The organism is Novacetimonas hansenii, assembly GCF_014843995.1.
GTDB lineage: Bacteria > Pseudomonadota > Alphaproteobacteria > Acetobacterales > Acetobacteraceae > Novacetimonas > Novacetimonas hansenii.
Genome location: NZ_CP062147.1, coordinates 2,280,522 through 2,395,864, shown reverse-complemented (window position 1 = coordinate 2,395,864; position 115,343 = coordinate 2,280,522). Strand labels below are relative to the sequence as shown.

95 protein-coding genes and 1 pseudogene (1 of these 96 only partly in view) are annotated in these 115,343 nt (G+C 58.1%); 53 read left to right on the top strand and 43 right to left on the bottom strand.

Annotation, left to right across the window (positions count from 1 at the left end; all coding sequences use genetic code 11):
* The 5 genes from IFJ82_RS10535 to wbaP all read right to left on the bottom strand — a co-directional run.
* A protein-coding gene (locus tag IFJ82_RS10535; protein ID WP_225578630.1) for a glycosyltransferase crosses the window boundary here: on the bottom strand, window positions 1–1,849 show its 5' portion. The gene continues 191 nt to the left of window position 1, outside the view; only the first 1,849 of its 2,040 coding nucleotides appear in the window; the start codon lies at window positions 1,847–1,849; its stop codon lies beyond the left edge, outside the window.
* A 23-nt stretch (window positions 1,850–1,872) separates the two neighbouring features.
* Window positions 1,873–2,253: a hypothetical protein gene (locus tag IFJ82_RS10530; RefSeq protein WP_192264490.1), complete on the bottom strand. Its 381-nt coding sequence runs from the start codon at window positions 2,251–2,253 to the stop codon at window positions 1,873–1,875.
* On the bottom strand, window positions 2,250–3,332 hold the full coding sequence (locus IFJ82_RS10525; protein ID WP_040510680.1) for a glycosyltransferase family 4 protein: 1,083 nt from the start codon (window positions 3,330–3,332) through the stop codon (window positions 2,250–2,252). Before IFJ82_RS10525 ends, IFJ82_RS10530 begins: the two co-directional genes overlap by 4 nt.
* Before the next feature lie 28 nt (window positions 3,333–3,360).
* Window positions 3,361–5,595 (bottom strand): GumC family protein, encoded by a 2,235-nt coding sequence (locus IFJ82_RS10520; RefSeq protein WP_003619321.1) that lies wholly within the window; start codon window positions 5,593–5,595, stop codon window positions 3,361–3,363.
* Between the two features lie 73 nt (window positions 5,596–5,668).
* Window positions 5,669–7,132 (bottom strand): undecaprenyl-phosphate galactose phosphotransferase WbaP, encoded by a 1,464-nt coding sequence (wbaP, locus tag IFJ82_RS10515; protein ID WP_192264488.1) that lies wholly within the window; start codon window positions 7,130–7,132, stop codon window positions 5,669–5,671.
* 384 nt (window positions 7,133–7,516) lie between these two features.
* Here wbaP and IFJ82_RS10510 point away from each other — a divergent pair, with 384 nt between their 5' ends.
* Window positions 7,517–8,833 carry an outer membrane beta-barrel protein gene (locus IFJ82_RS10510; protein WP_110550071.1) on the top strand — a complete coding sequence of 439 codons (1,317 nt, stop codon included), beginning with the start codon at window positions 7,517–7,519 and terminating at the stop codon, window positions 8,831–8,833.
* A gap of 66 nt (window positions 8,834–8,899) precedes the next feature.
* Entirely contained in the window at window positions 8,900–9,490 is a 591-nt protein-coding gene (locus tag IFJ82_RS10505) for a polysaccharide biosynthesis/export family protein (protein ID WP_003619324.1), read from the top strand.
* Between the two features lie 14 nt (window positions 9,491–9,504).
* On the opposite strand, the gene IFJ82_RS10500 is transcribed toward IFJ82_RS10505, so the two are convergent.
* A complete protein-coding gene (locus IFJ82_RS10500; protein WP_155734108.1) occupies window positions 9,505–9,678 on the bottom strand; it encodes a hypothetical protein in 174 nt (57 codons plus the stop codon).
* A 168-nt stretch (window positions 9,679–9,846) separates the two neighbouring features.
* On the opposite strand from IFJ82_RS10500, the gene IFJ82_RS10495 reads away from it, so the two are divergent.
* The 5 genes from IFJ82_RS10495 (at window position 9,847) to IFJ82_RS10475 (ending at window position 16,264) form a co-directional block, all read left to right on the top strand.
* A complete protein-coding gene (locus IFJ82_RS10495) occupies window positions 9,847–11,043 on the top strand; it encodes a glycosyltransferase (RefSeq protein ID WP_075623930.1) in 1,197 nt (398 codons plus the stop codon).
* A gap of 38 nt (window positions 11,044–11,081) precedes the next feature.
* On the top strand, window positions 11,082–12,560 hold the full coding sequence (locus tag IFJ82_RS10490; RefSeq protein ID WP_075595170.1) for a hypothetical protein: 1,479 nt from the start codon (window positions 11,082–11,084) through the stop codon (window positions 12,558–12,560).
* Entirely contained in the window at window positions 12,553–13,155 is a 603-nt protein-coding gene (locus tag IFJ82_RS10485) for a phosphatase PAP2 family protein (protein ID WP_003619327.1), read from the top strand. Before IFJ82_RS10490 ends, IFJ82_RS10485 begins: the two co-directional genes overlap by 8 nt.
* A 313-nt stretch (window positions 13,156–13,468) precedes the next feature.
* Entirely contained in the window at window positions 13,469–15,694 is a 2,226-nt protein-coding gene (locus IFJ82_RS10480) for a TonB-dependent receptor (RefSeq protein ID WP_225578629.1), read from the top strand.
* A gap of 180 nt (window positions 15,695–15,874) precedes the next feature.
* Window positions 15,875–16,264 carry an acyl-CoA thioesterase gene (locus IFJ82_RS10475; protein ID WP_003619330.1) on the top strand — a complete coding sequence of 130 codons (390 nt, stop codon included), beginning with the start codon at window positions 15,875–15,877 and terminating at the stop codon, window positions 16,262–16,264.
* 175 nt (window positions 16,265–16,439) lie between these two features.
* On the opposite strand, the gene IFJ82_RS10470 is transcribed toward IFJ82_RS10475, so the two are convergent.
* Window positions 16,440–18,479 carry an FUSC family protein gene (locus tag IFJ82_RS10470; RefSeq protein WP_192264484.1) on the bottom strand — a complete coding sequence of 680 codons (2,040 nt, stop codon included), beginning with the start codon at window positions 18,477–18,479 and terminating at the stop codon, window positions 16,440–16,442.
* Window positions 18,480–18,736: 257 nt separating this feature from the next.
* Here IFJ82_RS10470 and IFJ82_RS10465 point away from each other — a divergent pair, with 257 nt between their 5' ends.
* Together IFJ82_RS10465 and IFJ82_RS10460 are read left to right on the top strand one after the other, a co-directional pair.
* On the top strand, window positions 18,737–18,931 hold the full coding sequence (locus IFJ82_RS10465) for a hypothetical protein (RefSeq protein WP_192264481.1): 195 nt from the start codon (window positions 18,737–18,739) through the stop codon (window positions 18,929–18,931).
* A 169-nt stretch (window positions 18,932–19,100) separates the two neighbouring features.
* Complete coding sequence (locus IFJ82_RS10460; RefSeq protein ID WP_192264478.1) at window positions 19,101–19,325, top strand: hypothetical protein; 225 nt, start codon at window positions 19,101–19,103, stop codon at window positions 19,323–19,325.
* Between the two features lies 1 nt (window position 19,326).
* On the opposite strand, the gene ddpX is transcribed toward IFJ82_RS10460, so the two are convergent.
* From ddpX to IFJ82_RS10445, 3 genes are all read right to left on the bottom strand, one after another.
* Window positions 19,327–19,878: a D-alanyl-D-alanine dipeptidase gene (ddpX, locus tag IFJ82_RS10455; protein WP_003619336.1), complete on the bottom strand. Its 552-nt coding sequence runs from the start codon at window positions 19,876–19,878 to the stop codon at window positions 19,327–19,329.
* 132 nt (window positions 19,879–20,010) lie between these two features.
* Window positions 20,011–20,625, bottom strand: coding sequence for a hypothetical protein (locus tag IFJ82_RS10450; protein WP_003619339.1), 615 nt, complete (start codon window positions 20,623–20,625; stop codon window positions 20,011–20,013).
* A 118-nt stretch (window positions 20,626–20,743) separates the two neighbouring features.
* Window positions 20,744–22,261 (bottom strand): aminotransferase class V-fold PLP-dependent enzyme, encoded by a 1,518-nt coding sequence (locus tag IFJ82_RS10445; RefSeq protein ID WP_192264475.1) that lies wholly within the window; start codon window positions 22,259–22,261, stop codon window positions 20,744–20,746.
* Window positions 22,262–22,371: 110 nt separating this feature from the next.
* Here IFJ82_RS10445 and IFJ82_RS10440 point away from each other — a divergent pair, with 110 nt between their 5' ends.
* Complete coding sequence (locus IFJ82_RS10440; RefSeq protein WP_040510685.1) at window positions 22,372–22,836, top strand: Lrp/AsnC family transcriptional regulator; 465 nt, start codon at window positions 22,372–22,374, stop codon at window positions 22,834–22,836.
* Between the two features lie 40 nt (window positions 22,837–22,876).
* Window positions 22,877–23,548, top strand: a complete 672-nt coding sequence (locus tag IFJ82_RS10435) for an SCO family protein (protein ID WP_075595164.1) — start codon at window positions 22,877–22,879, stop codon at window positions 23,546–23,548.
* 249 nt (window positions 23,549–23,797) lie between these two features.
* Here IFJ82_RS10435 and IFJ82_RS10430 read toward each other — a convergent pair whose 3' ends face one another.
* The 3 genes from IFJ82_RS10430 to IFJ82_RS10420 form a co-directional block, all read right to left on the bottom strand.
* Complete coding sequence (locus IFJ82_RS10430) at window positions 23,798–25,207, bottom strand: PepSY-associated TM helix domain-containing protein (protein ID WP_192264473.1); 1,410 nt, start codon at window positions 25,205–25,207, stop codon at window positions 23,798–23,800.
* 10 nt (window positions 25,208–25,217) lie between these two features.
* Window positions 25,218–27,575 carry a TonB-dependent receptor family protein gene (locus tag IFJ82_RS10425; protein WP_192264470.1) on the bottom strand — a complete coding sequence of 786 codons (2,358 nt, stop codon included), beginning with the start codon at window positions 27,573–27,575 and terminating at the stop codon, window positions 25,218–25,220.
* A gap of 66 nt (window positions 27,576–27,641) precedes the next feature.
* Window positions 27,642–28,034 (bottom strand): hypothetical protein, encoded by a 393-nt coding sequence (locus IFJ82_RS10420; protein ID WP_062809236.1) that lies wholly within the window; start codon window positions 28,032–28,034, stop codon window positions 27,642–27,644.
* 469 nt (window positions 28,035–28,503) lie between these two features.
* Between IFJ82_RS10420 and IFJ82_RS10415 the strand changes: the two genes are divergently transcribed.
* The gene (locus IFJ82_RS10415) at window positions 28,504–28,719 is read left to right on the top strand and encodes a hypothetical protein (protein WP_062809235.1); all 216 of its coding nucleotides are present in this window, start codon (window positions 28,504–28,506) and stop codon (window positions 28,717–28,719) included.
* A 790-nt stretch (window positions 28,720–29,509) separates the two neighbouring features.
* Complete coding sequence (locus tag IFJ82_RS10410) at window positions 29,510–29,815, top strand: hypothetical protein (protein ID WP_003619358.1); 306 nt, start codon at window positions 29,510–29,512, stop codon at window positions 29,813–29,815.
* Between the two features lie 64 nt (window positions 29,816–29,879).
* Here IFJ82_RS10410 and IFJ82_RS10405 read toward each other — a convergent pair whose 3' ends face one another.
* Window positions 29,880–32,291, bottom strand: coding sequence for a mechanosensitive ion channel family protein (locus IFJ82_RS10405; protein WP_192264467.1), 2,412 nt, complete (start codon window positions 32,289–32,291; stop codon window positions 29,880–29,882).
* A gap of 815 nt (window positions 32,292–33,106) precedes the next feature.
* Between IFJ82_RS10405 and IFJ82_RS10400 the strand changes: the two genes are divergently transcribed.
* A complete protein-coding gene (locus tag IFJ82_RS10400) occupies window positions 33,107–33,313 on the top strand; it encodes a cold-shock protein (RefSeq protein WP_003619363.1) in 207 nt (68 codons plus the stop codon).
* 773 nt (window positions 33,314–34,086) lie between these two features.
* Here IFJ82_RS10400 and IFJ82_RS10395 read toward each other — a convergent pair.
* The 4 genes from IFJ82_RS10395 to IFJ82_RS10380 form a co-directional block, all read right to left on the bottom strand.
* The gene (locus IFJ82_RS10395) at window positions 34,087–35,598 is read right to left on the bottom strand and encodes a sodium:solute symporter family protein (RefSeq protein ID WP_062809958.1); all 1,512 of its coding nucleotides are present in this window, start codon (window positions 35,596–35,598) and stop codon (window positions 34,087–34,089) included.
* Window positions 35,595–35,771, bottom strand: coding sequence for a DUF3311 domain-containing protein (locus tag IFJ82_RS10390; RefSeq protein ID WP_075595412.1), 177 nt, complete (start codon window positions 35,769–35,771; stop codon window positions 35,595–35,597). The genes IFJ82_RS10395 and IFJ82_RS10390 overlap by 4 nt, the downstream gene beginning before the upstream one ends.
* 162 nt (window positions 35,772–35,933) lie before the next feature.
* Window positions 35,934–37,328 (bottom strand): efflux transporter outer membrane subunit, encoded by a 1,395-nt coding sequence (locus tag IFJ82_RS10385; protein ID WP_192264465.1) that lies wholly within the window; start codon window positions 37,326–37,328, stop codon window positions 35,934–35,936.
* A 319-nt stretch (window positions 37,329–37,647) separates the two neighbouring features.
* Entirely contained in the window at window positions 37,648–39,336 is a 1,689-nt protein-coding gene (locus tag IFJ82_RS10380; protein ID WP_192264462.1) for a carbohydrate porin, read from the bottom strand.
* Window positions 39,337–39,836: 500 nt separating this feature from the next.
* Between IFJ82_RS10380 and glgX the strand changes: the two genes are divergently transcribed.
* Entirely contained in the window at window positions 39,837–41,957 is a 2,121-nt protein-coding gene (gene glgX / locus IFJ82_RS10375) for a glycogen debranching protein GlgX (protein ID WP_003619371.1), read from the top strand.
* 56 nt (window positions 41,958–42,013) lie between these two features.
* Here glgX and glgB read toward each other — a convergent pair whose 3' ends face one another.
* The 4 genes from glgB to IFJ82_RS10355 form a co-directional block, all read right to left on the bottom strand.
* Window positions 42,014–44,251, bottom strand: a complete 2,238-nt coding sequence (gene glgB / locus IFJ82_RS10370; RefSeq protein ID WP_192264459.1) for a 1,4-alpha-glucan branching protein GlgB — start codon at window positions 44,249–44,251, stop codon at window positions 42,014–42,016.
* 377 nt (window positions 44,252–44,628) lie between these two features.
* Window positions 44,629–45,414 carry an ABC transporter ATP-binding protein gene (locus IFJ82_RS10365; protein WP_075595365.1) on the bottom strand — a complete coding sequence of 262 codons (786 nt, stop codon included), beginning with the start codon at window positions 45,412–45,414 and terminating at the stop codon, window positions 44,629–44,631.
* Window positions 45,411–46,466, bottom strand: coding sequence for a FecCD family ABC transporter permease (locus IFJ82_RS10360; RefSeq protein ID WP_075595414.1), 1,056 nt, complete (start codon window positions 46,464–46,466; stop codon window positions 45,411–45,413). The genes IFJ82_RS10365 and IFJ82_RS10360 overlap by 4 nt, the downstream gene beginning before the upstream one ends.
* A gap of 39 nt (window positions 46,467–46,505) precedes the next feature.
* Window positions 46,506–47,642, bottom strand: a complete 1,137-nt coding sequence (locus IFJ82_RS10355) for an ABC transporter substrate-binding protein (protein ID WP_192264456.1) — start codon at window positions 47,640–47,642, stop codon at window positions 46,506–46,508.
* 501 nt (window positions 47,643–48,143) lie between these two features.
* Between IFJ82_RS10355 and IFJ82_RS10350 the strand changes: the two genes are divergently transcribed.
* Entirely contained in the window at window positions 48,144–49,502 is a 1,359-nt protein-coding gene (locus IFJ82_RS10350; protein ID WP_192264453.1) for an NCS2 family permease, read from the top strand.
* A 191-nt stretch (window positions 49,503–49,693) separates the two neighbouring features.
* Entirely contained in the window at window positions 49,694–49,861 is a 168-nt protein-coding gene (locus IFJ82_RS16020; protein ID WP_192266485.1) for a transposase, read from the top strand.
* A gap of 254 nt (window positions 49,862–50,115) precedes the next feature.
* Here the strand turns inward: IFJ82_RS16020 and IFJ82_RS10340 are convergent, their stop codons facing one another.
* Window positions 50,116–50,727, bottom strand: a complete 612-nt coding sequence (locus IFJ82_RS10340) for a TetR/AcrR family transcriptional regulator (protein WP_003619384.1) — start codon at window positions 50,725–50,727, stop codon at window positions 50,116–50,118.
* 288 nt (window positions 50,728–51,015) lie between these two features.
* Here IFJ82_RS10340 and IFJ82_RS10335 point away from each other — a divergent pair, with 288 nt between their 5' ends.
* Complete coding sequence (locus IFJ82_RS10335) at window positions 51,016–53,229, top strand: beta-N-acetylhexosaminidase (RefSeq protein WP_231106198.1); 2,214 nt, start codon at window positions 51,016–51,018, stop codon at window positions 53,227–53,229.
* Window positions 53,230–53,262: 33 nt separating this feature from the next.
* On the top strand, window positions 53,263–54,546 hold the full coding sequence (locus tag IFJ82_RS10330) for a DUF1343 domain-containing protein (protein ID WP_192264450.1): 1,284 nt from the start codon (window positions 53,263–53,265) through the stop codon (window positions 54,544–54,546).
* A gap of 448 nt (window positions 54,547–54,994) precedes the next feature.
* Here the strand turns inward: IFJ82_RS10330 and IFJ82_RS10325 are convergent, their stop codons facing one another.
* A complete protein-coding gene (locus IFJ82_RS10325) occupies window positions 54,995–56,134 on the bottom strand; it encodes an ROK family transcriptional regulator (protein ID WP_192264447.1) in 1,140 nt (379 codons plus the stop codon).
* Between the two features lie 194 nt (window positions 56,135–56,328).
* Here IFJ82_RS10325 and IFJ82_RS10320 point away from each other — a divergent pair, with 194 nt between their 5' ends.
* The 8 genes from IFJ82_RS10320 (at window position 56,329) to IFJ82_RS10285 (ending at window position 67,690) form a co-directional block, all read left to right on the top strand.
* A complete protein-coding gene (locus IFJ82_RS10320) occupies window positions 56,329–57,216 on the top strand; it encodes an ROK family protein (protein WP_192264444.1) in 888 nt (295 codons plus the stop codon).
* A gap of 447 nt (window positions 57,217–57,663) precedes the next feature.
* Window positions 57,664–60,042, top strand: coding sequence for a TonB-dependent receptor (locus tag IFJ82_RS10315; protein WP_048859211.1), 2,379 nt, complete (start codon window positions 57,664–57,666; stop codon window positions 60,040–60,042).
* Between the two features lie 70 nt (window positions 60,043–60,112).
* Window positions 60,113–61,423 carry a glucose/galactose MFS transporter gene (gene gluP / locus IFJ82_RS10310; RefSeq protein ID WP_192264441.1) on the top strand — a complete coding sequence of 437 codons (1,311 nt, stop codon included), beginning with the start codon at window positions 60,113–60,115 and terminating at the stop codon, window positions 61,421–61,423.
* Window positions 61,420–62,610: a hypothetical protein gene (locus tag IFJ82_RS10305; protein ID WP_192264438.1), complete on the top strand. Its 1,191-nt coding sequence runs from the start codon at window positions 61,420–61,422 to the stop codon at window positions 62,608–62,610. Before gluP ends, IFJ82_RS10305 begins: the two co-directional genes overlap by 4 nt.
* A 42-nt stretch (window positions 62,611–62,652) precedes the next feature.
* A complete protein-coding gene (gene nagB, locus IFJ82_RS10300; protein WP_062809956.1) occupies window positions 62,653–63,444 on the top strand; it encodes a glucosamine-6-phosphate deaminase in 792 nt (263 codons plus the stop codon).
* Window positions 63,445–63,492: 48 nt separating this feature from the next.
* Entirely contained in the window at window positions 63,493–64,443 is a 951-nt protein-coding gene (locus IFJ82_RS10295) for an N-acetylglucosamine kinase (RefSeq protein ID WP_003619393.1), read from the top strand.
* Window positions 64,444–64,496: 53 nt separating this feature from the next.
* Window positions 64,497–65,600: an N-acetylglucosamine-6-phosphate deacetylase gene (nagA, locus tag IFJ82_RS10290; RefSeq protein WP_003619394.1), complete on the top strand. Its 1,104-nt coding sequence runs from the start codon at window positions 64,497–64,499 to the stop codon at window positions 65,598–65,600.
* Window positions 65,601–65,602: 2 nt separating this feature from the next.
* Window positions 65,603–67,690 (top strand): beta-N-acetylhexosaminidase, encoded by a 2,088-nt coding sequence (locus tag IFJ82_RS10285; protein ID WP_225578628.1) that lies wholly within the window; start codon window positions 65,603–65,605, stop codon window positions 67,688–67,690.
* Here the strand turns inward: IFJ82_RS10285 and IFJ82_RS10280 are convergent.
* The 3 genes from IFJ82_RS10280 to IFJ82_RS10270 are packed head-to-tail and all read right to left on the bottom strand — an operon-like array spanning window position 67,665 to window position 70,580.
* Window positions 67,665–68,423: a GntR family transcriptional regulator gene (locus IFJ82_RS10280; RefSeq protein ID WP_196760710.1), complete on the bottom strand. Its 759-nt coding sequence runs from the start codon at window positions 68,421–68,423 to the stop codon at window positions 67,665–67,667. The genes IFJ82_RS10285 and IFJ82_RS10280 overlap by 26 nt on opposite strands.
* Window positions 68,424–68,428: 5 nt before the next feature.
* A complete protein-coding gene (locus IFJ82_RS10275; RefSeq protein WP_075595373.1) occupies window positions 68,429–69,361 on the bottom strand; it encodes an N-acetylmuramic acid 6-phosphate etherase in 933 nt (310 codons plus the stop codon).
* A gap of 34 nt (window positions 69,362–69,395) precedes the next feature.
* Complete coding sequence (locus tag IFJ82_RS10270; protein WP_062809219.1) at window positions 69,396–70,580, bottom strand: serine hydrolase domain-containing protein; 1,185 nt, start codon at window positions 70,578–70,580, stop codon at window positions 69,396–69,398.
* Window positions 70,581–70,870: 290 nt separating this feature from the next.
* Here IFJ82_RS10270 and IFJ82_RS10265 point away from each other — a divergent pair, with 290 nt between their 5' ends.
* The 3 genes from IFJ82_RS10265 to IFJ82_RS10255 all read left to right on the top strand — a co-directional run bounded on the left by IFJ82_RS10265 (window position 70,871) and on the right by IFJ82_RS10255 (window position 74,260).
* A complete protein-coding gene (locus IFJ82_RS10265; protein ID WP_192264435.1) occupies window positions 70,871–72,334 on the top strand; it encodes a sodium:solute symporter in 1,464 nt (487 codons plus the stop codon).
* Between the two features lie 179 nt (window positions 72,335–72,513).
* The gene (locus IFJ82_RS10260) at window positions 72,514–73,728 is read left to right on the top strand and encodes an NADP-dependent isocitrate dehydrogenase (protein WP_192264432.1); all 1,215 of its coding nucleotides are present in this window, start codon (window positions 72,514–72,516) and stop codon (window positions 73,726–73,728) included.
* A gap of 268 nt (window positions 73,729–73,996) precedes the next feature.
* The gene (locus IFJ82_RS10255; RefSeq protein ID WP_003619405.1) at window positions 73,997–74,260 is read left to right on the top strand and encodes a (2Fe-2S)-binding protein; all 264 of its coding nucleotides are present in this window, start codon (window positions 73,997–73,999) and stop codon (window positions 74,258–74,260) included.
* 105 nt (window positions 74,261–74,365) lie between these two features.
* Here the strand turns inward: IFJ82_RS10255 and bfr are convergent, their stop codons facing one another.
* Both bfr and IFJ82_RS10245 read right to left on the bottom strand, forming a co-directional pair.
* Window positions 74,366–74,848, bottom strand: a complete 483-nt coding sequence (gene bfr, locus IFJ82_RS10250) for a bacterioferritin (RefSeq protein WP_003619408.1) — start codon at window positions 74,846–74,848, stop codon at window positions 74,366–74,368.
* Window positions 74,823–75,086, bottom strand: coding sequence for a hypothetical protein (locus IFJ82_RS10245; protein WP_141312747.1), 264 nt, complete (start codon window positions 75,084–75,086; stop codon window positions 74,823–74,825). Before IFJ82_RS10245 ends, bfr begins: the two co-directional genes overlap by 26 nt.
* A gap of 214 nt (window positions 75,087–75,300) precedes the next feature.
* On the opposite strand from IFJ82_RS10245, the gene ppdK reads away from it, so the two are divergent.
* From ppdK to IFJ82_RS10220, 5 genes are all read left to right on the top strand, one after another.
* Window positions 75,301–77,973 (top strand): pyruvate, phosphate dikinase, encoded by a 2,673-nt coding sequence (ppdK, locus tag IFJ82_RS10240; protein ID WP_048859212.1) that lies wholly within the window; start codon window positions 75,301–75,303, stop codon window positions 77,971–77,973.
* 59 nt (window positions 77,974–78,032) lie between these two features.
* Window positions 78,033–78,935 carry a pyruvate, water dikinase regulatory protein gene (locus IFJ82_RS10235; protein WP_003619418.1) on the top strand — a complete coding sequence of 301 codons (903 nt, stop codon included), beginning with the start codon at window positions 78,033–78,035 and terminating at the stop codon, window positions 78,933–78,935.
* A gap of 331 nt (window positions 78,936–79,266) precedes the next feature.
* A complete protein-coding gene (locus tag IFJ82_RS10230; RefSeq protein ID WP_075623959.1) occupies window positions 79,267–79,752 on the top strand; it encodes an RrF2 family transcriptional regulator in 486 nt (161 codons plus the stop codon).
* Between the two features lie 460 nt (window positions 79,753–80,212).
* Complete coding sequence (locus IFJ82_RS10225; RefSeq protein WP_192264429.1) at window positions 80,213–81,469, top strand: DUF763 domain-containing protein; 1,257 nt, start codon at window positions 80,213–80,215, stop codon at window positions 81,467–81,469.
* On the top strand, window positions 81,466–82,077 hold the full coding sequence (locus IFJ82_RS10220) for a DNA-3-methyladenine glycosylase I (protein ID WP_075595377.1): 612 nt from the start codon (window positions 81,466–81,468) through the stop codon (window positions 82,075–82,077). Before IFJ82_RS10225 ends, IFJ82_RS10220 begins: the two co-directional genes overlap by 4 nt.
* Here IFJ82_RS10220 and IFJ82_RS10215 read toward each other — a convergent pair.
* On the bottom strand, window positions 82,017–84,254 hold the full coding sequence (locus tag IFJ82_RS10215) for an FUSC family protein (RefSeq protein WP_143455985.1): 2,238 nt from the start codon (window positions 84,252–84,254) through the stop codon (window positions 82,017–82,019). The genes IFJ82_RS10220 and IFJ82_RS10215 overlap by 61 nt on opposite strands.
* Window positions 84,255–84,424: 170 nt before the next feature.
* On the opposite strand from IFJ82_RS10215, the gene IFJ82_RS10210 reads away from it, so the two are divergent.
* The 6 genes from IFJ82_RS10210 to IFJ82_RS10185 all read left to right on the top strand — a co-directional run bounded on the left by IFJ82_RS10210 (window position 84,425) and on the right by IFJ82_RS10185 (window position 92,946).
* A complete protein-coding gene (locus IFJ82_RS10210) occupies window positions 84,425–84,961 on the top strand; it encodes a MarR family winged helix-turn-helix transcriptional regulator (RefSeq protein ID WP_178388359.1) in 537 nt (178 codons plus the stop codon).
* Window positions 84,962–85,238: 277 nt separating this feature from the next.
* Window positions 85,239–86,222, top strand: a complete 984-nt coding sequence (locus tag IFJ82_RS10205; protein WP_143455986.1) for an HlyD family secretion protein — start codon at window positions 85,239–85,241, stop codon at window positions 86,220–86,222.
* A 2-nt stretch (window positions 86,223–86,224) separates the two neighbouring features.
* The gene (gene rbbA, locus IFJ82_RS10200; protein ID WP_075631907.1) at window positions 86,225–88,963 is read left to right on the top strand and encodes a ribosome-associated ATPase/putative transporter RbbA; all 2,739 of its coding nucleotides are present in this window, start codon (window positions 86,225–86,227) and stop codon (window positions 88,961–88,963) included.
* Window positions 88,964–88,969: 6 nt separating this feature from the next.
* A complete protein-coding gene (locus tag IFJ82_RS10195; RefSeq protein WP_062809211.1) occupies window positions 88,970–90,097 on the top strand; it encodes an ABC transporter permease in 1,128 nt (375 codons plus the stop codon).
* Window positions 90,097–91,575, top strand: a complete 1,479-nt coding sequence (locus IFJ82_RS10190) for a TolC family protein (protein ID WP_192264426.1) — start codon at window positions 90,097–90,099, stop codon at window positions 91,573–91,575. Before IFJ82_RS10195 ends, IFJ82_RS10190 begins: the two co-directional genes overlap by 1 nt.
* A 30-nt stretch (window positions 91,576–91,605) precedes the next feature.
* Complete coding sequence (locus IFJ82_RS10185) at window positions 91,606–92,946, top strand: GntT/GntP/DsdX family permease (RefSeq protein ID WP_192264423.1); 1,341 nt, start codon at window positions 91,606–91,608, stop codon at window positions 92,944–92,946.
* A 140-nt stretch (window positions 92,947–93,086) separates the two neighbouring features.
* On the opposite strand, the gene IFJ82_RS10180 is transcribed toward IFJ82_RS10185, so the two are convergent.
* Together IFJ82_RS10180 and alr are read right to left on the bottom strand one after the other, a co-directional pair.
* Window positions 93,087–94,343, bottom strand: a complete 1,257-nt coding sequence (locus tag IFJ82_RS10180; protein ID WP_003619441.1) for a D-amino acid dehydrogenase — start codon at window positions 94,341–94,343, stop codon at window positions 93,087–93,089.
* 42 nt (window positions 94,344–94,385) lie between these two features.
* Complete coding sequence (gene alr, locus IFJ82_RS10175; RefSeq protein WP_225578627.1) at window positions 94,386–95,558, bottom strand: alanine racemase; 1,173 nt, start codon at window positions 95,556–95,558, stop codon at window positions 94,386–94,388.
* A 111-nt stretch (window positions 95,559–95,669) separates the two neighbouring features.
* Between alr and IFJ82_RS10170 the strand changes: the two genes are divergently transcribed.
* On the top strand, window positions 95,670–96,119 hold the full coding sequence (locus IFJ82_RS10170) for an Lrp/AsnC family transcriptional regulator (protein ID WP_040511870.1): 450 nt from the start codon (window positions 95,670–95,672) through the stop codon (window positions 96,117–96,119).
* Window positions 96,120–96,183: 64 nt separating this feature from the next.
* Here the strand turns inward: IFJ82_RS10170 and IFJ82_RS10165 are convergent, their stop codons facing one another.
* Window positions 96,184–97,041 (bottom strand): MIP/aquaporin family protein, encoded by an 858-nt coding sequence (locus tag IFJ82_RS10165; protein WP_075595381.1) that lies wholly within the window; start codon window positions 97,039–97,041, stop codon window positions 96,184–96,186.
* Window positions 97,042–97,477: 436 nt separating this feature from the next.
* Between IFJ82_RS10165 and glpD the strand changes: the two genes are divergently transcribed.
* The 5 genes from glpD (at window position 97,478) to IFJ82_RS10140 (ending at window position 103,711) form a co-directional block, all read left to right on the top strand.
* Entirely contained in the window at window positions 97,478–99,040 is a 1,563-nt protein-coding gene (glpD, locus tag IFJ82_RS10160) for a glycerol-3-phosphate dehydrogenase (RefSeq protein WP_081380307.1), read from the top strand.
* Between the two features lie 69 nt (window positions 99,041–99,109).
* Window positions 99,110–100,609 (top strand): glycerol kinase GlpK, encoded by a 1,500-nt coding sequence (gene glpK / locus IFJ82_RS10155; RefSeq protein ID WP_003619450.1) that lies wholly within the window; start codon window positions 99,110–99,112, stop codon window positions 100,607–100,609.
* Window positions 100,610–100,646: 37 nt separating this feature from the next.
* Complete coding sequence (gene glpX, locus IFJ82_RS10150) at window positions 100,647–101,633, top strand: class II fructose-bisphosphatase (RefSeq protein WP_003619452.1); 987 nt, start codon at window positions 100,647–100,649, stop codon at window positions 101,631–101,633.
* 32 nt (window positions 101,634–101,665) lie between these two features.
* Entirely contained in the window at window positions 101,666–102,754 is a 1,089-nt protein-coding gene (fbaA, locus tag IFJ82_RS10145; RefSeq protein ID WP_192264407.1) for a class II fructose-bisphosphate aldolase, read from the top strand.
* Window positions 102,755–102,919: 165 nt separating this feature from the next.
* Entirely contained in the window at window positions 102,920–103,711 is a 792-nt protein-coding gene (locus IFJ82_RS10140; RefSeq protein WP_003619455.1) for a DeoR/GlpR family DNA-binding transcription regulator, read from the top strand.
* A gap of 449 nt (window positions 103,712–104,160) precedes the next feature.
* Here IFJ82_RS10140 and IFJ82_RS10135 read toward each other — a convergent pair whose 3' ends face one another.
* Window positions 104,161–104,715 (bottom strand): hypothetical protein, encoded by a 555-nt coding sequence (locus IFJ82_RS10135; protein ID WP_192264404.1) that lies wholly within the window; start codon window positions 104,713–104,715, stop codon window positions 104,161–104,163.
* A gap of 200 nt (window positions 104,716–104,915) precedes the next feature.
* Here IFJ82_RS10135 and IFJ82_RS10130 point away from each other — a divergent pair, with 200 nt between their 5' ends.
* From IFJ82_RS10130 to IFJ82_RS10120, 3 genes are all read left to right on the top strand, one after another.
* Complete coding sequence (locus IFJ82_RS10130) at window positions 104,916–105,065, top strand: hypothetical protein (protein ID WP_175575079.1); 150 nt, start codon at window positions 104,916–104,918, stop codon at window positions 105,063–105,065.
* A gap of 1 nt (window position 105,066) precedes the next feature.
* Complete coding sequence (locus tag IFJ82_RS10125; RefSeq protein WP_003619461.1) at window positions 105,067–106,347, top strand: NAD(P)/FAD-dependent oxidoreductase; 1,281 nt, start codon at window positions 105,067–105,069, stop codon at window positions 106,345–106,347.
* A 68-nt stretch (window positions 106,348–106,415) separates the two neighbouring features.
* Entirely contained in the window at window positions 106,416–107,093 is a 678-nt protein-coding gene (locus IFJ82_RS10120) for a FadR/GntR family transcriptional regulator (protein ID WP_225578626.1), read from the top strand.
* 110 nt (window positions 107,094–107,203) lie between these two features.
* Here IFJ82_RS10120 and IFJ82_RS10115 read toward each other — a convergent pair.
* From IFJ82_RS10115 to IFJ82_RS10100, 4 genes are all read right to left on the bottom strand, one after another.
* A protein-coding gene (locus IFJ82_RS10115; protein WP_192264399.1) for an IS5 family transposase occupies window positions 107,204–107,955 on the bottom strand; the annotation gives its coding sequence in 2 pieces (ribosomal slippage) (window positions 107,204–107,625 and window positions 107,625–107,955; 753 coding nt in all).
* 117 nt (window positions 107,956–108,072) lie between these two features.
* Window positions 108,073–109,626, bottom strand: coding sequence for a glycosyltransferase family 9 protein (locus IFJ82_RS10110; RefSeq protein ID WP_192266477.1), 1,554 nt, complete (start codon window positions 109,624–109,626; stop codon window positions 108,073–108,075).
* Window positions 109,627–109,725: 99 nt separating this feature from the next.
* Window positions 109,726–111,150 carry an FAD-binding oxidoreductase gene (locus IFJ82_RS10105; RefSeq protein WP_225578624.1) on the bottom strand — a complete coding sequence of 475 codons (1,425 nt, stop codon included), beginning with the start codon at window positions 111,148–111,150 and terminating at the stop codon, window positions 109,726–109,728.
* Between the two features lie 67 nt (window positions 111,151–111,217).
* Entirely contained in the window at window positions 111,218–111,646 is a 429-nt protein-coding gene (locus IFJ82_RS10100; protein WP_192264396.1) for a DUF4112 domain-containing protein, read from the bottom strand.
* A gap of 409 nt (window positions 111,647–112,055) precedes the next feature.
* Between IFJ82_RS10100 and IFJ82_RS10095 the strand changes: the two genes are divergently transcribed.
* A complete protein-coding gene (locus tag IFJ82_RS10095; RefSeq protein WP_225578623.1) occupies window positions 112,056–112,310 on the top strand; it encodes a hypothetical protein in 255 nt (84 codons plus the stop codon).
* Between the two features lie 3 nt (window positions 112,311–112,313).
* Here IFJ82_RS10095 and IFJ82_RS10090 read toward each other — a convergent pair whose 3' ends face one another.
* Both IFJ82_RS10090 and IFJ82_RS10085 read right to left on the bottom strand, forming a co-directional pair.
* The gene (locus IFJ82_RS10090; protein ID WP_192264393.1) at window positions 112,314–112,694 is read right to left on the bottom strand and encodes a helix-turn-helix domain-containing protein; all 381 of its coding nucleotides are present in this window, start codon (window positions 112,692–112,694) and stop codon (window positions 112,314–112,316) included.
* 5 nt (window positions 112,695–112,699) lie between these two features.
* Window positions 112,700–112,873, bottom strand: coding sequence for a type II toxin-antitoxin system HigB family toxin (locus tag IFJ82_RS10085; RefSeq protein WP_239026132.1), 174 nt, complete (start codon window positions 112,871–112,873; stop codon window positions 112,700–112,702).
* A gap of 310 nt (window positions 112,874–113,183) precedes the next feature.
* On the opposite strand from IFJ82_RS10085, the gene IFJ82_RS15745 reads away from it, so the two are divergent.
* Window positions 113,184–113,879 (top strand): hypothetical protein, encoded by a 696-nt coding sequence (locus IFJ82_RS15745; RefSeq protein WP_225578622.1) that lies wholly within the window; start codon window positions 113,184–113,186, stop codon window positions 113,877–113,879.
* 132 nt (window positions 113,880–114,011) lie between these two features.
* Here the strand turns inward: IFJ82_RS15745 and IFJ82_RS10075 are convergent, their stop codons facing one another.
* Together IFJ82_RS10075 and IFJ82_RS10070 are read right to left on the bottom strand one after the other, a co-directional pair.
* On the bottom strand, window positions 114,012–114,404 hold the full coding sequence (locus tag IFJ82_RS10075; protein WP_192264390.1) for a type II toxin-antitoxin system HicB family antitoxin: 393 nt from the start codon (window positions 114,402–114,404) through the stop codon (window positions 114,012–114,014).
* Entirely contained in the window at window positions 114,401–114,562 is a 162-nt protein-coding gene (locus IFJ82_RS10070; RefSeq protein WP_239026131.1) for a type II toxin-antitoxin system HicA family toxin, read from the bottom strand. Before IFJ82_RS10070 ends, IFJ82_RS10075 begins: the two co-directional genes overlap by 4 nt.
* A 127-nt stretch (window positions 114,563–114,689) precedes the next feature.
* Between IFJ82_RS10070 and IFJ82_RS10065 the strand changes: the two are divergent.
* A pseudogene (locus IFJ82_RS10065) lies at window positions 114,690–114,980 on the top strand (hypothetical protein); the annotation flags it as partial.
* 13 nt (window positions 114,981–114,993) lie between these two features.
* On the opposite strand, the gene IFJ82_RS10060 reads toward IFJ82_RS10065, so the two are convergent.
* Window positions 114,994–115,311, bottom strand: a complete 318-nt coding sequence (locus IFJ82_RS10060) for a helix-turn-helix domain-containing protein (protein ID WP_192264387.1) — start codon at window positions 115,309–115,311, stop codon at window positions 114,994–114,996.
* Window positions 115,312–115,343: the final 32 nt, after the last annotated feature.

Genomic DNA, 115,343 nt, shown 5'->3' with positions numbered 1-115,343 from the left:
GGTAAAGCGGGTTTGCCACCTGCGAATATCCCAGTTTTCGCCCCGGCGTACGTCCGGATTTGCTGCCCAGATGGATGCCCTTTGCGCCGTTGACGCGCACGATACGACCCTGCCGTCCCAGTTGACGTGAAAAATCAATGTCTTCGTACCAGGCATACAGGGGCAGGCGCTCATCAAAACGCAGTCCTGCCGATGCGATGCTCGACAGGCGATAGGCCATATTGCACCCATAACCGTTCCATGCCGCCTGTATGGCGGGCAGGGGGGGCGTGTCATTCACGCTCGGGTTCGCCAGCATGTCGCGCGCGGCCTCCACCGTCAGGCCCGGCCCCTTTGCCCCATCCGCCAGTACGCGCCCGGTCGCGACGACAATATCGGGGTCCATGGCAAAGGCGCGTGCACAGTGTGCGAGGTAGTCGGGATCGGGCAGGAAATCATCATCGAAAAACACGACGATATTCGCATCCCCCATATGCCGCAGCAGCAGGTTACGCTGATGCGCCAGGCCCCGCGGCCCCTGAAGGAGGATCAGCCCTTCGGAAGGGGTCAGTCCGGTCATGTCCTGCATGGTGGGGGCACACACGATGATCCTGTGTGCCTGATGGGTCTGCCGGCCCAATTCCGCGATCGTTTCACGCAGGATGTCCGGTCGACCGCTTGTCGCGATACCGACCGTAATTTTCATGTTCCGTGCGGCGGGGGAGGGCGCATCAGCCATCGGGGCCTGTGTGGTGGATGTGCGCTGTGACAGGAGTTCGCGCGACAGCGCGACATGGCGCAGGGCATAGGATTTGGAATTGAGGCATGTGTGCATGCGTTCACGCGCATTGCGCACCATCCGCGCGCATCGGTCCGGGTCACATGCCAGTGTGACAATGGCGTGCCCCATGGCCTGTGCATCCCCGACCGGGACATAAAAAACACATGTCCCGTCGAAATAATGACGCAACCCGCCGGTATCCGTGGCAATGACCGGCAGCCCGCGCAAGGTGGCTTCCTCGATCACCGTAATGCCGGATGCATGCAGGTTATGTGTCAGGGGGACCACCACGATATCGGCGGCATCATACAGCCCGAACAGTGCGTCGTTGTGCGTCGGGGTGACGCGCGTGACATGGGCGGCAGAGGGGGGAAGGCTGGCGGTTGCGATGGTGACATGGCACGTCACATCGGCAGGCAGGGAGGAGGTCGCGGCAATCAGCGTGGTCCAGTCGCGATGGCGGTCATTCCCGAGTGACAGGACCTGTATCGGGGCACCCGGTGCATGCCGGGGGGCAGGGTGGTCCGTCATTTCGTCCGCACGGATGCCAAACGGAATCCATTCCATCCTCTGCCCAGGGAAAATGGGGCGTGCCTGCGCCAGGTTTTCGGGGGACAGGAATGTCAGCATGTCCGCGCGTGACAGCAGGCTGCGCATCAACAGGCGCCGCCATGCGGGTTCATGGGGCCAGCGATCCATCAGCCACACGCTCTGCGCGATCAGGGGGGGATGGGACGCGCCTGATGTCAGGCGGTACAGCAAAAGCACCGCCAGGGCCTGTGCCTCGGTATGGGTCCAGACCACGTCGGCGGACAGAATGCCCCCCCGGTTGCGCCAGGCCTGTACGAAATCGAAGCCAAGGATGAAGCGTACCCCATAACGCACAAGGCGGGACAGCGGGCCTTCTACCTTGTCCTCGGATTGGGCGATAACGATGCCGGGTCCTGCCGCACGATAATACCCATAGGCATAGGGTTCGTTAATTCCAGGAATCTCGCCCTTTTTCCAGCGTGTATGCCAGTTTGTCGCGCCATAGCCGTAGCTGAGCTGGACAAAGGCGCGCAATGGGGGGGCAGTCTCTGTGGGCATGGGGGCGTCTCCTATGCGCGAATCTAGAAAATACCGACCGGGACAATCCTGAAATTACGCTCCGCCATATGTGCGATCAGGTCAGCATGGGCTGTCGCGGCGCGATGGCGGGTAGGAAAGGCATGGCAGTAAGCGCCTTCCAGAACCACATGCATGCCAAAACGCAGGTTGACCGTGCGGGCAAACCTGCCGCCATAGGCATATACCGCCATCCGTGATGTCATGGGCAGGGAGTAGGGAGTGCTGATGAAGATCTGCTGGCGGGCGGGATCGCTGATGCTGCACCATACCGACTGCGTGGCGGCCGCACCTGCCCCCTGCGCGCAGGCCATGACCATCATGCCCCCCAGATATAGCGACCCCAGCCAGTCCAAGGTCCAGCCCAAGGTATGGATGTGCCTCATGCGGTCATATCCTGTGCGATCTGTAACAGCGACTGTGCCGCCCTGTCCCATGTGAACTCTGCAACCCGCTCCTTGCCCGCGGCCCGCAGTTCCTGCGCCACGACGGGTGTGTCCAGGATGCGCACCACGCTCTGTGCGATGGCGTCTGGATCGGCGGGATTGGCATAGATCGCGGCCATGCCACAGATCTCATGCAGGACGGGGATATCGGCGGCGACCACGGGACAGTGACAGGCCATGGCCTCCAGCGGGGGAAGGCCGAAACCTTCATACAGGGATGGAAACACGAAGCATGCCGCAGCCTCGTACAGCGCGCGTAGCTCCCCGTCGCTGACACGCCCGACATAAGTGGCAGGGTGGGGAAGAGTCTGTGTGCCGCTGGCATTGAATATGGTTGTGTTTACGCTGCCGCTGATGACAAGCGGGATGCCACGCAGCGACAGCGCACGCGCCACCACTTCCAGCCGCGCAAGGTTCTTGTGCGGGGCCAGATTGCCAACCGCGAGGACGAAGCGTTGCGCCTTGAGGTCATGACGGGCCAGGATGGTGGTGTCGGCGGGGGCGCGCACGATATGCTCTGCCCCTTCGCCCATGACCGAAATCCGTTCGGCGGGAATGCGCAGGTACCGCGCAAGTTCCATGCGGGAAAACTCGGAAACTGTAACAAGGCGCGTACGCGTACGGGACAGCAGGACATGCAGGACCCGGTACCACAGCCGGAATTTCCATGAATAGGATTCAGGATGCCCGAATACGCCTGCATCATGAATGATCACGATCTGGCGGCGCCCGAATAAGGGGGCCGTATTGCCAAGGTTGAGCAGGATTCCATTACGTGCAGCCATGGGCAGTTCGCATTGTTCCCACACCTGCCCATGGCGCGTACCCACCGTGCGGCGTGGCAGGGCTGGTGCATCATGTTCGGCAACATGCCCCGATGGTGTCAGAAGCACCGGCGTGGGCCGTCCCTGCGCATGGCTGACCCTGGCCAGGGCATGGCAGATTTCAATCGCGAACCGCTGCACCCCGCTCAGGGGTTGGGTCATGAAGCGGCCATTGACATAGATGGCAGGTCTCACCAGAGCACTCCAAACGTTGCGCGCCACCTCAGGTCGGGGGGAGCAGTCCATAATGGCTGTAAATCCGGAAGGGGTGCCGCTCTGCTTCACCCAGGCTGTGAGGTGGGGCCTGCGTCAGTACTGCCCCCAGCGTGCGTGCGTCATAGGTGTGCAGCGTACGCATCGCCTGTACCAGTGTCGCGGCGCTGGTGCGTCCCCATTTGACCACCATCACCACCCCATCGGTCAGGCGTGACAGCACGGCCGCATCGGGAAATGCCAGTGCAGGCGGCGTGTCGAGCAGGATCATGTCATAGTGCGATCCCACCTGCGCCAGTATCTGCCCCAGTTCCTCGGGCAGGAGCATTGCACCGCCGCCCCGATGCATCATTCCCTCGGGCGTGAGGATGTCGACACCGGGCAGCACGTCGCGTTCCAGCCCGGCGAGCAGCGGGGACACCGGGGCATGGGTGTTGCGTACGATACTGACCGCACCCATGATGCGCATGGCCGATGGATTGCGCATATCACAATCAATGACCAGCGCGCGTTGGCCGCATCGTCCCGTATTGGCCGCAAGCGACAGGGCGAAGGTTGTCTTCCCCTCGGCCTGCTCGGCGGAAGTCACGAGTACAACCTTGGCGCGAAAACGGCTGTGGCCAAAGGACAGGACACTGCGGATGGATTCCACCGTCTCCAGATACGCCGAACGGTCCCGGCTGGCATACTGGCGCGACAGTGACCCGGCGAAGGCCGGCACCAGTCCCAGCGCGAACAGGCCGGGTATGGCATCAAGTTCGGCTGTGCTGCGTACTCCCTTGCGCATCCGGTCGATGACCAGCGCGGAGCCTGCTCCCATCATAAGTGCGAAGATGAAGGCAATGAGCATATATTGCTTGCGTGGTGGCCCATAGGGGCCAAGTGGTGTTTCGGCCCGTGAAATCAGGTCGGCTTCCGCCACCTGAAGTTCCGCCTGTGTGGAGGTCTGGGCAAACCTGCCAAGGTAGTCCTGGTAGACCGTGCGTGCCGCGGTTGCCTCGCTTTGCAACTGGCGCAGGGTCACGTCCGCCTCATTTTCAGCAGTGACCTGCCCCTGTAGCCTGTCTACTTCGGCGGACAGGGCTGCGACGCGGGCTTCAGCACTGGAGAGTTCCTTGGCGGCGCTGCTGGCGACACGCTGGATTTCCGCACCAATGCGCGCACGCACCTGTGCGGCGGCCGCACGTACCGATTGCAGGTCGGGATTGCCGTCCATGACCGTTTGGCTCAGGCTTGCGGCGCGGCTGCTGATCTGGGCTTCCTGCGCCTGCAACTGCTGGATCAGGGGGGAGGAAACGGCATCGGGAATACTGTCGAGGCTGCCATTATGAATTGCGTTGCGTATTTCCGTATAACGCGCACGCCTGCTTTCAAGGTCGCCGCGTGCAGTAATCAGTTCACGGTTCATCTGGATCAGTTGCTGGTCGGTCACGGTCGTGCCACCGCCATCGGCATTGCTGTTGCCGTTCGCGCCCGGCGCGCGCTCCAGCTCCGCCGCGATCAGGCCGTTTTTTTCACGGAATGCCTGCACCGCCTGTTCTGCCTTGCGCAGGCGTTCCCTCAGGGGGGCGATCTGTTCGTCAAGCAGGGCATTGGCCTGCCATGTCGCCGAAATTTTCATGTGGCGTTTGAAATCGAGATAGACATCCGCATAGGCATTGGCGATGCGCGCGCTGGTTGCCGCATTGACCGTACTGGCCGTGATGGTGATGATATATGACCGGCCGTCATTGAGGACCGTCACCCATTGGTTGAGAAGCAGGCTGGTGGCCTGAAGGCGTTCGTCCGCTGTCATCGGAATTTGTGGCGGTGGTGTCACGAACATGCGCGAAATTGCGTCGATCATGCGTTTACTGATCGGGACATGATCGAGTGCTTCCCGAAAATCCGGGTCATTCACCAGATCCAGTTTTTGGGCGACCGCACGGGCAATGGCCGGGCTGCGCAGGATGCTGACCTCGCTATTGACGGCCACGGTGTCCACCTCGGGGGAGGAAACCGTGGCCTGCAGATCGCGAAACGGGGCCTGATGTGTGCCGATGATCAGGATCGAAGATGCATTGTAGTACGGCCTGAGCGAGAATATGCCGATCCCCGCAGGGACCGCGATCCCCAATGTCACAAGGGCGATCGCCAGCCGGTGGCGCCCCATGATGCTGAAGGCATGCAAGGGTGAAACCTGCTGTGTTGCCGTTGGTTCTGGCGCGGGGCCGTTGAAGGATGCGGGCAATTGGAGCGTATTCATCACTTGCGTCCTTCCGAAAGGGTCGCTGTGGACAAAAGGGGCATGGTGGCTGCCTCTGTCCTGTGGGCAATCTTTAACGCGCGCCTTTCTGTGCCAGGACGGCAGGCACGGTCTTCACAAGGATGACGACGTCGCGCCACAGGCTCCAGTTCCGCACGTACCAGTTATCCAGTTGGACACGGCGTGTATAGGATGTGTCACTGCGGCCACTGACCTGCCACAGGCCGGTAATCCCGGGGCGGATGGCCATGTAATATTCCATGTCCTCGCCATAATGGACTTCTTCGGCCATGACGATCGGGCGCGGTCCGACAAGGCTCATTTCCAGGCGCAGCACATTGAAGATCTGCGGCAGTTCATCGAGGCTCGTCTTGCGCAGCAGCCGTCCGATGGGGGTAATGCGCGGGTCTGACGTCAGTTTGCGTGTGCTCGCCCATTCGGCTGCCGCCTGTGGGTCATGCGCCAGGATATCGGCCAGAATGGCGTCGGAATTGACCGCCATCGTCCTGAACTTCAGGCAGCGGAAAGGACGGCCATTGTGCCCGATGCGCATATGGCCAAAGATGGCGGGGCCACCGTCGATGCGGACCAGCGCGTATACCAACGCCAGTAATGGAAAGATCGCCACCAGGACAAGGGAGGCTATGAAAAGGTCGAGCGCCACTTTCATGGCCCGGTGAACCGGTCGGTCCAGGTTGTTGCGGAACGTCATCATCATGGCGTCATGGCTGAAATATGCCTGGCACCCGTGGTCCAGCGGCAGTCCGTGCATTGACGGCATCAGGGAAAATGGCAGGCGTGTGCGGGTGACATGTTCGACCACGCGCCGCCCGTCACCATCATGCACGTCCATGACCAGCAGCAGTCGCGCCGCCCCGTGGCGGGCCAGCAGCATGCGGTGCAGGTGGGTGCCCGACATATGCAGCAGCCGCGATGGCGGGATGCAACCAACCGAGCGCAGGCCGGGGAAGCGTTCGCTGGAAAATATCTCAATGGCGCGACCGCAATCCTCGGGTTCGCCAGCCAGCAGTACGGGAATGCGCCACAGTCCCATGGCATGCAGCACCCGTTTCGTGATCTGGCGCAGTGCCACATCGACAAAGGGGAACATCATGAATGGAAACAAGGCAGAAAGGACATGTGTGTCAGGCCATGACAGCACAAAAACGACCATTCCCGCCATGGCTGCCGCCATGACGATCTGTGCCACCTCGTTCCAGAATGGGGGGCGATCGGTGTAATGGCGCTGATATGTAAAATAACCAATCATGACCACAAGCATGGCGCAGGACAGAAAAAACACGTTTTCCAGTTCCATGTAATGAATGTTTTTTGGGAAAAACATTTCTTCGATGGCCAGGCATAGCGAAAATGCGGCACAATCCGCGGCAATCAGACCTGTTGTGCAGGAAAAATGTATATGTCGTAATTGGATGGTAGGCGTATGGATTCCCTCCACCTCGCCCAAGGGTGCATCACTACGGGGTATTGCCGCAGGGATGGGGCCGACGGCCGCGGGGGAGAGATGAGTATCCATGATATACTCCGCATTATTTCAAAATATGTAGAGCCAAGAATACTTGGTGCCGCGTTTTTTATTTGGTCCGGCAACGCAGTTGCATGAAAGCACTTTTGACGATTGCCGGTTTCACCGTGACAGGCCCTATACGTGGCAGCGTGGAAGCAAGTTTCGCCGAAAGGTTAAAAATTTATTTCCAACAATAACGCGAAAGTGACCACAGTTTTGTTATGAAAACGCGAAAATGGAAAAGACGCCGAAATAATTTAATATTAAGAAGGAATTAAATCTGCGTGCCTATGCCTCCTTGTCCGAAGAAAGAAGCAAGAATACCCCATTAAGGCAGGTTCCCAGATGGCTGTTCCCCGGCGTTTCCATTCATGAATGTTCAATAGGTCTCTGGTGCGCAAAATAATTGTCTTCAGGCTGGGCCTGACTGCTGCGGCTCCGATTTTCCTGGCCGATGGCGCATATGCCCAGGTTATCGACAACTATTTCCCGGCCATTGGAAGCGGGGCGGGTGAATTGGCGCAGGAACCGGCGCAGGTGCGTGCGATGGGGGCCTATACGCCGCTGGGTAAGCGGTACGGACCTTTGCGCATTGATGCCGATGGCAGCGAATCGGAAGGATATGCCAGCAACGTTGACCGCAACGTCGGCGGTCATTCCAGCGCGGTTGTCTCCACACAGGGGAACCTGTCGGCGGTGTCAAGGTGGGGCAAGCGCGATCAGGTCCATGGTAATATCAACGTGGACGATATCCGCTATCCGTCGCGCAGCATCCAGAACCGAACGAACTGGACCGCCAACCTTGGCGGGGTGCATGATTTTGGTCACGATACGATTGGTGTCTCCTATACTCACCTGTCGCTTGTGCAGATGCCCACGGATCTTGGCGCGCTGATTGTCAATCGCCCTGTGCCGTACCAGGTTGATGACGGCAGGATCAGCTATACCGCGACGACACATGGGCGGCTGAGTATCATCCCGCAGGTTGACGTGCAGCGTTATCATTTTGATTATTTTACCCCGACCGCGAATCAGCCAAGCCAGGGATATCGTGACCGTGTGCTTGTGACCGAAGGGGTGACCGCGCAATATGAGCTGCGCGGTGACAGCCATGTATTGCTGGTGATGCAGGGGACGGAAATCCGTTACCAGAACCCGTTGGAAAATGCGCCATCGCGTGATTCCAACGGTGCATCGGTCATGGCGGGGTATGATTTCGGCATGCGCGGTCCGTTACGGTTCCGTGCCCTTGTAGGGTACCAGACCCGGCGTTACCGTGCCAGCGCATATGGCAGCATCAATTCCCCCATGGCGGAAGCCGAACTCAGTTGGGCGCCGACGCGCCTGACCACGGCAACCCTGAGCGTCCGGCATGGGATTGAGGACAGCGCCTTTGAAAATGTGGTTGGCTATACATTTACCGGCGCGCGGATCGGTGTAACGCACACGTATCAGCGTAATATCGTTTTTTCTGCATATGGACAGATACAGAAAGCGAACTATCCGTCGGCTCCGGCCTTTCTACAGAACACGGTCCTGTACCAGGAGCACAATAACCAGACGTTTTATGGCGTGGGGGCCGAGGTGCAGTGGCTGATCAACCGCCACATGCGCCTGTCGGCAAATTATGATTTCAGCAGTCAGAATACGGTGGGAAGCGGACAGTTCCCGATACATACTTTTCTGGTCGGGTTTCATCTCTCGCTTTAGGCGACGCGTATCCGGGCGTCTGGTCTTCCTGCCGGGATGGATATGATGACAGGAGCATACGACGCAATGCCGACGACCTGTTCAAGACCCTGCCGGGCGGCCATCTGGCTGCCGGCGATCATGGGCGTGATGGGGGGCCTGCTTGCAGGTTGCGCGCCCGGTTCGGATTTGAAACCGGTTCCCCCTTATGACCCCGGACAGTACCGTCTGGGCGTGGATGATGAAATCCGTGTCATGACATATGAACAGGATCAGTTTACATCGGATTTTCGTGTCGATAGCAGCGGAAAGGTCGCCTTTCCCGTTGCGGGCAGCCTGCAGGCAGCAGGGTTGACCACAGTGGAATTCGCAACCGAGGTGTCAAAGGCCCTGCAGGCGGCGCGGATGCTGCGTGACCCGAGTGTTTCGGTCGAGGTTTCGGCCTATCGCCTGGTGTCAGTGCTGGGGGAAGTAGCAAAGCCTGGCCAGTATCCCTACCAGCCGGCCATGACGCTGCTGACGGCGGTTGCGGCGGGGGGGGGATTTACCTATCGTGCGCTGGAAACCCGTGCCTATGTCGTGCGGCAGGAAGGGGATCATGCGGTTGTCGGGTATCTTAAGCCCCATGATTACGTAAAACCGGGCGATGTCATAAAAATATACGAACGTCACTTCTGATACCATACCCGCGATCATCGCAGCAGACAGAAGGCCGCGATGATCGCCCCCCAGCATGCAAGGCCGATCATGATGCCGATAACCATGCCCCGTGCGGGGCGCAGGCGGTCCGGTACGGTGGGGCGCAATGGGGCGCGCGATGACGATGTGGGGGTACCTTGTGGCCTGTGGCGGGATTTCAGGGGCAAAGATCATCTCCTGCTCGGTGCCGCGTCAGGCCCTGTTTACGTAATGTCGGCGATATCTTCATGCCTATGTCTGAAGATATGGATAATGCCCACGTGCCTGCCCTGTAAAGCATGTGGACACATGCACGGCAAGGGGACGTGACAGTCAGCAAAGCGGAGGGGTAATTCATGAATATTCTTCCTGCGGCACGCCCGCAGCCGATGGCCCCGCGTGTTGCCATCGTCCACGAATGGCTGGAGCATTATGCGGGGTCTGAACGGGTGCTTGAACAGCTTGTGCTGATGTATCCGCACGCTGCACTCTTTGCGATCGTCGATTTCATGCCCCCTGATCGTCGCGCCTTTCTGGGGGGGCGATCAGTCGGGACGACGTTCATACAGAAACTTCCTTTTTCCAGAAGGTATTTTCGATATTATCTTGGCCTGATGCCCATTGCCGTGGAACAGCTTGATCTTGCGGGATTCGATCTCGTGATTTCCAGTAACCATGCGGTGGCCAAGGGGGTGATTACGGGGCCGGACCAGGTCCATGTCTGTTATGTCCATTCACCGATGCGTTATGCATGGGACATGCAGGCGGCATATCTGCGCCATGGCGGGATGGAGCGTGGGATAAAGGGAATATACGCACGCTGGCTGCTGCATCGGTTGCGCAACTGGGATGTGCGGTCCGCCGCCGGTGTTGATGTGTTTGTGGCTAATTCAAGCTATATCGCGCGCAGGATACGCAAGGTCTATCGCCGGGAGGCTGTGATTGTATATCCCCCTGTCGATATCGACAGGTTTCATGAAAAAATGCTTCCACGACGCGAGGCTTACGTCGTGATATCACGCATGGTTCCCTATAAACGCATCGACCTTGTGGTGGAGGCATTCCGGCGCATGCCCCATCGTGTCCTGCATGTGGCGGGTGACGGACCGGAGCGTGACCGGATCGAGGCGGTAGCGGCAGGCGCGCCGAACATCATCTTTCGTGGCCGTGTCAGTGATGCGCAGGTTCTGGAGATGATGCAGGAGGCACGCGCCTTTGTTTTCGCGGCGGAGGAGGATTTCGGGATCGCGATGGTGGAGGCGCAGGCATGTGGCACCCCGCTGATTGTTTTCGGGCGTGGTGGTGCATGTGACATTGTTCGTGATGCCGATGATCCCGAGGGGCCGACGGGTGTGTTTTTCGAGGAGCAGGAGCCGGACGCCATTATTGATGCGGTCGAACGGTTCGAGGCGATGCGCGACCGGATGACTGCACGTGCCTGTCGCGCCAACGCCCGGCGTTTTTCGCATGAGGCCTTCCGCCAGTCCATGTCTGACGTGGTGGGGCAGGCGATGCGTGACACCTGCGCACGCCGGATGCACACGCCGCGATAGGTCGCGCATGGAAACAGGTAAGGCGGAGGCTATGTGCTATGACGATCCCGGTTGTCGGACTGATTCTGTTTCCGCTGTGCCTGCTGTTATGGATGCGTCCGCTGCTGATGCTCCATATCCTGCTGCTTGCAGGGATTCTGCCTGCGGCGGCGGCACTGGTGCTGGGTGGGTTGGGGGTACAGCCTGCCATGGTGCCCGCCATGGCGTTCATGAGCTTCGTGATGCTGCAATGGGTGATGGGGGTTCATTATCCAGGGGAACGTACGGTCATGGCGCTGTGTTTCCCGTTCGTGGCGGTGGTGGCATGGACGCTGCTCGCCTCCATGATCATGCCACGACTGTTCATGAACCAGGTCATGGTCTGGCCGCAAAAGAGCGATTCAGTGGGGGGCAGGGTACTGCTTGCGCCGAATTTCGGGAATATCTCGCAGGATATGTATCTGCTGATAAATACACTCTTCCTGGTGCTGGCGGCACGTTTCCTGACCCGCAGCGACATTCGGCTGGATCGTCTTTACCGGACCTTCCTGCTGTCGGGGTGGTGTGTCGTGGGGATCTGCATGTGGCAGTTCGCGCACCGGATCGGTGGTGTCCCGTTTCCCGATACGTTTTTTTATTCCAATCCCGGTTGGGCCGTCCTTAATACCCAGACCGCAGGGCCGGTGCCACGCATCAATGCGTCGTTTTCGGAACCAGCCGCCTGTGCCGCCTTTCTTGGTGAAATCCTGTTTTCCAGCGTCTGGATCGTTTTGCAGGGATATTCCGTGGCCCGTGCCAGATGGCTGGTCCCTGCGTCGGCCCTTGCGCTTGTTTGCACGACCTCGACCACGGGTTTCATTACCGTGGCGATGGAAATCTGCCTCCTGCCCGTGGCGGCCATCGCCACCGGGTCGATGCAGCTTTTGGGAAATATAACCCGAATGATTGTCGTGGGGATTGCGCTGCTGGCCTGTGGGGGGCTGGTGGTCGTCACGGTTGCGCCACAGGTCGTGCCTGCGGCACAGTTCGTGTTCCAGTCCACGGCGGAAAAGAAAGACAGCCAGTCTTATCAGGATCGTTCCCAGGTGGATCGGGATTCCATGTCCCTTGTCGGGGAAACCTATGGGCTTGGGGTGGGGTGGGGCAGCAACCGGGCGTCCAGCCTGCTGCCTGGTCTGTTATCGACCATCGGGGTGGTGGGGGCGATTGGCCTTCTGGTCTTTGACTGGCGGTTGTTACGTGCGGCGATGGCGGCGCGCAGGCGTGTGCCGCCGGGGCCGGAGCGCCTGGTTATCGAAGGCGTGGTGCCCGCCCTTGTCGCACGTCTGATTGCGGCATCGCTTTCCAGTCCGACTGTGGGCTTTCTCGATTTTTACCTGCTGATCGCCATGCTGGTTGCCGCGATCGCGCGCATTGACCTTCAGTGCGCGGCCATGGACCCCGCACGTATCGCGCATCACGCGCTGGTGCCGGTATATGCCACTGCGGGACAATGCCATGCGGAGGTGGAGACGGACAGGCCGCAGATCCATGCATGAGACGGGATGGAAGATGATGCATGTCCTGACCAATGCGGGAGATCAGGCCCTGATGATCCCTATGGAGGTGGGGGTCTTGTTTGTCTTCATGCTGTGTCGCTGCTGGCGTATGGCCGTGGCATGGGCTGTCATGGTTCTTGCGGGATCAGGGGTGATGCTGCTGCTGAAGCTGTATTTCGAGGCATGTGGTCCCGCCCGTCATCGTGTGTTGTACAGCCCCAGCGGTCATACGATGGCGGCGACCATGGTATATGGCGGCCTGCTGTCGCTGACGCGGCTTGACCGTGTTTCCCTTGCGGTCGGGGTGCTGGCCATTGCGGTGCTGGAGGGATGGACCCGTGTTGCGCTGGGTTATCACACCGTGGTTGAGGTCATGGTGGGTGGGGGGATCGGTATTGTGATGGTGGCCGGGTTTGTGGCATGGACCCCGCCAAGACAAACGAAATTTCGTCCGATCCTGTCCGTCCTGTTCGTGGTCATGATCGTGGCGATATCCATGCATGGATGGCACCCCAATATCGAACGCACGATACAGTCGGCCTCGCGGTTGTATTTTTCAAAGTGGGAATGTAAAAAACCGCCTTTGCACGAATAAGGCAAATATTGTCATAACATGCCGGATGAAGCGTTTGGACATATCATGCGGCGAACAAATGTTTTTACATCGTGATCGGCTGGTTTTATACGCTTGGTCCGGCATATGGGGCATGATGTGGTGATGTCCGGGTCTGGCGATCATGTCCCATGATGAATATGGCCACCTTGCGCTGCGCAATTGCAGGGTGGAAACATCTGAATATACAACAGGTAACAGACACCCGATAATGCGCCATGTCCTAAGACGACCTGACCATGAGATACTGTCGCTGTTGTTTCGGTGCGGGTGTCTGGCAATGGGGGGGATGGCCATGTTTTCGCTGTCCCAGCAGGCGTATGCGGCACCATCAGTCGCGCGCCATACCCATGCACGACGGCCGGCAAAGGCCATGCCCACCCGGGCCGAAGCCATCACGGTCAATGCGCAGCGTCGCGATTTCCCCTATCCTGAGGCGCAGCATTCCCCGGATGCGGATACGCGCCTGACCGGTACGCGCCTGATCGAACGCGGGGTCGTATCCCTGCGCGGGTTGGAGCGTGTGGCACCAAACCTGACCATCCAGAGCATCAACGGCACGGCCTCGACCAATTTTTACCTGCGTGGGGTTGGTTTCAACGATTTTACGCAGAATAACATGCCGTCGGTACTGTCCTATTTCGATGACGTTCCTTTTGCGTTTTCGACGATGACGGACGGGATGATGTTCGATCTGGCTGGGGCAGAAGTTACGCCGGGGCCGGTGGGCACACGCCATGGACAGTCCGATACGGGGGGAGAGGTGCGGTTGCGTACCAATGACCCGACCGATCACTGGCATTACGGCGCACGGCAGGATATCGCCTCCTACGCCCGCAGCCGCAGCGAGGCGTATGTTTCAGGTCCGCTTGCACGTGGGCTGAGCTTCCGCCTTGCGGGACAGACGCAGCAGGGCGGCGGGTGGCAGACTGATCCGGTCAATGGTGCCCACCTTGGCGATGCTGACCTGTGGGCCTTGCGCGGCAAGTTGAAATGGACACCTGACAGCCATACCACCTTGCTGGTTTCCGGGCATTTTACCCAAGATGACAGCGAGGTGGTCAATCCCATTCCCGTTGATCGTCTGGTGGGGAAAGCCCCCCTGCCCACGGGGTCATGGCAGCAGACGCAATGGTCCATGCGTCCCGAATTCGCCCGCCTGATTGGGCGCAAGCCGGGGCTGAAACCCAGCGAGCATAACCAGTTCTGGGGTGCGGATGTCCATTTCTCCCATGATTTTGGCCCGGTGATATTTTCATCCATCAGCGCGTTCGAGACGGAACGGCAAGGTGAGTATACGGACCAGGATGGCACCGCACTGGCACAGGCCGATACTTATCGCACCATTGACGCGAATACTTTTACACAGGAAGTGCGCCTGCAATCTTCCCACCCGCATGACCGGTTGCAATGGACGGTGGGGGCCTTTTACCAGCGCAGCCGCATGCAGCAGCACTTCTTTTTTGATTATACCGATTATGTTCCGCAACGCGGTTATATGATGGCCACCCATTTTGGTATGGATCAGGAAAACACCTCAGAATTCGGTAATGTCAGCTATCGCGTGGGACATGGCGTAACCCTGTGGGTGGGGCTGTTGCATGAAATTGATGACCGGTCGATCTCCGGCCTGCAATCTGTCATCTTTGGCGGTGTATCGCGCGATTTTCATGGCGAAAGCACGGCGGCCGCGCAATATGCGGGACAGGCCGAAGTGTCATGGCAGGCAGCGGCGCATGAGCTTGTTTATTTCAAGATCAGCAAGGGATTCAAACCTGGCGGGTTCACGGCAAACAATACCCAGATCCAGGCACAGTTGAACCCGTTCAAGCCCGAAACTGTCCTGACCTATGAACTTGGCCTGAAAAGTGACCCCATTCCCAACCGTATCCGCCTTAATGCGGCGGCATTTTACAATGATTACCATAACCAGCAACTGGTTGGGACAGTGTTGATCCCTGATTATGGGCCGTTGAGTGAAATTACAAATGCGCCCAAATCCGAAAGCTGGGGGTTTGAGGCAACGTTGGACATACATCCGTTCGCGCATCTGTTCGTGACGCAGAATCTGGGGTGGCAGCGGGGAAATTTCCAGAATTTTCCAACCGTGAACCGTGCCGCCACCAATGCTTATTATGCACGGCATGGGGTGTGGAAGGCGATTGAGGATAATTTTGCCGGTGTGGATAACGGACAACCCAAGCTGACCCTGAATGGTAATGCGGAATGGCGTCAGGCGCTGGGCACGCATTATGGTATTGATGTCGGTCCCGACTGGCTGTATCGCGACAGTCAGGCGATTACACCCGGCGGGACGGGTTTTTATCGCCTGCCGCCCTATTTCCTGCTGGGTGCGCATGCGACGTTCCACCCGGCATCCGGGCACTGGTCGGCCACGGTTTATGCGACGAACCTGCTCAATCGACGTTATGCCGAAAGCGGTGGCATGGCGACTACCACCTATTTCTATATTCCTGGCGCCCCGCGTTTCATCGGTGGTCGCGTGTCGTGCGATTTTTGATGCGCCGGGCTTTTGATATGCCGCGCCATCACGTCACCAAAATGTGTGCTGTTACGTGTGGCAAAGTCACGTGTCGTGAACGTCGATCATGTAATATCGTCCTACATGAAAAAGGTATGTGCCGGGAAACGTTTTTCCTGTTGGGAATAATGATGGCAGCCTTTTGACAGAGGGAAGCCCATGCACGAAGACGACGCCAAGCCATCTGGTGAACTGACCATCCGTGTCGTGGCAATGCCCGCGGACACCAACCCGGCAGGGGACATCTTTGGCGGCTGGCTGATGTCGCAGATGGACCTTGCCGCCAGCACGACCGCCGCCCTGTGTGCGGGGGGACGCTGCGCGACGGTTGCGATCGACCGTGTTGTGTTCCATCGCCCCGTATCGGTGGGGGACGAGGTCAGCATTTATACCCACCTGACGAAACAGGGGCGTACCTCCATGACCATCGCTGTGGAGGCATGGCGCAGGGTGCGCCGCGCAAGCCAGCGGCAGAAAGTGACGGAAGGACACTTTGTTTTTGTCGCCCTTGACGAAAACGGGCGCCCGCGTCCTGTGGATGCCCCCTGACGCGGCAGAGAAGTTAGAGATTGTTTGAAAACAACTCATTGATAAAAGATAAGAAAAGTTCTTGGGTGCCGCCTTTTTCAAAAAGGCGGTGTCTTCTAAAGATTTTTAGAAAAAGCTTCACCAAAAACCTTTATAATTACAGTATGTTATCAAGCCTGACTTTTTAAACAGTCTCTTACGATGTACGGGTATCTTCGCCCACGGGCGTCATATCATGCAGCATCGCGGCCATTTCATCCAGGGAGGGGAGGGTGCGATGCGGTGGGGAGACGATTTCGGGCCATTCCATCTGGCGCATGACCTGTGCAAACCGTGCCGGTGTGGTTGCCTCCGCGCTGGAGGGGGACAGGGAGCGTTCCATCCAGTTGACACTGGCCATTCCCGCCATCTGGCGCAGGGCAAACAGGATCTGTTCCGCCCGGTCCAGGCGGGCGGATCTGTGCAATCCTTCCAGCCGGGTCTGCTGGCACTGGATTTCGGCCCGGGTGCTTGTGGTGCCTGCCATGCGGCGGGCCTGTTCGATTTTGTCACGTTCGGCCTCATGCGTGCCGGTCGCCATGACGGCGTAGCGGATATTGGCGATAAAGGCTTCCGCCACCTGGGTCGCCAGGGCAGGGCCGCGGCGTTCGGGCCAGAGCACAAGGCATCCCGCCAGCCCGACAAGGCTGCCGATGATGTTATTGACCGATCGTGCCATGCCCACATCCCATCCTGCGCCTGGACTGACAAGGTCCGTAACCAGGACGAACAGTTGCGTCATGAACAGGACAAGCAGTGTGTAATTGACCGCCCGTAATGCAATCGTTGCCGCAGCCAGCGGGAAAATCAGCACGAGGATCAGCCACATGGGCAGCACGACGCCCATGATGGCAGCCAGCAACCCGCCCGCGATGCTGCCCACGACACGTTCGATCGTGCGGGGCAGGGTGATCACGCCCTGTGGCTGCATGACCACGACCACCGCCATCATGGCCCAGTAGGCATAGGGCAGGGAGAATTCCCGTGTGATGCCATAAGCCACCAGCACCGATACCGACAGGCGCATGGCGTGGCGCAGTACCATCGGCCATCCGCGCCATCGTGCCTGATGCGCCGTCCGCCCCCCGTCATGGATCACGGGGTGCTGACGTGGTGTTTCAGACAACGTGAAGAGCAGGTCGCGCAGGGCCGTGGCACATGTGCGTGCGCCACGGCCATAAAGGCTGTTTTCATGGGCGCAGAGCATATCAATCCGCGCGATATGGCGTTGTAGCGCCATCGTATCGGGGGTGGGTTGACCCACCACCCGGGCCGCACGTTCAAGCATGACCATCAGATGACGCAGGATACGGCGCGTCATCGGCGATGGCGGTGCCAGCAGGACCGCATGTTCAAAAGCGATCAGGACCACGAAAATCCGATCGCATATTTCCAGTGTGGGCAACAAAACGGCGCGTGTCTGGCTGCCTGCGGCATCTGGTGACAGGATTTCGATGCGTGCGCGGGTCCGTTCGATGCGACTGCGGATTTCGCGACGATAGGCACCAATCGAAGTGCGCGCACCGCTTATGCCAGCCATACCCTGACGCGGTGGGATCACCATGCGTCGGGTCATGCGCCCTTCTTCGCGAAATATTTCTGCACAGGCTTGGCGCAGTGGGGCATATGCATCCACGGGCCATGCAATGGTACAGACCACCACGGCCCATCCGGCCCCCAGTGCAAACAACCCGGCCAGTACAAGCGCACCATGTGGTGGCATGGGATAACAGATGGCCACGACCGCCACGATGGCGGCCAGTACCCCGATCTGCGTCGCGGTGGCGCCACGCAGACGGCTCAATCCGCAGCACAGGACAATCACCGCCAGTAATGGTGCGGCCAGCACGGGACCATACCCCGCCGCCATGGACATTATGGCGGCAATTACAGTGCCCATCGTGCCGAATGTCAGCAACGTACGCAGCCGGGCGACCAGCGGGCCACCAGGATCGACCAGGCAGGTCCAGAACGCGGCAAAGGCCGACCAGGCCATCAGCGGCATCTGCAACGTCAGCGCAAGCGCCATCATGATGCCGACCGCCACCGCCGCACGCAGCCCTTCGCGCAGGGCAATCTGTTCGGGCGCCATGCTGATGGCCCGTATGCCCAGCCAGTGCGTCAGGCGGGTGGGCGTCAGTCGGCGCGACAGGGTGCGCAGGGGGCCATACTGGCGTGGGCGTAGTTTTGTCTTCATGGACTACCGCATAAATGGAGGCACGAAAGTAAAGTGTAGGCTGGCATGGTCGGTCTGTTGCAGGTTCCTATCATGAAAGAACAGGCTGACACGATAACTGTCGATTGTTTCATGAAAGAAAAAATACCGACGTAGCCGATTTATCAACATATTCCCGCCATCATAAGGGGACCGCGTGGGATTCTGGCCGTCAAGGTGCATTGTTGATCCATCGGGGGCAGGCAATGTGGCTGCCTGCGTCATCAGGGAATGGCGGAGTGCTGATAAAGCCCGATATCGTGTCGCTGGCGCTGATGCCATCCGTGATCGGAAATGTGCCAGATGCTGTCTGTATGGTGCGTGACCTGTCGGATATGCTTTTGGTGCCTGCTGCCTTTATTCATGTTGTGGTGCGCAATGGTGGCGCTACGCTTCCCCCGATATCATGCCTGCCCTGCCTGAACCGGAGCTGAGTACGCTCAACGGTTTTGTAAATGACTGCACTTGATCCAAAGTTAAGCTTAAGCATGACGAAAGCCATGGTCCACATCCCGGACGCCATGACCGATGATATGATGATTGCGTTCCTGCTGGCACTCAGTCATTGTTGGGGGCGGTCCGACAGGAACTGCCCCGCATCGCGTGTGGCAGCATGGCGACGGGAATGTGCTGTCTATGGGCCGGTATGATGGGGGGGCAGGCCGGATGCCGTCCCCCGATGCCCATGCTGGCGGTGGAAACTGTCATGATCCAGCCCCATCGTATCAGCGCCACGATGGAAATGCGCCGGGCGATGGGAAGCAGGTGCAGGATAATCCCGCCGCATTTGATGCGGGCAGCGCACGTTCCTGCGCTGTGGACCGATGACCTATAGAGGCCCTTCGGGCACGTCCGCTGCCGACAGGACCGGCAGGGCATCGCCATCGGGCAGGTTGTAATGCCACCATTCCGGCTCATAACTGTCCCACCCCGCCGCACTCATCAGCCCGAGCAGGAGGGCACGGTTGCGGATCACCTCAGCCGACAGGCCCTCAAGCGCGCCATGGGCCGAGAGTGGGGTTACGGCATCGAACCCGGTTCCCATGGGCAGGTCCTCCCCCGTGGCAAGGTCGAACAGCGTCAGGTCAAGTGCGATGCCACGTGGATGGGTGCCGCCAAGGGCCGGGTCGGCTACAAACGTCTTGTCCGATACCGCGTCCCACAGGATGGATTGCACTTCGATGGGGCGAAATGCATCGAATATCCGAAAGCCAAGTCCCAGGACCTGCGCGCGGGCAAGTGCGCGGACAAAGGCCGCATGTGCCTCCCGATGCAACAGGGCAACAGGGCGGGCATAGACCGCACGACCGACAAAATTATTGTCCGAAGCATAGCGGATGTCGAGAATGACCCCCGCAGTTTCCTTAATGGGCAGTAACATGCATATCCGTCCCGTCTGCTGTATCAATTAAGGGAATGTTCGCAAAAATTTCAAACGAACTATATTAAAAAAATCTGGAAAGTATATTTCGAACCCTATGCAGGCTATTCCCTTTGTGGGGAAGGCCTTGTCCTACTTTATACCCATTTCATCCTTCATTTTCCGTATTTCCACTTCGTTTTCATAGGCGACCATCTGGGGCCGCATATGGGCGAACAGGATCTGGTCGTTACGGATCACCATTTTTCGCAGGTGCCAGAACTGTTCGGCATCCATGATCAGCGTGCGCGAAATGCCATCAAGGGCGTCAACCTGGATATATTCAAGGTGCTTTTCCAGATCCCTGTATGTTTCCTCGGCAAAGATGGGGACGAAGCAGAGTTCCAGATGGCACGGAATCCCTGAATAGGGTGTAATATTCAGACCATCAAAGACCTTGATGCGGCTGATATCGAATTTTGTGAACTGTTTCAGAAGCCACGCCTTTTCCTCCTGGGTGGCCATCTGGTCAAAATCCTTGAGATGCACGTCAAGGAACACGCTCTGGTCACGGACGACCGTCTGGTTCACTTCATCCAGTTGTTGGACATAGGCGGCCTCTTCCTGTGAATGTTTCATCAGGATGTTATGCCTGGCGAAATCCACGTCCCGGTTGTCCGACCACAGGAAATAACCGCCCATCAGCAACAGGATCGACAGACCGGTCACGCCCGCCGCGATCAGTAGCAGGTTGCGCTTGATATACAACAAAATCCCCTATCGCGCATTGTGCGTCACAAGCGGGCATCGTATCCGTGAACCTGCCGTTCAGGCAATCCGTATCAGCATGGCCGGGTCCTGTTGCGGTGTCCTGTCGCGCGCATATTTACGCAACACCGCCCCCTGCATATCGCGACAGTGTCGCGATGGGCGGTGGTGTTACCCCTGCACGGGCGGTAAAGCGCGCGGTGCTGGTGTCGCACGCATACAGGGATGCGGCCTGTCTGCTGTCGCGGGCAAGGGTATCGACTGCATGGATGATCTTATCTGCCTTTGCGTCATCCATCAGGACACTGAAATTGAGGCGTACCCATCCTGGCTTGTCAATTTCCTGCCCGGACAGGATGGCCGTGCGCAACAGGTCCGAATGTGCCTGCTCAATGCCCATCAGGCGATGCGCATATGGTCCTGCGCAGGCGCATCCTCCGCGTGCCTGAATGCCGAAAAGGTCCGAGAGCATGCGGGTAAATAATTGCTGATGGATGGGTTCGCCCGTCTCCGGGTCGCGCACCTGAAACGAGAAGAAGGGCAGATGCGCATCGGCCCGCGGGTTGCCAAGGATACGCAGCGACGGATTGGTGGACCATACGGATAATGCACGTTGCCGTAACCGGGCATGGCGTGCGTCCATCGTATCCTGTCCTATGGCGTCCTTGACCATGAAGGCCAGCGCCGCGCGGATGTCGCCGATGACATTGGGGGTGCCGGCTTCCTCCCGGCTGATCGGGCTTTGGGAATAATCATGCCCCCATGGGGAGACGAAGCGCACAGTCCCGCCCCCAGGCATGGTGGGACGTGACCGGCGCAGGGCTGCGTTGCGCACGATCATGACACCGGAAGATGCCGGGCCACCAATGAATTTATGCGGCGACAGGACCACCGCGTCCTTTTCCCACGGGGTCTGCGCCATCATGTCCACCGGCAGGTAGGGGCCACCCCCGGCATAATCCCATACAGCCAGCGCCCCATGACGGCGGAGGAGCGCAGTGGTCGCGTTGGCATCGGTGATGATGCCCGTAACGTTGGAGGCGATCGAGAATGCCCCGACCCTGATCCTGTCGGGCGATGTGGCGCACAGGGCGCGTTCAAGGGCGGCAAGGTCAGGGCCGCCGGTCTGTGCCTCGGGGATTTCGATGACCTCGGCGCCACTTTCGCGCCACGGCAGGATGTTGGAGTGATGTTCATATGGCCCGATGAAAACAATCGGCCTGCCCACGTCCCCATTGTCGCCGTTCGGCCCTACGCCCAGCAGGTGGACAAGACGATTGATCCCTGCGGTGGCGCCCGACCCGGTGAAAATGACCGAAAATCCATCATCCGCACCGCACAGCCGGGCAATTTCCCCCCTGGCGCGGGCGCGCATGCGGGTCATGTAAGCGCCACAGAAGGACGCTTCGGTATGGCTGTTGGCATAATAGGGGAGGACATGGGTTGCGATGAACGCCTCCACCTGTCGCAGGGGACGACCTGAAGCCACGTAATCGGCATAGATCAGCCCATGCGGCCCAAAAGGGCCGGGGATCATGATACCTTCCCCGATCAGGCCCGCGCGCAGCAGCGCCAAGGTGTCCCCTTCACGCAGGCTGGCGGCAAAGGAGGCATAGAGGGTGGCTTCGTCCTGCATCTGTCGGTTTTCCCGTGAATGTCGTGCTGCGCAGAGCCTATCTGTTTGTACAGGAGGTATTTTCCCATTTTCTGCTTTATTTTTGTATTTTTGTGGTCATATGATCTGAAATGACTAAAGAAATGGATCATTTTGATCGTTGCATCCTGCAGGCCCTGCAAAATGATGCCGGCCTGTCGCAACGTGAACTGGCCGATCGTGTGGGGCTGTCGCAAAATGCCTGCTGGCGGCGGGTGCAGGCCCTGCGTGAAAGGAAGGTCATCACCGGGCAGACCGTGCGTCTTGACCCGGACAGGATGGGCCTTGGGCTGACGGTATTCGTCATGGTGCGTACCCGGCATCATTCACGTGAATGGCTGCAGAAATTCCGCATGATCGTCATGGGCATCCCCAATGTGATCGATTTTTACCGCATCGCAGGCGATTATGATTATATGCTCAAGATCATGTCAGAGGACATGAACGCGTTCGATGCGATCTACCAACGGCTTATCGAACAGATCGAACTGGACTCCATCACGTCGTACATCACGATGGAAGCCATCGCCAATAACCGCGACCTGCCCGTACGCTGAATTCGTGGCGTTGCGTGCGCGGATGGGGTAGTGGGAGGACATGAAGGGACCATCATCTTCTTCCGCCAGGGCGCGTGCGCGAAAGGACGGGCGTGGCGTTGCGGCGGCCGTGCGTAAACGGCGCGAACGCCGTGCATTGTTGGGATTGGCGGCGGCAACCGCGATCCTGTTATGCGCGGCGGCGGGTTTTCGTGCCCTGATCGCAAACCGGCCGGTGGAGGAAATCGGTGGTCCTTATACCCTGCTGGATGATACGAACCATGTCGTGACGCAGCAATCGTTCCATGGACGTTATACGTTGCTGTATTTCGGCTATACTCACTGCCTTGATGTCTGCCCGCTGACGCTTGCGACCGTGACGGCGGCGCTGGATCGGCTTGGTGCGCGTGGGGCGCAGGTTGTGCCGGTTTTCATTTCCATCGACCCGGCACGTGACACGCCTGCGCGTGTCCATGATTATGTCACATCCTTTTCCCCGCGTATTACTGGCCTGACAGGTGACCCGCAGGCGATCCATGCCGTGGCTGCGGAATTTCACGTGATGGTCCGCCCACGACAGGCCACGCCTGCCACCGCCGGGAATTATCAACTGGATCATAGTTCGATGCTGTTCCTGATGGATGGGCAGAACCATATGGTGTCCATGTTTCCCGTGGATTCCAGTGCGGAGGAAATTGCCACACGGTTACGCAATCTCCTGCCCGCAGGGTAAGAGAGTGTTTAAAAACAAATCATTGATAAAAAACGAGAAAAGTTTCTTGACGCCGCCTTTTTTCAAAAAAGGCGGCGTCTTCTGAATCTTTTTGGGAAAAGCTTCACCAAAAACCTTTATCATTTCAGGATGTTGTCAAGCCTGACTGTTTCAAACAGTCTTGAAGAAAATAAAGGTTAAGTGGTGCCGTGTTTTTTCAGGCAGGAGATCTCCTTTTGAAAGCCTGCGAAAAAATCTTCATCAAAAAAACTATGATTTATCGGCTGAGTTTCTGTCGGGGTTCGTCAGGGCGCATAGCAGGACAATCACCATTAGTGCGGCACCGAGTTCCGGCAGGACAATCCCCATCACCACAATGCAGGTGATGGTTGCCCCCCCCATATGTCCGTCGCGCACCGATGGCGGGATACCGATATGGCCCGGTGGCCTGCGACGGCTCCACATTACGAAGGCGGCAATACTCATCGCCAGCAGGCCGAGTGCAACCACAAGGTTGATGATCTGGTTGGCAATCCCGAACAGTTGGCCTTCATGGGCGGCCACCCCATAGCCGATTACCCGATCTACGATCGGTTTGTCCGCGAATGTGTCGCGCCCTACGACCTGCCCGTCGGGGGTGATGCGCACCGTCATGCGCCAGGGGCGGTCCTGTGTATCGGAACGCACCTGCCATGGTTGTCCGGCCTGTGGCGGGGGGGTAAGCAGCACGGGATAGCGCAGGCCGAGCGTCGCCCCCGTCAGCGCAACCCTGTCAAAAGCGGCCTCATCCAGGGGAGGAACCGGTGCGGTGGCGACGGGGGGCATATCCATACCAGGCATGGAGGACATACCCTTCATGCCTGTCATCGTGTCCGGTACGGGGGGCGTGGCAGGTGTCCCCGCGATGGTGTCGCGCACGCGGACATGACCGATTTCCCAATCCTGTATTGTTGTGATGCGACCAATGGTTTTTTCAACGGATTGCAGCGCGTGCCCCCATACAAACGACCAGGGCAGGCCGGATGCAAGGAACAGTATGACAAAGAGCGAAAGCCATGCGCCGGTGACGGCATGCAGATCGCGCAGGCGTGTCCGCCCCCGCGCGTTGAGGCGGGGATATACCACGCCGCCGGTTTGTCCTTTGCGCCCGCGTGGCCACCATAGATACAGGCCGGTTACAATCAGAACGATTGTCCACGATGCCACCATTTCCACGATTACGGAACCGACATTGCCAAGTAGCAACTGCCCATGCAGGTTGAAAATAATACGCTCGAAACGGTGTTCTTCAGAAACATGCTTTAATATCTTAAGCGAGTGGGGATCGACATAGACACGTACCGCATCGGCCCCATGGCTTACGATCACACGTGTGGCGCTGTGTGCCGTGCGTGGCAGTTCATAGGCCAGGAGATGCGATCCTGGCACCGCCGACAGGGCGGCTGCGACCACCTGTGACGGGGGGGCGTTATTGCCCCCCGTGGCGAGATGTTCGTAACGCCAGTCGATCAGGTCATCAACCTGTGGCTTGAACAGATAGATGCCACCCGTCAGGGACAGGAAGGCCACAAAAGGCAGGCAAAGCAGGCCGGCAAGGAAATGCCATCGCCAGACCATACGATAATCGGGCCACAGCGCGCGCATTATGCGGTGGCGGGCACCGTTATGGGGGATATTCATCAATCTATCCTCAGAAACGGACCTTCACGCCGCCATAAAAGGCGCGTGGGGAACCGGCGTAGATCGAGCCTGTACGGGTCGCAAGAACAGCCGCCCCCGCATTATGCCCATTTGATGCAAGCACATCGGTAATATTGGTTGCCCCGGCGATGTAGGTCTGGTTGGCCACGTTCTGTATTTCGAAAAAACCATGCAGATGACGTATCCATCCGAAACGTGCAGGGGGATCGTAATGCAGTTCAAGGTTGAGCAGTGCGTATCCTGGCGCCTTGAGAAGATTGGCATTATCCAGCCAGTAATCCCCGCGCCATGTCACCTCGGCATAACCACCCAGTCCCTGTAAGGGGCCGCTTGGCTGGTCATACAGAAGGCGGGCATTGAGAAAATGCGGAATGACGCCCGGAATGCTGTTCCCGGAGCGGTCAAGCGCGCGTGACATCGTGCTGTTGGAAAGGACTTCGGTATAACGGGTATAGATCTGGTTGTCATAGGTGTAGCTCAGCATGACCCTGGCCCCTGACAGCGCGCGTGGCAGGGGTGTCCATGTCGCCCCGACTTCCACGCCGCGATGTTGTGACGCGGGAGCATTGAACGTATAGGCGCCCACCGTGTTCACCCCGGCTGACTGACTGACCAGTTCATTGCGGTAGAATTCGTAAAAACCCGTTGCCTGTATATTAATGGTGGAAGATGGATGCCATTCTGCCCCCAAGTCAAAGCCAAGGCTCGTTTCGCTCTTCAGCCGGGTATTGTTGCCATATGTGCCCTGCGGCGTGATGAAAAGGTTTGATGTGGTGGGGGTGGCATAGGCCGTGCCCACCCGTGTATGCAGCGTCCAGTTACGTGATGGCGCATAGGTCAGTGCGGCTTCGGGGGCAAGGTTGAAGAAATGCCGGTCAGCAGCGACAAGGCGGCGTGTGCTACCGCTGGCGCTGTTGGTCAAAAGGGTTTCCTGCGCCTCCAGACCTGAATAGGTGCCCCCCAGTCCGACCACGAGGTGCCATGCCCGTGCGAATTGCAGATCCTCTTGGAAATGCAGACCCGCGTTCCACTGGTGACTCCAGCTTGATTGCGTCAGTGCACCCTGACGTGCATGTCCGCCAGGGGCGACATTATAGACATTGGACAGGCCATCCAGGTCATCAAAGCTGATGCCCCCCGAACTGTTCAGCGCCATGCGACCGGGATGCGCCGTATTGGTGACCTCGCTGCTGGCAGCATAGGAATCATAGGGACCGGTATAGGCATAGGGTGACGTGGGCTGGTCGATATGTCGCTGGTCATAGGTGAACTGCGTCCGTACCGTGGTGGATGCGTTGATATCATGTTCCCACCGCACGCCCGCGACTGTCCGGCGGTCGAACCGGCCCAGCCCGGCAGCCTGCGGGCTGGTGGCGACACGCGCCCCATAACTACCGTTCGACAGCAGGCTGACTGTGGCGCATCCTGCGGCTGCATGGCTGGCATCGGCGCATCCCGACTGGAACGGGTTGGTGGTATATTGTGCAAGTGACAACCGTACCGGCAGGTGGGTATCGGTGATGTTGTTGACGAACTTTACGATCAGGCGGTCTGATGGCGTCAGGTTGACCCGAAGGCGCAGGTTTTCAGTCGAGGTCTGATAACCGCTGTTGGCGATGAAGCCATTTCCGCGCACGTCGCTGCCAAAGATGACAAGGTCATATTTCCGGCCCGACAGGCCCAGCGTGGCATAATTATTGACCATGCCGAAACTGCCGAAATCCGACCCGACCTCCAGCCCATGAATATCCGCGCCCCGGCGTGTGCGGAAATTGATTGCGCCATTGATTGCGTAATTGCCAAACACGGTGGAGGCCGGTCCCTGAAACACATCCACCCCGTCATAGGCATGCGGGTCGATCAGGTCGGAACGCGCCGTCCCATCGGGTTGGGTCATGGGAAAACCATCCTCCAGTACCTGGATGTTTTTCATGCCATAGGCCTGCCTGTCGCCCGAGCCGCGCACGGACACCACGACGTCACGTGGACCATTTCCTGCGACAAAGCTGACCCCGGGGATTGTGACCACCATGTCGGCCACGCTCTGACCCACATGACCGGCAAAGCTTTCGCGTGATGCGCTGTAGGTTGTCTGACCGGCGGGGCGTAGTGTCGCCGGGACATGTGATGTCCCGATTACAGTAATCCGTTCCCCCGCAATCCGTTCCCCCGCGCTGACTGAAGGTTTCGGCGCGCTGGTTGTGGTGTGGGTATGATGATGGGCCGCCCCATAATGATGGGGGGCGTCAGCGGCATGGGCGAGTGAAATCGCGGTGCAGGCCGCGAATGCCGCCATGCAGCCCGCGACGCGCGCAGGACGCCACGCCGCATTGAATGCACAATACATGGTTGAATAGACCTGAAATATGAATCGGGTGCGCCCGCACGATGGCGGGGCAATAAGGAAGGCGATTCAGTTCAGGTGAGGGGGGCCTTGCGGGCATAGTGGGGAATAGCGTGCACGTGGCGGGCCGCGCACTGGCGGGAATATCCACACCCCCGACAGCAGTGCCAGCATGTCGGGGCCCACTGGTACAGTTCCCAGCATCGGCGGGGCATCCAGCCCATGTGCTTCGGCCAGCAGGGTCGCCATATCGGTGGCAGGCAGGTGATGGGCGTGATGGCCATCATCTGGGGGCAGGTCGCCTTCGCACAGGATCGACAGCAGTGATTGCTGTTCGCCTTGCGAATGAAGCACATTATCCGGGGAAGCCAGTCCACCAAAGGCGATGCGACTGATCAGCGCCAGCAGGATCAGCGACCATGCGATAATGGTCGGGCCTCCCTGCTGCTGTCTGGCTGTCATTGCGTGGCCTTTATGGAAATGGTCGGACCAGCGGGAACATGTGGCTGGGCTGTCGCTATTTTGACCGGTGATGGAGGGCAAGGCAATTGCAAATTTCATGACCGTCCGTTCGATCAGGGGCGCCTGTATGGTGAGCATGGCATATCCACGATTCTCACGTCCATATGGCATGGAATTTGTAAAATTCACAACATGAATCGTGTATAAAAATATAAAACAAAAAAGAATGATATTTTTATTGACGCACTTTCAGTGCGCGCATATTCTTTGCCCATCGTTCATTCCCATGCCGGGATCAGGACAGGAAATACAGGTTCATGCCCCGTCTGACCGCACGAATGTGTCGCATCGGCCGATGTTACCTATCGAATATGCGTCCCTGGCCCACAGGGCGCATCTGGAAAGGATAGTCAGTGGCAATGCTGCTGGCATATGGCCTGTAATGACGGGCAGGAAAGGCAGTAAACCGATGCTTGAATCTCATATTATCGAAATCGACGGTACGTTTGTTGGAACGGTTATTGTGGAGCTGGATGGCAAGACCCGACGTTTTTATGCCACGCATGACAGTGTACGTTCATTTCATAACCGCTCGCTGTCGCATGATGATGACCTGACACAACAGGTGGCGCTTTCCTTTCGGCGCACCAGCCTGTCGCGACAGTTAACTGTGGAGTTCAACTGATTTGCAGGCGGTCAGAAAATTGATCCAAACCCGTTCTCTACATGCCCCTGCGGCGGCATCATGTCCAACGGGCAGGGGAGTAAGACACGACCATGCGGCAGTGGGTATGATCTGTGGCGCATTGTTTGTTTGGATCGTGCATTGTGCATGGACCGGGGCGTTGACGATGTCCGCCCTGTCCGATGCAACTGCGACATTTTTTCAGTATTGATGAGGCTGTTTGGAAAATATTTGGGAAATATAATGATATTTTCATAAGATATTATTTGAAAATCTAAAAGCAATAAGGTCGTGAAATTATAAAAGTTTTTGGTAAAGCTTTTTCTAAAAAGCTTCAGAAGACGCCGCCTTTTTGAAAAAAGTCAGCACCCAAAAACTTTTCTTTTTTTTAGGGGGTTTTTGAAAACAAGCCTTTGATAAACAGTAGGAAAAGATTTTTGATGTTTCCTTTCGATCGCAAGGCAACGTCTTTCAAAGGTTTTTGAAAAAAGATTCACCAAAAACTTTTATAATTTCACAATCTTATCGGATTTACATTCTTAAAAATTCTCTAAGGTTTTTCAAAAAATTCTTCAGGCAGCATGATATGACCGTCCTGCCTGCACGCCTCCTGCTTTGCAGCAGGCATGCGGGATTTCATGGCTGCATGGCGGTGGGGGCATGCAGGGCTGAATTGCGCTTGCGGGTTGTGTGGCGCACTTCTCTGGTCTGACGGGAAGGGTATAAAAGGCAGGCTGCGTTATAACGCGTAGTGTATGAAACCTTCTTCAGACCGGAATGGAAATTATTAATGTCAGTTCATGATAGCCTGCGTGAGGCAATTCAGAAAAAAGTTGTTGTTGGATTTGCTTTTAATGAAAAAAATTATATCGGTTCCCCGCATGCTCTGGGTGAAACCGATGGTGTCGCGCATGTCCTGATTTATCGTGGAGAAGATGCACATCAAAAAGGTGTTGCGCCGACCGGGCAGTGGAGTTGCCTGCCGCTGACGGGCATTTCCGATCTAAAGATGCTGCCGTCTGAACCTTTCCATGTCGGTCATCCTGATGCACATGACCTCAAGGGCTTGCATACGGTGGAAATTCGCGTGGCCTGATACCAGTTTTCCCTGCCTTGCCTCATGTAAGCGTGCAAGGCAGGGTGACGGAGATGCGCGGTGTTCAGGCGGTCTGCGGGGGAACCGCCTGTGGTCCTGCTTTCTGTCCAGATATTGGAGGCGTGGTGTCCTTCAGGTGGATATCCAGTGCCGAAGTCCCGGGTACGTTAGCCAGAAGATTGATGTTGCTGGGTGTTGGGAATTTTATTCCTTCCTTGTTCATCCTGACTGCAAGCCTGCTGTAATAAGCACGATAGACCGTCCATTTCGATCCGGGCGTCGTGCGGAAAGCCCCAAGGAAATTGGCCCCGTTGCCATCTGCCTGCTCGATCCCGAGGAAGGAGAATTCCGTCAGGATCAGGTGTCCGTAGCGCGTGGTTTTGCGCAGTTCTTCGAGTTCCTCATGCAGGATCGTGGCAACACGCTGCGGGTCTTCGCTCAGGTCGATCATGAAATTCGTGACCACAAGGTTATAATCGCGTGATGTATTGGCGATGGAGGAGACTTCGGAAAATGGGATGATATGCAGGTCTCCATTGACCGAACGCAGGCGCAACGTGCGGATCGACAGATGTTCGACGGTGCCGGAAATACCGCTTGCCGTAACCCAATCCCCCACCTGCACCGCATTTTCCGCCAGCATGAAGAACCCGGTGATGAAGTCCTTGACCAGGCTCTGCGCGCCAAAGGCGATGGCCGCGCCCATGATCCCCGCCCCTGTCAGCAGTGGAGCGACATTGATCCCGATCTGCGACAGTGTGGTCACTGCCACAATGATAACAATGATCGCCAGTAGCACCGTCTTGATAATGGGCAGGACGGTGCGCAGGCGACTGGCGCGGCCTTCCTGTGCGGTGGCATCGAAATGGTCGATCTGTTTCTGAAGTGCCGCATTGACGCCTTCCCATACGATGATCGCAATCGTATAGGCGACAAGGACCGTCAGGAGTGCGGCAATGATCTTGGTTCCAAGCCGTCCATGCAGGAAAAAATGGATGGCCGGCAGCCCCAGGGATTGCAGGAAAAGCACCATGGTCACGAAAGAAAGCAGGAAAGCCAGTGTTTTGCGCGCAATGGGGTAATAATGGTTCACGCGTGCCTGTAGGCCGGGATAGCGTGCCTCCAGCGTGGGAGAGATATGAAATAGACGATTTTGCAGGTTATAGGCCAATAATGAAAACAGCCGCGACAGGATGATGACAAGTGTCGTCAGGATGACCGTGCGGATGATCCATTCATATCCCCCGCTGATATGTGTTGCCCAGATCAGCCATAATGCGAAGTTGAAGAACATCGCCGGGACCCACCACAGATAGACGATCCGCCCCATGAACATCCAGAATGGCTGTTTGCGCAGACGTTCGGACGGTTGCAGGGCGGCCGCCACATGCATGCGTACCCGCCATGTAAAAATTGCTACAAGCACGTGTTCCACCAGGACCACAGTGCGAATGATCGCTTCTGTCCCACGTGCGGGCATGTCAAATACGCCACCAAGTGTGGACAGGCAGACCACAACCGAAGGGGCCGCCACAAGGAAATTGAGCCAGCGCGTCACCATGAAGGCCGTCTGGTCGGAGGCGTTGCACAGGCGGATGGCGGGCGAATGCGGAACGAACAGCGTTTCCATCAGCAGATACACTACGCGCGCGACGACATAGGCGTTTGTTAGTGTGATCGTGACAAGTGCCGCCTGGTGCGTAGTGGTCAGAAGGGAGGCAAAAGCATAACCCAATGCAAGGAACAGCCCCACCGGTAGCAGTTTTATCAAAAGATGCAGAAGGGAATATGGCACGCGCGCCAGCAGGCGTAATGTGGCGTGCTGCGCCTGTGCATCCTGTTGCTGGGCCTGTTGTGCATCCATATCATTCATGGCCTGTGGGGTGGCCGGGGATGCCGTCATGGCAAGGCGATGTTCGGTAGCGATGGCACGTGCCGTAACACTTTTGAGCGGGCGACGTAGCAGGAGGGAGATGACATGTTCTGCCATCAGGGCAATCAGCAGGATAAACGTCGCCCGTCCCACTGCATCAAGCATGATGCCGCGTGATTGCTGGTCGGCGAATACCGTGTGTGTCCAGTGCGCAACAAAGACAAGATCCCCAAACAGGGCGACGAAATGCTGGGCCTGTAGCAGCAGGCGATCGCGCAGGGACGACATGTCCTGCACAAAGTCGCTACCCAGGCTATCGGGTTGGACGGAAAGGGTATCCGTAGCGGTGGGCGAGGGGGATGCGTGGTGAGGGGAGGATGGGGGCGGCAACTGGGATACAAGGGCAGAGAGCGTATTTTCAAACGCAGCCCGCTTTTCAGGATCGTTGATGACCGACAATACCTGTTGCGCCTGCTCACGGCTAATGCCGGGGGCAGAAGCACCGTTATCGAGACCAGGGGCAGTGTCCTGCGCATGGGCGACACCATGGAGGCCCGCAAGTGAAAGCAGCAGGATCGCCATGATGGCAATGTGCTGGATCATGGGCGTAAGGACGCCCTGTATTATTGATGTCCGTTGCAACCGATTGGCGGAGGCCCCATCCTGACAAGCAATATCCATAGAATGACGCATGTTCCACGTTCCGTCCCGACAGCAAGGTTCAGCCTGTCCGTGGACATAAATGCGGGCCTTCATTCAGCGTGCCACACAGGCGGCATGCGTTATCGCAGAGATGGGCTGTAAACCGCATGCCTGAAAATGCTAGCCTGATATGCAATAAATTATTTTATTTTCCTGATTGTGGGATGGTATTTATTTCCCATCTCAATAGGTATTTTATCCATATATAATTAAAAATTAAATATATATTATATATAAAATTTAATTACCGAGCCTGATTTTGGATATGCTTCCCCTGCCGGTCCTGGGTGGTGATTGGGATGGTGCGGTGTCGGCATTCTTCCCCTCGGGAGAAAGCATGTGCAGATAGGGAAAGCGACTGGCAGGACTTTCACCTTCTGGACCGGGTCTGATATGTGGTCATGCGATCTTATTCACCTTGATGGCTGATTCTCTGGCGGATGAAAGTTCATATATTGACAAAAAAAGTTATTTTTTACAGTCCCCTGTAGCCGGATTTGATCCTTATTCCCGGCGCAGGCATGAAATATTCTGTGTCTGGAATAATAAAAACCGTGCATTTGAAAGCGCCTTGATTTATGTAAGGCCCACGGCTGAACTTTTCTGCCACGGTAAAGCTACTATGTGTCCAATCGGCACTGTTCGGTTTCTCCGCAAATGAAGGGTTTTAATCCATGCAAGGTCGCATGGCTGCCGGGTTATATAGGAGTCCTGTCATGGCTACAGGCACAGTTAAATGGTTCAACGCCCAAAAGGGTTTTGGCTTTCTTGAGGCGGATGACGGCACAGCAGACGTTTTCGTCCATATTAGCGCCGTGGAGCGCGCAGGCCTGCATGGTCTGAACGAAGGTCAGAAAGTGTCCTACGAACTGGAAACAGGTCGTAATGGCAAGACGTCGGCAGCAAACCTGCAGGTTGTCTGATTGCCATGGGAAAAAGGGGTGCTCTGGCGCCCCTTTTTTGTGCCTGTTGTAATAATATATAAGTAGTGTTGAATAAGCATAGATTTGATGCAGATGTGCTTGCTGTCAAGTTTTCTATTGGCACTATCCTCCTGATACATACTGGCTGTGATGTTGGTGTCTTACGTTTTTTTGGGTCAAGACATCCAATCTGGAAGCCCTGAATTGGCGTGTATGCGATATCTTTGTGTATCGTGTCACTTCTATCGTAATTGACAGATTATTTCAGGCTATTGTAAAATTTATTCGAAAATATCTGTTGCTTGCCAAGGGGTAAGTAGATCGTTTGCCGAAATCCGCATAAGCGTGATTTCTCTTATGGTGATATATTTTATGTGGGGCAGGATGCCTTGGATAAAATAGTATATCCGGTCGGTTCCTGCTGGTATTGGGAGGATCAGGCAACAGGTTGCCTGAATGAAGAAAATCAGTAAGCTATTGGAATTATAAATTACCTTCAATTATATGAAATTATTGCAAAAACAAGGTAATATATAAAATATTTTCTTATGAATTCTATTGTTTTCAAATCATCTTCATAGAGGTGCAGATACCGGTGAAGATGGCAGGGGAAAGTCCTGAATAAATAATCAATAGAAAATGGTCTGAAACCCTCCTATTTCATATATTTATGCAGTATAAAAAATCGGGCATTCCATTTTGTAAAAAGCGATGCCCTGGAATGATCCTTTCTCATTTAAAGGCGGGAGAAATGATCTCCCGCCTTGGCTGGATCATTTCCCCTGCGGTTCGGCAGGGAGTGCCATTGGTGATGCAGGGACACGCAGTGCGCGCATGGCCATAGAACAGCCCAGCGTCACGACAATATTTATTACAAGTGCCAGCAGGCCAGTGGAGACGGCAACCGTCATCGTGCCCGTGCCAATCGTGTGTAGTGGCTTCAACCCGTCAAGCCAGCATAACCACAACCCAACAACCGACCCGATGACCCACCCCGCGATCAATGCGGGCGCAGGCATACGCAGTGGCAGCAATCCCAGTACCAGCGCCGGGAAAGTTTGCAGGATTATCACTCCGCCCAGAAGCTGCAGGTCGATTGCAAATTTGGCGTTCAGGAACAGGACACACAGCAATGCACCTACCTTGATGCCAAAGCCTGCCATTCGTGCCCCTGCAACCGAATTCTTATGACCGGTCAGGATATTGTGCATAATCAGGTTGGCTGCGCCGATCGCCATGACTGATGCGGGCACCAGTGCCCCGATGGCGATGGCGGCAAAGCAGAACCCTGCAAACCATGACGGGAAGATCGCAAGGAAAAGCTGCGGCACAACCTGAGAGGATGAGGAGGTCACGATACCCGCCGCATGTGCCATCAGGCCAAGCATGGCGATCAGGCCCAGCACAATTGTATAGATCGGCAGGAAGACAGCGTTCTGCCGGATGGTATCGGCGGATTTTGCCGCAAGGATACCAGTCAGTGTGTGGGGATATAAGAATGCGGCAAAGGCGGAAGAAAGGGCCAGCGATGCGTAAGGAATGACCTGAGATGATGATAGCGGTTGCCCGTTTGTTGTTGCAGGCAGGTGCTGCGCCGCAACAGAAAACATGTGTCCATATCCGCCCAGATACATAGGCACGATCGTAACGGCGGCAAGGACCGCGATATAGATCATGACATCTTTGATGAATGCCGTCAGGGCGGGCGCATGCAGACCCCCAAGCCATGTATAGGCTGCAAGAGAGACAAAGGCGAAGACCAATGGCAGGGTGCCGGAAAAACCCAGCGCCTCGATTACGGTGCGGATGCCGATCAATTGCAGCGCGATGTAAGGCAGGACTGCGACCAGGCCGCTCAGGGCGATGGCAAGTTCCAGAGTGCGGCTGTTGAAACGTGCACGCACCACGTCTGCCGCCGTGGAATGGCCGCCATTACGCGCGATCGTCCACAGTCGTGGCATGACGGCGAAAATGAACGGATAGACGATGATGGTATAAGGCAGGGCGAAAAAGCCATAGGCCCCGGTTGAATAGACAAGGGCAGGAACGGCGATGACCGTATAGGCGGTATAGAAATCCCCCCCGACCAGGAACCATGTGATCCATGGGCCAAATGCGCGACCACCAAGGCCCCATTCATCGTTTCCCCCCGTGGTGGGACGTGTCCGCCCCCGTTGCAGCAGTGGGCGCCACAGGCGCACGGTGGTGCCGAGTACGATGGTGGCGACGAAAAAGAAGATGAAAACGCCAATTCCGGCCGCGCCGGGTAAGGGTGTCGTATTCATGAGCGTTTCCCCGTTTTCCATGCGCACCAGATCAGCACCGAGGTGACGGGCACCCATGCCAGTTGATACCAGTAAAAAAATGGGAAACCGAACAGAACCGGGTCCGTTCGGTTATATAGTGGAACCCATAACAGGCCCACGAAAGGGAGGAGAAGCAAACAGGCTTGTTTCATGCTGACCGTCTTTTTTGTTTTTAGTGGCCGTGCAAAAACATCTGAAAAATGCTTATGGATGTCAAGTATTAATGTTTGTATTTAAGTAATTACAATAAAATTACGATATAAATTGTGCGTCGCACAATGTCTGCATTACATTGGGATATGAAAAATACAGGCTCAGATACGGCTTTCCCATCCACTGCCTAGCGCGACATGCAGGTCAACCGTCCGGTGGAGCCAGTCAATATGGGCGCATAATTCAGTATCCTCGGCCCGCAGGGCGGACTGCTCTGTTTCCAGAACGTTCAGAAGATCTGAAATCCCGGCCTCGTAAAGTCTGCGGCTGCGCAGGTTGGCAAGACGGCTTTGCAATGCCGCCTGATGCAGCAGGTGTACATGGGTTTTCTTGCCATTCCATGCGACGATGGCGTCCTCTACCTCCCGCAGGGCGGTCAGAATCTGCTGATGGTAATGCAGTCGCCCTGCTTCGGCGATGGCCTGTGCCGACCTTACCCGTGCCTGCTGCTGTCCCCCATGCCCAAGAGGCAGTGATGTCATGGCAAGCGCCTGCCACGCCTGCGCCCCGGCCGCAAACAGTTGTGAAACGGTGGAGGCGTTGGGTGTATATGTCATCGGGATCACGATATTCGGATACATACCGGCCACCTCGGTCCCGATATCATCCGTTGCCTGGGCATAGATCCGTTCCGCCCGGCGTATGTCGGGCCGATGTCGCAGCAGGCGGACCGGCAATGTCCGTGGGGCAGGCGGCACGCGTGGCAATGGCACGGTGGTGGTCAGTTCCGCGCGCAATGCGCCCGGAATGCGCCCGACCAGGATTTCCAGTGTATGTATGCTCTGGCTGATCGTCTTGCACAGCGCCGCGCGTTGTGACTGTTGTGTGTGGAGCAGCGATGCCGTCTGTGCGACATGCAGCGTATTGCCCACCCCGGCTTGTTGAAGGCGTATGGCGCGGTCATATAGATGTCCGGCCGTGACGATATGCTGATTGATGATGTTCAGGCGGTGTTGCGTGCCCCGTAATGTCATATAGTTGCGTGCCACCTCCGCAAGCACAGTCAGCATGATGGCGTGCCGGTTCTCCTGTGCCTGTTCAACGGCCCGGTCGCGGGCATCAACCTGGTGGCGTATGCGTCCAAACAGGTCGATCTGCCAGCTTGCTCCAAATCCGTAAGACAGCAAAGAGGCATGTGGATCACGCGGCAGGTCATCCACATGCGGCATGGAATTCGACAGGCTTGTCGATTTCATCAGGTCGCCATTAAGGCTGCTGAAATCAATCTGTGGATACCATTGTGATGCCTCAATATCACGCAGCGCATGGGCAATCAGGACACGTTGCGCCGTGGCGCGGATATCGTGATTGTAATCAAAGGCAAGCGAGACCAGGCGATCAAGGATGGGATCATGGAACTGTTGCCACCACTGGACCAGTTCCTGTGGACGGAAATCCGGGTCGCGGGTATCATCTTCGTGATAATGCGCGGGTAGGAAAGCGTGTTCCGGGTGATAGTGGGGACCAACGGAACATGCACCAAGCAGGGTTGTCATGACAAAGGCAAGAATCAGGGGCGCAAAGAAAGCGCGATTCCAGAATTTTATTTTCCCTGCACTGAAACTTTCCATAAAAAAGTTATATACGGGAATATATTTCCTGTCTTTTTCTGGTTTATGTCAAATATTTGTCTGATTTTATCCTGTTGTGTTCGATTTGTGACAAAATGTGCCCATGAATGAAAAAAGTTAAAGATGGTCATAAAATCTCTGGTGACGGAGTCATGCGTAAAATATCAAGGAGTGTCGCCTTTTTGGATTGGGGCGACACATCAGGAAATTTATTGTAAATCAAATTATTGTTTCCAATAGACACTTACAGGTTTGCGATTACTTTCAGGCCGACGAGTGCTGCGTTAGGGATGTGGCGGGTTTCACCTGGATGGATCATGTATTCAAACTCAGGTTGGACCAGGACGCCGGGTGCGGCGTCGATTGCGTAATAGGCCTCGATGATATGCGAACTGGTCTGTGGTCCGCGCACGGCGGTGCCGAGGGAATAGCCAGCATTCTGGATCATGGTCTGGCCTTCTTCCTTGCGATGGCTGACATGATACCATGAATACATGATACCCAGCCGGTCCGTCATGCGTGACGGGATGACCGCCGCGAATGACAGGCCGCCATATGCTTCATCCGCAATGGATGTCACATGCGGGGTATTATGGATATATCCCGCCATCAGGTATCCACCCGCCATCTGGTTGCGCCCACCCCGGCGATAGATCATCTGGTCGCCTTCAAACCAGAACATATCCATCGGGGCAGAACGTTGCCGCCCGGCCTGGGCACGCAGGGCGGCAGGCAGGCTGACACCGATCTGATCGGGATAACGTGTGGTGTCGTGGGCATAACCCAGGACATAATGTCCCGGCAGGCGGTTGCGTGTCAGGAACGGCTGCCACGTGAATTCAACCGGCAGCATCAGGCCGGTCGCGGGTTCGCTGCCCCATGCCCAGCCGCTGGGATTGCTGGCGAGGGGACTGACCTCATATGCGCCAAACTGGATTGCTGTATCGCGTGTGGGGCGCAGGCGCAGGCGTGACCCCCAGGTGGCCTTGGGATAGACGCTGAAGCCTGGATCGAGTTTCAGGGCGACAGGGGCGGAACATGTCACCATGAATGAACACAGTAATGGCGAAGTTGCGAACACATGTGTCAGCGCCATACGTCCGAACGTGATGTCGAGGTGGTTGTTCAGCAGCTTTTTTTCCGCATAGAAATCAACCAGATGTGCGACCATATGTCCCGACAGGCCGTAAACCTCCTGCAGGTTGACGTAATATTCCCCCACCCGGTCATGGCTGACGGCACGGCCGGCGCGTTCCATGACCAATGTGTGGACTGACCATCCCGTCAGGTTCGCCATCTTTTCAAGGTCGAAGTTGACCTGCCCGGTCAATTCATGGACATAACTCATTCCACGCTGCACACCGCCATCAATGACGCCCATAGCCTCTCCCTTGTAGGTAAAAGCAAAGCTGACACCGTGGTTAAGCAGTGTGGACCTCACTCCCTTGAGTTGCGGGACAAGGTGGCCGGTGCCTGCCGTTGGGACATAATAAGGATCTTCGAGGTCGGTATCACGCAATGCATCAAGCGAGGCCGGAAGCATGCCGGAAGGCCCTTCATGATGGCTGAGCGCATCAAGTTCGATCTTATGGAACGATGTCTTGTCCCCTGGACTGTTGATGGGGGCCACGCTGAGGGGGGCAAGCCCTGCCGTGGGGATCAGTGGCACCCCGCTTGGGGGAATCGGGGTGTTGGGCGGGCGCTGGATGCTGCGTGGGGTGGGGCCGTACTCCTCGGCATTTTCATGCTTTGGTGGTAAGGTCGTTGTGATTGGCGCGCGTGATACCGTGGTGTCTGTAATTGGCTGTGACTGTGCGGGATGCGGCAGGGCAATTCCCGCAACTGTTGCCAGGATGGAACATATGAACGCAGGCAGCGCACAGGGCGACCGCGCGCCCGTGCGAAAGATGTACGGTGTCTTTTGCATGACCATGACAGTTCTTTTTTTTTATTATTGTCAGGTTTTATAAGGGATTATGTATGTCCCATATCGCCCCCATTATGCGGGGGCGTGTCATGGTGTGAATACTGCGTTCTCCTTGTTTATTCCAGACGGGGTCTGCCCCGATTGGGTGGGGCAGGACGCATGGGGACTGCCAGCGTGGGGCGTGGGAAGATCCGGGAACTGCAATGAGATGTCAGGCATAGTATTGTTTTTCTTTTTTTATGATTGGATGGGATCGTATCAAAAAAAACACCCCAGTCAAATAAATTAAATAACCTATAAGTTTTTTGCAATGCACAAAAAATATCCCCATGACTTGGGATATGCTCTGAAAAGACTCTTTTTCGGAAGTAAATGAATAAAGCATCAGGTTTTACTTCAGATGCTTGCAGATGGCATGACGATCACCTGAACAGGTCGTATCGCAACTGTTGTGCGCATGATGGGTTAGCCCGGATAAGGCATGATTTGCAGGGCAGGGAATTGTGATGGCCAATCCGCTTAATCCACGTTTGCGCGAAGGTTCTCCTTATCCCCGTGGGGCGACATGGGATGGGAAAGGAGTCAATTTTGCCCTCTTTTCCGCCCATGCCCATAAAGTGGAACTCTGTCTGTTTGATGAACGTGGGGAAAAGGAAGTCGAACGGATTACCCTGCCGGAATATACCGACCAGATCTTTCATGGCTGGGTCGCTGATGTGCGCCCGGGACAGTTTTATGGGTATCGCGTGTATGGGCCGTACGAGCCGGACGTGGGGCATCGCTTCAACCCGAACAAGTTGCTGCTCGATCCATATGCACGTGCGCATCTGGGGGATCTGAAATGGGATGAGGCGCTTTTTGGTTATACAATCGGGCATCGTGATGCGGACCTTAGTTTCGATACCCGCGACAGTGCCCCCTTTGTTCCGAAATGTGTGGTCATAGATCCGAATTTCGACTGGCGTGGACAATCGGGACGCAATCCGCTTCCATGGGACCAGACGGTTATTTATGAAGCCCATGTCAAGGGATATACGAAAAAGCATCCACTTGTTCCCGAGGGGCTGCGCGGGACCTATGCCGCGATGGCGGTGCGTGAGGTGCTGGAATATATAAAATCCCTTGGCGTAACGTCAGTCGAGCTTTTGCCCGTACACAGTTTCATCAGTGACGATCATCTCCTGAAGAAAGGGTTGTGCAATTACTGGGGATACAACACCATAGGTTTTTTTGCACCTGATCCCCGATATGCATCTGACCGTGCGCAATCCTTGCGGGAGTTCAAGGAAATGGTCTCGCAGATTCATGATGCCGGGTTGGAGGTCATACTTGATGTCGTCTACAACCACACTGCCGAAGGCAACGAACTTGGCCCGACATTATCGTTCCGGGGGATCGACAATGTTTCGTACTACCGCCTCGTTACAGATCGGCCACGATATTATGTGAATGATACGGGCACGGGAAATACCGTCAACCTGTCGCACCGGCGTGTCATACAGATGGTGACAGACAGCCTGCGTTATTGGGCTGATGAAATGCATGTCGATGGTTTTCGCTTTGACCTTGGGACCATATTGGCGCGTGAACCCAATGGTTTTGACAATCAGTCCGGTTTTCTCAAATCTTGTTCACAGGACCCGACGCTGGAGACGGTCAAGATGATTGCCGAACCATGGGATTGTGGCCCCGGCGGATACCAGGTGGGGGCGTTCCCGCCCGGCTGGGCCGAATGGAACGACCGGTTTCGCGATGATGTCCGCGAATACTGGAAAGGTACGCAATTGGCAAGCCGTCTGTCCCCGCGTCTTCTTGGTAGCCCGGACCTGTTTGACCATCAGGGGCGCAAGCCATGGTCGTGCGTCAATTTCATTACGGCCCATGACGGGTTCACGCTTAATGACTGCGTTTCGTACAATGACAAGCATAACGATGCAAACGCAGAGGAGAACCGCGACGGTTCATCGGACAATAATTCTAGCAATTATGGCGTGGAAGGCCCCACGTCCGATCCGCAGATCCTTGGAATCAGGGAACGCCAGATGCGCAACATGCTGGCGACCCTGCTGTTGTCACAGGGAACGCCGATGCTTCTGGCGGGCGATGAATTCGGACGCACACAGCAGGGGAACAATAATGCCTATTGTCAGGATAACGATATTTCGTGGGTGGACTGGTCGCTTCTGGAACGTAACGGGGCGCTTGTACGGTTTGTTTCGTATCTTGCCGCATTGCGCAGGCGGTTTCCCATCCTGCGGCGTGGGCGGTTTCTGACAGAAGCCTATAACAGCGAACTGGATATAAAGGAGCTGACATGGGTTAATGCATCGGGCAATGAAATGGTCGTTGCTGACTGGGATGTGACACGCTGCCTTGGCCTGATGCTGGATGGACGGGCACGCAGGACCGGGCTCATGAAGCGCGGGGAAGATGCAACCCTGCTGCTGGTGTTCAATTCATGGCATGAAGATGTGCAGTTCGTTCTGCCATCCGTATCGGAACAGCACTGGCGCGTGTTGCTGGATACGCATGTGACGCAGCCGGAGGAAGACAAGGAACCGGTCTTTACAGCCGGTGCTTCCTATTGCGTGGTGGCGCGTTCGGTTCTGCTGTTTGAACTTGTGTAAATTCATTTCAGAAAACGGAATGTATGTCGTGGTTATTCTTCTGAAAATGTAAATATTCAGATGGTTCTGTCGCCTTCATGCTGGAAAAACAGCGTGCCCAATGGGGGCAGCGACACCGTAACGGAACAGGCATGCCCATGCGCGGCATCGGGACATGCCTGTATGACGCCGTAATTCCCCATATTCGAACCGCCATACAGGCTGGCATCGGTATTGAGGATTTCCCGCCATGTTCCCGCATGTGGTACGCCAATACGGTATCCATGACGGGGCACGGGGGTCATGTTGCACACGATCATGACCATGGGGCCATGTGCTGCCTGGCGCGCCCATGCAAAGACCGAGTTTTCGCGGTCATCGCCGATCAGCCACACGAATCCTTCGGGTCGGCTGTCCCATAAATGAAGCGCAGGACAGGTGCGGTACAGGTGGTTGAGGTCCTGGACAAGGCGGCGGACGCCATTTCCTTCGGGCGTTTCCATTTGCTGCCATGCAAGCTGTGCCGCGTGGTTCCATTCCTCCTGCTGCGCCAGTTCGCCCCCCATGAACAGCAGTTTCTTACCCGGATGGCCCCACATGAATGCAAGATATGCGCGCAGGTTGGCATGTTTTTGCCATGTATCACCGGGCATACGCCGCAGGAGGGAGCCTTTGCCATGTACGACTTCATCATGGGAAAGGGGAAGGATGAAATGTTCCGAAAACCCATAAAGCAGCCCGAACGTCATTTCATTATGATGATAACGCCGGTACATCGGGTCCTGTCCCATATAATCCAGTGTATCGTGCATCCACCCCATGTTCCATTTGAAGGTAAAGCCAAGGCCGCCCTCGCTTACCGCGCGTGTGACGCCCGGCCATTGGGTTGATTCCTCTGCAATCGTGATCGCCCCGGGGCAACGCACGGCGATTGTTGCGTTCAGGTGACGTAGAAAAGCAATGGTTTCAAGGTTTTCGCGCCCGCCGTAAATATTGGGTACCCATGCGCCGGTGCCACGGCTGTAATCGCGATACAGCATGGAGGCTACGGCATCCACACGCAGGGCGTCGATATGATACTGGCGCAGCCAGAACAGGGCGCTGGCGATCAGGAAGCCACTGACTTCGCGCCGCCCGTTGTTATAGATCAGCGTGTTCCAGTCAGGATGATATCCTTCGCGTGGGTCCGCATGTTCATAAAGGGCGCTGCCATCAAAACGTGCCAGTCCATGCGGGTCTGTGGGAAAATGTGCCGGCACCCAGTCCAGGATGATGCCAACCCCCGCCATGTGGCAGGCATTGACGAACCGGGCGAAGCAATCAGGGGGACCAAACCGGGCGGATGGCGCGAACAGGCCAAGCGGCTGGTATCCCCATGATCCGCCAAAGGGATATTCCGCGATTGGCAACAGTTCGATATGGGTGAACCCCATTTCCAGCACATAGGGCAGTAATGTCAGGCGCAGTTCATCCCAGTTCACATGTCCTGCCTGTGTATGACGCCATGAACCTGCATGGACCTCGTAAATGCTGACAGGGGCTGCGATGTCCTGTCGTGCGCCGCGGGTGCGCATCCATGCGTCGTCCGACCAGTCGAAATCTATGGACGGCACAACGATGGAGGCCGTAGCAGGCGCGACTTCTGCGGCGAAAGCCAGCGGATCGGCCTTCAACGGCAGTAACCGTCCCTGTGCGTCGCATATCTCGAACTTATAGGCTTCGCCCGCGCCGATCCGCGGGATGAACAGTTCCCATATCCCATGGTCATGGCGCAGCCGCATGGGATGGCGGCGACCGTCCCACATATTGAAATTTCCCACGACCGAGACATGGCGCGCATTGGGTGCCCAAACGGCAAAGCGCACGCCTGCGACGCCATCAATATCCATGACATGCGCGCCCAGAACGCGATACAGGTCCTGATGTTCGCCATGGGAAATCAGGTGAAGGTCGAAATCCCCCAAAAGCGGGCCAAAGGCATAGGCGTCCTCGGTCTCCTGCATGCCATCGTCCCATGCCACACGCAGGCGATAGGGGGTGCCGGTGGGAATATGGCCGATGAAGACGCCGCCGGGGTGGGCCTGTTCCATCGGCCATTGTGTCAGATGTGCGTGACGGCCCGTTGCGCGCGCGGGGGCGGCATTGAGAAGTGTGACCGTCCGGGCGCCGGGCATGAAAACGCGGATGATGTCATCTCCATCGCCGCAATGTCGGCCGAGGAATGCAAAAGGATCATCCAGTCGTCCCGCCACCAGGGCCGCAAGCCTGCTGTCGGCATCATGCCCGGCGCAAAGGGTGGGAAGATGCTGCGTCATGGCCGTTTTTCCTGTGCCGCGGCAGGGGCGGGCGGTGTTGAGAGGCAACGGTGTACCGCCGCTATGGGCATGCCGATCCATGCCGGGCGGTTGCGGGCGCCTTATCGGCATGCCGGGTTCCCATAGGAAGCGGGGCAATCGGTCGATAGGCTCAGAACGGCGAAACCCGGTAAAAGAACCGGATGGGGCAGGGGAAATGCGATAACAAATCTGTGTGCATGCGCATGGGGTGTGCAGCAGGGAATGGCGCGATCCTATCTGCGCACGCCCCTTTATGGTCCCGATACATCAGAAAAATTTCAGGTATCTTTCAAAAATCATGAGACCCGAAATCATGTGATTGTCCCTGTCAGGGGATCATGCGCAAAGAGACATCATCAGTCGATGGTGCCGTCCACCATGATAAAGGGTTCGCCGCGCGAACAGGTTTCGACACGTGCATGAATGCCATAGGTCTGTTGCAAAAGTTCGGGCGAAATGACCGTGCGGGTGGGGCCGGCGGCAATCAGGCGCCCATCGCGCATGACAATGGCGTCATCGGTCATGCGTGCGGCGATATTAAGGTCATGCAGCACGACCATCGTTACAAGACCCCGCGTGATGGTTGCCTGATGTATGATCTTCATGACCGAAAACTGGTGATGCAGGTCCAGCGCACTGAGCGGTTCATCAAGCAGCAGGGCATCGGGATGTCGTCCCATCGCCTGCGCCAGTCCTACAAGTTGCCTCTGCCCGCCGGACAGTTCGTCCATGTAGCGCATGGCGAGGTCCTCAATCCCGAAGGTGGCGAGTATTTCAAGGGCTTCGTCAATGATGTTTGTATCGGCCACCCCTGGCATGCCGTTGACGTGATGCGCGGCGATCAGGGATTCCAGAACCTGAAGGTGAACCGGAGCGGGCAGCGCCTGCGGCAGATAGATGCAATGGCGGGTGCGCTGCGCCAGCGGCATGCGCGACAGTTCCATACCGTTTAACGTAATGATCGCGGGTGATGGCACGATCCCCGCAACCGCGCGCAGGAATGTTGATTTCCCGCTGCCGTTCGGCCCAAGCAGGGCGCATACCCGACCGCGTGGAAACGGGGCGGGATTGAGGTCATGCAGCACGGTACGGCGGGCGTAATTCACGCTGACGTGCCGCGCACGCAATCCGGTTTCGGTCATGACAGGCCCTGCCGGCGTAATACGATCGTCAGGAAAAAGGGAATCCCCACCAAGGCCGTGACAATGCCGGTGGGAATGATGACACCAGGGATGATGTTGCGCGCCGCGACGGAGGAAAGCGACATGATCAGGCACCCCACAAGCATGCTGCCCGGCAGGTAGAAACGATGATCCTCACCCAGCAGCCGGCGTGCGATATGCGGCGCGACCAGCCCGATGAAACCGATCGTCCCGACAAAGGAGACCGCCAGCGCGGACAGGATGCTGATACGCAGCAGGGCCGCGCGCCGTACGCGCGGGATATCAACCCCAAGGCTTGCCGCACGTTCTTCGCCCATGCGCAGTACAGTCAGCCGCCATGCCGCACGAAATGACAGCGGCGCGATCAGGATGCATGCCGTGGCAAGGATGCCGATCTTGGGCCATGTTGCACGCGTCAGGCTGCCCATCGTCCAGAACACGAGATCCTGCAGCGCGTCTTCGCTGGCGATGAACTGCAGGAGGGAGACAAGGGCGTGAAACATGAACACCAGCGCGATGCCGAAAAGGACAACCGTTCCCGTGCCTGACCCACGCAGGCGCGACACAAGGTCGAGCAGGAATACCGACCCGATGGAGAAAAGGAACGCATCGGTGGAAATGATCCATGTTTCCGGCACGCCGGGGATATGCCATTGCAGGATGATTGCAAGTGACGCCCCGAACGCCGCTGCCGCGGATACGCCCAGCGTGAAGGGGCTGGCCAGCGGGTTGGCAAGGATGGTCTGCATTTCCGCCCCTGACAGGCCCAGGGCCGCGCCCACGCATATCGCCATCAGGGCATAAGGCAGGCGGATCTGCCAGACGATGACGTTTTCGCCCGCAGGGGCATCACCGGGATGCAGCAGGATATGCAGCAGCCGCGCGGGCGACAGTCCTGATGGGCCAAGTGCGAAATCCAGTGTCACGGAACATATGATCAGCCCCATGATCACCGCCATGACCATCATGCGCCGCCGTAGCAGCGCGCGATAAAGCATATGAATATCCCCCACGTCCATGCCGCGTTTCATGATGGGGGTGGGGGGGATGCTGTTCATGCGGTGGTGGCCTCAGGGCGTGATCCAGAATGTGCCTGTCTGGGGAACCGGCAGGAAATGTTCATAAAGCTCTTTTTGTGTCCGTTCCGGGTCGACATCCGTAAAAAGGTCAGGATGGAACCACTTCGCCATCACTTCCACCGCCAGAATATTGTAAGGGGAGTCATAGAAAGCGTGCCACAGGCCATAGGCATGACCATCGGTCACGGCCCGCAGGGTGGAGATGCCAGGACGGTCTTCCACCATCTTGAGCGAAGAGCGCGCAAGTTCGGGCGAAACATCGGCCCCCATACGCAGGCCGGGTCCCGCTGCCTTTGGCCCTTTGGTGCCATCGGCGATATAGATGTCGGGATCAGACGCAATCACTTTTTCCAGCGCGATATCCCCAATATAGCCGGGCAGGAGGGGGGCTGCGATATTGCGGCCGCCCGCGGCCTCGATAAAGGCGCCCATATTGCCTTTGCCCGCAGTGTGGCAGCAGCTTTCACGCATTGCCGCCAACATTTCGATAAAGACCTTCGGGCGTTGCTGCGCCGGGATGGCGGCGACTGTTCTGGTGATGCGTGTGAGGTGGGATTGATAGAAATCGGTATATTCCCGCGCTTCGGCTTCACGGTTCAGGACAGTGCCGAGGATACGCATGGACGGTATGGTATCACGTAGGGGATCGGCCCGGAAATCTACGAACACCACAGGCACGTGCGCGGCAGTCAACTGGTTGACAAGTTCGCTGGAGGCGCCGGGACCGTGGCCGGAAACCGTCAGGATGGCAAGGTCGGGATGCAGGTCAAGCACCTTCTCAGGGCTGACGGTATCGGCCGTGGTCTTGCCGATCAGCGCGATCCTGGCGGCGGCGGGGAAACGCGCGACGTACTGGTCATAACTCTGCGTGTCCGCGCCACGGAATTCCCCTTGCCAGCCGACGATGCGATCGAAGAGGTGTTCGCGTTCCAGTGGGGCAAGCGCATAGACCAGCCGCCCTTCGCCAAGGATGATCCGGTGTACGTCATGTGGAATTTCAACGGTCCGGCCCGCCATATCGGTGATGGTGGCAGCGTGCGCCCGTGCGCCACACAGGCCGCCCAGCAAAGGCATGGCCGCGAGGAGAGCCGTCATCAGGCGCCTGCATCGATGGGAATTTCGTTTCATGCCGGTTTTCCTGCCTTGTGCTGTCCCGCAATCATCATATGCACGGGGATTTCATAGCCGGACGTGGTGATAATGATAATTGTTATCATTGTCAATTTGTGCAGGGTGATGACAGGGGGGAATGTCAGTGCCCCGATAGGGGAAGGTCGTTGTGGACATCATGCGATCATGAAAAATTTCTGGGAACAGTTTTCTGAAATATTCATGAAGTAGTTTTTGGGAGATGAATTTTTATAATGAATATTTTGTTCCATTTTTGTTTTTAAACCGGAAATTGTTTTTTCTTTATCCGTGAATATTTTGAGATTTTATATCTCCAGAGTCCGTACCTCTTGCGGTCGCGGGTTTCCCTGCATGTCCCTGTAATGCAGGTGCTGTCATACTATCCTGATCGGTATTTATTCCGGTTTTTACGTCGATGCTGCACATTGTAGATAGGGGCGGAATGCGCAACATGTGCGATCGGTGCGGAAGGTGAACAGCGATGGAAAGAATGACGGCATGAGGCAGGCTATACGTAATGCGGCCAGGGGGCTGGATCGGTATTTTGCCATCACGCAACGTGGTTCGACGCTGGGAACGGAAATCGTGGCCGGTGTGACAACTTTTGGTGCCGTGGCCTATATCATGGCGGTTAACCCGGCCATCCTGTCGATGGCGGGGCTGGACCATCATGACATGATCATGACGACCATCGTGGCTTCCATATGCGGGACGCTGTTGATGGCGCTGATGGCAAACCTGCCGATCGCGCTTGCCCCGGCGATGAGCAGCAATATCATCTTTGCGCAGGTCGTCGTAATGCATATGGGGATCAGCCCGGCGGTCGCCTTTGCGATGGTATTCCTCGGTGGGATCGTTTTCGTGCTGTTGGCGCTGACCTCCTGGCGTCAGAAAATCATCGATGGTTTTCCCGAACCGGTCGTATGTGGCATCCGTTGCGCCATTGGTGCGTTCATCGTGCGGATTGGCATGACAACCGGCGGTCTGGTTGTGCCCGCGCATGATGGTTTCGCCTTTGGCCTTCTGCGGGAACCATCTGTGGACCTTGCGCTGGGTGGGTTGGCGCTGGCGCTGGTGCTGTCATACCTGCGGGTGCCTGCGGCGATGTTGGTGTCGATTGTCGTGATAAGCTGTGCGGGCCTGTTTGTGCATGGACCTGACGGCAGGTTGCTGACGCGGCTTCCCGCGCATATGTCCGATTGGCCGCATTATCCCTATCACCTGCTGTTCGCGTTTGATTTCCATGGCTTTGTCGCGAATATCCTCGTCCTGTTTCCTGTTACCGTATATTTTTTCCTCAGTGATTTTTTCGATGCGACGGGAACGATGATGGCGGTGACCCAGCGCGCCACACAGGGGGCGGATGGTGCGCCCCTTCCGCTGGGGCGCAAGGCGTTTTGCGCCGACGGGGCCGCCAGTGTGATTGGTGCCAGTCTCGGGACCAGTACGGTTTCGGCCTATCTGGAATCCCTTGTGGGGGTAGAGGCAGGGGGCCGGACTGGACTGTGCGCCGTGGTCGTCGCGGTGCTGTTCGCGCTGTCGTCATTCTTCTGGCCGCTGATTACCGCCATTCCCGCTGTTGCTACCGCGCCGGTTCTGATTGTTGTCGGGGTGGGTATGTTATCCACGCTGGTGTCACCCCAGACACAGGCCCTTGATGACCTGACATCCCCGCTGCTGATGGTGGTGATTACCCTTATGACCGGGAATTTCATGCTCGCGCTGGCTTGTGGCCTGCTGCTTCACACCATCCTGATTGTGGGGCGGCGGCAATGGCGGCGGCTGACGCCCATGCTGGTGGGGCTGGATATCGTGTTTATCATTTTTCTGTGTCTTGAAAGTGGTCTTCAGCGTTAGAAATCTGTTTTAAATTCAATATGTTATTATGGATTTGTATCTAATTAAGGATCCTTATATCAAAATCTGGCCCCGTCGATATTCAGGATTTCCCTTAATTATAGATGCGGATGTTTCACTGAACGTCATGTCACAAGACGGGGGATGGGAATCAAACAGTAGGAGCTGAGAGCACAGCGCAATGGCGACGGATTGCACCTCTGCGTCCAGATGAAGTTGAGGATGCAGGCGGCCATAAGGCGGATAGACGCCTGTTTGTGAATGGCTGCCTCTGTATTTTACGCTCTGGTGTGCATTGGACGGAAGTGCCGGAGCAGTATGGCAAATGGGAGACCGTACATCGTCGCTTCAGCCGATAGTGTCATGACGGGGCTGGGGCAAGATTTTTGAGACGCTGATGTCCGATACGGTCATCATACAGACCCATCAGCAGGCAGCGAACGAAAAAGGCATCAGGCGCTGGAGCATTCCCGAGGAAGCCTGAAGGCCAAGGTGCATATGCGGGCCGATATGTGATCGGCCGGTCCCCATATCTTCCGGTTGTGTCCGCCCCTTTCCAACCATGGCCTGTGGCACGGATGACATGGATAGAGATCAGGGACGTATCATGGGATCAGAAGTCGTCTTCTGTCATGAAACCATGGGACAGCAGCAGGCGTGATGTCGCATGCCATGCTTCACGTGCGGCATCGTGATTGTTGCACATTTCCGCCTGTACCATCGCCCCGTCAAGCAGCATGCACAGCGTACGCCCCAGAGTGGTGGCGGTTTCGATCTCCATCCCGCCAGATTGCAGGAGCTGGCTGAACGCACTGCACATGCTGTCCTTCTGCGCCTGTAGCAACTGCGTGATTTCATCATGCCTGCGGCGGTATTCAGCGGCGGCATGCATGAACATGCATCCGTGGAAATCGTCGCTGTTGAACAGCGCATCATACCAGTCAAAAATGGCCCGGATTTTCGCCAGTGGTGTTTTCTGCGCGTTGATCGCCTGTGCCAGTTCATCCTCAATATGGTGAATATGCGTGGCGATCGCTTCTGACACCAGCGTGTCCTTGGTGGGGAAATGGCGGAAAACCGTGGCCTTGGTTACGCCTGCATGGACCCGTATCGCATCCACGCTGACGGTCTGATAACCGATACGGTTGAACAGCCATTGCGCGGCGTGAAGTACCTTGGTGCGCTTTCCCTGGCGGGACCCATCGGAGTAAGCGGTGGTTGGCATGAACGGTTATGCCTCATGTCGATTTGGTGCATTACAAAGTCACCTTTATAAAGCATATTTCACAGGTTGGTAGTTCATTTTATGGTGTAGCGCCGAATTGTGATGGAGCTTTATGCCATCCGGTCCATCGTCCCGCGCAAAGAGGGGCGAATTCATATGGATGGGGGTAATTTATTTTACTTTCCGAACAAAATGGAGCGTGCCAGTAAGGAAGCGCCGCCCATACCGCTGAGCCGGTTTTTTGTGGAGCCTGATCCCAGATCCCCAGAACGGAAAGATTTTTACCTGATGCTTCCCATCCTGCACCGCTCCCGTCGTTTCCTCCACAATGCCTGTAGTTCCATGGCGCTGCTTGCGGCGCTCTGCGCCCCGGCGCTTGCCGATACGCCGTCCGTTCCGCTGATGCCGCGTCCCCAGTCCGTATCCCTGTCGGGACAGGATGTCGCGATCGCGGGGGGCGTTCGTATCGAATGGGCTGGTACCCCTTCACCGATGCTGCGCCGCGCGGCAGCGCGTTTTTCCAGCCGCCTTGCCCAGGTCGCCGGGGCTCCCGTATCTGGTGGTGCGCCGGTTGTGCTGCATATTTCCAGCCGATCCGACCCCGCTTATCTAAGTGTGCAGGAACGTGAACATTATACCCTGAACGTTACAGCGCAGAACGGGATCCGCCTTGATGCAGATGGCCCTGCTGGTGTGCTGCACGGGCTTGCGACGCTGTTGCAGCTTGTGGTGCGCACACCCCAGGGTCCGGTCATGCGCGAGGCCACGATCGACGATGCCCCGCGTTTCGCATGGCGTGGCATCATGATCGACGTGTCGCGTCACTTCATGTCGGTGGAGACGATCCAGCGGCAGCTTGATGCCATGGAACTGACAAAGCTCAATGTCCTGCACTGGCACCTGAGTGACGGGACCGGATTCCGGGTCGAAAGCCTGCGTTTCCCCCGCCTGCACCAGGTGGGAGGGCATAATCAGTATTATACGCAGGCACAGGTGCGCGCGATTGTGGCCTATGCTGCGGATCGTGGCATCCGCATCGTGCCGGAATTCGACGTGCCGGGGCATACGCTGTCGATCCTTGAGGCCTATCCCGAACTCGCGGCCCAGCATGTTCCGTCCGCCGAGGAACGCCAGTCCCCCTGTTCGATCACCATCAATACGGTCAAGACCAAGGCGATCTGTAACAAGGTCTATAATCTGAACAATGCGGCGTTCGATCCGACCAAGCCGCAGACGCTGAAATTCGCCACCGAACTTTATGCGGAAATGGGCCGTCTGTTTCCCGACCGTTATTTCCATTCGGGTGGGGACGAAGTATCGCCCAAGCAGTGGAACGACAACCCTGCCATCCTCGCTTATATGAAACAGCATGGCTATGCCGATGCCCCTGCGCTACAGGCTGCGTTCACCGCGCAGGTGGAACGTGCCCTTGCACGGCAGGGCAAGATCATGATGGGCTGGGATGAAGTCAGCGAGGCCCCGATCCCCCGTGACGTGGTGGTCGAGACGTGGCGCGGTTCAAAATGGATTGGGTCGGCAACGCAGGCGGGGCATCCGGTTGTTGTGTCTTCTGGTTATTATCTTGACCTGCTCAATCCTTCGTCAGAGCATTACAAGGTCGATCCGTATGACCCCAGGGCTGTCGGGCTTTCGCCAGAGGAAGTTGCGCGCGCCCGGCCCAAGCAGGGACCGATGATCGACGCCTTTGCGCTGGACCCGGATGCAAAACCATTGGATGCCGCGCAACAGAAGCTGGTTCTGGGCGGGGAGGCCCCGTTGTGGAGTGAGATCGTTTCCGATGAAATGGTCGATGCACGTCTGTGGCCGCGCTCGGCCGCGATTGCCGAACGGTTCTGGTCTGATGCTTCGGTGCGTGATGTGGCGGATATGGAACGCCGCCTGCCTGTGATCCAGAACGAGCTTGAAGCAACGGGTCTGCAGGCCAGCGCGCATGAAAACGCGATGATCGCACGCCTGACACCGGGCAATGTCGGCCCGCTGACGGTGCTGACATCGGTGACAAATCCCGTGCGTAATTACGCCATGAACCGGCTGGCGTCCCATAGTGGCGATGCCATGCTCAACGCCCCGGGGGCCATTGCCGCGCCGGACAGCTTTGCTGCGATGAAGTTCAACGATATGGCGGCGCGCTATGTCGCGGGTGAAAAGGAGCTTGCCGCTCCACTGAAGCAGATGCTGGATCTGTATCTGGCCAATGATGCCGGATATGCCGCCGTTGCCACAACGCCATTGTTGCAAGATGCCCGCCCCGTGTCGCAGCAGCTTGCGGCGGTGGCACGTGTCGGGCTGGAGGCGATCAGGAAGCATCGCAGCCATGGCCGCCACTGGCACAGGCGCGTCAACAAGCTGCTTGCAACGCAGGATGCCACCTTTGCCGCCTGTGCAACGGCCGTTGCCTCCTACACGCATGAACTTCCGCCTTCGGGCCTTCTGATCGCCATCCTGCCAGGTGTGCATGCGTTGGTGAATCACGCCCATTGATCCAATAATTCCAGGTCAGAAAAGGAAGGTTCCATGAAGCTGTCACGCAGGGACGTCATGGGGGGCGGGATCGCCCTGTGTGGGGGCGTATTTATGGGAATTCATGGCGCGATTGCGAAAAGCGACGTTTGTAGCAGTATGGTTTCCCATAACGTCGTGACCGGTTTCGAAGGGCTGCGCGCCGGTCATTATGAGGTCCTGCGCGGGCGCAAGGTGGGGTTGGTTGCCAATCCCACCAGCGTGGGCCGCAACCTGCACCATATTGCCGACATTATGCATGCCGATGGTGGGGTTGACCTTCAGGCCATATTCGGACCAGAGCACGGTTTCCGTGGTTCCGCCCCTGCCGGATCGTCAGAAGAAAAGGCCCGTGACCCGAATACCGGTGTCATGGTCTATGATATTTATGACGTCTCTGGCCCCCGGCTTGATGCGATCATCCGCAGTTCTGGTATTGATACGATGGTATTTGATATCCAGGATGTGGGGGCGCGGTTTTATACCTATATCTCCACCCTTTACGATACGATGGCGGCCTGTGCGCGGCTGGGTATCGATTATGTGGTGCTGGATCGGCCCAATCCCATTTCGGGTGTTCGTGTCGGTGGCCCGGTGCTTGACCCGCACTTTGCTTCTTTCATCGGGCGGCAGGCCATCCCGATCCAGCATGGCATGACAGTCTGCGAACTTGCCAGCCTGTTTAACGCCTGTTTCATTCCCACCATATCCGGTCGGTCCGTAAGGCTGCGAAATATCACCATGACGGGTTGGACGCGCGACATGTTTTTTGACCAGACCGGCCTGCCATGGATTCCACCAAGCCCGAACATGCCAACGTTGCAAACAGCCATTGCATATCCCGGGACGTGCATGTTCGAGGGAACCAACCTGTCGGTTGGTCGGGGCACGGCAATGCCGTTTCTTTATCTTGGCGGGCCAAAGCTGGATGCGACGGCATGGCGTGACCGTATGGAGCAAAGCGGTCTGGCTGGTGTTGCTTTTCGTGAAGTCGCCTTTTCCCCCACGGCTTTTGTGGATCGGGGGGTAATGGATCATGGGGTGCAGGTAATCATTACCGGGCGTGAACGGTTTGATGCCGTGCGGACGGGGCTGACGCTGCTTTCAACGCTGCGTAATCTGACGGGTGGGGTGCCATGGCGGGGGAAAGATGCACGGACATTCGACCTCATCATGGGTACAGATGCGGTGCGTCATCAACTGGATCAGGGTATGATGCCTGATGCGATTATTCAGTCATGGCAGCCAGGGTTGGTCCAGTTTATGGAAATACGGAAAAAATATGTCCTGTATTCCTGAATATGGATCAAGGGATGCGCAGCATGATCGTCGGTATGCCGGCAGACAAAAAAATAAAAACTTTTTGTGCGGATATTTGTCGGTTTTTTTGAACATGACCCATTGATGAGGCATGGGAAATGCGAGGCGTTGCTATAATTTTTTAAATTTTTATTCCAAAGACTTTCATGGAATATTTTCTAAGAGATCGTTTGCAAACGACTCATTGATAAAAAATAAGAAAAGTTTTTGGGTGCCGCCTTTTTTCAAAAAGGCGGCGTCTTCTGAAGCTTTTTGGAAAAAGCTTCACCAAAAACCTTTATGATTTCAGGATGTTATTGAGACTGGCTTTTCAAGGAACCTGTAAAGACTTTCATCATCTTGATGGGGTGTTGATACAGAATATTTGCCAAAAATTTGTTATTTTAATGGGGTGCTGACCCCAGCCGTTCAGGCTGTAAGCTGTTTTTCATTCACTGAAAAGAAACTGTCGGGTGGCGATCCCGGCTGCTCCCGTGGCCCAGTCGGTATGCTGGGTTTCCCGAAGGGTCAGGGTTGTTTCCCAATCGGGGCGGGGCATGACATTGGTTTCCATCGTCTGGCGCAGGACAGCACCGAACACGCCGTCGCGAAAGGGCTGGTCCAGCATGACGACCACCTGGCTGGGATCGAAAAGCTGTACAAGTTGTGCCACCGCCAGCCCCATCGCCCCGCCAGCGGTATGGAGGATACGCAGGGCGTCAGCATGTCCGTCACGCGCCAGCATCTCCAGCTCGGTCGGCGAACCAGGCAGGCCGCGTTGCTGTGCCATGGATCGTATGGCCTGAAGTGAGGAGACAGTGTCGAGGCATCCCCGCTTGCCACAACTGCATGGGCGTTCAGTTTCCCGCCCATCAGGCCAGAAAACGGTCGTGTGGGAGATTTCGCCCGCACCACCATGAAAACCGCGATGTAATTTCCCATCGACAATATGGGCACATCCGATGCCGCCATCACCCACGATGATCATGCTGAAATCCGGACAGTCACGCAGAATGCCAAACAGATGTTCGCCCTGTACCAGGGCGTTGGCGTCATTTTCTGCGAATACCGGCACTTTCAGCCGATCCTTGAGTGGTGTGACAATATCAACATTGCGCCATCCCAGCGCGGTGGAGCGCAGGCACATGCGCCGGTCACGTGCAACAAAACCCGGGATGGCGATACCAACACCACCCAGCGGTCCGGCCCTGTCGCCCGCCTGCACCAGCAATGCCTGTATGCCGCTGGCGATATGATCCACGCACAGGTCAGGATCGGACATGCGTGGCAAATCCATCTGGACCAGGATTTCACCATGCAGATCTGTCAACAGGATCTGTCCGGGGTCTGATTGCAGGGAAATGCCGGCAAAACAGGCCGAAACGGCATTCAGGCCCAAAAGGATGGCGGGGCGTCCCTGCCCGAAAACCAGTTCACGTTCAGACAGTATATTGCGATCCAGCAGTTCGCGCGTCAGGGTCGAAACCGTGGCCTTGCTCAGACCCGTAATATCCACCAACTGCGTCCGGCTTATATTGCCCATCATACTGATGGCGCGCAGTACCCGATATTGTCCTGACGTAAACATCTGCATCCTGCGCTGACTGTGCCCTATGGATTGTTTTTAATTGATACGAAGCCGGAAGACAATTAGTATAAAGTCCGAACTTAGTGAGTTAGCTGAATGATTCCGGACGTTTTTCTGCGGGCATGTCCTGCCATTGATGCCCTTTCCCCCCGTCAAAACCAGCCTGTCATACATAACCGCCAGGAGGAGGTCCGGTGATACTTTGCGCCGATATCGGTGGGTCCTATATTGATTTTGCCGAAGCCGACCACAGCCACGAACTGGCGCACCGGCAACGGCAGCCAACACCTACGTCCGATCTGGACGCATTTGTTTCCGTGCTGAACAGTATGGCGGCCTCATATCCGGCCGCCGTTCCGCTGCATATGGCGATTGCCGGTGTATGTGCGCCCGATACGGGGCGGACATTCACTGCCAATATCCCCTGTGTCAATGACGTTCCTCTGCGTGAACTCCTGACGCAGCGTCTGGGACGACGTGTGCTGGTGGTGAATGACGCGCACTGTTTCGCCCTTAGTGAGGCCATGCAGGGCGCGGGGAAGGGGCATGACATCGTTTTCGGGATCATCCTGGGGACAGGGGTCGGCGGTGGCCTGATCATACATGGCCGTCCCGTCATCGGCCGGGATGGCCTTGGTGGGGAATGGGGGCATGGTCCCTTTATCGCGCAGGATGCGGGGGGGGATGGTATTCCCTGTCTGCCCTGCCAGTGCGGGCAGAGCGGTTGTCTGGATACGATCGGTGGCGCGCGCGGTATCGAACGCCTGCATTATCACCTCAGCGGGAAAGAAATTCATGCCCGCGCCTTGCTTGCCGACTGGCTGTCGGGGGATGCATCCGCGCGCCGCACGGTGGATGTCTGGCTGGATCGTATGTCCGCCGGGCTGGCTATGGTCGCCAATGTAACTGGCGCTTCCATCATGCCGGTGGGGGGCGGATTGGCGCATCAGGCGGAACTGATCGGGGCGCTGGATCTCAAGGTAAGGTCGCGCATTCTGCGACAGCAGGACGCGGCGCTGGTTGTGCCGGGCTGCCTGCCTGCGGATTCCGGCCTGATCGGGGCGTCATGGCTGAAGGACTGAAGGAAAGGCTTTCCCGGATTGTCCGGAAACAGAATTAAAGGGCAAAGCTGCTTTTAATGTCGCCGTGACAGGCAGTCGGATGAATTGTGACAAAAATGCTACGATCATATCGGCGTTGCAGATGCGCTTGGGATCATAAATAAACTATATAAAACAGTATATTATAGGTGGTTTTGGTTATTACCGGGTAGTTTTTGCGCTCAGAACAACTCGAAAAATACCGCATCCACTTTGTTTTCATTCTAAAACTATCATTGGACGGTTGTCGAACTATTGCCTTGCTTTCGGAAGGTCTGCCATTATCCATTAACGGAACAAAACGTTTGTTTCGCCGAATTTTCCACCTGAATGCAGGGATTCACGTTCATGAACGTTTCGTATCGTAATCTATCCCTCTGTTGTACTGTTTTGGCGAGTTTGGTTGTCGTTCCTGCTTTTGGGCAGGGTGTGGCCACAACGCGCGAAGGGGGAGCGAACGCTTCGTTACGTTCTAAGGCAGGACATGCATCGACATCCGCGACGGCCAGGTCTGGCAAGACGGCTGCCATTGCAAGGGGCACCAGCGCGCAGCCCCATTCCGATGTGGAACAGATCCATGTCACCAGCCACGGCATTACGACGTCCAACGGTGTGAACAACCTGACGCCCGGTGGCGGCCTGATGCCGCACCAGACCGCCGCGCGTTCACAAAGTGGCATCACCCGCGACTTTATTGCAAAACAGGCGCCAACAGCCAATATTTCGTCACTTGTTGCTGAACTTCCCGGTGTCAATTACTCCAGCCAGGACCCATTTGGCCTGACGGGTAACAACATGACCATGCGCGGCATGACGCAGGCGCAGATTGGTTATCTGTTCGAGGGCGCGCCAATGGCCGACCCGATCAATTACCAGCCCTATACCAGCATGATGGTGGATTCTGAAAACCTTGGTTCGGTGACTGTCTCTCAGGGGTCACCTGACATGGACGCGCCGTTGTACAACGCGGTGGGCGGGCAGATTTCTGCGCAGGAAATCAACCCTTCGCACCGACAGGGGGGATTTGTCGACCTTGCTGGCGGCACGCATAGCGCAAACAAGGAATTTATCCGTTATGAAACAGGGGATATCGGAAATACCGGTATCCGTGGTTTCGTTTCCTTCTCCCACACCAGCTATAATAACTGGCGTGGTCCGGGCGGCCTGTTCCGTTATCATATCGATTCGAAGTTTGTGAAGGAATGGGGGGATGGCAACAGCGTCTCTGCCATCTTCTCCTATAACCGCCAGCAGCAGACCTCGTGGCGTTCGCCCACCATGGCGCAGTGGAAGCAGTATGGCGACAGCTTCAACTATCATGGCGACTTTACGCAGAATGACCCGCTTTTCTATGGCCTGAACATTACGAACCTGAATGCGCAGACCATCATTTTGCCGTCGCACTTCACGTTGACGAAAAACCTCAAGCTGCATGTCACGCCGTATTATGAACATCAGTTCGGTCCGTCGAACGGCGGTGAAAGTATCCCGACCACGGGTGGGTATATGGGCACGCAGCAATATAGCGGCCTGGTCGGTGTCCCAACCGGTACCGGTTCGATCCTGACGGAAGGTATCGACCCATGGGACCAGAAGAGCGCGTCAATCAATACGTCCCTGGACTGGACAATGGGTCATAACAAGCTGTCGATCGGGTACTGGTATAACTATACCACCCATCAGGAGCTTTCGACCTTTAATGAAGTTTATGCCAACGGTTCCTATTCCAACAGTCCACTTCGTGTTGCGGATACGGGGCGGATCCTGACCGGCTATGACCTGAATTTCAAGCAGCAGGTCAACACGCTGTTCATTGCCGATACGCTGAAGCTGCTGCATGACCGTCTGACGCTGAGTGCGGGTTTCCGTGCGGCGATGGTCAGCCGGACGGGCACCAACAATGTTCCGGGTGCTGATCCGTATTACAAGGCGGGCAATTATTTCGAGCCACTGCCGCAGTTCTCCGCCAGTTTCAAGATCACACCGCACGACCAGATCTATATCAATGGCACCACCGCCTTCCGTGCGCCTGCGTCGGTGGAAGCATATAGCCAGATCTTCGACCCCAATTCGTCGCATGCGGTGGAACAGCCCGGATCGCTCAAGCCTGAATATTCCATTGGTGAGGAAATCGGCTTCCGCCATTCTGGTTTCTATAACGTTGCGTTCTCGCTGTTTAACCTGAACATGACCAACCATCAGGTGACATCGATGAACTATATCCCCGGCACCAACCAGTTGATTTCCGAACCGATCAATATCGGTGGTCAGACGTCGCGCGGTGCGCAGATCGAATTCGGCCTGCGTCGCTGGCATCATATCAGCCCGTACCTGTCGGGGCAGTATCTGCACGCGACGATGGATAACAACTTCAATGCCGGTGGCGGAAACTACCTGCCCACGGCTGGCAAGGTCGCGGTTGAATCGCCCCGCTTCACGGGGGCCATCGGCCTGAACTATGACGATGGTCGCTTCTTCGGCAACTTCGCGCTGCGTTACGTCGATTCCCAGTACACGACCTTCATGGATGACCAGAAAATCCCCTCCTACATTACGTCGGATATCGCCCTGGGCTATCGTCTGAAGAAGCTTGGCCCGGCCAAGGCACCGCAGATCCAGCTTAACATCATGAATATAGGCGATAATCATTACTTGTCCGGTGGGTCGAGCTTCACCACCAATGCCCATGCGACCCATACGGTTGCCGGGAATCTTTATGGAAGTAATGGTGTGGCGAAAACATCTTCACCCGTCTATCTTGTGGGTGGCGCATTCGCCGCGATGGTTTCTATATCGGCTGGTTTCTGATAACTGCCTGGCGTGGTGGCGGTGGTCCTTTTCGGGCCACCGTTGTTGCGTTCGGGCCAAGGAGGCTTCTTTGTCCGCACCACATCCCGAAAGTCCGGCTGGCGCATATGGTTGGCGACCGATCATCATCATTGCATGCCTGTTTTTCATTATCGGGTTCGTGACGTGGCTTAATGGCCCCCTCATCACCTTTGTTCAGGTGGCATTCAATCTGAGTACCGTCAGTGCATTCCTTGTGCCGATGTGTTTTTACCTGTCCTATCTCATCTTCCCCCTGCCTGCGACGTTGCTGGCGCAGAGGACGGGCTTGCGCAGTGGGCTTGTGGTGGCTCTGGTCATCATGGCCGTGGGTATCGCGATTTTTGGCGAATGTGTCAGCATGCGATGGTATCCCGGCGCATTGTCCGGGCTGTTTGTCATTGGGGCCGGGTTGTCGTTGTTACAGATCACGATCAATCCCTATGTGACATTGCTGGGCCCCACGCAGAAGGCGGCACAGCGCATCGCGATCATGGGAGTCGCGAACAAGCTGGCGGGGATTGTGGCCCCGATCGTGCTGGCCATGCTTGTTATGCGCAATATCAATGACATCGCCGCGCGGGTGAAGGCGGCCCCGGATGCCACAACGCGCGATCATATCCTGGATCAGTTCGCCCATGCCGTGCAGGTGCCCTATCTTGCGATGGCGGTCATATTGCTGGTGACGGCGGTGGGGCTTGCACGTTCTTCTTTGCCCGAAATCGACATTTCAGGGGCAGGGCAGGGCACGGGTTCCGATGATGATGGGCAGGACACCCGCCGGGGGCCGACCTATCTGTGGCTCGGTGTCCTGTGCATGTTCGTGTATGTCGGGACCGAAGTCATGGCGGGCGACGCCATCGGGGCCTATGGCGCAAGTCTGGGCCTGCCGCTGGACCAGACGAAGTTTCTTACGTCGCTGACGCTCGCGGCGATGATGGGTGGATACATACTGGGCATGTTCCTTGTCCCGCGCGTATTTTCCCAGGAACGCTACCTGGGGTTGTCGGCACTTTGCGGGTTGGTGCTGTGTGTGTTGACATGGCTGACGCAGGGATATGTCTCGGTTATGTGTGTCGCGTTATTCGGTTTTGCGAATTCCATGATCCTGCCGTCATTGTTTCCAATCGTCATCCGTGATGTGGAAGAGCGTGGAGCACAGGCGACGGCACTTCTGGTCATGGCGTTTTCAGGGGGGGCGGTGCTGCCCCAGCTTTTTGTACAGTTCATGCCGGTAATGGGGGTGCAAAGTGCGTTTGTCGCGCTTATGGCGCCTGCATATGGCCTGATCGTGCTGTATAATGTGTTGATACACAGGCGGAACCGGGCGCGCCCGGTGCCTGTGATGATGGTTGAATCATGATCCCATATCACGGGTTGTATATTTATCCGTGGGATATCGAGGATCAGGACGACCTGCCTGGTTTCGCCGCCGGGTTGCGTGCGCTTGGCATCAATAGGTTATGCATGGCCACGGCATACCATACGGGGAAATTCCTGCGTCCCCACGGTCAGCATGGGCGTGTGGTTTTCCCGCAGGACGGGGCGGTGTACCTGCCCACCGATGCACGCAGATATGGGAATATCCAGCCTGTCGTGGCAGCGCACATGCCGGGCATGGATGCGGTGCGGACGCTGCGTGAACATGGTCTGGCGCTTTCGGCGTGGACTGTCCTGTTCCATAATACCGCCCTTGGCACGCGCCACCCGCAGGCGGCGTGCCAGAATGCATTTGGCGACCGTTATCCCTACAGCCTATGTCCATCGAACGCGGATGTGCGTGCCTATGGCATCGCCCTGTGCCGTGATATTGCCGACCATCCCCATATCGACGATATTATTTTGGAAACACCGGGATGGCAGCCATCCCATCATGGTTTCCATCACGAAATGAGCCTGCTGGCTTCGAACCCATGGGCTGACACCTTGCTTGGGCTGTGCTTTTGCGACGCCTGCATGGATGGTGCAGCCCGTAAGGGTGTGGATATAGCAGGAGTGCGTACGCGTGTGCGCGGGCATATCTCCGCCTATCTGGCGCGCCGGTGCGATGGCACCGCAGCCGAAGGGGAGGACAGGTTGATGCATGCCATCGTCCATGATGATGGGTTGCGTGACGTCCTGCGCTGGCGTTGTCAGCAGGTGACATCGTTGGTGACGGATATTCGCGATGCCGTCCGGTCGGACGTGACGGTCCATGTCATCCCCTCGGTCCAGGCCAATCCGGTCCGGGCGTGGGTCGAAGGCAGTGACCTGGCTGCCCTGTCGGGTGTTTGCGACGGGTTGGAAGTCTGCCTGTACGGGCGCGACACACAGGCCCTGTTGGCGCGTTTCGAGGATATCCGGGACATTGTTCCCGCTGATCGGTCCCTTCGCGCGGTCCTGCGTCCGGCCCCGTGCGATTTCACCGATGCCGGGCCCTTCGTTGCGCAGGTGGATGAGCTGTCACGCCGTGGTGTGCGCGATTTTGCATTTTACAATTTCGGTCATTTGCGCCGGGAAAACCTCAACTGGATACATCAGGCGCTGTCTGTCTCTCCTGTCCCCCGATGAGGCGGGACAGATGATGTCAGTGCGCTGGGAATGGAGAATATCATGAAGGTTGTCATCTGTCCGACTGCTGAACGCGCGACCGCGCTGACGGCGCGTGTCATTGAACAGGCGTTGCGTCAGAAGCCGGATATCGCGCTCGGTCTGGCGACGGGACGTACGATGGAGGCTGTTTATGCCCATCTTGTACAGGCCCATCAGAACAGCGGACTGGATTTCGCGGCCTGCCGGACTTTCAACCTTGACGAATATGTTGGCATCGCGCCGGATTCAGCGCATTCATACCGCACTTATATGAATGCGCACCTGTTTTCCCGCGTCAATGTCGCGCTGGAGGCAACGCATGTGCCCGATGGGGCGGCGACAGACCTTGATGCGCGGTGCGTGGCATATGAACAGGCCATCCGTGCAAGCGGCGGTGTGGGGCTGCAACTTCTCGGGCTTGGGGAAAATGGCCATATCGGGTTTAACGAGCCATTTTCCGCCTTTACGTCGCGCACGCGTGTTGTCACGCTGGACCCCGCGACGCGGCGGCAGAACGTGGGCATGTTTGACGGAGACCTCGAACAGGTTCCCTATCATGCCGTGACGATGGGGGTCGGTACGATCCTTGATGCCCATCGCAACGTCATGGTCGTAACCGGCGCGGCCAAGGCATCAATGCTGGCGCGTGTGATCGAAGGGGCCATGAGTGCATGTATCAGTGCGACGGCCCTGCAGATGCATGCGGATTGCCTGGTGATCGTGGACGAGGCGGCGGCAGGTGCGCTGTCATGTCGTCCATATCTTGAACACCTGATGCAGCACGATCCCGAACTCAAGGCGCTGCTGTCCTGATGGGGCAGGGCCTTATGGTATGGTATTCTGACAGGACGGCATGACGTGATGGATGATGCAATTCTTGCGGTTGATGGCGGGGGTACCAGGACACGCGCCGTTGTCGTCGCGCGTGACGGGCATGTCCTGGTGCAGCGGCATACCGGGGGCAGCAATCCGTATGACAAGGTTGACTGGGCGGAGACACTGACGCACCTGCTGCGTGACATCAGTCCCGTCCCCCTGCGCACGGCGATGATCGGCCTTGCTGGATACAGTGCGCAGCGTCCGTCTTCGCGTATGCAGGAAGAGGTCATCCGCACCGCCCTTGGGCCGGATGTGGCGATTACCATGTGTTCGGATGTGGAAATCGCCTGTATCGGCGCCTTTGCCGACGGCCCGGGCATCCTTGCACTGGCGGGAACAGGGTCGGTCATCTGGGCGGATGACCGGCGCAACCCGCCGTTGCGGATCGGGGGGTGGGGCTACATGCTCGGTGATGAAGGTAGTGGATACTGGATTGGCTCTGTCGCGCTGGGGCGCGTGGTGCATTTCCTTGACACCCGCCATCGGGAAGAGGCCGCGTTCGCCACCCGCATCCTTGAGGCGCTCGGCCTGCCGATAGATCCTGATGCGGCTGGAGAGGCCCTTTTGGAATGGCAGCGTGTGCAGGACCATCCCCGTTCGGCGATTGCGGCGCTGGCGCATGAGGTGAACCGCCTTGCCGACGGAGGCAGTGCCGAGGCGGTGCAGATCCTCAGGCAGGCGGCGGGTTTCCTGTCATCGCAGGTGATGACGGCGCGCGAACGCCTGGGGCAGCCTCTGCCATGGAGCCATAGTGGCAGCGTGTTCCTGAGCCGGACCGTCATCGACACCGTCAGTCACCATGTGGGGGAGGCCCCGCAGGCCCCGCAGTTTTCCGCCCTCGGCGGTGGGGCGATGCGCGCTGCACGCCTTGCAGGGTGGGATGTCGATGGGCCATGGCTTGCGCGGCTGCGTGCAGGGCTGTTGCGTGATTGACCGGTGCGGGGTCAAAATGAATGATGGATGTGATTTATGATCGGACCTAACCCATGAACATCAGTGGCCAGCTTGTCCTTGAGGATCGTATTGTCAGCGCGTCGATGTCCTTTGACGACCTGATCGGGGATATTACCCCGCAGGCCAGTGCGCCTGACCGTTATATCCTGCCCGGTTTCGTCGATGGTCACGTGCATGGTGGCGATGGCGCGGATACGATGGATGGGGTGGACGCCATCCACCATATGTCGCGCTTTCACCTGTCGCACGGCACCACGACCATCCTGCCCACCACGATTACGCGTCCGTGGGCGGATGTCATGGATGCCCTGCGGGCGGTGGCAGAGGTCTGGCGCAGCGGGATTCCCGATGGTCCGCAGGTCCATGGCGCGCACCTTGAAGGGCCATTCGTCAGCCCCCATCGCCTTGGCGCACAGCCGCCGTTCACAATCGCCCCGGACCCGGTGCATGTGGACGAAGCCCTGGCCACAGGTGTGGTGCGGGTTGTAACCCTTGCCCCGGAACTCGACCATGCGCAGACCGCTATGGAAACATTCGCACGTGCGGGTGTGCGCGTAAGCCTTGGGCATACGGTGACGGATTACGAAGGGGCTGACCGCGCGATCTGCCGCATCTGCGCCGCGGGTGGCGTGGCTGGGGCGACGCACCTGTTCAATGCCATGGCCCCGATTGAAAGTCGGCGTCCCGGCCCGGTGACAGCCCTGATGTGTAGTGACGTTGCCTATGCCGAGATGATTTTTGACACCCATCATGTTCATCCCGCGACCTTTCGTCTGGCGCACCGTGTCATGGGGTCACGCCTGCTGTTCGTGACCGACGCCATGCGCGGTACCGGGGGGGGCGATGGGATAAGCCAGCTTGGCGGGCAGACCGTGCATATCAAGGATGGTGTGGCGCGGCTGGATAACGGGTCCCTGGCGGGTAGTGTCCTGACGCTGGACGCGGCGCTGCGCAATGCGGTCGATGCGGGGAAATCCCTGCCCGAAGCAGCGGCACTCGTCAGTACCAATGCCGCGCGATACCTTGGTCTGGATGATCGTGGTCGCCTGTCGGCGGGATGCCGTGCGGATTTCGTTGTCATGAACAGCGCATTGCAGGTTGAGGAAGTCTGGGTCGGCGGACGACGCCTGCGCTGATCATGGGCTGGCGGGGTATTCCAGAGGGCGGGGCATTGGGTTTTTCACGTATGCTGGGCGCCGGGTTTGTCTTAGCACTTCTGGCCGCGCCGCAGGTGGCGTCCTGCAGCCCGGCACTGATGCCCATGCCGACGTCCTATGTGGCGGGTTCCGGTGCCATTGCGCTGACCGGGCGGATGGAGGTTACATGGCTGGGCCTGCGTTCCGCATTGCTGGATCGGGTGGTGGGACGGTTTGAAAAACGCCTTGATACGTTGTCGGGGCGCACATATGCGCCGGAATATGGTCCCGTCACGGCATTGCGGCTTTCTATCGACTGCATGGCGGACGATACGCGCATGCTGTCGGTGGATATGCATGAGCATTATCGCCTGCAGGTGGATACGGATGGTGTCCGGCTGACGGCAGATGGGCCGGCAGGTGTGATGCGTGGCCTTGCGACGCTTCTGCAACTGGTGGACCATACGGCAGATGGCCCCGTGCTTGATGCCGCCGTGATTGAGGACCGACCGCGTTTTGCATGGCGCGGTATCCTGATTGATGTCAGCCGCCATTTCATGACGCCTGCGACGCTGGAGCGTCAGATGGACGCCATGGAGCTTGCAAAGCTCAATGTCCTGCACCTGCATCTGTCTGATGGGCAGTCGTTTCGCGTTGAGAGCCGCCGCTATCCACGGTTGCAAAAGGTCGCGGCGCGGGGGGAATATTATACCCAAAAACAGATCCGCGCCCTTGTGGCCTATGCGGCGGAGCGCGCGATCCGCATTGTGCCCGAATTCGACACGCCGGGTCATTCCTTTGCCCTGCTGACGGCATATCCCCGTTATGCAGCGCAGCCCCCCGATGCGATGGACCTGCGTCAGGTCTATGTCGATGCGTTTGATCCGACACTGCCGGGAACCTATGATTTTATACGACATCTGTATCATGAGATGTCGCGCCTGTTTCCCGATGTCTATTTCCATGCGGGTGGGGATGAGGTGCGGGGATGGCAATGGACGCAAAACCTCCGTATCGCCGCATCTATGAAGGCGCATGGTTATGCCGATCCCAAGGCGTTGCAGGCCGCGTTCACCACGCGTATCGCGCGGTTTTTGGAACATGATGGCAAGGTCATGATGGGCTGGGACGAGGTGAGCGAGGCGCCCGTACCGCAAGGCGTTATGGTGGAGGCATGGCGTGGCCAGAAATATGCCGCCGCCGCTGCATCGGCGGGGCACCCTGTTGTGGTATCTGCTGGCTATTACCTCGACCTGTTGCAGCCTGCGACGCAACATTACCGCGTGGACCCGACGGATACCCTTTCCGACATGCAGAAGGCACATGTGGTCGGGGCAGAGGCCGCATTATGGACGGAAACCGTGACGGATGAGATGCTTGATGCGCGGTTATGGCCACGCCTTGCCGCAATTTCCGAACGTTTCTGGTCCCCGCAGGACATATGTGATCCTGACAGCATGTCTGCCCGCCTGCCCGCGATCCAGGCCGAATTGCAGGTGCTGGGTAATCAGGCCCAGTCGAATACATACCGCATGGCCGCGCGACTGGCACCCGCCGATCCGCAATCGCTGCTGACGTTATTGTCGGTGACAAGCCCGGTGCGCAATTATGCCCGTAATCATCAGGCATGGCAGTATCTGCACAAGGTTCCGATCACGGAACAGCATTTCGATACCCCTGCCGATATTGCCGCACCGGACAGCTTTGCCGCGCAGGCATTCAATCGTGACGTGCAGATATATCTTTCGGGCCAGTCGGCGTTGAAGCCCGACCTTCGCGCGCGGCTTGTCGCATGGCGTGACAATGATGTGGCGATCATCCGGCTGGCGGCGCAATATCCGGTGTTACAGCCCCTGTTGCCGGTATCGGCCGAACTGGCCGCGCTGGCGCGTGCTGGCCTTGGGGGGCTGGATGGCGGTGGCCATGGCTGGCGGGATGCCGCGCGTCATGCGCTTGCAACGGCGCATCAGCAGATCGAAGCATCCGCCACGACAAAGGCGGCGCATACCATGGCACAACCACCTGCTGATCTGGTGCAGGATATCGTTCCTGGCATCGAGGCCCTTATGGCGTCGGGTCGGAAGATCTGAGTTCGACCACGAAATCATACATGTCCGCGCGATAGGCGGAATATGTAACCTCCAGCACGCGACCATCGGCAAGAAACGCGCGCCGTTCGATCTGCAGGATGGCTGCTGGCTGTTTCAGGTGCAGCCACAATGCCTCCTGCGGTGTCGCCAGTCCGGCCCGCAGGCGTTGCAGAGCGCGTACCGCCATAAGCCCCCGTGCCCGCAGGACGGCATAAAATGAATCCTGCACCAGATAGGGATCAGGCAGGTCGCGTGCCGTTACAATGGCGGTTTCAACTGCCATGGGTTCATTATTGGCGGTGCGGATGCGTTTGAGGCGGATAATACGCGTGCCGGGCGCCACGCCAAGCGCCATGGCCTCGTCCGGTCCAGCCATGGCATGCTGCCGGTCCAGCCAGTGCGACCCTGGGGTAAAACCACGGGCCCGCATGTCCTGTGAAAAGCCGCTTAGTTCCGAAAGCGGTTGGCTGAAACGTCCCGACACGAACGTACCGGCCCCCGTTTTCTGAACCACGAGTCCTTCATGCACCAGCTTTGCCATGGCCTTGCGCACGGTGACGCGTGACACCCCGGTCATGCTGGCCAACTCACGTTCCGCCGGGATGGCATCGCCACGGCGCAACTGGCTGCTTTCGATCATATGGCGCAACCGCGCCTCCAACTGGAGGTAGAGCGGCATGTGGCTGGAGGGATCAAGCCGTAGTGATTCCTCAAACCGTGCGTGATGCTCCACCCGGTTCAACCTTTCTGATTGCCTGTGGCGTCCAGCTCTGCCTGGATCGTACGCAGGTTGCCGTCATGTGTTGCAAGCAGGGGATCAATCCGGTCCGCCGCGATTCCCCAGCGCAGCATGACCGCACGTTTGACGTTGAATCCCGTGGCCTCCAGCGCGGCGATGGCCTGTTCATGTGTGCTGGTGGTTAAATTGCGCACCATGCGACAGGCACGCTGGCGCAGTTTTTCATTCACGACACGCATGTCCACCATCTGCCCGCGATAGGCATGGCCCATGCGGATCATCAGCGTGGTGGAAATCAGGTTAAGGGTGGTTTTCTGCGCGGTCCCGGCCTTGAGACGTGTGGAGCCGGAGATGACTTCCGGTCCCGTCACGATCGCAATGCCGATGTCCGCAGCGTTCAGCAACAGGCATGATGGATTGCATGCAATGCCGATCGTCAGGCTGCCGGCGGCGCGTGCGGTGGCGATTGCGGCGCAGGTGTAAGGGGTGGAACCACTTGCCGCGATGCCCACAACCACGTCATTCGGGCCGGGGTCATGTGCCAGGATTTCCGCACGGGCGACATCCTCGCGGTCTTCGGCCCCTTCCGCCGCCTGGTAAATCGCATCATTCCCACCCGCCAGCAGCAGGACCAGACGCTCTGGCTCCCATCCGAAGGTCGGCAGCAGTTCAACCCCGTCCTGCATGCCGATCCGGCCCGATGTGCCCGCGCCAACATAAAACAGGCGTCCCCCCGCCAACAGGCGGGGCAGGGCCGCGTTGACCGCACGTTCCAGTTCCGGGACAGCGGCACGGACGGCAGCAACCGCACTCATCTGCGCCTCCACCAGCGCATCAAGGACCGATGACACAGGCCACAGGTCAACATCCGCATAGCGGGGGTCCTGTCCTTCGGTCAGTATGGGAAGGGCGGGGGCGGGGGATGGGGTCATGGATGCACTGTCTCCGGCGGCAGGGGGATGAAGGTCAGGCCCGGGGAATGGAAAGGGCGATGGCGGCGGCGGTTGCGACATCGTGGCGCAGCCTGATGACATTGCCGCGTCCATCAGGGTGGACGCGGTTGGTCAGGATCAGGACATAGGTATCGCTGTCGGGATCAAGCCAAAGGGACGTGCCGGTAAAGCCGGTATGTCCGAAGGAATTCATGGGAAAGCGGTCCCCGCGTGGGGAGGAATAATGTGTCGAGATGTCCCAGCCCAGCCCGCGCAGGTCCGTCTGGCCCTGTGGTTGCTGTGGCGTGGTCATCATCACCAGTGTGCGCGTCTGTAACGGGAATGCCGATGGTCTGCCCGCGCGCCTGTCCAGTAGCGCCTGTGCATATACACACATGTCGTCCGCCGTGGAAAACAGGCCCGCATGCCCCGCGACCCCACCCATGCGCCGGGCAGAGGGATCATGTACCTGCCCGCGCAGCATGTGTCCGTCATCATCGAACTGTGTTGGTGCAATCTGCGCACGCCATGTTTCCGGCGGCAAGAAGCGTGACATGCGCATGCCAAGCGGTGCCAGGATATAACGCGTGGCATAGGTGTCGAGTGTCATGCCCGACAGCTTCTCCACAAGGAAACCCAACGTGATGAAGTTGATGTCGCTATAGACGAACCGGCTGCCCGGTGGATGGTCCGGCACGGTATTCATCGCCAGACGGAAGGCCGCGTCGCGACCATGCCATTTGTCAGTCAGGCCAAGATCGGGTTGCAACCCGGAATAATGGGTCAGCAGGTGGCGGATCGTAATGCCGGATTTTCCCGCAGCCGCGAAGTGCGGCAGATAGCGGCAGACGGGATCATCAAGGTCAAAGCGTCCCTGTTCCCACAACTGCATGACGCACGGCGCCGTTATGACCGCCTTGGTCAGGGACGCCATGTCGAACACGGTATCCCACGTCATGGTTTCGGCCACAGGCGCAATGGCGCGTTGCCCACGTACTGATCGGTAAACGACCTTGCCTGCATGCCCGATGGCGCAGACAACGCCGGGGGTCGCGTGTGTGGCGACGGCCTGTTCAAGCAGGTGGTCAATTTCCGCCATGTTTCGTGTCGTACGCTGTCCGTGGCTGGTGCGCGCACATGCGCCGAGTGTGGCTGCTGCCGTGGCAAGCAGCAGGGCATGGCGGCGGCGCAGATGTCGCGTGGCAGGGAGTGCGTGCATGGTGCAGGGGGTCCGCTGGTGAATGGGCATGGCAAGATCTGATACAGGAATAATACCATTATGAAATGGCAATAACAATGACATTTCGTCATCATTCACGTGGATGATTCGTATCACCCATGCGCTGACATGATCGTGAAAGAAGGTTTGTGAGGCGTCAGGAATGTTTTTGTCGGAATTTTATCGTTTTGGTCGTGAAAATATTTTGTTTCGGGGACCTGATGATTTTTGGCTTTGATATGGTATTTCTTTGGTAATAGAATCCGTGTGTCTGAAATGATGGAATTGGCATGTCTCCCGTCGATCTCTCGATTATCTGCATTTATTGCCTGACGCTGCCGTTCATTGCATTTTTCCTGTCCGGACGGCAGGACTCAGTCTCTGCCTATGTGGGTGGGGGGCATGACCTGCCATGGTGGGTCATCTGCCTGTCGCTGGTGGCGACGGAAACCTCCACCCTGACGGTGATCAGCATTCCCGGTATCGCCTATGGGAACGGGCTGGTCTTTGTCGGGCTTGCGATGGGGTATGTCATCGGGCGGGCACTGGTCGCATGGCTGTTTCTGCCACATTATTTCTCCGGGCAGTTCAGCAGCGTCTATCAGTATCTGGGGCAGCGTTTCGGAGCGGCAATGGAACGCACGGTTTCCATCACGTTCCTGCTGATGCGTGTTCTGGCCGAAGGGATAAGGATGTTCGCGGGAATGTTGCCGGTTGCGGCCATCCTGACGGCCATGCAGTTTCCCTTGCCACATGTGGTGGTGATGCTGATAATCGTCGGGCTGACCCTGTTCTATACGCTTTTTGGGGGGCTGCGCGCCGTGGTCTGGTCCGATGCGATCCAGCTTGCGGTTTATGTCACCGGGGCCGCGGCCTGTGTCTTCTTGCTGTTTCATCACCAGACGGCGCAGCAGACGCATATGCTGGTGCATTCGGCACGCTTCCATCTGTTCCAGAAATCCAACCTGTTTTTCCTTAATCCTTATACACCGCTTGCTGCCATTATCGGCGGGGCCATCATGTCCATGGCGTCTCATGGCACCGACCAGTTGATGGTGCAGCGCATTCTGGCCGCGCGAAACCTGCCTGATGCGCGCAAGGCCCTGATTGGCAGCGGGTTTATGGTGGGGGGGCTGTTTGCATTGCTGTCGCTGGTGGGCGTCCTGTTATGGGCGCGAAATGGCGGTCGCTCTCTGGCGGAGGTGGGGTTGGGGTCATCGGACGAACTGTTTCCCGATTTCATTGTCCATGGCCTGCCGCATGGGCTTGCCGGATTATTGATTGCAGGATTGCTGAGCGCGACCATGGGGTCGTTGTCGGCCACGCTTAATTCCATGACCAGTGCGACCTTGCTTGATTTTTCCGCATTCTGTGCATGGATGACACGACACCTGCATGTGCGCCCGCTGGCGTTTGCGCGGCTGGTCACGCTGGTGTGGGCTGCGATCCTTGTGCTGGCGGCGTTGGGATTTTCACACAGCCATGGGCCTGCCGTCGTGTTTGGCCTGTCGGTGGCCGCCTGTTCCTATGGCGCAATGCTGGGCGCATTCGTGTTTGCCATGTTTGTTGCCGGGGCGGATGTACGTGATGTCCTGCCTGCGTTCCTGCTGACCCTGGTGGTGGTGTGTTGTGTCATGATGTTCGTTCATCCCTATGGCCATGTCATCGCCTTTTCATGGCTGGTGCCATTCGGGGTGGTGCTGATGTTCGTCTTTGGCATGGTGTCGCGCCAGATCCGACGTTTCCATGCATGAATGCCATGTGATGACACAGATGTGACCGTAATAAGGGGCAGGGGGCGTGCTGTCACGTTTGTGAAGGGCGGCAGTCGCTCTATCCCTTTATTCTTTGGCAGTGTGGCCTTTATTAATGTTCGCCCGAAGGAAACGTCCATGTCCGCATGGATGTAAGAATAAAGAAGCGGACCCAATATATGGCCAAAATCAAGGTAAAAAATCCCGTCGTTGAAATGGACGGGGATGAAATGACCCGCATCATCTGGCATTTCATCAAGGAGCGGCTGATACTGCCTTATCTGGACATCGACCTGAAGTATTTCGACCTGGGGATTGTCCATCGTGACGAAACGGATGACCGGGTCACGGTTGAGGCTGCCGAGGCTGTCCGCAAATACGGCGTGGGTGTCAAATGCGCCACCATCACCCCGGACGAGGACCGGGTTAAGGAATTCGGCCTTAAGAAGATGTGGCGTTCGCCCAATGGCACGATCCGCAATATCCTTGATGGTACGATTTTCCGCGAACCCATCATCTGTGCCAATGTGCCGCGTCTGGTGCCGCACTGGACCAAGCCGATCGTCATCGGCCGCCATGCCTATGGCGATATCTATCGTGCGGCTGAAACCCGTATTCCGGGACCGGGCAAGGTCACGCTGCGTTACCAGCCCGCTGACGGCGGGGAGGAGCAGGTGCTTGACGTGCATGACTTCAAGGGGTCGGGCGTGGCGCTGGGTATGCATAATACCCGTGCATCCATCGAAGGGTTTGCCCGCGCCTCGCTCTCTTACGGACGCGACCGTCGGCTTCCGGTCTACCTGTCCACCAAGAACACGATCCTCAAGGCCTATGACGGGATGTTCAAGGACGTGTTCCAGGAGGTTTATGACCGCGAATTCAAGGCGGAATTCGAAAAGCTGGGCCTGACCTACGAACATCGCCTGATTGATGACATGGTGGCCTGTGCCCTGAAATGGCAGGGTGGGTATGTCTGGGCATGCAAGAACTATGACGGTGACGTGGAGAGTGATATTGTGGCACAGGGCTTCGGCAGCCTTGGCCTGATGACTTCCGTGCTGCTTAACCCCACCGGTGATGTGGTGGAGGCCGAAGCCGCCCATGGCACAGTGACCCGTCACTTCCGTGAACACCAGAAGGGACGCCCCACCAGCACCAACCCCATCGCCTCCATCTTCGCATGGACGCGTGGGCTGGCCTATCGCGGGCGCTTTGACGATACCCCTGATGTCATTCACTTTGCCGAGGCGTTGGAACGTGTCTGCATTGAAACAGTGGAAGGTGGCGAGATGACCAAGGATCTCGCCCTACTGGTCGGAAACGGGACGAAATGGCTCGATACGCAGCCCTTCCTTGATGTCCTTGATGCACGCCTGCGCAAGAAACTGGGCTGACGCATATCTTCAGGGGGCCTTTATGCAGGCCCTTGCCATGGCTGATGTTTCAGGAACGCCGTCACCTCTTCCGGGTGGCGGCGTTCGTGATTATGCGCATGCTCATCCCATCAGAACCGGGAGGTGCCGGAGGAGGCGGATCACTTCATGCGACGCTGTTCGCAAGGGCGTGTTTGGGGAAGGTGCGGAAAAAGCGGTTTTACCCATTGATATTGAGAATTGTTCTCATATATGGTGATGCGGACTCGCGGCAATGAATGGGTGTTTCATGTTTGTTTGTTCGTGCAACATGCTGACGGATACAGATATAGATATCGCTGTAAGCAATGGGGCCACCCACCCGCGGGAGGTTTATGCGGCAAAAGGATGCAAGGCGCAGTGCGGGAACTGTGTTCCCGGGGTTCTGTGCCTGCTGCGCCGGGCATTGCGCCAGGCGGCACATGAACGACAGGGAGCAGTGCTCAACCTGGCGGGGACTGGGGGTGGGTTTTCCGCTGGCATGACAGCCATGCCGCAGGAATTGCCCGGATAGGATATCGCCAGACAGGATATCGTCGGATAGAGGGGGCATCGCCATGCACCAGCCACCATCGCGGGGTGGCTGGCACAGGCGGTGGCTTATGCTTTCTGCGGCAGCTTACTCTTTTTCGGCTGAAGCGGAGTTGAGCTGGATATAGCGTTCAATTCCGATCATCTTGATCAGGTCGAACTGACGGTCGAGGAAGTCTTCGTGTTCTTCTTCATTGTCGAGGATCTTGAGGAACAGGTCGCGTGAGACGTAGTCGCGCACGCTTTCGCAATAGGCGATGGCTTCACGCAGGTCCGCGATCGCCTTTTCCTCCAGCTTCATGTCGCACTTCAGGATTTCCTCGACATTCTGGCCGATGAGAACCTGATTGTAACGCTGCACGTTGGGCAGGCCACCAAGGAACAGGATGCGTTCAATCAGCCAGTCGGCATGACGCATTTCCTCGATCGATTCCTCATATTCCTTTTTGCCCAGCAGGGTGACGCCCCAGTGGTTGAGGGTACGGGCATGCAGGAAATACTGGTTGATGGCCGTCAGCTCGTTGGTGAGCTGGATGTTGAGATGTTCAATGACCTTGGGATCGCGGATCATGCCTGTTGTCCTTGTCGTGTGGTGGAGTGATCATGAAGGAATGCCCGCGCGGGGCATGGCGTTTCATGACAGGGGCGGCGCCAAGCCTATCGTCCCCCTCTTCCGGATAGGGCGTATCACCGATATCGCCCAAGGGGAAGGGTTTGCTCAAGTAGAAAGGTCCATGGCAGGCATGTGAATGCAAAATATTGAAATAAACATGCTGCAATGCAACACAACCCGGCGGATCATCTTTCATGTTGCCGATCATTTGCGATATATTCGCATTATTAATGTTTCATGATTGCCATGATGCGAAAATATCTATTGCTGAAACCTTTAAACTCGCATAATTTTTCCATCTGGCCCTACTAAAAACAACAATATGAAAAAATATGGTGCCGTGCCATTGCATTCCTTGCGCCAGAACAGGATGCAGGGCGTGATACCATCGCAAGTGGGAACGAGCAGACATGACGAAGTGGGTATACAGTTTCGGAAACGGCCTTAACGAGGGTCGCGCGGAGATGCGCAACCTCCTGGGCGGAAAAGGCGCGAATCTGGCGGAAATGGCGTCGATCGGCCTGCCGGTCCCGCCGGGCTTCACCATAACGACGGAAGTCTGCTCGGCGTTTTATGACAACGGGCGCAAATATCCTGACGACCTGCATGCCCAGGTCGGTGCGGCGATGCAGCGGATCGAGGAGGCCATGGGCCTGCGTTTTGGCGATGCCGACGCCCCGCTCCTTGTTTCCGTCCGGTCTGGCGCGCGGGTATCCATGCCGGGGATGATGGACACCGTCCTCAATCTCGGCCTGAATGACACGACCGTGGAAGGGTTGGCCCGCTCTTCGGGCGATGAACGTTTTGCATGGGACAGCTATCGCCGTTTCGTGCAGATGTACGGTTCCGTCGTCATGGGCGTCGCCCATCACCATTTCGAGGACGTACTCGACCAGTTCAAGCGGACGCTGGGTGTGGTGGATGATACCGCCATTTCCGCCACGCAATGGCGCGAAGTCGTGAAGGCGTATCACGAGATCATCAGCGAACATACCGGGCAGGAATTTCCCTCCGACCCGCAGGCGCAGTTGTGGGGCGCGATCGGGGCCGTATTCGGTTCATGGATGAACCCGCGCGCCAATACCTATCGTAAGCTGCATGATATCCCGGCCTCATGGGGGACGGCGGTTAACGTGCAATCGATGGTATTTGGCAATATGGGCGATGACTGCGCAACCGGCGTATGTTTCACGCGCGATCCCTCCACCGGTGAAGACGTGTTCTATGGCGAATACCTCGTCAATGCGCAGGGCGAGGACGTGGTGGCCGGGATTCGCACCCCGCAACCGATGTCGCGCGCACGGGCGGAGGAAGGGCAGAATCCGATGGAAACGGTGCTGCCCGATGCCTATGCCGAATTGTTGCGGGTGCGCTCCTTGCTGGAGGGGCATTACCATGACATGCAGGACATCGAATTTACGGTGCAGCGCAACGTGCTGTATCTGTTACAGACGCGCAATGGCAAGCGCACGGCGGCAGCGGCGCTGAAGATTGCCATCGATATGGCGCGTGAAGGGCTGATTTCCAAGGAAGACGCCATCTGCCGCGTGCCAGCGACGTCACTGGATCAGTTACTGCATCCCGCCCTTGATCCCAAGGCGGAGCGTGTGCAGCTTACCCGTGGGCTGCCTGCGTCGCCGGGTGCGGCCTCTGGCGCGGTCGTGTTCACGGCGGAGGAGTGCGAGGCCCGCGCCGCCCGTGGCGAGGATGTCATTCTGGTGCGTGTCGAAACCTCGCCCGAGGACGTGCATGGCATGCACGCCGCGCGTGGTGTGCTGACGGCACGTGGTGGCATGACGTCGCACGCGGCCGTGGTTGCCCGTGGTATGGGGCGCGTATGTGTCGCCGGTGCCGGCAGCGTGCATATCGATTACACCACGATGGTCATGACGATCGACGGCCATTCCATCGCGGAAGGGGAATGGATCACGCTCGATGGCAGCACGGGGGCAGTCTATCTCGGGCGTGTCGCGACCATTCCCCCCATCCTGTCAGATGATTTCAACACGTTGATGGGCTGGGCCGATGCCACCCGGCGCCTTGGTGTGCGTGCAAATGCCGAAACGCCTGATGATGCGAAGACCGCGCGTCGTTTCGGGGCGGAAGGGATCGGGCTGGCCCGCACGGAACACATGTTCTTTGGCCCCGACCGCATCGGTCTTGTGCGCCAGATGATCATCGCGGATGACGAGGCCGTGCGGCAGCGTGCGATCAATGCACTTCTGACGTTCCAGCGCGATGATTTCGTCAGCATCTTCCGCATCATGGCCGGCCTGCCGGTAACAGTGCGCCTGCTTGATCCTCCCCTGCACGAGTTCTTGCCGCACGCGGAGGGGGAAATCGCGGAAGTGGCCACAGCTCTGGGCCGGACGGTTGAGGAAATCCGTGCCCGTTGTGCTTCCCTGGCTGAAGCGAACCCGATGCTGGGTCATCGCGGGTGCCGTCTGGGCCTGACGAACCCGGAGATCTATGCAATGCAGGTCCGTGCCCTCATAGAGGCCGCGTTGCAGGTTTCTGACGAGACGGGCAAGGGCATCGTGCCTGAAATCATGATCCCGCTGGTCGCGACCAAGGCGGAACTGGAGGTCGCGCGACGGGCGGCGGAGGCGGAAATCATCTCCGTGCTGCAAGAACGTGGCGCCTCCCTTGATTACCGTATCGGCACGATGATCGAACTGCCCCGTGCCGCGATCCAGGCAGGCGAAATCGCACATCATGCGGATTTCTTCTCCTTCGGCACCAATGACCTGACACAGACGACCTTTGGCCTGTCGCGTGATGATGCGGGTTCGTTCCTGCCGTTCTATGTCGATCATGGGCTGTTGCCCAAGGACCCGTTTGTGTCCATCGATCGTGATGGTGTGGGGGCCCTGGTGCGTATGGGTGTGGAGCGTGGGCGTGCCACGCATCCGGGCCTGAAGCTGGGGATCTGTGGCGAACATGGGGGAGACCCGGATTCGATCGCGTTCTTTGAGGCGGTCGGGCTGGATTATGTATCGTGCTCGCCCTTCCGTGTGCCGGTGGCCCGTCTTGCCGCGGCGCAGGCGGCACTGGCCCATCGCAAGGAAAATGCGGCAGCGTAAAAGCGCGGAGGCAGGCGGTGCCGTCGTTATGGCGGCGGCACCGCACTGTATAGAGGCATATGAATAGTCAGCCGATTGTCCTGCATCTGGTGTCGGAGGCTACGGGCCAGACACTCGAAGCGGTTGTGCGTGCCTGTGGTGCGCAGTTTCGGGATTCGTCCTTTATCCAGCGCAACTGGAATCTTGTCCGTTCCCAGATACAGGTCGGGCGTGTTCTGGCGGGGATCGCGGCGGAACCTGGCCCCGTCCTTTCCTCTCTTACGACGCCAAGCCTGCGAGAAGCCCTGCGGACGGGATGTCGCAGCATGGGCGTGCAGGTGGAAAATATCCTCGACAGTACGATATATTTTCTGGAACGCGAAACCGGGACACGTGCGGAACGCCATCCCGGCGGTCAGTATGTCATGGATGATGAATACCGACGGCGGATTGACGCGATGCAATATGTCATCGGTCATGATGACGGACAGCGGGTCAAATCCCTCGAAGATGCGGATGTGGTACTGGTGGGGGTTTCGCGAACCTCGAAAACCCCGACCTGTTTTTATCTTGCCAATCGTGGGGTGCGCGCGGCGAATGTTCCGCTGGTGCAGGGGGTGGCGCTTCCCGATGGATTGCTGGAATACAGGGGAACGGTGGTCGGACTGATGATCGACCCGCATACGCTGGTGGAAATCCGTAGGTCGCGTGTGGGGATGATGCTGCCGGGGCGTAAGTTCGCCCGACGCCGGGTGTCAGATGAATCCATGCGCCCATATGTTGACCCGACGCGCGTACAGGAAGAATTGGTCTGGGCGCGGCGGTTATGTGCCCAGCATGGCTGGCCGGTCATTAACGTGACGCATCGTTCGGTGGAAGAAACCGCAGCGGCGATCATCGACATGATGTCGCATCCCCCGTTGCGCCGGATGACAAATCCCGTGGATGCAGAGCGCACAGGCGACATTCCCGGAAATTCCTGAAATCGCGCAGGGTATCTGCAATCATTCCTGATAATGCAGGGATGTATACAGGCGTGTCGTTTTATTCGGGCGGCATTCCTGTTTTCAAAGATCGCGTATTTACAAAAGCATTTACGGGATTCGTCGATGTATCTTTTGAATGAAAGTAATCGACCAGTCGCATTGTTTTATCACGAATATGTGATGATAAGAAGGGCATCCTCCCTGCGATCACGGGTGGCGCGGGTTACGGGCGTAAATGAAGAATTTGAAGTTATTTACTGAAACATAGATAAAACTAGTATCTTTTTTTTCTCTTTCGCACGCTTGGGACGGATGTTATGACGTCCATATGCGGATGACTTTACATACTGATTACGCCTTGCGGACATTATTTTATGTGGGACTGCATACAGACCGCAGGGTCTCGATACGCGAAGTCGCGAATGCATACGGCATTTCTGAAAATCACCTCGTCAAGGTCATACATAAACTTGGGCGTGGTGGCTTCATTCAGACGATGCGTGGACGCGGCGGCGGATTAACACTGGCACGTGCGGCGGATGAAATCCGAATTGGTGATGTTGTTCGCTATACCGAAGAAGATATGAACCTTGTCGCGTGTGAACCCACGACTGTTGATGGCCGTTCCTGCGTTCTGGCGCGACATTGCCGTCTGCGTGGATTACTGGGTCAGGCAATCGACGCGTTCATGATGGTGCTGGACGGGGCCACGCTGGGCAGTTTGCTGACCGATGAGGACTGCGTCGTTCTGCGGCAGATTTTCGCCATTACACAGGTTGTGGATACAGAAAAACCTGATCATATAGCGCAATAGTATTTTATGGCATGTATTTTATTAATGATAACATAAAAAATCATAAATATGAAAATTACAGAACATATTTTATAAATAAAATATATGAATGTGTTTTTTTAAATTTTTATATCAATAACTGTCAGAAGTCGTTTGAAAATTTACAGAATTCAAATCAATGTACAATAAAGGATATTAGAGAATTTTTTTGTTATTCACCTACTGGGATCATAAAAATTTCTTGAGAGTATTTTTCAAATATATTTGAAAATAATCTGCTTATTAAGGATAATGGTAAATAATAAAAAACCCATCACCTGTCGATGGGTTGATTCCAGATCATTTCTTAAATTCAACGTGATTTCAGGTGATTTTTCTAACGTCATACCCACGGCGGCCATGTTCTTGCGATTTGCATAATAGCCCATGGGCAGGCTTTGTGTTATCGGTCGTGTTTCCTTAATGTTCTGGGGGGCGGAACATGGCGCAACGGGCAGGCAGCGCGGATATGCCGCTGCATGGGGGACGGGTGCCCCAATGGCTGGGACAGCGTATGGCCCGTCTTGGCGGTATCATCGCGCAGGCCATCATCCATCATTACGGACGTGATGAATTCCTTCGGCGCCTTGCCCATCCCTTCTGGTTTCAGTCCTTTGGCGCGGTCATCGGCATGGACTGGCATTCCTCTGGCATTACGACAAGTGTGATTGGTGCGCTCAAGCGGGGGCTGGCTCCGGTATCGCATGAACTTGGGCTGCATGTCTGTGGCGGCAGGGGGCGGCATTCGCGCCGTACGCCCGATGAACTGTTGCTGGTGGGTGAACGGACCGGCGGGGATGCCGCTGCGTGGGTACGGGCCAGCCGGCTGGTTGCAAAGGTGGACAGCGCGGCTGTGCAGGACGGGTTTGACCTGTATCTGCATGGCTTTATCGTTACGGATGATGGAAACTGGACCGTCGTGCAACAGGGTATGAACGGCACGCAGCGCCTTGCACGGCGTTATCACTGGCTGTCAGAAGGATTGCGCAGTTTCGTGGAGGCGCCGCATGCCGCCATAGAAGGACGGCGGCAGGGACAGATCGTCAATCTGACGGATCATCGCGCCGCGTCTTCGCGTTTGGGGCAACTCGAACTGCTTGGTAATCTGGGGCCGGATCGCATTGTGGACGAAGTCGCGCGCCTGCGTGGGACGGCAACGCCGGGCACCACGGATATGCCATTCCTGCCTCATCTGCTGATGCCCGCTCATCATGACGTGCGACCGGCCGATGTTGTCCTGCGTCGCCTGCATGGCGCGCTGGCGGCGGCGGCACAATGCGGACCACAGGATTTTGCCGAACTGCTGTTGGTGCCCGGTGTCGGCGCACGCACCGTGCTGTCACTGGCGCAGGTGGCGGAGGTTGTGCATGGCGCGCCCTGCCGTTTTTCGGACCCGGCACGCTTTTCCCTTGCCCATGGGGGGAAAGATCGCGAACCCTATCCTGTGCCGGTTGCAGTTTATGACCGCACGATTTCGGTCATGAAAGCGGCGGTCGCTGCGGCAAGGCTGGGGAACGAAGAGCGTCTTGACGCCATCCGCCGCCTTGACCGGCAGGCCCGGCGCCTTGAACGTCATGCTACCGGCCCGTCGCTGCCGCAATTCATCGCGGGTGAACGTCATCGCTCCCACGCATATGGCGGGCGTTCCGTTTTCGGCCATGAGCCCCCACCGACATTGGCGATGGAGTGCGGAGGATGAACGCCCCTGTCACCGCACGTCGGTGCGCATGGGTGGGCAACAATGCGTTGCTGGCCACCTATCATGACGAGGAATGGGGACAGCCCGTACATGATGGACGCGCCCTGTGGGAGGGGCTGATGCTGGAGGGATTCCAGGCGGGCCTGTCGTGGGTCACGGTCCTGAAACGGCGTGAGGGTTTCCGCCGTGCCTTTGCCGGTTTTGATCCCGTACGTGTCGCGGCGTTCGATGAAGGCGACATCGCCCGCCTGATGGCTGATCCGGGCATCATTCGCGCACGGCGCAAGATCGAGGCCACGATTGGCAATGCCCGTGCCCTGTTGCGTATGCACGAACAGGGCGAGGATTTTGCGACATTCGCATGGAGCATGACACCCGACGGCCCTGTCCATAACCGTACAGGCCAGGTACAGGCGCAATCCCCCCTGTCCCAGGCGATGTCGGCGGCCCTGCGCGCGCGCGGGTTCCGTTTTGTCGGACCGGTTATCGTCTATGCCTGGATGCAGGCGATGGGGATGATCGTGGATCATGACCCCGGATGCATCCATTATCCAGACATGGCGCCGCCCGAATACGCGGCCCGAAGGAATTCGCGCGCCCGGGGATAGTCATCGGACCACTGGATCGGGCCATTGCGGTCAAGGAAAGCGGGGATATCCACGATGATCTGCTCGGCTTGCTCCATGCAGGCAAGGGCCTCCATCCGTCGTGGCGACAGGGTGGTCAGGGCTTGCCCCGCGCCAGACCTGGTGCAGATATTGTGCAAGGTGCGTGCGGTTGCCAATGGATCGCGCGTCAGCGTTTCGAAAGCCCCCAATGCCGCAAGTAATTGCTGACGTTCAGGCAGCGATATATCGGCACGATCCGCCAGCCGATGCAGGCGTTCCACCAGTCGTCCCAGTGAAATCGCCGCAAGTGCCGCATCGACGTAAAGGTTCGCTACCTCCGCAGGGGCGCAGAATGACAGCCGCATGGCAAGGCGTGCGACTTTTTGCAGTTGCAGGTGTTCCCAGACGATCCACTGCCCCTGAAAGGAAGCCCGTGCAAGTGCGAGGCTGCGGACACTGCGGGAAAGTGACGCCACCAGCCGTGCCCCGTCCAGCCGATGGTTCGGCGGGAGGATGACGCGGAACGACAGGACCAGCATACAGCACCCCATCAGGATCGCTACCCATTCGTTCATGAGTGGGATGTCATTGTAATGGATCGGGTTATTGACCTGCAGCATGATTGTGGAAAACACGGAATACCCGAATGCGGCGATCCCCAGACGGGGATTGAACTGCAACCATATGCCCGGCAGCAGGAACAGGCCAAGGCTGAGGCATAACAGGGGATAGCCATCAATCCGGGGCAGTATGAACAGGTGGCACAGCAGCCCCGCCGGCACGCCAAGTGCGGTCCCACTGGCCAGAAGCCCTGATGCCCGTGATGCGGATGGTGCGGTGGACAGCAGGCTGGAGGCTGCGACGACATACAGCATCATCATCGGCCCCCCTGTCCAGTGCAGGACATACCATGCAAGGCCAGCCAGCAGGGTTGTCAGTGCGCCTCGTGCGCCATTGCGCAAGGCCGTTGGCCACTCCATATAAGGCCGCAGGCGCAGGCTGCGGTCATTGCCCCCGCGATGGGCAAGGTCGCACAGCGCATGTTCCAGTCGCGACAGAAGATCACGCGCATCATCAAGGAAAAGCAGTTGCCGGGGGGACGGGCTGTGTTCCGCCTGTTCCAGCAGGGCTTCGCGCGTGTTGGCGATATGCCGGCAGGCAGGCGGGCACCCTTCGGACAGGGGCACATTCTCCATCGTCTGAAGCAACGTGCGCATCAGTTCCGCGATCCGCCCGTCGGCCGGGGGGGCATCCTGTGACGCCGATACGGGAACGGCCCCCAAGGCAATGACGGCATGGGGATGATAGGACGCAACAATGCCCGACAGGCGTGCAAGCCCTGCGCGGATTTCGCGGTGGCGGACGCTGATGTCGTAATTGTCCGTTGCGGCATATTCCACCGCATCGGACAGGCTGGCGATCCGCGCGAGCATGCCTGCGCGCTGTGCATGGAATGCGCCATCCGTCGTGGTGCTCGCCCCCCCGTCATGGCGTGACAGGACATAGCGGATGGTATCGCAGAACACGGTGCGGATCTGTTCCAGCAGCGGGTCGGAGCGACGGGGGGACGTGACCAGAAAGACCGCCGCCGTGGTCACGATGCCAACCACCACGGCGGACAGGCGTGAAAGCGCGCTGAGGAAGATGCCATCGGGATCGCCAAAGGCGGGGGCCGCGATGATGACGATGGTATATCCCGTCAACACGGCGGCATAGGCGCGGAAAAGCCGCAGGAAAGTGGCCGCCATGCATGCCAGCCCCACCGTGACTGACAATCCCATGATGTAAAGGATGGGCGACTGTACAAAGGTTGCCATCAGCGCGACGCTGATGATCGCGCCCAGGACCGTCCCGATCATGCGCCAGATGCTTTTGGATACCAGCGCGCCAACCGTCGGGTTGGCGACAATCATGACGGTGGTGACGGAACTCATCGGGGACTGCAACTGGAAACTGAAGGCCAGAAACAGTGCGATGCTCATGGACACCAGTACGCGTGCGCTGAATGCCGCCGTGGCCATGAAGGATCGCCATTGCCCATCGTTGCGGAAGATGTCGTACAGGCGTGACAGGTATTTTACCAACGCGCGCCCCCATGCCGGATGCGGCAAGGGCGACCGGGAAATAGGGGTGGCGCGATGGACCGGGACATAAAGGAAGGGGACATGGACAGTCATCCGCTGGGAAGAGCCACATTAGTTTCATAACAATGATTGCCATGTCAATGTTATGTGTGCATTGGAAATGCCTGCGCCGGGCGTGCGGGGATGCCGTGCAGAATTCCGGCACCCCGGCCACCTTCCTTCATGATATCGAAGGCCCACCACGACAGATACGTTGGAGCATCATGTCAGTACGTTCCCCCATGCCCGATCTCGAAGGAAGCGGTTTTCAGGACATGCGCATAACGTTCCTGATGATGCGCCTGTCCAATACGTGGCGCCTTGTGCTTGATCGTGCCATCCGCCCCGAGGGGATGAGCATGGCGATGATGCGTCCACTGGCCTATCTGATGATGATGCCCGATGGTGTATCGCAGCGTGACCTGGCGCAGGCGATGAATACCGACAGTTCCGCGCTGGTGCGCGTGCTTGACCTGCTGGAGAAGGAAGGACTGGTCGAACGCCGTCCCGATCCGGTGGACCGGCGCGTCAAGAGCCTGTTCCTGACCCCTGGTGGCAAGCACAGATGCGCGCGCCTGCATGAAATCTGTGCCGAATTGGAGGGGCGCCTGCTGTGTGACATTCCCACCGACATGATGGGGCAGACGGTGCACGCGCTTTCGCGGATCTTGCGTTACGCGGAAATGCTGTCGCAGGAGGAGAACGAGCCCACATCCTGCACCAGTCTGCCGCGGGGTAAGCCATCGGAAAGGGGGAGCTGATGCCCGTGCTGTCATCTGCGGCAGGGATGATGTGATTTCCCCATGGATCATCGCGGAACACGTTGAGGGCCCGGTTGTGGGATCGCCTGTGGGCGTTAATCGATTTGAATATGTAATCGGCTGTTGCCCGATCCCTGTTATACACTGTAATGGCCGTTATAACGTTGTTGCCCGTACTGGTGGTGTCAGGGCAGGTCGCGCGTAAAAGATTGATGGGAGCAGGATATTTGTCGCGTCTTTGCACGAAGAATCCGCGCGTATGCACCGGTGTGTGCGCGTGAATACCCGTGACCTGCTGATTGGTGCCGGGCTTGCCATCATGATTGCTGGTGGCGGGGCGGCGTGGTTCTATATCGCGCATCGCGATGTACTCCCGATGGGCATTGCGCGGGCGAACGGACGGCTGGAACTTGCCCGTATCGACATCGCGGCAAAATATCCCGGTCGTGTCACCGAACTTGCGTTTTCCGAAGGAGATGATGTCACCGCGGGGCAGGTCCTCGCGCGTGAGGACGATGCAGAGGCCCGGGCGCAGCTTGCTGCGGCAAACGCGCAGGTACTCCAGGCGCATGAGATGATGCAGCGCGCGCAGGCCGAACGCATCGCGCAGCAGGCAGCAACCCATCTGGCACAGCTTGAACTTGACCATGTGCATGTAATGGCGCGCCAGCACCTTGTCTCTGATATGGAGGTGCAGCAGCGGCAGGCGGAGTACGACGCCCATGATGCGGCGTTACAGGCGGCAGGCCATGCAGTGGCGGCGGCAGACGCGGCCATGCAGGCCGCTCAGGCACAGGCCGATCGCGCCGGGACGGTCGTTGGTGACATGGTCCTGCATGCCCCGGTATCCGGGCGCATTGAATATCGCATCGTCGAAAAAGGGGCCGTGGTGCCCGGTGGGGGGCGTATTGGCGCCATGCTGGACCCGTCTGACATGTATCTTACGGTCTTTTACCCGGCAGGGGTCGCAGGGGGGCTGCATGTGGGCGACCAGGCGCGCATCGTGCTTGATGCGCTGCACCGGCAGGTCATCCCCGCCAGGGTTTCCTTTGTTGCACCCGAAGCGCAGTTTACACCGAAATATGTTGAAACGACGACTGAACGTGAAAAGCTGGTCTATCGCGTGAAACTTCAGGTCGCGCCGGAAACGGCACGGCAATATGGGACGATGCTGAAATCCGGCATGACGGGTGATGGCTATGTCCGTGCCGATCCCACCATCCGGTGGCCCGACAGCCTGTTTCTTGCCAATGCGAAGTGACCATGGGCGCGGGCACGCAACATGACACGGGAATTGTCATCAGGGGGCTGTCGCATCGCTATGGCGCGGTAAAGGCGCTCGATGACATCTCGCTCTCCCTTCCGGCGGGCACGACCATTGGCCTTGTGGGACCAGATGGGGTGGGCAAATCCACCTTGCTGGGCCTGATCGCGGGGGTTCGCCGCATGCAGGCGGGGCGGATCGAGGTGCTGGGTACCGACATGGCCGGGCGTGCGCAGCGCGAAGCCTTTTTGCCGCGTGTCGCATTCATGCCGCAAGGGTTGGGTCGCAACCTGTACCCGACCCTGTCGGTATGGGAAAATGTTGATTTCTTTGCCCGTCTGTTCGGCCTTGCAGCGCAGGAGCGCGAGGAGCGCATCACCCGCCTGCTGGAGGCGACGGGTCTTGCCCCGTTTCCCGACCGTCCGGCAGGTCATCTGTCGGGGGGCATGAAGCAGAAGGTCAGCCTGTGCTGTGCGCTGGTGCATGACCCGGACCTGCTGATCCTGGACGAGCCCACGACCGGTGTGGACCCGCTGTCGCGCCAGCAGTTCTGGACGCTGGTGAACCAGTTGCGTGGCGAACGTCCCACCATGACGGTCCTGGTCTCCACCGCGTATATGGAGGAGGCGGAGCATTTCGCCTATCTCGTCGCGATGGATGCGGGGCACGTGCTGATTGCGGACCAGACGGCCAACGTGCTGGCGCGAACGCACACCACATCGCTGGAGGCGGCGTATATTTCCCTCCTGCCTGCGGAAAAACGCGCCAATGCCACCGGTTTTTCCATCCCGCCCTATCATGATCCCGGCACGGCCCCCGCCATCATGGCGCAGAACCTGACCAAGCGGTTCGGTGATTTTGTCGCAGTGGATAATGTCAGCTTCCGCATCGGGCGGGGGGAGATATTCGGCTTCCTCGGCTCCAATGGCTGTGGCAAGTCCACGACCATGAAGATGCTGACCGGCCTGCTTGACGCCAGTAGCGGGACGGCGGAACTGTTCGGTCGTGCCATCACACCTGGCGATATGTCCACGCGCATGCGCATTGGTTACATGTCGCAGTCATTTTCGCTGTATGAGGAACTGAGCGTCCGGCAGAACCTGCGGCTTCAGGCGCGGCTTTATCGGATCCCTGCGCGCGATGCGACGCGGCGTGTGACGCAGGCATTGTCGGATTTCGAACTTGATGGCGTGGCCGATGTCCGTCCATCCGCCCTGCCGTTGGGTATTCGCCAGCGCCTTCAGCTTGCTGCGGCGTGTATCAATAATCCTGAAATCCTGATCCTTGACGAACCGACCTCCGGCGTGGACCCGGCGGCGCGTGACATGTTCTGGCGGCATCTGATCAAACTGTCACGGCAGGATCATGTCACGATCTTCGTTTCCACACACTTCATGAACGAGGCTGCACGCTGCGACCGGATTTCGCTGATGCATCGTGGCCGTGTGCTGGCGGTGGGCACCCCTGCGGAACTGGTCCACAGGCGCGGGGCAACAGATCTGGAGGCGGCGTTCATTGCCTACCTCAAGGAAGCGGAGGCCGAACCTGCCGGGACACCTGCGGCCGTCGCGCCGTCGCATCACGGGCATGCGTGGAAATGGCGGGGATGGCGTGGCGGGACGTGGCTGCCACGTGCATGGGCCTTTGCCCGGCGCGAGGCGGTGGAACTGCTGCGGGACCGTATGCGCCTGACCTTTGCCATTATCGGTCCGGTCGTGCTGCTGCTGATTGCCGCGTCGAGCATTTCCTTCGACGTTAATGGCGTATCCTTTACCGTGTGCGATCATGACCGTACCAGCATCAGCCATGACCTGATCGACAGTTTCCGTGGGTCGCCTTATTTCGTCGAAGCCGCACCATCCGAAGATCCGGCACGGATGGACCGTGCCCTGCATGACGGGCGTGCACAGCTGGGGCTGGATATCCCGCCCGGCTTTGCACGGGATATGGAGGCGGGGCGCCGTCCTGCCATTGGTGTGGTCATCGACGGTGCGGTGCCGTTCCTTGCGGCTGATGTGCGGGCCTATGTCGAAGGGGTGCTGGCGCAGTACGCGACGACGCTGGGGCGTGAACTGCCGCAGGCGGTGCGCGTGCCCGTCGTGCTGGAACCACGCTTTATCTATAATCAGGAATTCCGCAGTATCTATGCCATGACACCGGGGATGGTCATGCTGGCGCTGATCCTTATTCCCACGATGCTGACCGCACTTGGGGTCGTGCGGGAAAAGGAAATCGGCTCCATCGTCAATCTCTATGCCTCGCCCGCCACAGTGGGGCAGTATCTGGTGGGCAAGCAGGCCCCGTATGTTGCGCTGGCGACATGCAGTTATGTCGTGCTGGTGGTGCTGTCGGTTCTTGTGCTGGGTGTCCCGCTTAAGGGATCGTTCATCGCACTTAGTATCGGGGCACTTTTGTTCATACTTGGCGCCACGGGACTGGGGATGCTGATCTCCACCTTTGTCAATTCGCAGGTTGCGGCCATTTTTGGCACGGCCATCATCTGCCTGATCCCGGCGGTGAATTTCTCTGGCATGTTATATCCATCCTCCACCCTGACGGGGCTGAGCCGCCTTGTCGGGTTCGGGTTTCCGGCCGCATGGTTTCAGTTGATCAGCCTTGGCAGCTTTACCAAGGGCATGGGCGTTTTTGCCTTTATGCGGATGTATGCGGCGCTGGCGGGATTTGCCGCGTTCTACATGCTTGGTGCGCGCCTGTTGCTGAAGAAGCAGGAAGCATAGCCCCCGATGGGACGCTGGATCATCAATGTCGGCCTGCTGTGCGGCAAGGAGTTCCGCAGCCTGTTCAATGATGTCATCCTGCTCGGGTTGATTGTCTTTGCCTTTACGGCCGGGGTGCTGCTGGTGGCGAACGGGGTGCGTACCGATGTCTCCAACGCCACCATCGCCTTTGTGGATGAGGACCATTCCGCCCTGTCGCGTCGTCTGCATGATGCGGTGCTGCCACCTTATTTCAAGCCACCAGCCCTGATCGCGCGGGAGGATGCGTCGCGTCTGATGGACCGGGGCGATTATATCTTCGTCGTCGATATCCCCCCCCGGTTCGAGGCTGATGTGCTGGCGGGCCGCGCGCCTGCGGTGCAGATTCTGGTGGACGCCACGGCGATGACGCAGGCGGGGCTTGGCACGACGTATCTTGACGGAATTTTCATGGGAGAGGTCGAATCCGTCCTGCATTCGGCCCATCTGTCCGATGTCATCCCGTTTCGGGCTGAAAGCCGCATCCGCTTTAACCCCAACGGGGAATCGCAGTGGTTCACATCCGTGATGCAGATCGTGACGAACATTACCATCCTGTCGATCATTCTGGTGGGGGCGGCGGTCATCCGTGAGCGTGAGCATGGCACGATCGAACATCTTCTGGTCATGCCTGTTTCCGCCAGCGAGATTGCGATTTCCAAGATCGCGACCAACGGGTTCGTGATCTTTGTCGCCACCATGCTGTCATTATGGCTGGTGGTGCATGTGTGGCTTGGCGTGCCGCTGGCGGGATCGGTTCCGCTGTTTGCAGGATGCGCGCTGATCTATCTGTTCTCGGTGACGTCGCTTGGGATCATGTTGGCGACAGTGGCGCCGACGATGCCGCAGTTCGGGCTGCTGGCGGTGCCGGTCTATGCCGTGGCCTATCTTTTGTCGGGGGCGGCGACGCCGGTGGAAAACATGCCCACCGTGATCCGCATGATCGTGCGGTTCCTGCCCACGACACAGTTCGTGAACCTGTCGCAGGCCATTCTTTATCGCGGCGCGGGGCTGGGGACGATTGCTGTCCCATTGCTGACGATCGTGGTGACGGGGGTGGTCTTCCTGTTCTGTGCGCTCATGCGCTTCCGCTCCATGCTGGCAAGGCAGGGATAATGAAAAAGAGACTTTCGCGTAACATCAGCCTTGTGGCCGGCCTTGTGGTTACGGCGATGGCCGGTGGATGTTCGCCGTTCCATACCGCCGTTCCCTTATCGCGTGTGACACCCCCGTCGCATTTCGTGCAGGCCCCGGCCGGAACCGACCCGGCAACGGACCTTACGACATGGTGGCGATCATGGAATGACCCGGCCCTGACCCGGATGGTGGAGGCGGCACTTGCCGCAAATCCAGACATCCGTATTGCCCGTGACAATGTACTGCAGGCGCGTGCGGCGCATGTGATCGCGCGTTCGGCGCTGTATCCCACGGTCGGGGCGACAGGGAACATTGGCGGTGGCGGGATGAGCTGGCGCAATCCTGCCGCCCTGTCACAGATGTCCGACGGCGACCCGGCCAATGATGGCCATCTGGCAGGGATCGGGGCATCGTGGGAACCGGACCTGTTCGGTGGTCGCCATGCCGACAGCCGGGCCGCGCATGCGTTGATGTTGGGACAGCAGGCTGCATATCATGGCATGCAGATGCTGGTTGCGGCGGATGTGGCGGAAAACTATCTCCGGGCGCAGGGGATACAGCGTCAGATCGACCTGCTTGATCATAGTCTTGGTATATTGCAACGCCTGCGCACCTATACCCAGGCGCGCTTTGCGGCGGGGCAGGCGGTTTCGGCCGACATGCGCGCCGTGGATGAAAAACTGTCGCTTCAGCAGGCGCAACGTCCGTTGTTGGTGGCGGAATATGACCTGCATCGGCGCAGGCTTGCGATCCTGTCAGGCCAGGCGCCTGAAAGTGCGCCCTCACTGCCGTCGCCAGGCGCGTTCTTTGTGCCAGCCGCCCCCGTGGGGGAGATGCCCGACAGCGTGCTGGCCCGACGTCCCGATGTGCTGGCACGACGTGACGAGGTGGACGCGGCGCTGCAACGGCTCAAAAGCGCCAAGACAGACCTGTTGCCCCGTTTCGGGCTGGAATTTTTCGGGGGGGACGGGCGATTGCGCTTTGACGGTATTCCCGGGCTTTCGGGTACCGGTGGCCTGATCGCGCTGACGACTTACCTGCCGATCTTTACGGCCGGGCGCGTGCATGCACGCATCCATGCCGCCCATGCCCGCCTGGATGCCGCCGTGGCCGGGTATGACCGCACCGTCCTCAATGCTCTGGCAGAAGTCGAAGATGCGTATGAGGCCCGTACCAGTGCCGATGCCCGTGGCCATGACCTTGCCATTGCCGTGTCACAGGCGGGAAGTAACGTGCGCGATGTGACAGGCCTGTATGAAGGGGGGCAGCGCATGATGCAGGACATCCTGCGTGCCCGCCTTGATGAACTTGATGCGCGTGAACAGGTTCTGCGTAATGAGGAGATGCAGACATTGGCGAGCATCCATCTGGCGCGGGCGCTGGGTGGGGGCTGGGCACACGATGTCGGCGATGCCGCGCCTTTATCGTCGCAAGGGCATGCCCGGCCACATGGGTAACGCGCGCCAGTCAGGGGAGGATGCTGGCGGATGCCGGTTTCACTGGCCTTCCTGACCGTCGGGGCCTCCATCGCCATGGCGGTGGTCCTGATCCAGCGATGCAGGCTGCATCCGTTCATCGCCCTGTTCGTGACGTCGCTGTTCCTTGGCCTGTGCGCCGGCATGTCGCCCACGCATGTGATCGCTGCCTTTGAAAATGGGGCGGGGCAGGTTCTGGGGCAGGTCGCGTCGGTCATCGCGCTTGGTGCGATGTTGGGAAAGATGCTGGAGGTTTCAGGTGGGGCGGACCAGATTGCACTGACGGTCGTGCGTCTGTCGGGGCGGCAGCACATGGCATGGGCCATGATGGTGATCGGGTTGCTGGTCGGGATTTCTGTCTTCTTTACGGTCGGCTTTGTCGTTCTTGTCCCCCTGGCGATGTCGGTTGCGCGGCGGACCGGGTTGCCGATGCTGCGCGTGGCGCTGCCGATGACGGCGGCCCTGTCGGTGGTGCAGGGGCTGGTCCCGCCGCATCCCGGGGCAATGTTCGCGCTTGCGGCCTATCATGCGGATATCGGTCATCTGATCATGCTGGGTATTGCACTAAGCATTCCCATCGCCATCATATCCGGCCCGCTTTATGCAGCATTCATCGTTCCACGTCTGGCGGCCAACCCACATGATGCGGTTGCGGTCGCACCATCGCCCGCCCGGCGGTCCATGCCATCGTTTGCTGTCACGCTGCTGACGATGGTGGCGCCTGTCGCGCTGATGATGGGGGGATCCGTCGCGCGATTGGCCTGCGCACCGGGCAGTATATCGGGCACGGTCCTGCGTTTCGCCGGAGATGCCAATGTGGGGTTGGTGCTTTCGGTTATCCTGTCTTTCTATACCCTTGGCCTGCGGCAGGGGATGTCACGGCAGGAGATACTGCGGCTGAGTAATGACAGCCTTGGGCCACTGGCGTCATTGTTTCTGATGATTGGTGCAGGCGGCGGGTTCGGTCAGGAACTGATGGATAGCAGCCTGTCCACCACCATCACGACGGCTGCGATCGGGATGCATATTCCCGTCCTGCTGCTGGCGTGGCTGATGGCGGCGGCTCTGCGCCTTGCGGTGGGGTCGGCTACGGTTGCAATGGGGACCACCGCGGGTGTCGTCGGGCCGATGCTGTTGCATGGGCAGGGTGTGTCGCCAGAACTGATGGTCATCGTCACCGGCGCGGGGGCGGTGATGTTCGGACCATTGAATGATTCGGGCTTCTGGCAGGTCAAGGAGGCACTGGGCCTGAGCGTGCCGCAAACAATTGCCACGTGGTCGGTGATTGAAACGCTGATCGGGGTGAGCGGGCTGGTCCTGTGTGGCGTACTGTCGTGGGTCGGGCTGGGATAGGGGGGCTTTTTTTGAAACAGGTGGTGTTCCTGGCCTCTGGACGCCCTTGGATACAAATTTACCCGAATGCCTGTGCTATTGCCGCGATTGCTGGTTCCGGGAACCGGCGGCCGGACCTGGCCTGCCGGTTCCCGAAGGTTTCAGCGTCCGTACCTTACGAGGCCCAGATCCTCGAACGGGATTTCCGGCATGCGCCCGGACATGATATCCGCCAGCACACGGCCCGACCCGCAGGCCATGGTCCAGCCCAGCGTCCCATGGCCGGTATTGAGGAACAGGTTATCATAACGCGTGCGACCGATGATGGGCGTGCCATCGGGCGTCATGGGGCGCAGGCCCGTCCAGAATGTGGCATCCGACAGGTTGTTGCCACCGGGGAACAGGTCCGTCAGGGAATGTTCCAGCGTTTCGCGCCGGGGTTTGCGCAGGCGTGTGCTGAACCCGGCCAGTTCGGCTGTCCCGCCCACACGGGTCCGGTTGCCAAGGCGGGTGATCCCGATCTTGAACGTTTCATCCATCACCGTGGAAACCGGCGCGCGCGCCTCGTTAATGATCGGGGTGGTGATGGAGTAGCCCTTGACGGGATAGATCGGCAGGTCCAGTCCCAGCGCACGCACCATCGCGGGCGAATAACTGCCCAGTGACAGGACATAGGAATCCGCGCTCAGCAGGCCGCGGCTGGTCTGTACACCGGTGATTTTCCCGCCCTCGTTATGCAGGGCACGGATTTTCGTATCATACAGGAACGTTACCCCGGCCTTTTGCGCCATGGCGGCAAGGTTCTGCGTGAATTTGAACGCGTCTCCCGTTTCATCCCCCGGCAGGCGCAAGCCCCCGACGATCTTGTCACGTGCGCTGACCAGTCCAGGTTCCGCCGCGATACATCCGGCGGCGTCAAGCACTTCATACCCTACGTTATACTGTTCCAGCACACGGATATCGCCTGCGGCGGCATCCACCTGTTTTTGTGTGCGGAAAACCTGCAACGTACCCTGCTGGCGATCGTCATAGGTGATGCCGGTGCTTGAACGCAGGTCGCGCATGACATCGCGGCTATATTCCGCAAGGCGCACCATCCGCCCCTTGTTACGATCATAGGCGGCGGTCGTGCAGTTTTCGAGCATCTGCACCATCCACGACCACAGGTGCGGGTCCGGCATTGGCCAGAACACGAACGGGCGATATTTCATCAGCAGCCACTTGACGGATTTCAGCGGCACGCCCGGCCCGGCCCATGGGGCGGAATAACCGGGGGAGACCTGTCCCGCATTGGCGAAACTGGTTTCCAGACCGGCGGCGGGCTGACGGTCCACGACCGTCACCTCATGCCCCGCCTGCGCCAGGTACCACGCCGATGTAACGCCGACGACACCGCTGCCCAGAACGATGATTTTCATTGCGCTTGTGCTTTCGTGCAAAGGTAGGATTAAGGAAAAATATCAGCCCCCGGCCACATAGGTCCGGTGATAGCGATGGCCGAGCGATGTCAGGATCTCATAACCGATCGTGCCTGCGGCACGTGCTGCCGCATCGACATCATAATGCGGCCCAAGCAGGTCCACTGCCATGTCCGGACCCAGTTGCCCCACCGGGACGTCGGTGATGTCGATGGTGATCGAATCCATGGAAATACGGCCCAGGATCGGCAGGCGCGTCGCCCCGAACCATGCGGCGCCATGGTGTGCGCCCTGCCGCAGGCAGCCATCGGCATAGCCCGCCCCGATTGTTGCGATCCGGCGCGGGCCGGATGCACGATAGGTCAGGCCATATCCCACACCGTCACCGGCCACGATGTCACGGACCTGCAGGATACGTGCGCTAAGCCGGACGACCGGGCGCAGGGGATTGGCGGTGGCCTCGTTCGGGGCGATGCCATACAGCGCCGCACCGGGACGGACCATGTCGAAATGATAGTCTGGACCAAGGAAAATGCCCGAGGACGCCGAAAGCGCCAGCGGGGCGGCAGGCAGCATGGCCGCCATTTCCAACAGGCGCGCGCGTTGTTGCGCGTTGGCCGGATTTTGCGGTGTATCCGCACAGGCAAGGTGGCTGATGACCAGATCCGGACGGATCCCCGCCAGCAGGCCGGCATCATCGGCGATGGCGCGTACATCCGCCATCGACAGGCCAAAACGCGACATGCCTGTATCAAGCTGTATGACGGCAGGCAGCACCCTGTCCAGATGCCGCGCCAGCGCACGCCAGCCCGCGACCTGCCCGGCGGAGTTGAGGACAGGCGTCAGGTCGTGTGCGGTGAATTCCTCTTCCGTATCCGGCAGGGGGCCATGCAGGACGAAAATCCGCGTCGCGGGAGTGACATGACGACGCAGGGCGATCCCTTCTTCAAGGTGCGCGACATAGAAATGATCCGCGCCCGCGCGCTGCAATGCCGGGGCCACCTGCGCCAGGCCCAGCCCGTAGGCATCGGCCTTGACCACGGCGGCGCAGATTGTGGTGGGGCTGACCCTGTCGCGCACAAGGCGGTAATTGGCTGCAATCGCATCGAGGTCGATCCGCAGGGTCGCGCCAGCACGATGACGTGGCCAGTGCGAGGAAGCTGTGGTGGAAGGGGAAGGCGACACGGGCACGGATTCCGGCACAGTGGAAGGCATGAAAAATCCTATGCCGGATCAAAACGAAATGTCCTGCCATTCAATGGCAGAATATGCCAAGATATCGTCATGTCACGCACATAAATGCGAAGAATGGCGGAATATTGTATCATGATCGTGGACCGGGTGAATGATTCCATCCTGCGTCATCTCTCCCATGATGGACGGATGACGAACGCGGACCTTGCGCAGAAGGTCGGGCTGTCGCCCTCGGCATGCCTGCGGCGGGTCAAATTATTGGAAAAGCAGGGCATCATCTGCGGTTATCGTGCCATGATCGACGAACGTTCGGTCCATGGCATGACCACCGTGATCGTGCATATCACACTGGAACGCCAGACCGATGAATGTCAGCGCCGGTTCGAGGCAAGGGTGCGCGATTGTCCTGATGTGCGCGAATGCTACCTGATGACCGGGGATGCGGACTATCTCCTGCGGGTGGAGGTGCGTGACACCGCCGATTATGAACGTATCCATAAAGAGGAGCTGTCACGCATGCCCGGCGTTGCCCGTATCCAGAGCAATTTCGCCATTCGCACTGTCATTCGCAAACCATCATGAAAAAACGTCGGGCCGGATGACAGGAATGTCACCCGGCCCGATATGTTCCTGATATGTAAGGGTATCAGGGGATATGCAGGATGTCTTCGTGGTCGGTGACCTGTCCCGCTGTTGCCTGTTGTGCCGTGGTGGCAGCGTAACGGGGAATGAACGGACGCACCAGGAACTGATAGGCACCAGCCCCGATCACCCCGCCACACAGGGGGCCGACGATCGGGACCCACCAGAAATTGTCTGGTCCCGGCAGGGCGGAATATTTCCACCCGCTGAGGAAACAGAACAGGCGCGGCCCGAAATCACGGGCGGGGTTGATGGCCCATCCCTCCAGATAGCCCGCGCAGGCCCCGATGGACGCGACAAGCAATCCGATGATCAGCGCGCTGGAGTTTGCTTGCGGGGCCTGCGTGTTATATTCGCACGTCACGGCAAAGATGCCGAACAGCAGCAGTGCCGTCAGGATGACTTCATCCGCGAATGCGTGCATGGGGGTTACGAATTCCCCCGGATGGGTAAAGAATACACCTGCCGCCCCGCCATCAATCGCACGATCAAGGTGATGTGCCAGATTGTAATGGTCGATTACCGGTTGATACAGCGTATAGACAAGAATCGCCCCGATCAGGCCCCCCATGACCTGCGCCACGCAGTAGGGAAGCACTTTTTTCCATGGAAAGCCGCGATACAGCGCAAGAGAGATGGAAACCGCCGGATTGGCGTGGGTGCCCGATACGCTGCCGGTGATATAGATGGCAATGGTAACGCCAAGCCCCCAGACGATACAGACCCCCCAATATGACAGTTTATAGGGGCTGGGGTCATATAACGTGTACATGGCGGCAACGGAATCGCCGATCAGGACGATAATCATGACGGCGAGACATTCGGAGATCAGTTCCCCGAAGAATTGTCGGTTTGTGAACATCGGACCTACTTTGTTCTTTTATTATTCGGTCAATGGGAAACGGTCGGCATGGACCGCTGTCACGCGATCTTTGTGATCTATCATGTTCTTAAACGAACATATGAACCTTAAAAATGATTATTTTTGGTTCATAAGGAAATGTGATGAAAAATATTATATAATTTTTTATGAAACGCTGAATACATGCCCTTAACATGTTCTTATAAAGTATTTTGTGCATTGCAGCATTATATTGTGACATACGGGCGAATGCGCGGAATCGCGCATTCTTACCTGATGAAAAATGTCCATCGGCCTGATTTCTGCCAGAATAAGGTTTATATAGAATGGTTTTTATGGAATCCTTCACTTGATGTAGATCAATGAAATAAGTGCGGGACTGATGTTGATAACCCCTAAATGTTCGTTTACGAACATGGCAGGAGGAATTACGCACATGCTGTCCATGGATGAAACGTCCCAGGCATCGTCCGGGATGCCGCGCGATAACGGCACGACTGTTGATATGCTGATCGTGGGGGGAGGGATCAACGGTGCAGGCATCGCGCGCGATGCCGTCGGCCGTGGTGCCTCCGTCCTGCTGGTGGAGCAGGATGACTTTGCAAGTCATACCTCGTCCGCCAGCACAAAGCTGATTCACGGCGGCCTGCGTTATCTGGAATATTATGAATTCCGTCTGGTGCGCGAGGCCCTGATCGAACGTGAGCGGTTGCTGCGCATTGCGCCGCATATTATCTGGCCGATGCGTTTCATCCTGCCCCATACGCCACAGGCGCGACCGGCATGGATGCTGCGGGTCGGGCTGTTCCTGTACGACCATCTTGCGGGGAGGCAGATGACCCTGCCGAAGTCGAAATCTATCGACTTCACCACCAACCCGGTCGGCGCGCCGTTGAATGGCACATGTGTCAAAGGGTTTTCCTATTCCGATGGCTGGGTGCAGGACAGCCGCCTTGTGGTGCTCAATGCCATGGATGCCGCGGCGCGTGGGGCCGACATACGCACCCGTACCCGCATGCTTGGCGCGCGTCGCGTCGATGGCCTGTGGGAAGTGGAGATAGAGAACACCCGTGATGGCACGCGCGAAACCGTGCGTGCGCGCATTCTGGTCAATGCCGGTGGCCCATGGGTGAGCGAGATCCTGCGCGAGCGCGCCTGCATCCAGACCGATAAGCAGGTACGTCTTGTCAAGGGCAGTCACATCGTCGTGCCGCGCATATTTGAGGGTGATCAGGCCTATATCCTGCAGAACCCGGACAAGCGCATCGTATTCGCCATCCCGTACGAGCAGAAATTTACCCTGATCGGCACCACTGATGTCCCATGGACACAGGCACCGGGCAAGGTCGAGATCTCGGGCGAGGAAATCAGCTATCTGTGCGAAAGCGTCAGCCGCTATTTCAAGACGCCTGTGACACCCGCCGACGTGGTCTGGAGCTATGCCGGTGTGCGGCCGCTTTATGACGATGCTTCAAAAAATGCGTCGGCTGTGACACGTGATTATGTACTTGATATCGACGCCGCCAATGGGCAGGCCCCGTTGCTGTCGATCTTTGGGGGCAAGATCACGACCTATCGCCGCCTTGCCGAACATGCGATCGAAAAGCTGCGTCCTTTCCTGCCTGTCCTTTCGGCGTCCGGGTGGACGGCGGACCGGGTCCTGCCGGGCGGGGATCTTGGCGAAGGCGGGTTCGAAGGGGCGCTGGCGCGCTTTGCACGGGCGGCCCCGTTCCTGGATGCCAACCAGCACTGGCGCCTTGTGCGCAACTATGGATCGCGGGCGACGGACATCGTGGGCGATGCGAAATCGGCGGCGGATATGGGCGAAAGCTTCGGCGGTGGCCTGACTGCGCGTGAAATTGATTACCTCATGACGCACGAGCGCGCCGAAACTGCGCACGATATCCTGTGGCGCCGTTCGCGCATGGGTCTGCATGTCACGGATGAGGACGCCGCCCGCCTTGATGCCTATGTGCAGAAAAAGCTTCTGGCGCGTTGACATCCTTCATTGCGGCCTGACGTTGCCGCACTTTGCGATATCTGCATCCCGATGGGACAGGAGACGACAATGAACAAGAAGAACAAGATTCTCGCCATTGACCAGGGCACGACATCGACACGCAGCATCGTGTTCAATCGTGAAATTGCGGCACTTGCCACGGCGCGGGTGGAATTTCAGCAGCATTACCCGGACCATGGCTGGGTAGAACATGATCCCATCGAGATCTGGAGCAACGTCGTATCCACCGCGCGTGAGGCGATGGAACAGGTTGGCGGCGCGGAACAGATCGCGGCCATCGGGATCACGAACCAGCGTGAGACCATTGTCGTATGGGACCGCAAGACGGGCGAGCCGGTCCACCGTGCAATCGTGTGGCAGGACCGCCGGACGACGGCCCAGTGCGCGCGCATGCGTCAGGAGGGGCATGAGGCATTGGTGCGTGAACGGACGGGCCTGCTGCTTGATCCCTATTTTTCGGCGACCAAGCTTGCCTGGATTCTTGATAACGTCCCTGACGCCCGCCGCCGTGCAGAGGCCGGAGAGCTTGCGTGTGGTACCATCGACAGCTTCCTTCTGTGGCGGCTGACGGGGGGGAAGGTACACGCAACCGACATCACCAACGCCTCGCGGACATTGCTGTGCAATATCCATACCGGTGCGTGGGATGATGACCTGCTGAACCTGTTCCATATCCCGCGTGCGATCCTGCCGCGTATCCAGGGTAACAGCGAACCATTCGGCGAAACCGATCCCGCCCTGTTTGGCCACCCGATCATGGTGGCGGGGATGGCGGGGGACCAGAACGCGGCGCTGGTGGGGCAGGCATGTTTTGAACCGGGTATGGTCAAGGCCACATATGGCACGGGCTGCTTTGCGCTGCTTAATACTGGTGAGCGTCCGGTCATGTCGCACAACCGCATGCTGACGACCATCGGCTATCGCATCGGTGAGACCACCACCTATGCCCTCGAAGGGTCAATTTTTGTTGCAGGTGCCGCGATCCGCTGGCTGCGTGACGGGCTGAACCTCATTACCCATGCGTCACAGACGGATGATATGGCAACCCGCGTTCCACACAGCCATGGTGTTTATATGGTGCCGGGGTTCGTGGGTCTGGGCGCGCCGCACTGGGACCCGGATGCGCGCGGCCTGATCTGCGGGCTGACGCTGGATGCCACGGCGGCGCATATTGCGCGCGCGGCGCTGGAATCGGTGGCGTACCAGACGCTCGATCTGGTCGGGGCCATGTTCGAGGATGGTGGCGGGAAACTGAGCGCGCTGCGTGTTGATGGCGGGATGTCCGTCAATGACTGGTTCTGTCAGTTCCTTGCCGATATGCTCCAGACCCCGGTGGAGCGTCCCCGGCAGGTGGAAACCACCGCATTGGGTGCGGCATTCCTTGCGGGACTTGCCGTTGGGGTGTGGGATAGTATTCCTGAATTGGCCGGAACCTGGACACAGGGCCGCCTGTTTGAACCGGGGATGCCCGCCGATCAGCGCGATGTACTGGTCCAGGGGTGGCATCAGGCTGTGAAACGTACCTTGACCAGCACGGTCGCCGCTTGAGCGATCATAAGAAAATCATACAGGAAGGACTGTTTTAATGACCGTCACGCCAACCCACTATCAGGTCACCGACCGAAATCTTGCCCTTGAACTGGTGCGCGTGACGGAGGCGGCGGCTGTCGCGGCCTCTGCGTGGACCGGGCGCGGAAAGAAGAACGAGGCCGATGGCGCGGCGGTGGAGGCGATGCGACGCGCCTTTGACACAGTCGCCATCAACGGGACCGTCGTCATTGGCGAGGGCGAAATGGACGAGGCCCCGATGCTGTTCATCGGCGAGCGTGTAGGCGCGGGTGGTCCTGCGATGGACATCGCCGTGGACCCGCTGGAGGGGACCAACCTTTGCGCCAAGAACCTGCCCAACGCACTGACGGTGGTGGCGCTGGCGGAAGAGGGGCATTTCCTTCACGCGCCAGACATCTATATGGACAAGATTGTGGTGGGGCCGAACCTGCCGGAAAATGTCGTTGACCTTGATGCAAGTGTCGAAGCCAACCTCAAGGCCCTTGCCGCAGCCAAAGGCAAGGATATCCGTGAACTGATGCTGTGTACGCTGGATCGTCCCCGGCATGAGGACATTATCGGGCGGGCACGTTCGATGGGCGCACGCGTGACGCTGCTCAGCGATGGTGACGTGGCAGCCGCCATTGCCGCATGTCTTGAGAATAACGAGGTCGATATCTATCTCGGTTCCGGCGGGGCGCCCGAAGGTGTGCTGGCCGCTGCTGCCGTGCGGTGTGTGCATGGGCAGATGCAGGGGCGTCTTCTGTTTGAGGATGACACCCAGCTTGAACGTGCAAAGAAGATGAATCCCGGTGCGGACCCGTCGCGCAAGCTCGACCTGACGGACATTGCCAGTGGCGATGTGCTGTTTTCGGCAACCGGTGTTACGGGCGGCACGTTGCTGCGCGGGATTTCGCAGAACAACGGATGGACCATTACCCATTCGCTGGTCATGCGTTCAAAATCGGGAACTCTTCGCTTTGTCGAGGGGCATCACGATTTTTCCACCAAAACCTGGCGATAAAAAAACAAGAACAAAGAAAGGCTGGTTCGATCATGGCACATTCCGCACGTCCTTCCCTGCCTCCTGGGGTGGTTACGGGTGAAAACTATCGCAAGCTGGTCGCGACATGCTGTAGCGAGGGATATGCCCTGCCTGCGGTCAATGTCGTGGGCACCGACAGCATCAATGCCGTGCTGGAGGCCGCCGCCCGCAACCGTTCCGACGTCATTATCCAGATGTCGAACGGTGGCGCGCGTTTTTATGCGGGCGAGGGGATGAAGGACCAGCATCGCGCCCGTGTTCTGGGCGCGGTGGCGGCGGCGCGGCATGTGCATACGCTTGCGGCGGCATATGGGGTGTGCGTGATCCTGCATACCGATCATGCCGATCGCAAGCTTCTGCCGTGGGTGTCAGACCTGATCGACGAGAGTGAGGCCGCCGTCCATGCAACCGGGCAGCCGCTGTTTTCGTCGCACATGATCGATCTTTCAGCCGAGTCATTGGACGATAATATCGCTGAATGCGCCAGATTCCTGCGCCGCATGGCCCCGCTTGGGATCGGCCTTGAAATCGAACTTGGCGTTACCGGGGGCGAGGAAGATGGTATCGGGCATGACCTTGATGACGGTGCGGACAATGCCCATCTTTATACCCAACCGGCCGATGTGCTGCGTGCATATAACGAGCTTTCGCCGCTTGGGTTTGTCACGATCGCCGCGTCCTTTGGCAATGTGCATGGCGTGTATGCGCCGGGCAATGTGAAACTGCGTCCTGAAATCCTGCTGCATTCACAACAGGCCGTGTCAGAGGCGACGGGGCAGGGGGAGCGTCCGCTCGCACTTGTCTTCCATGGTGGTTCCGGCTCCGAACAGCGCCAGATTGCCGAGGCGGTGTCCTATGGTGTGTTCAAGATGAACATCGACACGGACATCCAGTTTGCCTTTGCCGAAGGTGTCGGGGGATATGTGCTGGAAAACCCTGAGGCATTCCGTCACCAGATATCGCCTTCCACCGGCAAGCCACTGAAAAAGGTCTATGACCCGCGCAAGTGGCTGCGTGTTGGTGAAAACAGCATCGTCTCCCGCCTTGATCAGACATTCGCAGATCTTGGGGCGACAGGCCGGACGGTTGCATCTTCCTGATCTGATGGTGTGATTTCAGTGTGATTTCAGGGGCCGGGGCGCGGGAGATATGTTCCGATGACCCGGCCCGCTGTTTTGCATGTTCCTGAATTGCTATAGATTACGATGACACCGCTCCTGTGCTTTGGGATCGGTAAAGAATGGCAAGAGCGGGATCGACGACGTATGGCCAGCGTATCGGCGGAAGAACGGCATCGCGAGATCATGGAACTCGTGCGCCTTCAGGGGTATGTCTCCAACGAAGACCTTGCCCAACGTCTGAATGTGGCGGTCCAGACCATCCGTCGTGATGTCAATGCCCTGGCGCGGCAGGGATTGGTGGCCCGTCACCATGGTGGGGCGGGGCTTGCGTCCTCGGTTGAAAATATTGCCTATGCCGAACGGCAGGTCCTGAATCGCAACGCCAAGGAAGCGATCGGACAGATCGCGGCACGCGCCATTCCCGACAATTCCTCCCTGTTCATCAGTATCGGCACCACGACCGAGGCATTCGCGCGGGCATTGCGCCAGCACAGGTCACTGCGGGTTATCACCAATAACCTGCATGTCGCCTCCACCCTGTCTTCACGCACTGATTTTCAGGTGATTGTCACCGGTGGGCAGGTGCGGTTTTCCGATGGGGGCATTACGGGCTCAACGGCCAGTTCCTCCATTGACCAGTATCGGACCGATTTCGCGGTGATCGGCATCAGCGGGATTGAGGAAGACGGTACGCTGCTGGATTTCGATGCAGATGAGATCAATATCGCGCAGGCGATGATGCGTAACGCGCGCAAGGTGTTTCTGCTGGCCGATCAAGGCAAGTTCGGGCGTCGCCCGATGGGGCGGTTGGGGCACCTGTCGAACATCCATGGATTTTTTACAGATCGTCCCCCATCGGCACGTATCCGGCAGGTTCTGCAGGACAATAAGGTACAATTGCATGTCGCGCAGGAGGCTGGCTCAAAACCGGATTGATGCCATAAGGGGGGCACTGCTTGCAGGAGGGGATTTTTCGGTGCGTCCGGCCGTAAAGGCGGGCGTTTTTACGTGCTGGAATGTAAATATTATCGCACATTATTATGATAGTTTTATGGGTATCTGATGATGGCCCGCATGGAATGGGAGCGTATTGAACGGGTTTGCAGTGAGAGAGTCTGGAGGTGCCATTTCCAAAATGGCAACATTTTGAAAAGTCTTGCCTAATAGAGATTGTTTGAAAACAACTCGTTGATAAAAAACAAGAAAAGTTTTTGGGTGCCGCCTTTTTCCAAAAAGGCGGCGTCTTCTGAAGCTTTTTGGGAAAAGCTTCACCAAAAAACCTTTATAATTTCAGTATGTTATCGATCATGACTTTTCAAACTGTCTCTTATGATTGACAGCGGATTGTCTAAATGCGTCCGCGATCCGGTCGGTGGGGGCCGGGGTTATGCACGTTCTGCCATCATGCGAATTCGGTTCAGCATGCGCCGCCGGATCAGGCCGCTGACAGGGCGTATGGCGTACCAGTAAGGGGCAAAACGACGACGTGAGGCGTGGGTAGGGCAATCGACACGCGTTTGTGTCACGACCCTGTTATAGGGATGGTCGGGGCACGTTCTGATGTGAAATCCCATGGCCAGCCGGCATATCCCAGTATGGTCGCATGCGGCAAAGGTTTCAGGCGACGGGATGGGGACAAGGCCATAATCGGCTTCCCAGAATGCGCCCATAAGGGCAAAGACAATCTCCACGTTGCCCTCTTGTCCCACGACAGTGAAATCATCAAGATCGAGCATCCGTCCGCCCCGCGTCCCCATCAGCCGGGCGGGCAGTTCGCGCATCCCTATTGCCATGCGCACCAGCGGGTCATGCCCGGCGCGATAGGCGCGGATGCTTTCCATGATATGTGCAGGCGATGCGCGGATTACGATATGGTGCGTTTCCATGAACTGGTAACGCGGCAGGATTATGTCCAGAAGGCCCGTCTGCGCTGTGTCCATTTCTGTCAGGGGCCTTCCTGTCCCGTTATTGTCGTGGCGTATCATCATGCCAGTTGCCATGCACTGATGTCCTGCATGGTTTTGAATAAAGATATTGTGCATATTGTTCCGGGGGCCTCATGCCGATCCATTCTGCGTGTCTGACGGGTGCGAACCGGCGCGCCGTTTTTTGATTTTGGTCACGGATAATGGGGTATAACGTGGGCCAGCCCCGGGGCAGGGCATTGTCCATGGTGTGTTTTTCACCACAGGACATGGCGGGTGTGTGCCCGATGAACCGGGGGATGGATGAGGCGGCGCGCGTCATATTGGCGGGTGGCTGGTCGTGCGAACGGGTTGGAGCAGAGTGAGATGGCGCAGAAGTTTCGGATCGTGATTGTTGGTGGTGGGGTCGCCGGGCTTGCGCTGGCCACCCGCCTTGGCAAATCGGTCGGGAAATCCGGGCGCGCGGAAATTACACTGGTGGACAAAAGTTTTGCCCATGTGTGGAAGCCGATGCTGCATTGCTTCGCCGCAGGCACGGCCGCCAACGAGAATGACCGGATCAGCTTCATGTCACAGGCGAGCCGTCATCATTTCGATTTCTGGCCCGGCGAGATTTCCGGCATGGACCGACGCGCCAGGACCATCACCCTTGCCCCGGTGATTGATCCGAATGGGGAGACGGTTCTTGATGAACGTACCCTTGACTATGACGCGGTCATCCTGTCGATCGGCAGCCGCGCCAATGATTTCGGCACGCCAGGTGTGGCCGAACATTGCATGTTCATTGATAACCTGGTCGATGCCAATGGTTTCAATGACCGGTTTCGCACGGAACTGCTCAAGGCGTTTGCCTATCACCGCGAACTTGATATCGCCATTGTGGGGGGCGGTGCGACCGGCACGCAGCTTGCCGCCGAGTTGCACAAGGCGCTGGGCCTTGCGGCACTGTACAGCTTTGGACAGAAACCGCCCGAACTGAAGATCACTTTGCTGGAAGCCGGTCCACGTATCCTGCCAGCCTTCCCCGAGGCCGTGTCCGAGGCGGCCATGAAACAGCTTGAGGCCATTGGCGTGGTGGTGAAAACCTCTGCCATGGTCAGTGGGGCGGATGAGAATGGGTTCATGCTCAAGGACGGTAGCCATGTCCCCGCGACATTGCGTGTCTGGGCAGCGGGGGTGAAGGCGCCCGATGTGACACGGAAATTCGGTGATATCAGGCTGTCGCGCTCTGGACAGTTGGAGGTGCGCCCGACCCTTCAGGTGACGGGGGATGACAATGTCTTCGCGATGGGGGACTGTGCCTTCATCGCGGAAAAGCCCGTGGCCCCCACCGCGCAGGCCGCCCGTCAGCAGGCCCACCATCTGGCGCGTCACCTGCCTGCGTGGATCGCCGGGCGTCCGCTGCCACCATTCGTGTTCAGTAACAAGGGCGCGGTCGTGGCGCTGGGGGATTACAATGGGTGGGGTACATTCCCCGGTGGAACCGTTTTTGGCGGAGGGTGGTTGCATGGGCTATCCGCGCGTCTGGTGCATCTGATGCTGTATCGCCAGCACCAGTTTGAACTTTACGGGCCGTTCCGTGGCATGGTCTCCTGCCTTGTGGACTGGCTTGATGTATTTGTCCGTCCTGCGGTCCGGCTCGACTGATTATGGGGGGGGCGCACTGGCGCGTATGACCCTGTTGCGTGCGGGGATTTTGGGATATGAAGCAGGTCATGTCTTCTTTTCCACCACTGCCGCGGCATTCCCTTGTGGAACAGGCCATTGCCTTCATGCGTGAACGCGTGGCGCAGGGGGCATGGGCCTTGGGGGAGCGTATCCCCAAGGAAACCGAACTGGCACACTTGTTGCAGGTTGGGCGCAATACCGTGCGCGAAGCCGTGCGCGTCCTGTCCCATGCGGGCATACTGGAGGTGCGGCAGGGGGATGGCACCTATGTAAGGTCCCGCACCGATCCTGCTGATGTCATCCATCGTATCAGCCGCTCCGGCCTGCGGGACCATTTCGAACTGCGTGTGGTGCTGGAGGCGGAGGCCGCCCGCCTTGCGGCCCTGCGCCGGACCGAACGTGACCTTGACCTTCTGGAAAAGCTGCTGTTGGCCCGGGGGGAGAAATCTTCCGATATGGATATGGAGGCATTTGTCGCGCGCGATACGGCCTTTCACCTTGCGATCGCGCAGGCGTCGCATAATACGGCGCTGAGTGAGCTTTACCGTTATTTTGTATCGGAAGTGCGTCGCGGCACCCATACCGCTGTGGTGGAACCGACTTTGCCCGAACCTGATCTTGCGGCGCATCAGCGTATTTTTGATGCAATCCGCAATCAGGATGCGTCCGGGGCGGAACATGCCGCCCGTGCCGCCGTGGAAGGGTTGATTACCGCAATGTCCTGATCCTGGCGAGAGATTCCAGAATAATCATCGTCAGGAAACGGGGGAAGTGTTGGGTCGGGCGTTTGCCAACAGCCCTGAAAAACATGGTGTCATTCAGGGCGTGTTGGGAATTATCGTGAATTGATGATAGCGGCTGTGAGATAGATCATGGCTGCGAATGATCTGTCAGTCTTCTCACTTCGCATTGCGATACGCTTGAACTCCTTGAGCTTGCAGAAGAAGTTCTCGATGAGATGGCGCGCCTTGAACAGGGCGGCATCGAACGGGCGCCTGTCGAGGCGGTTCTTGCGCTGGGGAATGACTACACAGGCGCCTTGCGCATGTAGGGCATCCACGATCCAGTGGACATCAAACGCCTTGTCGGCAAGAAGCGCCTTGAAATCCGCCGGTTCCAGAAGGGGCGCAACCCCGACCGTGTCGTAATGCTGGCCGGGGATCAGCGTGAAGCGGACCAGATTGCCCAGGACGTCGGTCATGGCGATGATCTTGGTCGACCATCCCGTCACACTGCGTCCTATCGCCTGGCTTCGGGTCCCCCTTTTGCGCCCTGGCCGTGGCGATGAACCCGAACCACCGTGCCGTCAATCATCGCATATTCCATGTCGGCATCGTCAGAGACGGCCTCAAAAATTTTCTGGAAAACTCCGGCTTTCGTCCAGTCGCTGTAGCGCGAGTAAACCGAGTTCCAATGCCCGAAATATGTCGGAAGGTCCCGCCATGGACTGCCCGTCCGCGCAATCCATAAGACCGCCTCGATAAAGAGGCGGTTATCCTTCCCGTTGCGCCCGCGATCCGTCTTCTTGCCAAGGCACAGCGGTTCCATCTTCGCCCATTGGGCATCCGTCAGTATGAAGCGATCCATATGATCTTTGAAACACATCTGGGTCCTTTAGAAAACTTAATTCCAAACAGGCCCCAAAAAAATGGCACAAATTCCATCATGTTCCTGCGACAGCATGTGTATGTTCGTTCGGTCAGGTCAGTGCATCGGGGCAGTGTGACGTATGGTCGCGGCCTGCAACAGGTCATGCACGCGTGCCACGACCCCATCCCATGCACCGGGGCGGGACTGACGCACGATCCGCAGATGGGGGTACCACTGGCTGTCCTCCTGTCCTGACTGCCATCGCCAGCAATTGTCATACCGATCCATCATGATGACGGGCCGGCCCAGTGCCCCCGCCAGATGCACGATGGAGGTATCGACCGACACGACGATATCAAGGTTCATGATGATCGCGGCGGTATCATCCATGTCGCGTACGTCATCCATGGGGTCATAAAGCTGCATGCCATCGGGAATGTCGGTCATCTGCCGGGCATGCTGCCCCCGCTGCAGGTTGACAAGGTAAAGTCCGGGAATCGTTGACAGGCAGGCCAGTTGCACAAGGTTCATCGAACGCTTGCGGTCGATGGCCTGCGCCTGCGCCACACCCGGTCGGCTTGCGCCGCCCCAGACCAGCCCGACGCGCAGGCCGGGACGGGGGGGCATGTAATCCGCCCATGCCAGTACCTTGTGCGCGTCGGCCTGCAGATAGGGAACGGGCGCGCCGATAATATCGGATGTCTGCGCCAGAACGCGTGGCAGGCTGCCGAAGGGACAGTGCCAGTCATGGGCGGGAACTGGGCGCAGCGGGTCGATCACCCGTTCCACCCCATAGATGCGTGCGGCAAGTGGCAGGATTTCGCGCGGAACCTGCAATGTTACACGCGCGCCACGACGGATCAATGCCGGGACAAAGCGCAGATACATCAGCATGTCGCCCAAACCCGCCTCTGACAGGATCAGGATCCGCTGTCCCGTCAGCTTGCCATCCTGTTTCAGGGTCGGCAGCAGGCGTTCGGGCGGATATTTTAAACGACCGGGTATGCGCAGGCGCCATTCATATTCGGGCCATCCGTCCGCATGGCGCCCCGCCTTAAGCAGGGTCATGGCATGATTGAGGTGGATATGCGGATCATCTGGCCGCAGTGCGAGCGCCTGCGCATGGTGATGCAGGGCCTCGTCCACCTTGTTGTCGATCGTCAGGATATGCGCCAGGTTGGCGTGCGTCATGGCGCTTTGCGGATGGTAGGTCAGAAGATGGCGCAGCAGGGCCTGCGCCTTGTGTGCTTCTCCCGTTTCGTTCTGCGTTACCGCCAGAAGATTCCCCGTTCGCAGGGCGGAAGGATGGCGGCGGCATCCCTCGAGCAGGACTTCTATCGCTTCTTGCGTGCGGGCATGCAGTAGCAGGAATTCCCCAAGCTGGTCATACAGGCGGATATCATTGGGGGTCTGCCGCAAGGTGGCATGCAGGGTGGTTTCAATTTCCTCCAGCCGCGAATGGCGCAGCAGAAGTGTCATCATGTCCTGTGCGGGATGGCGGGCCGTCGGATTGTCCTGCGCCAGCCGACACAGCATCCGTGCCGCGCGGGCACTGCGGCCGCAGCCCGCAAGGGCATGGGCGAGGATGATATCCGCCCGCCTGTCATCGCACAGGGGTTCGACAATGGCCCGCGCCTGTGCGAACCCGCCGTTTTCCAGATGCTGCATGGCCTGCCGCAACCGTTCTGTCCGGGCGGTATCGTGCTGGTGTGTCTCTGTCTGCCCTGTCCTTGCCATGTTTGTCGCGTCCGCCTGCGGTAACGTGGATCAGGCGTTCGCGCCGGATGGGGATGCATCTGCTGCAGGGGGGAGCAGTTTGCCGGGGTTGAGGATGTTTTGCGGGTCGAGGGCGTGCTTGATTGCGCGCATGACCTGCAGGGCATTTTCCCCATGTTCGGCCGCCATGAATTCCAGCTTGCCCGTGCCGATGCCATGTTCCCCACTGCATGAGCCCTGCAGCGCCAGCGCACGACGTACGATCTTGCGATCCAGTTCCATGGCGCGTTCATAACCGCCGGGTCCGGGGGGAACCATGATGATGGTATGGAAATTGCCATCGCCCACATGCCCGACAATCGGTGCAGCCAGTCCCGATGCCTCGATATCTGCCTTGACGCCGGTGATCAGCTCCGTCAGGGCCGAAATGGGGACGATGGCATCGGTTGCGATGCCATCATGGCCGGGATGGGCCGCAAGTGCCGCCCAATAGGCACCGTGTCGTGCCTTCCACAGGCGGGTGCGTTCTTCCTGACTGGTGCTCCAGACGAAACCAAGGCCGTTATTGTCGGCAGCGATTGCCTCCACCATTTCCACCTGTTCGCGCACGGCCTCCGGCGATCCCTGGAATTCAAAGAACAGGGTGGTGATCGGGCGGTAGTCCTCCAGCTTGGAATAGGCGATGCAGGCTTTCATCTGCGCATCATCAAGCAGTTCGATGCGCCCGATCGGCACACCTACCTGTATGGTGGAAACCGCAGTGCGCACTGCATCGGCAAGGTTTTCGAACTGGCATGTCGCGGCGGCGATGGTTTCGGGGATACCATGCAGGCGCAACTGCACCTCGGTAATGATGCCCAGCGTCCCTTCGGACCCGATGAACAGGCCTGTCAGGTCATAACCGGTGGATGATTTGCGTACCCGACCACCCGTATCGACAATGCGCCCATCAGGCATGACAACGCGCAGCCCCATGACATTTTCACGCATGGTGCCGTAACGTACCGCCGCCGTGCCCGATGCGCGCGTGGCGCACATGCCGCCGAATGTGGCCTCTCCCCCCGGATCAACGGGAAAGAACAGGCCCATGTCGCGCAGGTGGGCATTAAGTGACTGCCGTGTCACGCCAGCTTCCACCCGGCAGTCAAGGTCGTCGGCATTGACGCCGATGACACGCGTCATGCGTGACAGGTCAAGGCTGATGGCGTCAGCGCCGGGGGTAACGTGTCCTTCCAGGGATGTGCCGCCACCGAATGCCACCACGGGCACCATATGTTCATGACATGTGCGCAGGACCAGCGCCACATCAGCCGTGCTTTCAGCAAAAATGACCAATGCGGGCAGGCGGGCATGCTTCCAGCCCTCGCCATGGCTGTGCTGTTCACGGATCGAGTCGTTGGTCGTGACCCGCTCGCCTAGTTGCTGGTGCAGGATGCGGGCAACCCCGGCGATCGCGGGGGGAAGGGAAGAGAACATGAGCGGCGGTCCCATCAGGCAGTAATCCTTCCTTTTGGGTTATCCGTATATCCGTTTTACCGCAAGATCAGTGCGGGCCCGACGTTTCACGACCGGTCGCGTCCACCGTCATGCCAAAATACTGTTCGATCAGGACGATATTGCGCAGGTTTGCCTTATAAACGGTATCGACCAGATCACCGAGGACCGGCACGAAATCAGCCAGAAGTTCAACCGCGACATTCCCCACCATCCGTGTGAGGATACGGCTTGGCACCCCCAGTCGCCGCGCCTCCCATATGATGTAAAGCGATGGGATCGCCATAACCATCGTCCCTGCGACCGGTAATAACCCGATCAGTGTATCCAGCCCCCAGCGCAAGCGCGTACCGGGCAGGACGAAAGCCGCGTCCAACAATGTTGCCAGACGACGCAACCGCAGTATGCAACGCCGGATTTCCGTGCTGTCGAGGGGCTGAGGCCCCGTAAACTGGGATGAGGATGCGGTATGTGCCATGCCCGGTCATATGGGGTGGGGGGAGGGGCGACACAATACCATCATGTCAATGAGGTTTAGCCATCGGGCAGCGCCCCGCTTGCGCCGGCGGCCTTATCCCCGCAGGTGACGGGGGGGGCTGTTCCTGTGGCGTCAGTAAAGGTACGCACTGATGGTGCGAATGGCGGTGTGAATGGTACTGGGAAGTCTGGATCAATGATCTGCTGTGGTTGTGCGACAAAATATCGGGACCATACCCAATATCCTGCCAGTGGAAACACGGTCAGGGTGCGCTTTACGTCTGCGATCATAAGACCATCACCAGCTTTGAAGCCCTCAACGGGCCGCGCCAAGGGAAAGGCACACAGTCTCGTGACGAATTGAACGGAAGAATGCCGCACCCGATGAACCGGGATTGCGGACGGGCGACATGCGTGAAAGCTATGGCACGCGGGTCAGTGGGGAGGGGGTGCATGTCGATGCGTCCATCGGTTCTGACGATATCAAGGCCGTGGTGTTTGAACTTGGGCGCATGGAACAGAATAACTACCAGCCACCGCGCCCTGAACTGTCCGTTGCCGCCTTCAGGAACGAAGGGAAAGTTGCGCGCGGCATAGGTCGTATGGTGGTGCGGGCGATCGAAGGACGGCCACTGCCTAATGCGCGGGCTGATGAATCTGAATGAACATCACTCTGCCGCCACGGTATCCGGCACAGGCACAAGCAGGTCAGCCGGTATCTTCCACGCGTTGCGGATGGAAGCAATCATCGCCAGGCTGAGTGAACGGCCACCGGACATGATTTCGCTGGCCCGTGATCGGGAACCAATCACGCGCGCAAGATCCGCCTGTGTCAGGCCGTTCTGGTCCATATGGAACCGAAGAACGTCCAGAGGTGATGCGGATGGGATAGGGTAGACGCGCCCTTCATACGCCCCGATCAGTACGGCCAGAACGTCGAAACGATCTGCATCTGGCGTGCCGTGCGCAGGTTCATGATTGAAATACTGCTCAATTTCCTTGAGCGCCCATTCGTAATCCGCATCATCGCGGATCGGTCGGATATCCATCAGCATCATACGGTCTCCAGGTTGATCTTGTCGTATTCGCGGTGCGTTCCGATGAACTTTATCAGAACACGTTTGTATTCGTAGGAAACATGAACACTCAGGCGATATTTGTTGCCGCCAATATTAAAGATTACGCGGTTATCGGCCACGAAATCAGCAGAGCGGGACATTTCCCGAATATCTGCCGTTGTCGCCCACTCGGCCTTGGAGACCGCGCTATGCCATGCCCTAAGGGGGACTCTGCCTGCAGGTGCTTTTCCCAGAAGGTGCGGAGTGTTTTGAGGGCGATGACTTGCATGCCCATTATGCAGTATGTTCCCAAAAAGGGATCAATGGATATATTCCATTTTGGGGAACATTTATGCGCCTGCTTTATGCGCACCCTGTCGGATAAACAGCCATGCCCATCGAAGCCTATGAAATCGGCGTAAACCTCGTTGCCAAGCCGGAACCCACAAAAGTTTCCTGACCGATCAACAAGGACATATTATGAACCCGAACATTTCCCGCCGGACCCTGCTGCGTGCCGGGGCCGGAACGCTGGCGGTTGGCCTGCTGGCGGCCTGCACGGTCTCGAAGTCCGGCACGACCACCACATTTACCCTGAACGTGGCTGCAGTCGTCGATTACGGAAACGCCGTCCTGTCGTTTGCCAACACCGCGATTGGTATTTCGTTCGTATCTGCCGCAATGGGCACCACGAATGTCGCACTGGCGTATACGGTGATTTCCGGCCTCAAGTCTAAGGGCGAGGACAAGGGTAAGCGGTTCGTCATCACCCGCATGTCAGCCGTGGATGCCGATCGCTGGGGGCGTCACTGCCTTCAGGCGGCGGCGGCATCTGGTGGCGATATTCCCGGGGTGGTGCAGGGGGGCGGCATTGCGGCCGTGGCGGCGGCGGGCATCGGCATCTTCGCCGCCATGGACCCGGTGCGCATGGACGCGCTGATTGACCGGCTCATGCAGTGCATCGAGATGCAGCCCGACCCCGGAAATCCGGCCACGCGCCTGAACTGGGCCATCGCGCAAACCCAGATTGGGGAAATCCCCACGGTTGGCTGGCTCCAGTCCGAGGCATTCAAGTTGCATGTGGATTTTTTCAAGGGCGCAGGGCGCTTGTTCTCCCTCATATCCCTGATGCTGGGGACGGAAGAAAGCGCCCCTGTGCCCGTGTCCGAAACCTAGACCAGCGGCACGCAGCCGTGATTATGGAGGGGATGGCGACCCTCCATGAACTGCAGACCATATATGACAGCGAGGACTTTGAGGACTTGCTTGAGGCCGCGATTGTGAAAAGGTTTAATGGGTAGGGAGACCTTACACCGCCGCCCCATCCCGCTCCAGTTTCTCCCGCGCCGCAATAGACAGGAACCGGGACCGGTTTTCAGCCGCTCCCTTTATCGCCTTAAGAAGCGACTCTTCCAGAGTGACGTTCACCCGGATCAGGCGGTCACTCTCTGGAACTACAACCAGAAAAGCTACGGCATCCCGGTTGTCTGGATCAGACATAATGTCTTCCAGAGAAGACGGGGCGGGAATGGCATCACCATCTTCCCGCATGCAGTCGATATGCCCTGAAAGGGCCTCCTGACCCATTACCCGCGCCTCATCAAGCGTGCCCCCGGCTGATACGCATCCGGGGAAATCGGGGAAATCAACCCCGAAATCACTTTCAGCGTCTTTGCGGATCAGTCCGATATAATTGGTCATTTTAAAGATACTCCTGACTGTTTTTCTATGCTGCGGAGGGTGCCTTTTGGCAGGTCTCTCTTGGGGGGGGGGACTGTCACCGTTCCGGGTCGCCCGGGATGCCGGAAGTGGTGATGGCTGCCTGTGGTTCTCCGGTGCGTCCATCCGGCGGCTTCGATCTTTCGGATTACGTCTCTGTGTACATGTGTATTTTATACATACAACACCGCACAACGTCAAGGGTGAATGTGTATGGATACACACTTTATGCTGCCCGCTATATAGTCGGAAACCAAAATGGCAACAGCATTCGACAGCATTCTTGCTGATGTGGAGAAGGTGGACAGCCTCATCATTTCCACGATCACGGGCACGGCGGCGAACCTGTCCAGCACCGTTATCACGCAGGCCAAGACGGCGGCAGGGGCAACGGAAACGCTGATTGACCTGCTCAAGGCGATGGTGGACATGACCGGCCCGCGCCTGGGCAGCGTGGCCCTGGCGGACCCTGATGCGGCCATCGGGAAGATCGCCATCCCGCTCAAACTGCATGCGCTTTACATGGCGGCGCAGTTACGTGATCGGGGGCTGAAGTAATTCCGTTCCAAGATCACGCGACTTCCAACACTTCTACCGTCGCCTGTCGCCCCAACACATGAAGTGCTGCCTCAACGCGACCGATCTTACTTTCATGCAACAGATCGCGCAGGCGACGCACGGAGGATTCCGCCACGCCCAACCGGCGCGCCAGTTCCACGTTGCTGATCCTGTTCTCCAGCATTGCTGTATGGAGCGCCAGCTTGGCTGATTCCAGCATAGGCACATAAACCAGCGGGCGACCATTGGATGCCGGGGGCAGGGGGACAGCCGCGCCATCGTCCACATAGATGGACAGAGACGTGACCAGCAGGTCTTGCGCCTCCTGCATCACCTCCTTCCGGGTTGCACCATCGGTCGCCC

Excerpts from the sequence above, each read along its gene's own strand:
- IFJ82_RS10530 (WP_192264490.1), bottom strand. The coding sequence starts at position 2,253 with ATGAGGCACATCCATACCTTGGGCTGGACCTTGGACTGGCTGGGGTCG.
- IFJ82_RS10520 (WP_003619321.1), bottom strand. The coding sequence starts at position 5,595 with ATGAATACGCTCCAATTGCCCGCATCCTTCAACGGCCCCGCGCCAGAA.
- wbaP (WP_192264488.1), bottom strand. The coding sequence starts at position 7,132 with ATGGATACTCATCTCTCCCCCGCGGCCGTCGGCCCCATCCCTGCGGCA.
- IFJ82_RS10505 (WP_003619324.1), top strand. The coding sequence starts at position 8,900 with ATGCCGACGACCTGTTCAAGACCCTGCCGGGCGGCCATCTGGCTGCCG.
- IFJ82_RS10495 (WP_075623930.1), top strand. The coding sequence starts at position 9,847 with ATGAATATTCTTCCTGCGGCACGCCCGCAGCCGATGGCCCCGCGTGTT.
- IFJ82_RS10490 (WP_075595170.1), top strand. The coding sequence starts at position 11,082 with ATGACGATCCCGGTTGTCGGACTGATTCTGTTTCCGCTGTGCCTGCTG.
- IFJ82_RS10485 (WP_003619327.1), top strand. The coding sequence starts at position 12,553 with ATGCATGAGACGGGATGGAAGATGATGCATGTCCTGACCAATGCGGGA.
- IFJ82_RS10480 (WP_225578629.1), top strand. The coding sequence starts at position 13,469 with ATGTTTTCGCTGTCCCAGCAGGCGTATGCGGCACCATCAGTCGCGCGC.
- IFJ82_RS10475 (WP_003619330.1), top strand. The coding sequence starts at position 15,875 with ATGCACGAAGACGACGCCAAGCCATCTGGTGAACTGACCATCCGTGTC.
- IFJ82_RS10470 (WP_192264484.1), bottom strand. The coding sequence starts at position 18,479 with ATGAAGACAAAACTACGCCCACGCCAGTATGGCCCCCTGCGCACCCTG.
- ddpX (WP_003619336.1), bottom strand. The coding sequence starts at position 19,878 with ATGTTACTGCCCATTAAGGAAACTGCGGGGGTCATTCTCGACATCCGC.
- IFJ82_RS10445 (WP_192264475.1), bottom strand. The coding sequence starts at position 22,261 with ATGCAGGACGAAGCCACCCTCTATGCCTCCTTTGCCGCCAGCCTGCGT.
- IFJ82_RS10440 (WP_040510685.1), top strand. The coding sequence starts at position 22,372 with ATGACTAAAGAAATGGATCATTTTGATCGTTGCATCCTGCAGGCCCTG.
- IFJ82_RS10435 (WP_075595164.1), top strand. The coding sequence starts at position 22,877 with ATGAAGGGACCATCATCTTCTTCCGCCAGGGCGCGTGCGCGAAAGGAC.
- IFJ82_RS10430 (WP_192264473.1), bottom strand. The coding sequence starts at position 25,207 with ATGAATATCCCCCATAACGGTGCCCGCCACCGCATAATGCGCGCGCTG.
- IFJ82_RS10425 (WP_192264470.1), bottom strand. The coding sequence starts at position 27,575 with ATGTATTGTGCATTCAATGCGGCGTGGCGTCCTGCGCGCGTCGCGGGC.
- IFJ82_RS10420 (WP_062809236.1), bottom strand. The coding sequence starts at position 28,034 with ATGACAGCCAGACAGCAGCAGGGAGGCCCGACCATTATCGCATGGTCG.
- IFJ82_RS10415 (WP_062809235.1), top strand. The coding sequence starts at position 28,504 with ATGCTTGAATCTCATATTATCGAAATCGACGGTACGTTTGTTGGAACG.
- IFJ82_RS10410 (WP_003619358.1), top strand. The coding sequence starts at position 29,510 with ATGTCAGTTCATGATAGCCTGCGTGAGGCAATTCAGAAAAAAGTTGTT.
- IFJ82_RS10405 (WP_192264467.1), bottom strand. The coding sequence starts at position 32,291 with ATGATCCAGCACATTGCCATCATGGCGATCCTGCTGCTTTCACTTGCG.
- IFJ82_RS10400 (WP_003619363.1), top strand. The coding sequence starts at position 33,107 with ATGGCTACAGGCACAGTTAAATGGTTCAACGCCCAAAAGGGTTTTGGC.
- IFJ82_RS10395 (WP_062809958.1), bottom strand. The coding sequence starts at position 35,598 with ATGAATACGACACCCTTACCCGGCGCGGCCGGAATTGGCGTTTTCATC.
- IFJ82_RS10390 (WP_075595412.1), bottom strand. The coding sequence starts at position 35,771 with ATGAAACAAGCCTGTTTGCTTCTCCTCCCTTTCGTGGGCCTGTTATGG.
- IFJ82_RS10385 (WP_192264465.1), bottom strand. The coding sequence starts at position 37,328 with ATGACAACCCTGCTTGGTGCATGTTCCGTTGGTCCCCACTATCACCCG.
- IFJ82_RS10380 (WP_192264462.1), bottom strand. The coding sequence starts at position 39,336 with ATGGTCATGCAAAAGACACCGTACATCTTTCGCACGGGCGCGCGGTCG.
- glgX (WP_003619371.1), top strand. The coding sequence starts at position 39,837 with ATGGCCAATCCGCTTAATCCACGTTTGCGCGAAGGTTCTCCTTATCCC.
- glgB (WP_192264459.1), bottom strand. The coding sequence starts at position 44,251 with ATGACGCAGCATCTTCCCACCCTTTGCGCCGGGCATGATGCCGACAGC.
- IFJ82_RS10365 (WP_075595365.1), bottom strand. The coding sequence starts at position 45,414 with ATGACCGAAACCGGATTGCGTGCGCGGCACGTCAGCGTGAATTACGCC.
- IFJ82_RS10360 (WP_075595414.1), bottom strand. The coding sequence starts at position 46,466 with ATGAAACGCGGCATGGACGTGGGGGATATTCATATGCTTTATCGCGCG.
- IFJ82_RS10355 (WP_192264456.1), bottom strand. The coding sequence starts at position 47,642 with ATGAAACGAAATTCCCATCGATGCAGGCGCCTGATGACGGCTCTCCTC.
- IFJ82_RS10350 (WP_192264453.1), top strand. The coding sequence starts at position 48,144 with ATGAGGCAGGCTATACGTAATGCGGCCAGGGGGCTGGATCGGTATTTT.
- IFJ82_RS10340 (WP_003619384.1), bottom strand. The coding sequence starts at position 50,727 with ATGCCAACCACCGCTTACTCCGATGGGTCCCGCCAGGGAAAGCGCACC.
- IFJ82_RS10335 (WP_231106198.1), top strand. The coding sequence starts at position 51,016 with ATGCTTCCCATCCTGCACCGCTCCCGTCGTTTCCTCCACAATGCCTGT.
- IFJ82_RS10330 (WP_192264450.1), top strand. The coding sequence starts at position 53,263 with ATGAAGCTGTCACGCAGGGACGTCATGGGGGGCGGGATCGCCCTGTGT.
- IFJ82_RS10325 (WP_192264447.1), bottom strand. The coding sequence starts at position 56,134 with ATGTTTACGTCAGGACAATATCGGGTACTGCGCGCCATCAGTATGATG.
- IFJ82_RS10305 (WP_192264438.1), top strand. The coding sequence starts at position 61,420 with ATGATCCCATATCACGGGTTGTATATTTATCCGTGGGATATCGAGGAT.
- nagB (WP_062809956.1), top strand. The coding sequence starts at position 62,653 with ATGAAGGTTGTCATCTGTCCGACTGCTGAACGCGCGACCGCGCTGACG.
- IFJ82_RS10295 (WP_003619393.1), top strand. The coding sequence starts at position 63,493 with ATGGATGATGCAATTCTTGCGGTTGATGGCGGGGGTACCAGGACACGC.
- nagA (WP_003619394.1), top strand. The coding sequence starts at position 64,497 with ATGAACATCAGTGGCCAGCTTGTCCTTGAGGATCGTATTGTCAGCGCG.
- IFJ82_RS10285 (WP_225578628.1), top strand. The coding sequence starts at position 65,603 with ATGGGCTGGCGGGGTATTCCAGAGGGCGGGGCATTGGGTTTTTCACGT.
- IFJ82_RS10275 (WP_075595373.1), bottom strand. The coding sequence starts at position 69,361 with ATGACCCCATCCCCCGCCCCCGCCCTTCCCATACTGACCGAAGGACAG.
- IFJ82_RS10270 (WP_062809219.1), bottom strand. The coding sequence starts at position 70,580 with ATGCACGCACTCCCTGCCACGCGACATCTGCGCCGCCGCCATGCCCTG.
- IFJ82_RS10265 (WP_192264435.1), top strand. The coding sequence starts at position 70,871 with ATGTCTCCCGTCGATCTCTCGATTATCTGCATTTATTGCCTGACGCTG.
- IFJ82_RS10260 (WP_192264432.1), top strand. The coding sequence starts at position 72,514 with ATGGCCAAAATCAAGGTAAAAAATCCCGTCGTTGAAATGGACGGGGAT.
- IFJ82_RS10255 (WP_003619405.1), top strand. The coding sequence starts at position 73,997 with ATGTTTGTTTGTTCGTGCAACATGCTGACGGATACAGATATAGATATC.
- bfr (WP_003619408.1), bottom strand. The coding sequence starts at position 74,848 with ATGATCCGCGATCCCAAGGTCATTGAACATCTCAACATCCAGCTCACC.
- IFJ82_RS10245 (WP_141312747.1), bottom strand. The coding sequence starts at position 75,086 with ATGAAAGATGATCCGCCGGGTTGTGTTGCATTGCAGCATGTTTATTTC.
- ppdK (WP_048859212.1), top strand. The coding sequence starts at position 75,301 with ATGACGAAGTGGGTATACAGTTTCGGAAACGGCCTTAACGAGGGTCGC.
- IFJ82_RS10235 (WP_003619418.1), top strand. The coding sequence starts at position 78,033 with ATGAATAGTCAGCCGATTGTCCTGCATCTGGTGTCGGAGGCTACGGGC.
- IFJ82_RS10230 (WP_075623959.1), top strand. The coding sequence starts at position 79,267 with ATGCGGATGACTTTACATACTGATTACGCCTTGCGGACATTATTTTAT.
- IFJ82_RS10225 (WP_192264429.1), top strand. The coding sequence starts at position 80,213 with ATGGCGCAACGGGCAGGCAGCGCGGATATGCCGCTGCATGGGGGACGG.
- IFJ82_RS10220 (WP_075595377.1), top strand. The coding sequence starts at position 81,466 with ATGAACGCCCCTGTCACCGCACGTCGGTGCGCATGGGTGGGCAACAAT.
- IFJ82_RS10215 (WP_143455985.1), bottom strand. The coding sequence starts at position 84,254 with ATGACTGTCCATGTCCCCTTCCTTTATGTCCCGGTCCATCGCGCCACC.
- IFJ82_RS10210 (WP_178388359.1), top strand. The coding sequence starts at position 84,425 with ATGTCAGTACGTTCCCCCATGCCCGATCTCGAAGGAAGCGGTTTTCAG.
- rbbA (WP_075631907.1), top strand. The coding sequence starts at position 86,225 with ATGGGCGCGGGCACGCAACATGACACGGGAATTGTCATCAGGGGGCTG.
- IFJ82_RS10195 (WP_062809211.1), top strand. The coding sequence starts at position 88,970 with ATGGGACGCTGGATCATCAATGTCGGCCTGCTGTGCGGCAAGGAGTTC.
- IFJ82_RS10190 (WP_192264426.1), top strand. The coding sequence starts at position 90,097 with ATGAAAAAGAGACTTTCGCGTAACATCAGCCTTGTGGCCGGCCTTGTG.
- IFJ82_RS10185 (WP_192264423.1), top strand. The coding sequence starts at position 91,606 with ATGCCGGTTTCACTGGCCTTCCTGACCGTCGGGGCCTCCATCGCCATG.
- IFJ82_RS10180 (WP_003619441.1), bottom strand. The coding sequence starts at position 94,343 with ATGAAAATCATCGTTCTGGGCAGCGGTGTCGTCGGCGTTACATCGGCG.
- alr (WP_225578627.1), bottom strand. The coding sequence starts at position 95,558 with ATGCCTTCCACTGTGCCGGAATCCGTGCCCGTGTCGCCTTCCCCTTCC.
- IFJ82_RS10170 (WP_040511870.1), top strand. The coding sequence starts at position 95,670 with ATGATCGTGGACCGGGTGAATGATTCCATCCTGCGTCATCTCTCCCAT.
- IFJ82_RS10165 (WP_075595381.1), bottom strand. The coding sequence starts at position 97,041 with ATGTTCACAAACCGACAATTCTTCGGGGAACTGATCTCCGAATGTCTC.
- glpD (WP_081380307.1), top strand. The coding sequence starts at position 97,478 with ATGCTGTCCATGGATGAAACGTCCCAGGCATCGTCCGGGATGCCGCGC.
- glpK (WP_003619450.1), top strand. The coding sequence starts at position 99,110 with ATGAACAAGAAGAACAAGATTCTCGCCATTGACCAGGGCACGACATCG.
- glpX (WP_003619452.1), top strand. The coding sequence starts at position 100,647 with ATGACCGTCACGCCAACCCACTATCAGGTCACCGACCGAAATCTTGCC.
- fbaA (WP_192264407.1), top strand. The coding sequence starts at position 101,666 with ATGGCACATTCCGCACGTCCTTCCCTGCCTCCTGGGGTGGTTACGGGT.
- IFJ82_RS10140 (WP_003619455.1), top strand. The coding sequence starts at position 102,920 with ATGGCCAGCGTATCGGCGGAAGAACGGCATCGCGAGATCATGGAACTC.
- IFJ82_RS10135 (WP_192264404.1), bottom strand. The coding sequence starts at position 104,715 with ATGGACACAGCGCAGACGGGCCTTCTGGACATAATCCTGCCGCGTTAC.
- IFJ82_RS10125 (WP_003619461.1), top strand. The coding sequence starts at position 105,067 with ATGGCGCAGAAGTTTCGGATCGTGATTGTTGGTGGTGGGGTCGCCGGG.
- IFJ82_RS10120 (WP_225578626.1), top strand. The coding sequence starts at position 106,416 with ATGTCTTCTTTTCCACCACTGCCGCGGCATTCCCTTGTGGAACAGGCC.
- IFJ82_RS10110 (WP_192266477.1), bottom strand. The coding sequence starts at position 109,626 with ATGCAGCATCTGGAAAACGGCGGGTTCGCACAGGCGCGGGCCATTGTC.
- IFJ82_RS10105 (WP_225578624.1), bottom strand. The coding sequence starts at position 111,150 with ATGTTCTCTTCCCTTCCCCCCGCGATCGCCGGGGTTGCCCGCATCCTG.
- IFJ82_RS10100 (WP_192264396.1), bottom strand. The coding sequence starts at position 111,646 with ATGGCACATACCGCATCCTCATCCCAGTTTACGGGGCCTCAGCCCCTC.
- IFJ82_RS10095 (WP_225578623.1), top strand. The coding sequence starts at position 112,056 with ATGCGTGAAAGCTATGGCACGCGGGTCAGTGGGGAGGGGGTGCATGTC.
- IFJ82_RS10090 (WP_192264393.1), bottom strand. The coding sequence starts at position 112,694 with ATGGATATCCGACCGATCCGCGATGATGCGGATTACGAATGGGCGCTC.
- IFJ82_RS15745 (WP_225578622.1), top strand. The coding sequence starts at position 113,184 with ATGAACCCGAACATTTCCCGCCGGACCCTGCTGCGTGCCGGGGCCGGA.
- IFJ82_RS10075 (WP_192264390.1), bottom strand. The coding sequence starts at position 114,404 with ATGACCAATTATATCGGACTGATCCGCAAAGACGCTGAAAGTGATTTC.
- IFJ82_RS10060 (WP_192264387.1), bottom strand. The coding sequence starts at position 115,311 with ATGCAGGAGGCGCAAGACCTGCTGGTCACGTCTCTGTCCATCTATGTG.